We start from the raw sequence: 115,343 nt of genomic DNA on the forward strand, positions 1-115,343 counted from the left end.
ACCAGGTATAAGCGATCTCGACGAATTGACCACCGACCCGTGACCGGACAACTGCCGTTGAAGGAGATTCGAAGATCGGGTCCGGCATCCATGAAAGGTTCAGCCGATTCGTTCCGGACCAATCACCGACAAGCGTTGCAAAGGGTTCTGATATCGACATAGTTCGAAGTAAACGGTATCGCCAGATCTGACGAGGGTAATATTCAATACAACGATCGGGCAATATGACGGCGATCGTCCGACTGAGATCTTAATTATGTATCCGAATTCAGAAGCGTAACATTAACCGCCGTAGCTGTAAATGAATTTGGGCAATCGAGAGAAAAGGTGGGAGTTTTGAGTTGTGATTGGGGATCGTCCGGCTCTTGTTTTTTAGCAGGAAAAGCCGGTCACAACTCAAAACTTTCGCAGAAGGCCGCTGCCGATCAGCCGACATTTCGCATCGGTAGAGCAGCGGTTCCTTCAGTCTTTAGGCGATCGATCAGTTTCGAGGCAGCCCGTCGCGAGAGTTCGGCGACCGAACATCGAAACTGTTTCATGCATTCCGTCTCGGCATCAAGGCCGCTCTCGCGTGCGATCGCCCGGATCATCCCAAGTTGCTTAGCAGTGATCAACTCCCCGAGACTGGACGCAACGGGATTCGCAGGCGGCGCAGTACTTTCAGAAATCGCTTGCGTTTCAACACGATCGAAGGCCTCTAACTCACGTTTGTACAGTTCGCGGGCAATCCCGAATTTTACGGCCGCCCGTTTCAGCGCGTCGTGCTCTGCCTTTTTTATCCCCATTTCGGTTCGAGCCGAGCCCGTCCCGATGCCTTCGCGGGTGACACCATCGATCGTGATCGCAACCGTTACCGTGATCAGATCGCCGATCGGCCGAATATCCTTAACGGTATGAGCCCAGTTCGGCGCGGTCTCATCGAGAATGTCGGCAACGGAGTGCCATTCGATGTATTCGACCATCTTTACTTGGCCATTGCGGTCTCGCCAACCCTCACGATGTCTCAATAGCGAGGGATCGATGTTCCGCCTTAGTTCACGGAGTGTTCCGGAAAAATCCAGTACGTTGGCATTCGCAAGACTGTCGTTGAGACGAACTGCCTTTTCATTTGATCGGGTCTCGATTGCGTCGATGTTGTTCATTACTTTTCTCCTATTGTGTATGTTGCGAGGCCTTGGTCGCTGCCGGCTTCTCGCCTGTACGCCGCTCGATCTGCGACTCAGATATTTTACCCGCCGATGTGTCAGCGATGAAACATCGTATCATACCAATTTATTTGTTGCAACCATGAAACGAGGTGTTGCATTTAAAATTTCACTATGTTATGTTTTATCCGTGAAATACAAAGTGCACCTGTGACACTTATATTCCGTGGAGGAAAAAGCTCATTATGGGATTCAAGAACGACAATTTCATCAACACCGTGGAGTTAGGCAGGGCGATCAAGCGTCGCCGCGAGGAACTTGGACTAAGTCTGAGAGATGTCGCGGACGTGACGAATGTCTCGGCCTCGACGCTGTCCAGGATCGAGAACGGGACCGGTAAACCCGACGCTGACAACATAGCCCGGTTAACGGGCTGGCTGGATATGCCGATCGATCGTGTCATGAATAAAAAGACGATGGATGACGTCGAACCGGTAATTTACTATCCGCACGAAGCAACGCCTGAGATAGTCGAAGCTCATCTCAGAGCCGACAAAAAGCTGACGCCTGAGACCGCAAAGGCGCTTTCGGAGCTTTTCAGGGTAGCGTACAAGCAGTTCAGCAAACCGGGCGAATAGTAGCAGGTTCAAGTTCATTTACGTTCGAAGTTATCGGACGATCATACGGAGATTTCAGGAAATGGAACACGCGATCACGTTGAACAAGACGGCTGTTGGTAGGGCACCACGACAACCATTCGTAATGGACACGACGTTTGTGCTCTTTTTTCTCGCGGTGGATTTCGGATTTTCGGTGACTTTCTCGGGGCTGGACGGGATATTATCACTGGTAACGCTCGTGATGTTCGTGTTTGTGCCATATTTGCTTCCCTCCGTTGATGAGAAGCCGGAATTTGGACAATGGGTTCTCGGTCGAGCCGCAATTGCCGTTTTCGCGGTGTTTCTTGGGGTGATGTTGAGGCAGGCGATCGGGACCGTGATACCCGAAGAATTTCGTTATGTTCCGATGACGTTGTTGATCGGTTCGGCGATTTTCTGCGGATTTACTCAGATTTATGGTATGATAAGGTTTCGTTTGGCGGGTTAGGCAAAAGGCGTCGAACGACCAATGGAAGATCCGCGTGTGTTTCGGGAACAGACGCGGATCTTTTCATTGATCTTACGTTTCTCAGGCCGACATCTGGACCGATTCACTATGGTGGATCGATTCGTGAAGCGATTGAACCATCCTTGATAATTCCTCGTACTGGAGCGGGGTCAGTGCCTGTGCTCCGTCACACAGAGCTTCCTCCGGGCATGGATGGACCTCGATGATCAGTCCGTCGGCTCCGGCCGCAACACCGGCAAGGGCCATCGGCTGCACCATATAATTATGTCCCGTTCCATGCGAAGGGTCGACGATGATCGGTAAATGCGAAAGACGCTGGACGGCCGGGATTATCGATAGGTCAAGAGTGTTGCGGGCATGGTCGGCGAACGTTCGTATGCCTCGTTCGCAGAGGATGACATCGTAATTACCTTCCGACATGATGTATTCGGCGGCGAGCAGGAATTCGTCAAGCGTTGCGGAGAGGCCGCGTTTCAACAAAATTGGCTTTCTCGTTTTACCGGCGTATTTCAGGAGCGCGAAATTCTGCATATTCCGTGCTCCGATCTGTATACAGTCGCCGTATTTTTCGACGAGGTCGATACCATGCTCGTCCATTGCTTCTGTGACGATGTTCAGGCCATATCGATCGCGAACTTCCGCAAGGATCTTTAGGCCTTCCTCGCCCTTGCCTTGAAAAGCATACGGCGAAGTTCGCGGTTTGAACGCCCCGCCGCGAAAGAACTTGGCACCGCTTGCAGCAACGACCTCGGCGACCCGAAAGACCTGATCAGCGCTTTCGACGGCACACGGGCCGGCGATAACTGCAAGATGGCCGCCTCCGATCGAAGCGTTCCCAACCTTGATCGTTGATCGTCCAAGCTTAAGGTCGTTCGAGATCAGCTTGTACGGTTTCGTGACCCTGATGGCCTCTGCGACGCCGGGAAGATTCTCAAAGTGCGTCGGATCGACCGAGCCTCGATTGCCGGTGATCCCGATCGCGGTGCGGCTCTCGCCCGGCATTGGGTGACCGCGAAAGCCGAGTTTTTCAATGACCTGCACGACCCGATCGATATCGGATTGGGTCGCGTCTGGCTTCATTACGATTAACATAAAATGTTCTTTTGGCTCTGACCTCAGGTGAAAGCCTCTTGGTAAACTTTAAACTCTAGGATTCAGCGGCGTCTTTTGCAACCTGCGGCAATAAGCCCCCGATAAAATCACGTATAGTTTCCACCGTATTTCCGGTCGCTATCGATCTCTCGATCTCGGCGACGATCGCCGATCCGACGACGGCAGCGTCGGCATATTTCCACACCTCCTCGATCTGGCTCCGCGTCGAGATGCCGAACCCAACCGCGATCGGAAGGTCAGTGAATCGTCGTGCCCGCTTCACGAGCGTCTCTGCCGATTCGCCTGTTTCTTTCTGTGCTCCGGTAACACCCGCACGCGAAACCGCGTAAAGAAAGCCACGCGCGCGCTCGCCGATCGAACGAAGTCGATCATCACTGGTGGTCGGTGCGATCAAAGAAATTAGATCAATTCCGTGTTCGTGCAGTGTTTGTCCGATCTCGGACGCCTCGTCGTCCACAGCGTCCGTGACGAGGACGCCGTCGATCCCCGTCGCCGCGGCGTCGATAGCGAGCCTTTCAATACCAAAACGGAAAATTGGGTTGAAATAACTAAAAAGTACGATCGGCGTTTCGCACGTCTCCCGGATCTCTCGGACCATCGCCAGAATATCCTTAAGCGTTACGCCGTTCCCGAGCGCTCGCGTCGATGAGGCCTGTATGGTCGGCCCGTCGGCCATCGGGTCGGTAAATGGAACTCCGAGTTCGATGATATCGGCCCCCATTCCGGCCAGCGTCAACACGATCTGCGTCGAAGTGGCGAGGTCCGGGTCGCCCGCAGTGATAAAGGGAATAAATCCCTTTCGCCCGCGTGCTTGCAACATTTCAAATCTCTTGGTTATTCGGTTCATCGAAGTTTATGAAAACACCGGGGTCATTTTTCGCGCTTACGCGCGGATAACGCGGCCACCGTATTGACATCCTTGTCGCCGCGACCTGAAAGATTGCATATGATTATCTGGTTACGATCCATGGCGCCCGCGACCTTCATAACGTAAGCGATCGCATGCGCCGATTCGAGGGCAGGAATTATCCCCTCGGTCTCTGATAAGTTTCTAAACGCCGCGAGTGCTTCGACGTCTGAAGCCGTTACGTACTCGACGCGGCCTTCGTTGTGAAGAAATGCATGTTCCGGTCCGACGGAGGCGTAATCGAGCCCTGCCGAAACCGAATGCGTCCGGGCGATCTGGCCGGAATCGTCCTGAAGCAGGTAGCTTTTCGTTCCCTGCAAAATACCGACAGCAGAGCCATTCAGGAATCTGGCGGCGTGTTCACCTAAACCGCTGCCCTGGCCGCCGGCCTCGACACCGATCATGCGTACATCGTCGTCGAGGAAATCGTGGAACAGTCCGATCGAATTCGAACCGCCGCCAACACACGCAACGAGCAGATCAGGGAGCCGGTCTTCTTTTTCGAGGATCTGCTGACGTGCCTCTTGGCCAATAATGCTCTGAAATTCACGGACCATTAACGGATACGGATGCGGGCCGAGTGCCGAACCGAGCAAGTAATATGTGTCGGCGACATTGGTGACCCAATCTCGAAGTGCCTCGTTGATAGCATCCTTCAGCGTCCTTGATCCTGAATCAACCCCTCGGACCTCGGCTCCGAGCAAGCGCATGCGAAAGACATTCAGTTCCTGCCGACGCATGTCTTCAGTGCCCATATAAACGACACAAGCAAGCCCAAAATGGGCACAGACCGTCGCCGTGGCAACGCCGTGCTGGCCAGCGCCGGTCTCTGCGACGATCCGCGTTTTGCCCATCCGTCGTGCCAGAAGTATCTGACCGATGCAGTTATTTATCTTGTGGGCGCCCGTGTGGTTCAGATCCTCACGTTTCAGGTAGACCCGAGCACCGCCCAGGACCTCGGTCAACCGTTCAGCGAAATATAGAGGTGTCGGCCTGCCGACAAAATCTCTGAGCAGTTCATCAAATTCAGCGCGAAAGGCGGCATCATCGCGGTATGCAAAAAAGGACTCGGTCAGCTCATCAAGCGGTGCGACCAGCGTTTCCGGAACAAATCGCCCGCCGAACTCACCCCAATAACCTCGATCGTTTGGTTCGTAAATGGTCATGCTTGTTTCGCAATTCGAATGAATGACTCGACCCGTTTCGGATCTTTTATCCCCGGCGACGATTCAACCCCGCTCGCAACATCGACGGCAAATGGCCTGAGCAGGGAAACGGCGTCGGCAACATTTCCGGGCTTCAATCCCCCCGCCAAGAAAAGCCGCTTTGTTCGGTATTTCACAGTTTTCGCAACTTTCCAATCAAACATCTCACCCGTACCTCCGTAAACCGAGGGTGAATATGCATCCAGCAGTATCGCATCTGTCTCGAATTCCGCAGCGGTTTCAGGCAAGAAATCCGGGCCCACTCGAAGAGCTTTTATTACAAACAATTTCGTCCGGGCCCTGAGTTTGGATACAAGATCAGGAGACTCATTTCCGTGTAACTGAATGCCGCTAAGGCCGGTCGTTTCGGCGATCTTGACAACAGTGTCCTCACTTTCGTCGACAAATACGCCGATGTTCAGTGTAGAGGCCGTCAACTCCCGGATAATGTCCCGGGCAGCATTGGGCGTAATGAACCTCGGGCTTTTCTCACAGAAATTGAAACCGAGCATGTCCGCACCGAGCCTCGCCGCCGTCGCAGCGTCGCCGAGATTTGTGATGCCGCAGATCTTAACCTTTACCATTTAGTTTACGGAGCTCAGCCGCCGGGTCGCTGCTCCGCATCAGTGATTCGCCAATGAGAAAACCCGAATAGCCGTGTCGCTGAAGTTCGATCAGGTCCTCGTGTGTCCGAAGGCCGCTCTCAGCGACCATTATCGCATTCGACGGGGCGTGCTTTATCAGGTCACGCGATACGTCTAGCGACACGTCGAACGAATGAAGGTCACGATTGTTAACGCCGATAAGTCCGGCTCCGGCTCTTTCGGCGCGTTCAAGCTCCGCGAAAGAGTGGACCTCGATAAGTGCGTCAAGCCCAAACTTGTCTTCGGCAAGGCTTCGCAATCTCGCGATCTCTGTGTCGTTTAACATCGACGCTATGAGCAGTATCGCGTCGGCACCGGCCGCCGCCGCTTCGACGATCTGAAATTCGTCGAAGATGAAATCCTTGCGCAATATCGGCAGATCGACGGCTGCTCGCACACGTATAAGGTCGTCGAGCGACCCGCCAAAATGATCCTCCTCGGTCAGGACCGATATCGCGCTTGCTCCTCCGTCCGAATAAGCCCTTGCCATCTCGGCGGGATCGGCCATGTTGTTGATGTCGCCTTTTGACGGTGAGGCCCTTTTGAACTCGGCGATCGTGTTGATCAAAGACCGATCGCTCAGGGAACTGGCGAAACGCCTTTGGATCGCGCCCGACCTCGTCCGTTTTGCGATCTCGGTCAACGATCCGACATCGGCAGCCGCCTTCGCCGCTTCGACACGGAGACGCCTTGTTGCGACGATCTTTTCGAGTATGGTCCCTTTCATACGGGTATTGCCGAAGCGAGTTCTTCAAGTTTCCGAAGAGCCTTTCCAACATTTACGGCCTCGGCCGCAACCGTCATCGAAGCCTTGAGATCGCTATTTTCGGTCGCGATATGAATTGCCGCGGCTGCATTTACGAGGACAATGTCTTTCGCTGCCGAGGAATCCGGTTTTCCGATCAGGACATTTCGTATGGTTTTCCCGCTGTGCACCGCGTCATTCGATCGGAGATCCCGTAGACCTGCCGGAGCGATGCCGAAATGTTCCGGTTCGATAGTAAACTCGCGCACCGTTCGTCCTTCCACTTCGACGACCATCGTTCGGCCGTTGATCGATATCTCGTCAAGGCCGTCGTCGCCGTGGACTATCCACGACCTTTTTGTCCCGAGGCGGGCAAGTGCGTTCGCCATTTTCGTCACCAGCTCTTTGTTCCAGACACCGATCAATTGATGGGGTGCGGAAGCCGGGTTACATAGCGGCCCGACACAATTAAAAATGGTCGGGAAGCCGAGTCCTCGTCGGACCTTTGCGAGCGTTTGTGAGAGCCGGTGAAAGTTGGGCGCGAACATGAAGGCGATACCGATCTCATTGAGACACATTTCCGCGACGTCCGGCCCGACAGTCGGATCTATGCCAAGTTCCGAGAGTACATCGGTGCTTCCCGTATTGCTGGTCGCAGCCTTGTTGCCGTGTTTTGCGACTGCGATGCCCGTTCCCGCAACGACAAATGACGCGGCGGTTGATACGTTGAAGGTCTTGGCCTTACTGCCTCCTGTCCCGACAATATCGACAAATAGCTCGTGTCTCGAATGTATCGCTTTCATTCGGGATCGAAGTATTTTTGCGACCGAATAGATCTCGTCTTCAGCAATGCCTTTTTCGTTCCAGGCGCGAAAGACATTTGCAAGCAAGGCCTCATCGGTATCGTTGATCAAAGCGTCGAGGAACTCCTCGGCGTCGTCGGGGCCGAGGTCGCGGCCAGAACGAAACTCTGTGAATTGGTGCTTCAATATCGAACTCATGACGATTGATCCTCCGCGAGTTCGATCGCCCGCAACTGTGCTGACGCCTTGTTGACCGTTTCTTCATATTCGGCCGACGGGTCGGAGTCGGCAACGATGCCCGCACCGGCCTGGACATGAGCTATCCCGTTTTCGAGTACGACGGTTCTGATCGCGATGCATGTGTCCATGTTTCCGGAATAATCGAAATAGCCGACCGCGCCCGAATATACGCCTCGCGGCGTCGGTTCAAGTTCGGTGATCAACTCTATCGCCCTGACTTTGGGTGCTCCCGACACTGTGCCGGCAGGGAAGCAGGCCGCAAGAGCGTCGAACCGGTCAAGCCCTTTTCGAAGCCGCGCTGATAGATAGCTGACCAGATGCTGGACGTGCGAATATCTCTCAACACTCATCAGGCCGTTGACCTTTACACTTCCGTATTCGGCAACTCGTCCAAGATCGTTTCGGCCGAGATCTACCAGCATCAGGTGTTCGGCGACCTCTTTGCGGTCCGCTCGCATTTCGTCTGCCAACCGCGAATCCTCGTCGGCCGTCTTGCCGCGCGGCCTGGTGCCCGCTATCGGACGGTATTCCAGGTCGCGGCCACGGCTGCGGACAAGCATCTCAGGCGATGCACCGATGATAGCCCTGCCGTTCATTCGGATGAGAAACATGTAAGGCGACGGATTCAATGAACGGATCGCACGATAGATCGCGACCGGCGACGCCGACGTTTCCCGAGAAAACCTCTGAGAAAGAACGACCTGATATGCCGAGCCCGCCGCTATCAGTTCCTTTATCGCCCGAACGCCGTTCTCAAAGTCGGCACGTTCGAAATTCGAGATCGCTTGTTCTTTTGTCGGCGACTTCGAAGCAGCGGGAAGTTTTACAGGATCATTTTCAAGCGATCGGCGAATCATTGCATTTTGCTCGCCCGCAGTTGCTAACATTGACCGCAATTCACTTTCTGAACCGTCCGCCTCGTCGGTAAACACAAGCGAAACGATCTTGATCACCTGCTTGGCATGATCGAATGCTACGATCGTGCGGCAAAACATGATCTCGGCGTCATTTTCTGATGACGTGATCCGTTGACGGAGGCTCGGTTCGAACCACGCCGAGCATCCAAATCCAAGCGAACCGATCGCACCTCCGGCAAAACTCGGCAGGTCCTCATGCTCCGATAATCGGTATTTCGCAAAATGCTCACGCAGAAAATCGAAGACCGGGATATCGATGAAACGCTCACCGGCGGCATCTTTGACCCTTACATGCCGGTCATTGCCGATCGCCGTAAAATGCGGATCGGTACCGATGAATGAATATCTCGCCAGGGCTTCGCCACCCTCGACCGATTCCAACAAGAAGGAAGCTTCTCTTTCATTCGCGAGTTTCAGATATACCGCCAACGGCGTCAGCAGATCGGCCGGCATCGTGACGATCACCGCTATCACATTCGCCTTATCAGCAATTTCTGGTAATTTTTCGAAAGCCTGCATAAAAAAAACCGCCAACGATTTTCATTGGCGGTAGGGCTCGGAAACGGAGGATCTGAAATTGACTAGATCAGTCGAATACAGAACCATTTTTCGCAAACACGACCGCAGATGCCCGCCAGCTTTGCCAGCGCGTATGAACGATCGAACTTAGGCCGTGTTTGTACATTACTCCAATATCTATCAGAAACGGGTCTGACGTGTCAATCACATCTTCTCGGGAACTTCGATCCCGAGTGTGTTCAGAGCGGCGGTCAGCGAACGCCTCACCGTGTCAGCAACCGAAATAAGCACTGCCCGCCTGACCACATCCGGCTCGGGAAGGATCTTGTGATGGTGATAGAAAAGATTGAATGCTTTCGCCAGACTGAACGTATATTTTGCCAGGATCGACGGTTCGTTGACGTTGGCTGCTTGCTGGATCGTCTCATCGAGCCGCGATGCGAGCATGAGCATCGACCAGATGTCGTCGCCATCCGCAGCCGCGAAGATCTCTGCCACCCTATTACGATCACCGAGTGCTTTCTTTATCTCATCGATCGATTCGCCCCGGTCGGTGATCTTTCGAAATATCGAATTTGCACGAACGGCCGAATACTGACAGAAACACCCGGTCTCGCCCTCAAATGAAAGGGCCTCATCAAAGTCGAAGACGATGACCGTGGTCCGGGTGAACTTCAAAAGGAAATAACGGAGCGCTCCAACGGCGATCTGATGAGCGATATGCTTCTTTTCGGTCGACTCTGCGTCAGGGTGCCGCGATTCGACCTCGGCGAGAGCATTCTCTTCGAGACGGGTCAGCAGATCATCTGCCTTTACACCGAGCCCTTTACGGCCGCTCATTTCGATGAAGGGCTTCGATCGATCATCGTCGCTGACCTCAAAACCCAATTCTTCGGCTGCCGCAGGTGAAAGGGCGACCATTTCATAAGAAAGATGGACGCTGCCGCTCTCACCTATCTCAGGATGTATCGAAGCAACGCCTTTCTTAACGATCTCCTGCGGGTACGACTGCCGCGTATCAATGACGTTATAGACCTTAATGCCATGACCGAACTCAGGAGCTCCGCCAACCGCTTCTGCCTTATTGGCCGTGGTTATCCAGACTTCGTGTCCGTTGGCATATTTGTGAAACGGCTTGTAGTAAAAATCCATCCCAAGCACGCCAAGCTTCCACATCTGATATGCGACGTCTTTGCCGGTATAGGTGACCGTGCCGTTAGAGCGGACCAGGATCTTGTCGGACTCGTGCTCGTCGGTGCCAGTGTGTTCCTCGAACGGCATTACCCAACAGCCGGCATTTTTCCCCTCGGTCTCAAGATGAATTGCTCCGAGTGCTTTCATTTGTTCGAAAGCCTTATCCCAGAAATGAAGATGAAGTATCTCTGATTCCCGCGGCAGAACGTCATACCGGATGTCGAAACGCTCCATCGTTTTCAGGATGCATTCGACGTTGCGGGTCGCGACAAAGTCGGCAAGCTCAGCTGTTTCATTCCCGCCTTCCTCGATGAGGTGCAGGATCTCTGCACGTCGCGACTTAAGTTCCTCATCTACTTGATATTCATGGCCGACCTTTGCATAAAGATCCCAGCAATAGCGATCAAACGAAATACCTTTCGATGTTAGCTCTTCATCCAGGGCCTTGATCGAATTCAGATCCCGGTTCTCGAGGTAAACGAAGCCGACGACAACATCGGCGACCTGAACTCCCGTGTTGTCGATGTAGTTCTGGACCTCGACCCGTTTACCGCTCGCCTTGAGAATGCGAACGAAAGTATCCCCCAAAACCGAGTTTCGCACGTGGCCGATGTGCGCCGCTTTGTTTGGATTAACTGAGGTGTGCTCGACACAAACCTTCGGAGCGTTCTTGTCTGGAATACCGAGACGGGGAAGGACCTCCGAGCTCACCGCATCCGCGAAAAAGAACGATCGATCGTAGTATACGTTCAGATATCCCGGGCCTGCGATCTCGACCCGATCGACAAAATCGAACTCCTCCAGCTCGCCCTTTATCGCCTCAGCGATCGACCGCGGGTTTTGTTTCTCGCCGGTCGCCTGTTTGATCAGCTTAGCGAGTTCGAATGCGACCGGAAATGCGACGTCACCAAGGCTGGTATTCGGCGGAGTTTCGGAGGCGATGTGATCTAAAGATATGTTGAACCGCTTGTCGGCGATCTCACGCACTTTGTTTCGTAAACGGTTTTGCAGCTCGGTGATCGTCATTCTGTTTCGATTCCATCAATGGGCGAAACAGAAATTATAGGATCGCACGCCGGGTTTAGCAAAAGCCGTTACTTTATCGAAACGCTAAGCGTATAGGTTGTCGCCCGGGCAAGGTTGTCGACGCAAACCGATTGATCGCCGCCGATCTCGATCACATACGAATAGCGGGTATCGCCGCTTTCGAAGATCTGAACTTTGCCGCTCCGCGAACTGACATCAGCGGTAAGCGTTTGTCCGCGGCGGGCTCCGGCAAAATAACAGACCCTGCCGCCAGCTGCGATCTTTCCGGAAACTGTGGCTGATGTACGTCCCTTTGCGAAACGTATCGGAATATCGCCAAACGTCGTGGCGGCGCTGACGAATAGAAGGAGCGCCGCGATCTGAAGCCTAATTGCGATTCGCATATTTAATTCCTCGATCCAGAAATACCCAACCTATTTCGCGTGATCTGACAACGAAACATATCGCGCAGCTGCAATTTTTCTTTTTTTTCGGAAAACCGCTAAACTCTTTCTTTTATGCGAACACTCTTTTTCGATTGCTTTGCAGGTGCAAGCGGGAACATGGTCCTCGGTGCCCTTATAGACCTGGGTCTCGATCGTGAGTTGCTGTTCGATCGTATCAAAGGCCTCGGGCTAGCGGGTTATGAGATCGAGATCGAGAAAGTTGACCGCTCGGGGATATCATCGACACATTTGAATGTGGTCATACCAGTAGAAAAGAATCACCGGCATTTACACCATATTGTCGACATCATCGAGAATTCGAATCTTTCCGAAGGCGTTAAGGCAAGGTCGGTCGCGATCTTTGATCGGCTGGCAGCCGCCGAAGCACGGGTTCACGGCATCTCTGTTAAGAAGGTCCATTTTCATGAGGTCGGAGCAATGGATGCGATCATCGATGTTGTCGGGGCCTGTATTGCGTTCGAAATGCTGGGAATCGAGAATTTCGCGTGCTCAAAGATACACGTCGGAAGCGGGTTCGTCGATATGGAGCACGGAAGGTTTCCTGTTCCGCCGCCGGCGGTTGCCGAACTGCTTGTCGGCAAGCCGATCTACTCGACCGATATCGCAGGCGAGCTCATTACGCCTACCGGAGCTGCTATAATATCAACAGTATGTGATAGTTACGGCGTAATACCTGAGATGGCAGTTGAAAGAACGGGATACGGCGCTGGCAGCAGGATCTATGACGGATTTCCAAATGTGCTTCGGATAATGATAGGCGAGACGATCGCAGATAAGATCGAGCAGCCTCAAAACCGTGAACGTCTCGTGATCCTCGAAAGTAATATCGACGATCTTTCTCCTCAGATAATCGGTCACGTCATGGATCGCGCTTTTGAATTAGGGGCCTCTGACTGTTGGTTCACGCCGATTCAAATGAAAAAGAATCGCCCAGCAACGTTGATATCGATTCTGTGCCGCCTGGAACTCAGATCTGTGTTGACCGATCTACTGTTCAAGGAAACTTCCACGTTGGGGATCCGGTTTCGCGACGTCGATCGCGAAGCTCTCGACCGCGAGTTGGTAGACGTTCAGACGGCATACGGACAAGTGAAGGTCAAGATCGGCCGTCATAACGGCGTTATAGTAAACGTAATGCCGGAGTATGACGATGTGGTGCGGGTCGCAAAAGAAAACGGCGTTTCGCTGCGGGCCGTACACAACGCTGTCTCCGCATCGCTCGCTAGTCGAGCCGCATTGGCGGCAGGTTAAGGTTTATGGCAAGAAAGAAACGAACTAAGCTCGATCGTGAAAAGATAGCCGCAGGCGTCAGGCTTGTGCTCGAAGGGATCGGCGAGGATCCGGAGCGTGATGGCCTGGTAAAAACGCCGGAGCGTGTGGCCGATTTCTACGCTGAATTGACCGAGGGTATGTGGCAGGACGCCAAGGAGCACATTGTTCCGCTGCCGGGTGATTCGCACGACGAAATGGTGATCGTAAAGGACATTTCGATAGCCTCGGTTTGCGAGCATCATCTTGCACCCTTCGTAGGCAAGTGCCACATCGCATACATTCCAAAAGACGGCCGGATCGTCGGGCTTTCAAAGCTTGCCCGGATCGCTGAGATCTTTTCGAGGCGTTTGCAGGTTCAGGAACGATTGACGCAGCAGATCGCAGGAACCCTTTTTGAAGAATTAGAGCCGCTTGGCGTGATGGTCGTTATCGAGGCCGAGCATACATGCATGACGCTCCGTGGGGTCAAGAAACCCGGTGCCGTCACGATAACCTCAGCTGTGCTCGGCGGCTTTCGAAAGGATCCGCGAACGCGGGCGGAGGCAATGTCGCTGATCAAGGGATAAACGCGATGGCCGGCATAATTTGATCAAGTACTTAAACTGTCGGGAATCGACATCTCAGGAACTACTTTAGATATGAAACGAACAACAGCTATTGCTTTTTTGATCACTACGTTATCGATTACCCCGTTCTTTCAAACATTGGAAGGACGGTTTGATGCGGTAAAGATCCGTGAACGCGTAAAAAGGTTATCCGCTGACGATTTCGAGGGACGCGGGCCCGGAAATGAAGGAAGTAAGAAGGCCGCCGAGTATATAGCGGCACAAATGAAGGCTGTCGGTATAAAACCGGGTAACGGGAAAAGTTATTTCCAGAACGTAAAACTCGCCGGGATCAAGGTCGACCCTTCGACCCAGCTTGTAGTTTCCGGCCGATCCGCCCAACCGCGGAGTTTCCGATTCGGCGACGACTTTGTCGCGACGACGGGAGCGCAGCGTGAGGGTGTCTCGGTCGATGCTGAGCTTGTTTTCATGGGTTATGGGATCGATGCACCGCTATACAATTGGAATGATTACAGCGGGCCTGCCGAAGATTACCGCGGAAAGGTACTGCTTATCATGGTGAATGACCCGCCGGCAACGACGGAAGAACCGAATCTGTTTGGCGGGAAGGCACTGACTTATTACGGCCGCTGGACCTACAAGTACGAGGAAGCGGCACGCCGCGGTGCCGCCGGTGTGATCCTGATCCACACGAACGAGACGGCCGGATATGGCTGGAACGTTGTGCGGACCTCATTCGGTGGTGCCCGATCCGAGATATTTCGTGAGCCGGGCAATAACCGTCCGTTCCTCGATCTGATGAGCTGGATCACTGATGATGGAGCCAAGTCGATAATGCAGCAAGCGGGCATCGATTTCGAAGGTCTCCGGATGAAAGCCGCGACCCGAAAGTTTCGGCCGGTGAAAACGGGGCTTCGCGTAAAGATCGACCTTAAGACGTCGGTGCGGACGTTCGATTCGCCAAACATCGTTGGCCGGATCGATGGAAGCGAAAAAGCCCTTCGGGATGAATATGTGCTCTATACAGCCCACTGGGATCATCTTGGGGTCGGCGAACCTGATGCAGCGGGTGACCGCATTTACAATGGTGCGTACGACAATGCTTCGGGCGTCGCGGCCGTGATCGCGATCGGCGAAACGATCAACAAAATGCCAAAGAGCGAACGTCCAAAGCGGTCGACCTACATTCTTTTCCCGACCGCCGAAGAGCAAGGTTTGCTCGGGGCTGAATACTTCGCACAGTTTCCGTTGATCCCGCTCAATAAGATCGCCGGTAACGTCAATATCGACGGTGTCAATTTCTTTGGCAGGACGAAGGACTTCTCGGCCCTCGGTGCCGAGCGGTCGACCATCGGCGAACTTGTCGCGGATGTTGCAAAGGAACGCAATATGTCGCTCGAAGGTGATATGCGACCCGAACAGGGGTTCTTCTTCCGATCGGATCATTTTCCGTTTGCCAAAGTCGGTGTTCCGGCGGTTTCGCTTCGGCACGGCGACGATTTCACGAGCCCGCTGCAGGGCGAAGCTCTCAACTTTTTCAGTAACTACACTGCAAAGTACTACCATCAACCATCAGATCAATATTACGACTGGTGGGACGCCGCAGCGATGATCCAGAATGCCGAACTCGGGCTCGCGATCGGGATGAAGATCGCAAATTCACCGGTTCTGCAAAGGTACAAGGACTCGGACGAGTTTGCGGGCGCAGATAAGAAGCGGATGGGAAAATAGTCCTTTCAACCGGAAGGCAGCGGTGTAGCGTGTGGATAAAATCGATCTAACACGCTACACTTTTTCTTTTTCGAGCATGTCAACGTTTTACATAACAACCCCGATCTATTACGCCAACAGCCTTCCGCATCTTGGCCATCTTTACACGACGATCGTGGCCGATGCGGTTCATCGATATAAACAACAGCGGGGTTTCGATGTTTTTTTTCTGACCGGTACGGACGAACACGGCGTCAATATCCAGCGGGCCGCCGAGAAAGCTGGCAAGACCCCAAAGGAGCAGGTCGATCTCATTTCAAACGAGCTAAAGCGGATGTTCTCCGATTTCGGCCTCGATCCGGCGAATGGCGGCTACGACATTTTCATGCGGACGACCGAACCCTTTCATTACCAGGGTGTCCAGCACCTATGGCGGGAAATTGCCCGGAACAAAACGCCAAAAGGGAACGAGACGATCTACAAAGGCCATTATGAAGGCTGGTTCTGCGCCCCGTGTGCGGCATACAAGCTTGAGGACGAGTATTTTACTCCCGATGGTTCGGACGTACCGTTTTGTTCGATCCACGAAAGGCCGCTTGATCGTGTGTCTGAGGAGAGTTACTTTTTCCGATTGTCGGATTACGCCGAGTTCTTGCTTGAAACGATAGAAAGCGATCTTCAAATACTTAAACCAGAGTCTCGCCGTAACGAGGTTATTTCGTTCATAAAAGGCGGTTTGCAGGATCTCTCGATCAGCCGGGAACGAAAGTCGGTTTCGTGGGGCGTGCCGGTCCCGGGTGATGACGATCATGTCATGTACGTTTGGCTCGACGCACTTTCAAATTATATAACTGCTATCGGATATGGTAATGACCGTGACGGCTCAGTCGGATTTGAAAAATACTGGCAGAATGCCATCCATCTGGTCGGCAAGGACATACTCAGGTTTCATACGGTCTATTGGTTTTCGTTTTTGAAAGCTGCCGGCCTGCCGCTGCCAAGAACCGTATATGCTCACGGAATGTGGCTCGATTCCGATGGCCGCAAGATGGGTAAAACACTCGGCAATGTGATCGAAGTTGATGTACTGCATCAACATTTTCAGGTCGATGCGGTGAGGTATTTCTGCCTTCGCGAAATGGTTTTCGGCCAGGACGGCAAGTTTGGCTATGAAAATCTGATCGAGCGTGCAAATTCCGATCTCGCTAGCGGTTTGGGAAATTTGCTTAGCCGGACGGTCTCGATGATCCAAAAATACCGCGAGGGCCGCATTCCGAGCGGGAAAATTGCGGAAGCGAACTATCTGATGGCTCGACGGGCGGGCATCGACCCCGACGGTCAGGAGATCGTTTCTGTCGTTCAGCACGCGCGTGACGAATTCATCCGCAGATTCGACAATTACGAATTCAGCCTTGCATTGGAGACACTTTGGGCGGTCATCGCCCGGGTCGACAAAATGATCTCGGACGCAAAGCCGTGGGAATTGGCCAAGGACGAGAAAAATGCCGAGACATTGAATGCCGTACTTTATCGGTCTGCCGAGACCATCAGGTGGCTCGCAACAATGGTCTATCCCGCAATGCCGCGTTCGGCCGAGGATATATACAGCCAGCTCGGGCTGCAGGCAGATGTCTCATCGCTCGATCCGGCATCGTTGGTTTGGGGCAGCCTTGAACCCGGAACTTCAATAGGTGAGATCGTCGGCATCTTTCCGCGAATCGATAGAACGAAAGTTATGAATGAGATAAACGAAACGGTATCGAAAAAAACAGAATTATCGGCCGAGGTAGAGACGCTTTCTGAACCGGCTCCGGCTGTAACTGGGCCGGGGGCAGCCGAGCAGCCTGATGACAGTTTCATTACGATCGATGATTTTCTGAAGGTCGAGCTTCGTGTCGGTCAAATAACCGTTGCCGAACGCGTTCCGAAAGCTGACAAACTTTTGCGTTTTGAGGTCGACCTCGGCGAAGAGCAGCCGCGGCAGATCCTCGCCGGGCTCGCCGAATACTATGAACCCGAAAAGCTGGTCGGCCGCAAAGTCGTCGTGGTCGCGAACCTCAAGCCCCGCATGATGCGAGGCCTCGAATCCCAGGGTATGATCTGTGCCGCATCGCTGACAGAAGAGGACACGCCGGCGATCGCGACATTTCTAGAGGACGTAAAGATTGGCGCGAGGTTGAAATAATGAGATCTGTCCGATTTATTCTTGTCATCACTCTTTTCACGGTGATGAACACCTTGGTGTCTGCTCAGGCACCGCAGAAGCCGGCTGCGAAAGGCGATTCGAAAACTGGAGTATTGGGGCATGCCGCCGACGGAAGGTACAGAAATGACCTTTTCGGTTTAGAGCTGAAATATCCGGCCGACTGGCATGTTGTCGACCAGGAGACGACAGCCGCTGTTCTCGATATAGGGACCGATTTTCTGAAGGGCGACAACCAGAGGTCAAACAACGAGCTTGAATCCTCGATAAAACAAGAGGTCGTGCTTTTTCATTTGACCCGAAAACCGATGGGAAGCATTGGAAACTGCGTCTTTATGTTGGCGGTTCAAAAGCAGCCAAGCCCGAAGGTCTTGCCGAAGATGGTCGCTGAAGCGACAAAGAGCTTATTGGTGAATAGCCCGAACCTAAAGGTCGCGAGAGACACTCGGACCGCAATGATAACAGGCCGCCAGTTTGCAATGATCGATTTTGAAATGACGGTCGGCGAGCAAAAAGTAATTATCCTCTATTATGTAACAGTAACGAAGGGTTACGCATTGTCATACTCCCTTACTTTTGCAGATACGGCCGACGCTGACCGACTGGCACTTGAAAACATTGCTCGGAGCATTACGTTCGATAAAAAGTAATGCTTGTTGATTCCCACTGCCATATTGACGGCGAGGCGTTTGATGGCGACCGCGACGAGGTCGTTCAGCGTGCTAGGGAAGCGGGCGTCGCCGCGATGCTGAACGTCGGTACGGGCGATCCGCATTCGGACGATTTTCGGCGTGCGGTCGCCGTTGCCGAGAGATATGAGAACGTCTTCGCGAGCGTCGGCGTTCACCCACACGACGCGAATCTCTACGACGACAAAGCCGAAGAGCACCTGATCGGACTTTCAAAGTCTGAAAAGGTCATCGCATGGGGCGAGATCGGCCTCGACTTCTATTACGATCACAGCCCTCGCGATGTGCAGCTTGAGGTATTTCGTCGTCAGATCCGCACCGCAAAAGCGCTAGATCTGCCGATAATTATCCATAGCCGCGATGCAAACGACGAGACCGTTGAAATACTGACCGAGGAATGCTCGTGGGATGGTTTTCGCGGGATAATGCATTGCTTTGGCGGGACGCCCGAGATGGCTGAAACGCTGATGCCGATCGGGTTCTTGATCTCTTTCGCCGGCAACGTCACGTTCAAGAAAGCCGAAGATCTACGCAATGCCGCAATGGCCGTTCCGCTTGAAAAGCTGTTGGTCGAAACAGATTGCCCATTCCTCACACCGGTCCCGTTTCGGGGTAAGCGAAATGAGCCTTCAATGGTCGTCCAGACGGCTCGTTTCCTGTCTGATCTCTACGGGGTCGGGTTCGAGGAACTGGCAGAAAAGACCACACGCAATTTTCTAGACTTCTTTCGACTAAAGTTGCCCGCAATTTAGTATCTAAACTTAAAATGACCCAGCGGTCGTGTAATTCGGCCCGATTCGTGGCAAAATCTCCACTATGGCTAAAGAAAATTCCTTCGATATCGTATCGAAAACCGACTACGCCGAAGTCACCAATGCTATCAACCAAACTTCTAAAGAGATCTCCCAGAGGTTTGACTTCAAGGGAAGCAAGGCCGCAGTCGAATTGCAGCAAAAAGATCTATTGCTGACCGCCGAAGATGAAACGAAACTCCGGAACATGAACGACATTTTGCAGAGCAAGCTCGTAAAACGCGGCATCTCGCTCAAGGCCCTGGATTATCAGAAGATCGAGCCCGCAGCCGGCGGCACGGTCCGCCAGACCGTCAAGATCCAACAGGGAATCCCCACCGATAAAGCGAAAGAGGTGGTGAAGTTCATCAAAGACGGAAAATTCAAGGTCCAGGCGTCGATCCAGGGCGAGACCGTGCGTGTTTCGGGTAAGGATCGCGATACGCTGCAGGAGATCATCGCGGCTCTTAAGGCGAACGATTTTGGCATCGACATGCAGTTCGATAACTACCGCTCGAACTAACATCCAGTTATGAACACCTTCGCGGTCACCAAAAAGGAGCTTCTTCCTGACAACGCGGCCCGTAAAATATTCGGCCTGATCAAGAACGAAATGGCTCTTGTCGAGGCTGAGTTTGAACGCCAGGCGAGATCGAATATTCAGGTGATCGACTATCTCGGCGACTATTTGCGATCTTCGGGCGGCAAACGTGTTCGTCCGGCATTGTTGATCTTGTCGCATTCCTGCATTGGCGGCACTCCGGGATCGGACAGCGTGATTCGTCTTGCGACCGTGATGGAGATGCTTCATACGGCGACCCTTGTACACGACGACATAATCGACAACGCAGACCTGCGTCGAAATCGTCCGTCGGTAAATGCAAAGTTCGGCAATCAGGCGGCCGTGCTGATGGGCGACTGGTTATATATGTCGGCGTTCGAGACGTCACTAAGAGAACGCTCGCTCGAGATCCTTGATATCCTGACACGACTGACGCGAAAAATGACCGAGGGTGAGTTGATCCAACTTACAATGATCGGCAATGTCGACATCACCCGCGAGGATTATTTCGACATTCTGCGACGCAAGACCGCGTATCTTTTTTCTGGCTGCTGCGAGATCGGAGCAATAATCGGGAAAGCAGCAAGAGATCAGCAAGAGGCGCTGCGTGAATATGGGATGAACCTTGGGATCGCTTTTCAGTTGGCTGACGATCTGCTCGATCTGACCTCGGATGACGTGACACTCGGGAAAAAGGCGGGGTCGGATCTGATCGAAGGCAAGATAACAATGCCTTTGATCCTTCTGGCTGAGATCGAGCCGAGCATCAAACACCTTTTGGAAGAGATCATGGCGGCCGGTTTTTATCCCGAAAGTTCAAAAGACCGGCTCGACGCATTATTTGCTTCTAACGGGATCCAACGTCAGACCCGCGAGATCGCAGTGGAATATGCTGAACGGGCTAGAAAAAACCTTGAAGTTTTGCCCAAATCAGAGTATCGTACTGCTTTGGAATCGATACCGAATTACGTGATCGATCGTAATAAGTAGCCCCATTTTTCAGGATTCCTAATATTTTCGGTCCAAAAATCTGCAAACTCGTAAACTTTGATCTGCCAGCATGTTAGACGAAAATCTTATAGCAACGCTTGAAACAAGTTTGCGGCAGACCCGTAATGCGCAGAATCGCTTAATGGTGCTTCTGCGTGAAGTTGAATCGGAAAGCGAACGGCTTCGAGAAGAAAGGGAACGTCTTCGCGAAGAGATTCAGGCTCTCGAGAATAGTGCATCGCAGACCGAGTCGGCCATCGACAGCCTGCTTGTGAGTCTGCGGTCGGGAAGCCGAATGTCCCGTATCGGACGTGAGATCAGATTCGAGGACGATTACGAAAATGTTCCGGAGACTCGGCCCTCGCGTGTCTCGAAACGCATACCGAATCGACAACAGCAGTCGAACAAAGGCACCGTAGCCTACATCAATCAGGCCCGCGGAGTTCCGTCGCGTACTAACAACATCGAACCGATAAGCCATCGGTTTTCCGATCGGACAATAACTCAGGCCTGTACGCTGCTGCTGCGAGAGGCCGGAAAGCCCCTGCATGTTAACGAACTTTACAATCTGCTGGTCGCCGGCGGGATGGAGTTCAAGGGTAACAATCCGACGATCTCGGTTGCTGTTTCATTGAACCGCAACCGAAGATTTCGTAAAGTCGACCCCGGTACGTTCGATCTTGCAATGCGTGAAGCATCGCAGGTCGCGTCCTAGTCCGCGAAAAGAGTTTTCGACGGTCTCGCGAAATCCATATTCAGGGTCTCGTTTATATGTTTGGCCCGGCAGATATCGCTTCCGGCCTCTTGCTGCTCAAAATGAAAAAACATCTCTTCTTGCTCGCCGCGCTATTCGTACTGATCGCCGCTGGCGACCTCGCTGCTCAGAAGGTTCGTCTGCGATCACAGATCACGCCAAACTGTGGCTCGTCCTCAAGCCTCAAGTTTGCTGACATTTATGCTGATGGCAATATCGCGGTGATGGGGAGCTTTAATTGCCGCGGGGCGTTCATCTTTAATGTTTCCAATCCCGATGCTCCCGTCTTATCATCGTGGTACAACCCGGGCGCAAATCAACAGTTTCTGGAAGCGATCGTCGTCGGCAATCGGGGATACTTTGGAAGCGGAAACAGTGGCGGTGTTCATATCGTTGACCTTTCAAATCCATCAAACCCGCAGCTTCTTGGTATCGTGAATTCGACCAACGGAAATGGGCATAACTCGATCCACGAAATGCTCGTTCACGAACAGAACGGAGCCATCTTCCTGATCGAAAATTCAAACGTTACGAGTAATAAACTGATAAAGATCATAAACGTCACAAATCCTGCAAGCCCGGTCTTTGTTCGTGACCTTAACCCGACCGAGGTCAGCTGGGTGCACGCAATGCATATTCGCGGCAACAAAATGTATACGTCCGGTTGGGGCAACGGATCGAACAGGGCAAAGACCGAGATCTTTGATATCTCGAACCTTGCTACCCAGGCGCCGGTTCTTCTCGGAACGATCACCGATCCGAACGCTTCGGTGACGAACGGGAACAACATGCACAGCAGTTGGACAAGCGAAAACGGCAACTATTTGTATAGCGCTCGCGAGGTCACGAATAGTAACGGCCCGAGTCCGGGCGACCTCCGGGTCTACGACGTGAGCAATCCCGCAGTGCCGGTGCTGGTGAACCGGCTGACGATGACCGACCTCGGCCTCAATGCCGTTACGCCGCATAACCCCGTGGTGATGGGAAACAAGCTGTACATATCCTGGTATCAGGCGGGGCTTCAGGTCTTTGACATCACAAATCCGGTTCAACCGACGCGGATCGGGCAATTTGATACGTACACGCCCGCATTCTCGCCGGAGGAATCGAACGAGAATGTGACCGGTGACCCGTGGGACGTGATGTGCGGCCGCGATGGCCTGCAAAATGCTCTTCCGACGACATACAACGGAGCATGGGCCGTATTTCCATTCCTCGGAGAAAGCAAAGTGCTGGTCGGCGACCTTGCTGCCGGTCTGATAACGGTCGATGTTACCAAGGCTTTGGATACTGCGAAGAACGTTATCTCTGATTTTGACGGCGACGGGCGCACCGACCTTTCGGTTTACACGCCTTCGAATGGCCTTTGGCAGATCGAAGCAAGTTCGAACGGCGATCCGACGGCCGCTTATTTTGGGCTCGCCGAAGATCAATTAGTGACAGGCGACTATGACGGCGATGGCCGTTCGGATATCGCCGTCTGGCGTCCGTCGTCGGGTATATGGTACGTCTCGGGAAGCTCGTCAGGCTTTTTTGCTTCGCAGTTTGGCCAATCGGGAGATGTGCCGGTTCCCGGCGATTACGATGCTGATGGCAAGACCGATATTGCCGTTTGGCGTCCGTCGAATGGCGTTTGGTACGTATTTCAAAGCACGCTGGGAATCAAATATCTTCAGTGGGGCTTGAGCGGCGACAAACCCGTCGTCGGCGATTTTGAGGGCGACGGCAAAGCAGATTTCGCTGTTTGGCGGCCGTCGAACGGGGTCTGGTATGTGATGCAGAGTTCGTCGACTCTACCGATATTCTCCGCCTTTGGGTTGAATGGAGACAAACCGCTTTTCGCGGATTTCGACGGCGACGGCAGGTCTGAATTTGCGGTGTTCCGTCCTTCGACCGGGGTTTGGTACATCCTTAATGGAGCTACATCGCAATTTTCGGCTTATCAGTTCGGACTCAGCGAGGACCTTCCGATTCCGTCGGATTTTGACGGCGACGGCAAGGCTGACATAGCGGTCTTCCGGCCAAGTACAAATGCCTGGTACCGGATCAACAGTTCGAACGGCGCGTTCAACGCGCGGGTCTACGGCAACCAGGGCGATGTCCCGTCGCCGACTTCTGTCCAACCAGAGTAGTTCGTCCGCACAAAGTTAATTATGCCTGAAGTTAGGTGAGTAACTTGACTTTGGGCTTTTTGTTTTTATTATGGCTTTATGAAATTACTTCTGACGATCAGCAGCGGAGTGCTTTCCGGACGTGTATACGAACTCGAGAGCGGTTTCCTAACAGTGGGCAGAGGTGAAAATTGCAGTATCAGATTCGATCCGGTCGGTGAACGAATCGCTTCGAAGCAACATGCATTCATTGAGGCGAAGCAGGATGGCTTCTATATCACCGACAACAACAGCACCAATGGCACGCTGGTCAACGGAAGCAGGGTACAGACCGCCAAGATCAACAACGGCGACACCGTCCAGTTCGGGCGAAACGGCGTGACGGCCAGTATTCGCATCGAAGGCGTCGATCCGATCGGGGCCGCGATGCCGAAGGACGAGTTTCGGGAACTGCAGATCGAGCAGTTTCAACAGATCGCTCAGAGTCAGCCCGATAGATTTCAAAATTCGATGTCGAACATTGGGCTCGGCCACATCGAGGCTAAGCCCGAACCGAGTAAGACCGGCAAGTATATAGGCATCGGGGTTACAATTTTTGCGATCGTTTTTTTGTCTCTGATCGTCATTGGCCTGATGTTCTTGAGCGTGGGGATAGTGCCTGCGGTCATCGCCGCTGTCGTCGCGTTCATTCCGGCGATGTTCTATCTTCTGCCGCTGGTATGGCTTGACCGTTACGACCCCGAACCGTTCTGGCTGCTTTCTCTTGCATTTGCCTGGGGAGCGTTGGTCGCCGTTATAGTTTCGTTTATCGTTAATACAGGGGTCGGCATTGGCGTTGCGGTCGGCATCGGCGGTCAGGAGGGTATGATCTTAGGCAACGTCATCGGCGCGGTCATTTCGGCACCGGTGGTCGAGGAGGCTTCGAAAGGCGTTGGCCTATTGATACTCCTGATATTCTTTCGCCGATACTTTGACGACATTTTGGATGGGATAGTTTTCGCCGGCGTCATCGCCCTCGGATTTGCTACGGTTGAGAACGTACTTTATTATGGCCGCGCTCTTGGTCAAAGCGGTTTACCCGGACTCGTGATCATTTTCTTCATGCGAGGAATATTATCGCCGTTCGCTCATGTGACGTTCACCGCCCTTACCGGCATCGGCTGCGGCATTGCCAGAGAATCGCATAATACTCTGGTGCGGATCATCATGCCGATCCTCGGCTACATCGGCGCGGTCGCACTCCATGCGCTATGGAACGGGATGGCCGTCTTTGGCGGACTTGAAACTTTCCTGGTCGGCTATCTGATCCTCGAGATCCCTTTCTTCCTCATTTTCATCGGATTCTCTTTCTTCGTAATGTGGCGGCAGAACAAGATATTGAAGGAAATGCTGGCGATCGATATTGCTCGCGGTTTGATACCGCAAGAGCATGCGACCACCGCAACCTCGGCGTTCAAGAGCACAGGATGGCTTTTGGGTGGTTTGTTTGGCGGGAAGTTCAGGGCACGTTCGCGCTACCTCCGGGCGATAGGAAAACTCGGTTTGAGTTATTGGCACATCCAGCGTGCAACCGCCGCCCAAGGTCAGACCGGCAGTTTTCAACAGAACCCGATCCTTCGCGAAGAGGTTTTGAAATGGCGAGATCAGGTATAGCCGCGTCAAGGCGTTCTATTTACTCGATCGAAAAAAAACGAAAACCACCGGGTAATTCCGGTGGTTCTGAATTTTTTGGTAGGCCGAGCAGGGATCGAACCTGCGACCCACGGATTAAGAGTCCGTTGCTCTACCGACTGAGCTATCGACCCAACCGGGACAGATTATAGCAATCACAAAGAGATACTGTAAAGCAGGCCGTGCACCTATAATCCGAGAGCGCGATCGCAGCCGCCCAAGTGTCGATCGGTTTCTTCAACAATTCGGATTTTTCATTTAGAATCAGAAGTCTGATGCCGGATCGGTTCTGCATCGGCCCGCTATGAAAGAATGCCCTAAATGTGAGCAGTGCTATCCGGACGAGGTCGCAAATTGTCCTCAGGACCAGACGCCGACCAAACTATCGCTTCCCGGAACACAACTCTTGGCCGATCGATACCTTTTGGTAAAGAGGCTTGGCCGGGGCGCCATGGGTCAGGTATACCTCGCCAACGACAACAAGTTTGCTGCGCGAAAAGTGGCGGTCAAGACCGTCCGGCAGGACATTCTCAACAGCGAAGACATGCAGGAAGGCGAAGCGATCGCGAGATTTGAACGCGAAGCACAGGCCGCCGCTTCGATCCAGCACCCGAATACCGTCAGCGTTACAGATTTTGGCGAATCGCGCGATGGCGTCTTCTACCTTGTGATGGAATACGTCGAAGGTGAGACCCTTCATCGGCTGCTTCGTCGCGAAGGGACATTACCCGTGAAACGTGCCGTCGGGCTGCTGCGTCAGATCGCCGACGGTGTCGAAGCCGCGCACTCGATCGGGATCCTCCACCGCGACCTCAAACCGGCGAACATCTTCATAATGCAGAAGACGAAAGGCGATGGGTTCGTCAAGGTCGGCGATTTCGGCTTGGCAAAGATCGTCAATCAAACGGTCACCGACTTCAGTTCGAATGCGACACCGTCATCCCGCGGGATAATCGGCACGCCGGAATTCATGTCGCCAGAACAGATGCAGCCCGAAGTTGGCGTCGATGTGCGTGCAGACATTTACGCCTTGAGCACGATCGCGTATCTGATGCTCGGCGGAAAGACGCCGTTCTCAGGGGACATGATGCAGCTCGTCATGCAAAAGATAATGCATAAGCCGGCGCCCTTGTCGACCCTGAGGACCGATCTTCCGGCGGATGTCGAAAGCGCGATCATGCGCTCATTGGCGATCAATGCCGCCGAACGACACAGCACGGTCGCCGAGTGGATAGAAGATCTCGAGATTGCGGCAGCCGATGCCGATGAGCCGCGAAAAGCCGGCGGGCCGCGGCTTGTGGTACTTGCCCCGGTGGGGTCCGAGGTTTATGTCGATGACGAGCGGCGGGGTAGCATTGGCCGCTCAGGGCGCGTCGTGTTGTCCGATATTCCGGCCGGCCAGCATGTCCTGCGTGTATCGCATCCGGGCGAAAAGGACGATGAACGCGTGATCGAGATCCGGCCAGGTGCCGAAGAGCAGGTTATCCAGGCGCAGCTGCGTGCTCTTCACGGTACCGGAAGCCAACCCTCGCCGTCGCAGGGAAGCAACAGCAGCGGCATTCACTCGAGTGTTATTCCGGGCATCGTCGCGTGTATTCAGTGCGGATCGCGTTTTGCCGAGGGCGTGAAGTTCTGCGGCCGGTGCGGTGGGCGTGCGTTCGCTCCGGTCGTCGCGGGAGACGCCGGCGGATTTCCATGTCCGCGATGTTCGACTATGCTTGCGGCAAACTCGAAGTTCTGCGGAAAATGCGGGTTGAATATCGTTACCACGAATCCACCATCACAGCCGCTTTCGACCGGCTTTCTTTCCAACGTTCCGCAGCAAGCCGAGCGGATCTGCCGGCGATGCGGCGGTTCTTACCCGCCAAATATTCGATTTTGCGGCCGGTGCGGCGGCAATATGTACTGATCGCGCCCTTCCCCCGCCAACGACCACATCGAATTTGCATGAACACTTGCCTCCTCGACTGAAGATAATACCGTTTATCAGGTAAAATGCGTATAATGTCGAAGTCGCTTTGGCGAATCTTGTAGTTGAAGGAATCGAAATCGATGAAAGTTTGTCCAACCTGCAGAAAGACCTATTCCGATGACGGCCTGAATTTTTGCCTGGAAGACGGAAGTGTCCTCACATTTGCGGCGCCGGATGCACCCGAGACCGTAAGGATCCCGCACCCGATGGCGACCAATCCGAACCCGGGATCGATGCAGCAGCCGAGCCTCCAGACAAGCTGGGGACAGACACCGCAATATTCGATCCAACCGCAAAGATCGTCGTCCAGATCCTGGCTTTGGATCGTTGGCGTCATTGGGATCGTTTTACTGCTCTGCGGCGGCGGGATCGTGGGCTTTTTTGTGATCGCTGTGATGAATGCCGATCCGGCGAACAACTCGGTCACCAATTCTTCAACGACCGAGCCTACGCCGGGTACGACGCCAAAGTCGGATGACAGGACCGATGTTCAAAGGGTCGACCTTTCGGAATGGGTTCGCGAAACCTCGGGTTTTGGTACAACTGAATATACGGGCGGCGAGTTCCTGATGGCCGCTCGTCAAAAGGGCTATTACTATGTTCTGGTGGCTCCGGCTGAGTATAAGACCGAGTCTGCGAAGACCAGCGTTACTGTCCGGAACGTGGATGACTCGGCCTCATCGCTTGGTTACGGGCTGATCTTTCTCAGCAACCCGAAACCGCTCGTTCAGGGATATGCTTTTCTTATCGATACACAGCGAAAGAAATACCGCGTTGTCAGGCACGAACCGAAGAAAGAGACCATCGTGGTCAACTGGACCAATTCGGCTGCGATAAAAGACGGCAAACAAGAGAACATTCTCGAAGCCGATCATAAGAACGACCTGATCGAACTTCGTATAAATGGTCAGAGCGTGACATCAATAAGAAATGTTCACGGTTATCAGGGCGGTGTTGCCGGACTCTATTCCGGCGATGCTGCACGGATCGGGTTTAAGAACCTCGAAATACGTCGATAAGTGATCCAAATGAAGCGTTGTCCGCAATGCGGTCAGACCTATACTGAATCCGACATCAATTTTTGTCTTAATGACGGGGAATTGCTCTCCCGCCTTTCTGAGCCGCCTGCCGCCGGTGGTTACATCGAAAGCGAACCGCCGCCGACCGTGATGATGGATCGGTCGCGTGTCACCGATCAGACCAATTGGCCGACGGCGTCGCCGCCGGTGCTGTATCAGAGCCCGACTCCTACGTATGTCAACCCGGCGACCGGATTCCCGCAGTATTCGATGTCGCAGGATCAAACGCTTCCGACGATCGCTTTGGCTCTTGGTCTAGGGGCGGTCGTAATGATCTGTTGTCATGGAGGCATATGGCTCGGCGTGCCGGCGGCGATCGTCGGATTTCTCGGAATGCGCAATGCTGATAATGACAGCGCGCGATATGGCGGACGCGGACTTGCCATCGCCGGTATGATCCTTGGAATTGTTACGTTCCTCATCTCAATGGTCATCCTCATCGTGTCAATTGGCGTGAATACCGCAAATTCTTTATAATCTTTTCGATGCGAGTTACTCTGCACGTCGTTGCGGGACCCCAGACCGGGCGGGATTTCACATTCGATCAGCACGACACCTTCATGATAGGCCGAAGCGAGGATGCACAGTTCTGCTTGCCGCATGACCGTTTCTTCTCCCGGCATCACTGCTTACTTGAGATCGCTCCGCCGCAGTGTTTCCTTCGCGACCTTGGCTCCACCAACGGAACGTTCGTGAACGGGCTCAGGGTCGAGACAGCTTATTTGAAACATGGTGACCGCATTCAGGGCGGTGAGACAGTTCTTGAGGTCGAGGTCGCGGCCGACCCGCAGGTTCCGGTCTATCAGGGACAGCGATCGAGCGAAAATACCGAACCATCATTGATCACGATCGCTTGCCTCAATTGCGGGACTCCCGCAAAGGCCGAGGCTTCGCGTCCCGATGCAAAGCTCTCGTACGTTTGCGACGAATGCCGCGAAAAGCTTAAGAAGAACCCGCAGCCGATACCGAACTATCAGATGATGCGGGTGTTGGGCCAGGGCGGAATGGGCAGCGTGATGCTTGCCCGATCGGTCAAAGACGGCCGCGCCGTAGCGATCAAGACACTCTTGCCCGAGGTCGCGGTCAGCGAACAGTCGTTGAAGCGATTTCTCCGCGAGATCGAGGTCGCGTCGTCACTCATTCATCCCAATATCGTTAGTTACATCGAACACGGAACTCACAACGGCATCGTTTACCTTGTCACCGAGTACGTCAGCGGCCTTGACGCCTCGAAGCTTGCGAAGAAACGCGGCGGCAAGCTCAATTTCAAGGAAGTGGTGAAGATAATCGAGCAGACGCTTGCGGCTCTTGATTTCGCCCATCAGAAAGGATTTGTTCACCGCGACATCAAGGAGCAGAATATCCTCGTCGACGGTACGTTCCCGAATTACGTGGCTAAGTTGACCGATTTCGGCCTATCGAAAAGCTACAAGCAGACCGGTATGAGTGGCGTTACCATGGTAGGGGACGTTGCGGGAACAATCGCATATATGCCGCCCGAGCAGGTTCGCGACTTCAAAGAGGTTCGTCCTCCTTCAGACATTTACGGTATCGGGATGACCGCCTACAGCCTCCTAACGGGCGCGCATGCATTGGATATCAGTCCGAAGGCAGGGATATCCGAAACCGTGAAGGCGATATTCGAGAAACCGATAATCCCGATCGCGAATCGTGTCCCGGATGTGCCGCTCAGGGTCTCGGCAGTGATCGAGACCGCACTTGCAAAACAAACCGAACTACGGTGGAGGACCGCAGGCGAAATGCGTGAAGCACTGCTTCGTGCGGCCTCAGAATTCTCGTGAGATCCAATTGAGGGATATCGTCCGACCAAAGAGAAAGCGGCAGTCGATAACACGCTGCCGCTCTTTTTTTGTGAACTGAAAATTCGATTTCTGCTACGGTTGAATGTAAGCTGCCGAGGCAGGTTCGTCATCCGGAAGGCCGAACAGTTCGATGCGGTATGATCCATTCGAACTATTGATGATGTACCAGACACCGCCGCGATACACTGCAATGTCAGCCTTTCCGTCACCGTCGAAATCACCGGCAGCCGGCACATCGGCGCCGAGCCCCCCACTGAATGATCGAAACGCCGCCGGCAGATCTCAGGCTGTACCAGACACCGCCGCGAAAAACGGTCGGGTCGGCCTTGCCGTCGCCATCGAAGTCGCCTGTCATGGCAGTGTCTGTCGCGATGCCAAATTGCAGCGAGTAATAGCCCTGGTTCGAGCCAAGCACGTGCCAGATGCCGCCGCGATAAACGGCCGCATCGGCAACACCATCACCATCGAAATCGGACGCTACGGCACGGTCGCCGTTCAGGCCAAACTGGTAGATCGAAGAACCACCCGAACTCCGTAGAATGTACCAAGTACCGTTCGATGGACGAAATACCGCGATATCGGCGGTCCCGTCGCCATCAAAGTCTTCCGGCTGCGGGATATCGCCTGCAAGTCCCCAAAGGACTGATGTATAGCCGGCCTGCGATCTCAACAAGTGCCAGATACCATCGCGATAAACAGCAACGTCTGTCTTTCCGTCGCCGTCAAAATCCGCCGGAACGATCTGATCGGTCGGAAGGCCAAATGGGATCGCTGAGTATCCGGCGGTCGAGTTGTTCGTGTGCCAGACTCCGCCGTTAGACCGGAAGACCGAGACATCGGCCTTTCCGTCGCCGTCAAAATCGAATTTCGTCGGCTCAGGAGCGGCCTGTGCTATCGAACCCTTTGCAAGCTCACCGGCGAACGATAACGCAAGCTTTGTAAACTTGACCGCATGGTTAGCGTTGTTATTGCTGCGGGCGATCGTGTCGCTGGTTGTATGGATCAGGGTGTTGTATTGCCGAGGTGCACCCGTGTTCGAGAATTTCGCTTCGAAGGGCATCGATGCCGGATAGTTTTGGTCGTGCCACGACTTATGGTCCGAGCATCCGTATCCGCAGGCATCATCCTTCACAACGAGGGTCGGAAGATATTCAGCAGCAAGGTCCCGAATGAACTGGTTCTGAGCCGCATTGGTGTTGTCCGTGATCATGACAATGTCGGCCCAGTTGCCGGAATAGTTGGTCATGTCGAGCTGCATTACGCCGATTACGTTTTTGTTCTGAGCTCGGTAGTTCTGGGCAATATTGTTCGAGCCGATAAGGCCGACCTCTTCGGCCGCATATGCCATGAATTGGATCGTCCGCTTCGGCCGAAATCCTTTCGCAACAATGACCCGTATAGCTTCCGTCAAACTTGCTATGCCTGAAGCATCGTCATCGGCCCCGGGCGCAGCACCGGTCGAATTGCTTCCATTGATCGAATCCTGATGGCCGCCGAGCACAACGATCTCGTCCGGAAACTCGGTCCCCTGTATCGTCATCACGATCGATGGCTGCTGAGTCAAGAATACGTCAGGGTTGGTCGGTGAAAAATGCCCGTACGGAGTGACAGAGATATCGCTCCGTCCGACAACAAGATTTCGCCATTTAGTGAGGATCATGTTTGCGCCGTCGAGGCCGCCCTGTAGGTTGTGACGACGATTCGGCAGAGCCGACAGGTCGATGATCGTCTGGCGGACATTTGGTTCTGCCGCTTCTGCGATCATCGGAACGACCGCAGCTTCATTATCGATCGTGTAATCGACCAATTGAAGGTCCGAAGTTGCCCGCAGTGAAGCTTCGATCGATCTGCGTGCAGCCTCAAGACTCTCGTGACGCATGAATCCGGCACATTTGTGAAATGCAGCATGCATAGAACCGCTCAGTGCCTGCGATCCAAGTTCGTCGAGCTTGATGATCGAGATGCCTTCGCGCGACTCGACCGGTTCGAGCCTGACCGCCAGATCCGAAGACGCAGCGTCCTTCCTCAGGTGATCGAGCTCTGCGGAGTCGATCGTGATCCAATAATCCGGAGCGCCCGCCGTAGCCTGCCTACCCTGATCAAAATAAATGGCCGCAGCTCCTACGATAAGGCACGCAAATGCCCCGACGAGCAAAAATCGAATTGAAACTTTCACTAGATCCTCCGGAAAATAACGAATAATGTGCGGAAATCAAATAACTGACTAGGATACAGAATGTCGATAAACAAGGCAATCGGCTACTGTTCATCAATTTGTGCAGTCACCGCAAGGGTGATCCCCATTAGCACCCACAGGTGTCGTGCATTCTCAAATGAACCGACCGTCCCTTGAATAATAAACGCCGAAACGAACGCGATTCCTAGCGAAATGCGAAATACGGATACCGTGTCTGATCGGCGCTCGAACCAGAATGATCGATACGTTAACCAAGCCGTGAACGTGAGCAGAGCAGCAACCGCAAATACCCCCGATTGACCGGCAACATTCAGGAATACGTTATGTGCGTCGTTCAATCGCTGCAATTGTCCCGAAGGAGCAAGGAAAATGACGTTAGCGACGCCGAGCCCGAGTCCGTTTCCGAACACCGGATTCGATAAAAATGTCTCCGCCGCGCCTTGCCAGGTCAGTAGTCGCTGGGTCGGGTCGATCCGAGTTCCAAAAAAGTCAAAACGATAGGGCGAAGTAGGGATGTTTCGCGTTGTGAACAACGCTACGGCCGTCGCGGCCGCAGCCACGGCGACACCGGCGAATCGCAGCGATCGTGAATATGTTCTGGGCTTATCGGCGACCAAGAAATATGAGGCCCATAATGCGACGGCAAATAGCAATCCGCCAAGTCCCGGTGTCACGGTGAATATCGCCGCGATGATGTGCAAAATAAGAGAAGTGACAACGGCCTTTCCGCCGATCCAACCGGATCGCCAAGCTGCGAGCAAGATCAGCACGCCGACCGTCAGGTAGTTACAGAGCATCGCCGGGTAAATGAATGTTCCCTGTACCCGAGGATAGTTTCCCGGCGGCAGCGATCCATAATGATGCAGAAATTGCGCCAAGAGAGCGTTGTCGCGGTCGACGTAGAATGTTATCGCGCCGAGCACGGCTGCTGCAGCAGCCACCGAACTTCCTGCTATCCAGACAAGCGATGATCGCTTCAGGTCGTCGAGCGATCGAACGAAATTGAATGAGATCACAGCCAGCAAGATCAGATACGCTTCGCCCGCAAGCTTCGCAAAACTAAAACGAGGTTCGGTTGAGAGTGCCGCTGAAAACGCAAGAGCGAGAAAGTAGACACCAAAAACCGGAAAGATGCGGTCGTACCGAAACGAACGCAGACGCGTCGCGATAGAAATTACAAAAATGACGATCGCAGCAAGAAAAAGCACGTCGGTGACCTGAACAACGAGGCCCGAAACCCGAAGATTAGGTCGCATGAAGCCGAGCGAGAATACCAATCCGAGAAAGGCGAGCCTGAAAGCACGGTCGATCAAGCTCACAGGCCGATCTGACCTTTCGTTTGGTTGGCTATCATCGGTCATCCGGTGATCTTGTTGCTAATGTTCAGACGGTCTGGGTCACCTTCGCCAGTGAACGTGGAGCATCCGGGTTCAAGCCCTTTTCTTCGGCAAGGTATGCGGCGAAAAGTTGAGCCGGTATTATGAACGGGATCGGCGACAGTATTTCGTCTATCTCGCCCGGCATCATCAACGATCTCGTCGAACGTTTTGCGATCTCGGCATCGTTGGTTATCGAGAACGAATCGGCGTGAAGTTCCTGAAGTCGATCGAGTAGCTCGACGCTGCTCTTTTGGGTCATGCCGGTCGGTCCGAATAGGATCACCGGAAATCGCCGTTCGACGATCGCGAGCGGGCCATGAAAGAAATCTGCTGACGAAAACCGCTCGGCCACTACGTAGCAGGTTTCCATCAGTTTCAGAGCGAGTTCGTAAGAATTCCCATAATTCAGGCCGCGGCCAACAACCACGCAATTTTCCATGAACGCGTATCGCTGAACGGCATCCTTTACCGCGGGCGCGAGCTTTAGCGCCTGCTCTGCAAATTCGGGAATACGATGAAAATCGAGTCTCCGATCTCCGATAGCGGCCGCGAGCATATAAAAGAAGAGCATCTGCCCTGTGTACGTCTTGGTTGCGGCGACCGATCGTTCGCGGCCCGCGTGGATAAGCAGCGTCTCGTCAGCGATCTTCGACATGCTCGATCCGGGTTCGTTCGTGATCCCAACGGTCAGGGCACCGGAAGCTTTGGCGCTCTCAAGTACGAAGTTGATATCCGTGCCCTCGCCCGACTGTGAGACGCCGACGACCAATGCTCTGTCGAGCCTGAGCTTTGCACCGTATAGCGTAAACACCGACGGGGCTGATAATGAAACGGGCAGGCCGGTGGTGATCTCGAGCAGGTAGCGTCCGAAAAGTGAAGCGTTGTCCGAACTGCCTCTTGCAACCAGCACGATCAGATCGATGTCGCTCTGACGAATGCGGTCCCCTAAAGCCGTCACCTTTGCGTTCTCAGCGGCGATCGTTCGTTCGAGTGCGGCCGGCTGCTCGGCGATCTCTTGCAACATCATTGACATAATCGATTTTTGATAAGCCCCGCGTTTGTAAACTTAAGCATCGGCGGCGTTCGCCCTATTACGGCTTTCTGCCTCGTCGAGGTTTTCGGCATAAACCGCATTTATCGAACCGCCCAGTAGCACGGCAACTGCCGTCAGGTATAACCAAAGCATCAAGATTATCACGGCACCAAGGGAACCGTAAGTGCGGTTATAGGCATTAAAATATTCGAGATAAAGACGAAATCCGCCGGTAAATATGATCCAAAGTGCGATCGCCACGATCGATCCTGGCGTGATCCAGAGCCAGCGAAAGCTCTTGAAATCCGGAACCAAATTATAGATCACCTCGCATGCCAGCAGCATCACAAGAAAGATCGAGATCCACTGTATCGAGACAAGGACCAGCGGGGAAGTGACTTCGAGGCCGACCGTCGCAAGCGTTGCCTGTACCAGTTGCCAGCCGTAAAAGACTATCAAGAGAACGGCGGCGATTAGGATTATCGAAATAAGCGTGATCGTAAGCGAAAGCAGCTTTGTTTTCCACCATGAACGAGTTTCGGTGAGTCCGTAGACCGAGTTCAACGCACTTCTGAGACTGTCGATGCCCGCTGATGCAGACCATAGCGTAATTGCCAATCCAAGCGTCAATTTTCCCGGACTGCTGCTTGCGACGATCTCGTCTACAGTTCGTCGGACGAGTTCGAAAGCACTCGACGGCATTATTCTGTAAAGATAATCATAGAGTTCGCCTTTAAGCGCTTCGGTAGACACGAGAATCAGTCCAAAAAGACTAACAAGAAAAAAGAGAAGAGGGAACAATGCGAAGGAAAAATAGAAAGCCACCTGAGCCGCTCGGTCCATCAGGTCCGATTCGACCAGCTTCAAGTAAAGCTTTGATAAATGAACCTTCATGTGATCTCACGAAAATCACTGCAAAGCATTGTGAATACGGTCATTATTGCCTATGTCCAATATCACATTAAATGTAGTTTCTCGGTACTCGTGAACCGATGCCACATGTGATCTCATACGAGATCGAGTCCGCCATCACTGCGAGATCCTCTGCCTTGATCGTGAGGCCATCGGCCGTACCGATCAGGACAACCTCATCGCCTATCTGCACGTCGGAAATATCCGTTACATCGAGCACACACCAGTCCATCGAAACACGTCCGATAACGTTCGCAAATCTCCCGCGGACTATCGCCTTTGCCTTGCCGGACAATGCACGGCGATAGCCGTCATGGTAACCGATCGGGATCGTCGCGATCGAGGTTTCGCGTGACGCGACAAATGTCCGGCCATATCCGACGCTGCCACCAGTTGGGATCGATTTAAGCTGCGAGACGTTTGTTTTCAACGACATGACCGCTTTTAGTTCAGGTTTCGGCGCAGCTTTAGGGAGAACGTCATCACCTAGGCCATAGAGAACTCCGCCAAGCCGGACCATGTTACATCTCGAACTCGGATGAACGATCGCACCCGGCGAATTGGCAGCATCGACGAAGGTCGGCTCGTGGCCCTTGGATCGCAGGATCGAAAGTGAACGATCGAGCGACGCGATCTGAGCCTCGGTAAATGCGTTCTCATCAAGCAGATCGGCCGCGGCAAGATGAGTCATTAAACCATCGATCCTTATATTTTCGAGGTTCGCGATCCGATCGAGAAAGTCCGAGAGTTCATCGGCCATGACTCCGACGCGTCCCATCCCAGTATCAACCTTCAAATGAACATCAGCGACAATTCCGGCAGATCCGGCAGCTGAGTTCAACGCTTTGGCAGCTTCGAGGCTGAAAAGCGTCGGTGTTACTGAAAGGGCAATGAACTCTTCCGCCTGCCCTGGCCAGACCCCTCCCAAGCAAAGGATCGGTGCTCGAACTCCGGCATTTCGAAGCTCGACCGCTTCTTCAAGGGTCGCAACGGCAAACCAGTCGGCTCCTTCTGCCTCAAGGCGTCTGGCGCATTCGACCGAGCCGTGGCCGTATGCATTCGCTTTGACGACGGCCATGAATTTGACGGCTTCGCCAATGAATTGCTTGACGGACCTAAAGTTAAACCCTAGGTTCTCTAGGTCGATCGTTGCATGCGTCGGACGATGAGCCTTTTGCTCGAACATACAAAAGCGAAGAAAAATATCAGTATGTGTGCTCTAAACATCACAGCACAGGGAATTTAGGGAAAAACCTTATGTGATCTATCAAATGTCGGATCACGACCCTTAAAGTAAATCCTAGAGCGGTATGTTTCCATGCTTTCTGGGAGGATTTGTGTCGCGTTTGTTCCTCAGCATCGAAAGTGCCCTGATCAGTTTCGGCCTTGTCTCGGCCGGCACGATGACCTCATCGATAAAGCCGTGTTCCGCGGCGACATAGGGGTTTGCGAATTTTTCGGAAAACTCCGCGATCTTTGCGGCGCGGACGTTCTCGGGGTCAGAAGCATCGCTGATCTCCTTACGATAGAGCAGCCCGACCGCTCCCTCGGCTCCCATCACAGCGATCTCGGCCGTAGGATAGGCAAAGTTTATATCGGTCCGAATATGCTTCGACGCCATTACACAATATGCACCGCCGTACGCTTTTCTGGTGATGACCGTGATCTTTGGCACTGTCGCCTCCGCAAATGCGTACAAGAGCTTCGCACCGTGCCGGATAATACCGAAGTGCTCCTGATTGATCCCAGGAAGGAAGCCGGGCACGTCCTCGAACGTGATCAGCGGGATGTTAAAGCAATCGCAGAATCTGACAAATCGGGCGGCTTTTACCGATGCATCGATATCCAAAACACCTGCCAAAAATGCCGGTTGATTGGCGACTATTCCGACCGAATTGCCACCCAGCCGGGCAAATCCGATCACTATGTTCGGCGCAAAATGCTCCTGCACCTCAAAGAAATAGCCTTCGTCGACGGTCTTGCTGACGATCTCGCGAATATCGTATGGCTGGTTCGATGATTCTGGTACGACGGTATTGAGGCTCTCGTCGGTCCGCGACGATGGGTCTAAGGTCGGGACGAACGGTGGAGTCTCCATATTGTTTGACGGTATGAAAGAGAGCAATTCACGCGTTATCTGCAACGCATGTTCATCCGATGCAGCTGCAAAATGCGCAACGCCCGATCTTGTATTATGTGTCAGGGCACCGCCGAGATCGTCCTTCGATACTTCTTCATGAGTCACCGTTTTGATCACGTCCGGCCCTGTGATGAACATATAGGACGTATCTTTGACCATCACATTGAAATCGGTTATCGCGGGCGAATAGACGGCTCCGCCGGCACACGGGCCCATGATGCAGCTGATCTGCGGCACGACGCCGCTCGCAAGCGTATTGCGTAGAAATATGTCCGCGTAGCCGCCCAACGATAGGACGCCTTCCTGGATTCGCGCTCCGCCCGAGTCGTTCAGCCCGACCACCGGAGCACCCGTCTTCATAGCAAGGTCCATTACCTTGCAGATCTTCTTGGCATGAGTTTCAGATAGCGAGCCGCCGAAAACGGTGAAATCCTGTGCAAAAACAAAGACCTCGCGGCCATCAACGAGCCCATGTCCGGTGATCACACCGTCGCCCGGAAATCGTTGATCATCGAGGCCGAAATCCCTTGTTCGATGTTCGACGAACTTATCAAATTCTTCGAAACTGCCTTCATCGAGGAAGAAATCCAGGCGTTCGCGTGCTGTCATCTTGCCCTGAGACCTTTGTTTTTCAAGGCGTTTGCTACCGCCGCCGAGTTCGGCGGTCTTACTTCGTTCCTCGAGCTGAGCGAGTTTTGAGATAGGTCGCGTCTCTGGTTTCATATCCATTAAGTTTATCGTCTTCGAGTTTTGTTGCAAGCCGCTCAGCGATCTGTGCCGCTTGCAGATATGATAACGTAAACCTCACTTTTCGATCGGAGTTGGAATGAAGGATTATCAGAAGATCAGCAGTCGGGAAAACCAGCACGTTAAGTTTGCCAGGCGAGTCCGGGAGGGAAAGGAGCGCGATGAGATGTTCATCGAAGGAACGCGCCTTGTCGAAGAGGCTGTTGCCGCCGGCGTGAGGATCAAAAGCATCTTTGTTTCGGAAAAGGCGCTGGAAAACGAGCGTATCGTTAGTTTGTTGAGTGCAATTGACGATTCGTTCGCGGTCTTCGTTTTGGCGACAAAGATCTTCGACTCGATCGCCGAGACCCCAAGTCCGCAAGGCATCATTGCTGTTTCTGAACGGCCCGAGACTGGTCGAGAGTCGATCGAATCGGCTCTTAAGAGCGAAAACGGGGTTCTTAAGATCGTGGTCGGGCTGTATTCGATAGGGAATCCGTCGAACCTTGGAGCCATCATTCGGACCGCAGAGGCGGCAGGGGTTGCGGGGGTCGTGACGACCAAAGGTTCCGCCGATCCGTTCACGCCGGCCGCACTTAGAGGTTCGATGGGATCGGCGTTCAGAGTACCGATATGGCCGGGCGTACCGATCGACGAACTGGTCCGATGGTCGCGATCATCCGAACTGCATATCGCAGCGACCGATATCCGCGGTTCATCGAGCTATTTGAAAATAGATTGGAGAATTCCACGACTGCTGCTATTTGGTTCCGAGGCCCATGGCATTCCGGGCGGGCTCAGTGAGACGGCTGACGAACGCATCGGAATACCAATGCAAAACGGTGTCGAAAGCATGAATCTCGCCGTCTCGGCGGGGATCATGCTTTTCGAGGCGCGTCGCCAAGCTATCGTCGGTGCGGATCGGACGTGATCATCTGAGCGTGTTCGAACTTCCCGCAGCGTTGGCGTTCGTATCCGACCGGGCCGGAGCCGCGAGGCCTTCGACCTCTTTTTTGAATATTTCCTGAGCCTGAGCGCTCTCAATTATCGAGTTCGCCATTGCTATGTCGGCAGAAAGCGTCTTTGCATTCGCCGGATCGGCGTCAGCTAATTTTTCTTTCGCTTGAGCGAACTGTCGGCGGGCCTCAAAGTACTTGCCCGATAATAAGAGTGCTCGTCCCAACAAATAATGGTCCTCAGCATCCTGCGGCGATGCGGCACGCGTATTGGCGTAGGCAACCGGGTCGCGATCGACAAGCCTACGGTTCTCTTCAAATGCCGTCAGCGGTATGTTGCCGGTTTTCATTTCGCTGATCTGAGGCGGTTCGGTCTGCGGTATGGGGTTTGTGCTTTGCCATAAATACGAAGCAGCAAGGCCGATTATTCCGCCGATGACCAACCACAAGATCGGCATAAGCAATGTGTTTGCAATATTACCGGATGTTCGTTCAGGTAACACATCAGCTCCGGCACGCGATCCGAACATCATCAGATCTCTATCCGGGGCCGGCGCGGGCTGTGACGCCGTAACGACCACACTCGACGAGCTGTATTCCGATTGGACCGCGTCCTCAGGTTCGACCACGTCTTCGATCAAGAATTGCTCAGTATCGTCCGATGCTGCCTGGCTGACTTCCAATTGCGGCGGCGTAACGGTCTGTGCAGGCGGTATTTCAACTATCTCATCCGGTGTCTCGTCCGCTGGACTGTCGAAGGGCGATCGAGCGGCAGCGATGGTCTCTTCTTCAGCTGTCGGATCGATCTCCGCGAGTTCCGGGGTCGCGATCGTCGGGGCGGCCGTCACGGCCGGCGTTACCTTGACGATGATCGCTGTCAGATTGTCTTCGGCACCGCGCTCAAAGCAAACTTCTTTCATATGAGCACATAGGGTCATTGGGCTCATGCCGGTCGTGAGGAGTTCGCCGATCTCTTCATCATCGATGTGACGCGTTATGCCGTCAGTGCAGAGAAGGAATATAGTACCCGGATCGACCATTATCGTACGGATATCGACCTCTACCGTGCTTTCAGCCCCAACCGCCCGGCTGATAACGTTGCGGCTCGGGTGGTTAGCAGCCTGCTCTCTCGTCATCCTGCCTGCCCTAACCTCTTCTTCAACAACGGAATGATCCTCGGTCTCGCGATGCAGAAATCCTTCAGGGTCGACGCGATAGACACGCGAATCGCCGACGTGGGCGATCGTCGCAATGTTGCCGGAAATATGGATGGCCGCAAGCGTCGTGGCCATCGAGGATAACTGCGGCAGGTCGTTCGCCGTTTGGTAAACGGCTTCATTTGCCCGCTCGATCGCCACCTTCATGATCTCTTCCGGATCGACCGTGTCACCGTAGTGAATAAAGGCTTCGCCAAGCATTTCGACGGCCATTTGCGATGCGACATCGCCTGCCTGGGCTCCACCCACTCCGTCAGCGACCGCGAACAGGCCGACCTGTTCGAGAGCGATATAAGAATCCTCGTTTTGCGGCCTTTTATCGCTCAGGCCCCGATCGCTAACAGCGGCAGATATGAATTGAAAGTTGTTTTCCATCTGAGGATTCTCGACGAACACGGATGTGACCAATGTTCGGAAGTGGTCTTTCTTCAAACCTTTAGTATGAAATAACTAAGGTAAATTCTCGATCGTGTTGAACTGCCGATCGAGAGCGTTCCGATGTGAAAACGCCATCAGCATGCCGAGCATCACAAAGCTCGTTATCAGCGAAAATCCGCCGTGGCTTACGAATGGCAACGTAATACCGGTCATCGGAAGAGCGCGCGTGATCCCCCCGATGTTGACCAACGCCTGGAAACCAATGAACGCAGAAAGCCCGATGCAACACAGCTTCGAGAACATATCTCTTGAATCTAGGGCGGTTCTGACTCCGGCGCTGACCAGGACAATTAGCGCAAAGGTTATCAACAAACCGCCAAAAAGTCCAAGTTCTTCGGCCATTGCGGCGAAAATGTAATCAGAATCGGCGACCGGTATCAGCTCCGGGTATCCGAGGCCCAGGCCGCGGCCGGTGACTCCACCTGACGCAAGCCCAAATGTTGCCTGCGCCGGTTGAAACGCGAGTACGTCAAACCAAGCGTCGACGTTGATCGTCCGCTGCAGATTCGGGTCGTCCTCCAGCATTTGCGGTAGGTTGGGGTCCTTTTCCACGAGCCTTTTGTAGTAATTCTGATAGTCGTTCTTCCACCACGAGGTCTCGGGCGAAGGCGGATTGAAGCCATCAAGCCAGAGGTGAAATCGCTGCTGGATGCGGTCTGGCAATACCTGTTTGACCGGTGTCGCGACCGTCGGAAGCAGGGGTATCTTCTCCTGCGTGCTCAAAGGCAAGGCGCCAACGACGAGTATGGCAACGACGACCAAAACACTGCCCACGAGCACGAATCGTTGCGAAAAGCGGCGGACGGCGATGAGATAAAGCGTTGCGTACACACCGCTGAACACCATCATTTGGCCAAAATCCTTCAGAACGAAAAACGGAACGAATGGCAGTATTGCCATGAAGACCAACGGGACAACGTCTTTTGCTCGCGGCAAGCCCCAATATGTTTTCGCTAGATTCTTATAGAGGACCGCCAGGATCGCTGCAAACCCGATCAAAAACGGTATCTTTGCCGGTTCCCATGGGGTCATGTTCCCGATAGACTTGCCAGCGCGAGAGGTTACAGCCGCAACGATCAAAGGCCCGAGTGTCAGCAATACGATCAAAAAGCCGTTCTTCTGCAGCCATTCAAGAATTCGTTCGTTCCGAAGTATCAGAAGCGACGCGATCAGTGCGAGTATTCCGAGGATCGGATTAATGGTCTTGCCCGACAGCATCACCCCCCAAAGCGTCTCTTCCGACGGTCGCGGGGTTTCGGCGCTGAGATCAACAGGCGACGGCGGGGTTGCCGGCAGGCCCATCATCTGTTTCTTTTCCGCCGTATAGTTTTCCTGAATGTAATGTAGCTGCGTCGTCTTGATCTTTGCCTGACGTGCCTCGGCCTTGTCTCGGCGTGAAATGTATTCAGGATCGCTGAATAATCGGTACTGAACGGTCAATCCGATCGAGAACAACAATACCGCCGACGTGTACAGCGTCCAATTTCCATGAAATTTGAGCACGTTCTTGAGAAAGATCGGAAGGAACGCGAGCAAACCCAAAAGAGCGACATTCCGGATACCCGTGATCGACGACGCTTCGTAGCCCCGTATCAGGCCGCCATAATATATCGCATAATGCGACATCGCCGTCATTACAACGATCAAAACAAGGATAAAGAAATGTGACGATGTTCGGTTCTTCAAGACTCTTTGATCACCTGACCCTTCGTTGCTTGGTCGGCGTTGCCGATCTTGTCGGAGCGGCCTTTGGCCTGTGCTGGTCGCCAAGAAGCCCAAGTTCCCGTGCTTTAAGTATCACATTCGCCGCTATTGGAGCCGCCGTTTTCGAACCATAGCCGCCGCCCTCTACCGCCACCGCGATCGCTAGCTGCGGTTTTTCCAAAGGTGCGATGCTGATGAACCAACTGTCAGATCGGGTATAGGTGACAGGTGCGTCGTATTCCTCCAATTCGCCGGCTGCGTTTCGGCGCTTCTTTTTTACCGTCCTCAGCTTGCCGGTCTTTTCGTCGTAAAGCGCGGTCTCTTTTTCTGCGGTACCGGTCTTGCCACCGGTGCGGATCCCAGTGCCCGCCAATTTGCCTGCGATGACCGTTCCGGTGCCTCCGGGTTCCTCGGTGACCGTTGCCATTATCGATCGGATCGCTGCCGCCTGCTGCGGTGAGAGTACCTGCGAGTACATCTGTGGCGGCTGATCGGCCTCGATCCTGAGCTTCATCAGCTTGCCCTCCATATTGCCGGCAACTGCCGCGATCATTGCCATTTGCAGCGGCGTCATCTGGCCGGCATAACCCTGGCCCATTCCCTCAAGGCCGATGTCGAAAAGGGAAATGTCCTTGCCGGTCACAATGGTCGATTGCTGAGGCGCAAGGGCGTTGGCGACCGCGGTCGAACTCGCGTTGAAGATCAATGGGAAGAATTTCGGTACCAGCGCCTCGCCCGGAGTATCGACAGCCGCGATCCCGAGCATATTTGCGGTCTCTCGTATTCGTTCGCGGCCGAGCGAGATCGCAAGTTGTGCGAAATATTGGTTGCTCGAGACCTTAAAGGCCTGCGTTATGTCCTTTTCCTGACAGCCGCCGCTGCAAGCTCCGCTGACGGTCCCGTCGGGTGACCTGTTCTGGGATGAATCAACTATCGGAAGCGAGCCGCGAGTTGGACGAAAGCCCTCAGCATAGCTCGGAAATACTGAGTTTTGCTTGCCCGCCCGAAACGCCGAGATCACCGTGAACAGCTTGAACGTCGAACCAGGGACATAAAACTCGCGTGACGAACGATTGAGCAGCGGTTTGTCGCGTCGGTTGCCCTCGAGTCTCAGATAGCTTTCAAGGTTTTGAGCCTCGGCGAGATTGAACGACGGGTTCGAATACATCGCAAGGATGTCCCCGTTCTGCGGATTCAGAACGACGATCGCGCCGCTTTTTCCTTCAAGCTGAGTTGCGATATAAGCCTGAAGGTCTCGGTCGATCGTGATCCGGACGTCCTTTGCCTCGTCTTCTTTCCGTTTGATCTTCGTGAGGACTTCCCAGGCTTCCGGCATCGGTTCGCTGTTTCGCTGAAAGAGTGTCCGTTCGAGTCCCGGGGTTCCGCGCTCGGTACCCAAGAGGTGAGCCATCTCTTTTTCAAGAGCGTACGATCTTGTAATATCGCCGTCGGCATTCAGTTTGTAGTACGCAAGGGCACCGCCCAGTTTCCCGTTGCGGTCAAGCATCCAACCGCGAAGGTTGGCGGCGGTGGTTCGCCGATTCCTCAGATCCTTATAGGCCAGCGATTGAAATTGTTCGTTAGCGTCGTCGGCAAAGAACGTCCAATATACCTGGAACCCGAATACCGAAAAAGCAAGCAATACGAAAACGAACTGCCAGATCCGGATGCTGCGGTTGGCAATCGTCTGCGTAAGTTTTTTCGAGACCTCACGAGGCAGGTGCTGTTCGAATGGGAATTTAGGACGCCGGATATTGTCAAAAAAAGTAATGACCAGAAAACCGAGAAGCACACCGATACCGACGATATAGACGATCGAAAGTCCGGCCGGGAGCCGCTCCAAGACCTGTCCGCCGAACAAATATTCCGGTTTTAGCTTTTCCCAATCGATCTGTATCAAAAATGCTAACAATTTCGTATTGAATGTGCGCGGTTCGAACGACCTACGGTTTTGACCCTGTCTGGTCCGGCCGCTCGACTTCGATCTGCGGATCCGTCATCGCCCAATCCGGCTCGGCAGAGCTGATCGTAACGGCCGGCGGTACCGGCAACGCGGCGACGGTCTCGGTCCGGGTTTTGAACTCAAATTCGCCGACCGTCGTCGAATGCGGGACCTCGGTCTCGATCTCCGGTTCCAGTTCCGGGGTTTGTCGCGTTGCTCCGAACGAGACTGCAATGGTCCCGAACTTGACCGTTTCTCCCGTGCTTATGATGACCGATGTTCCATACGAGATACGCCGCCCATTTACGAAAGTTCCGTTCGTAGATCCGGTGTCGGCAACCTGGAGAGCTCCGTCGTCGTTCAGCATGATCGCAGCATGAAATTTTGAAACGCTGACGTCGTCGATAGCAATATCGTTTTCTTTCGTTCGGCCGACGGTTAGCCGCGATCCAGCTGCAATCGCATGTGTCCGGACGATCGGTTTGCCGTTTATCTCAAAGGCTGCGGATATTTCAAATTGGGGTGGTTCGTCCGGCGATGCTGCCTGGATCGTTTCCCGAGCAGACGCTTCGCCGGGGATCGAAACATCTATCTCAGCCTCATTCTCATCATCGACAAATTTTTCGAAACCGACAAAAAGCTTTACGCCCGCTGTGAAATAGTCGGGCTTGACCTCGATCGAGAGCGGTGCGTAAGTGTAATAGTGTTTATCGTTTATATGATCGACGACGGCCGTCAGGAATTCCGTTTCGAGGGTTCTGAGCGATGCTTCGGAATCGGTCGAGAACTTATCCCATTGGATCTTCAGCTTGATGTTGTGCGGAACGTATTTTCGCCCGTCGTCGGCGATCTTTACCTCTGCATCGAGAAGCGCCTTGAGCCTTTCGATCAATTCGCTCGTCGCAAGGCTGCTCGACGGTTTCCATCCGCGCCCAGTAAGACGGTCGAAGGTGTCGCCGATCTTTGTCAGTATTCCCTGAACGAACCAATCGGGCGAGATGGTCTTTTTTGCTGTTGGCGAGTTATCTGGCATTCCGGACAAAATACGACGTCAGGCCGTTATTTGTTGCCATTCTATCGGAAAGAAACATCAAACCAAAGCGAATTGATGTCCTCTCGGGATTTCCAGCAAAAGCACTGCTTGAAATGATGTGATTTCCGAACTTTGGCCCTATAATATCGTATTGGTTTAGGTTGGTCTTTGCTCTTCCGGGATCGAGATGAAAGAGTTGTCGCTCTCAAACTGCCGCTTGGATAAACGGTACGACGTTCTTCAAGAACTCGGGCGGGGAAGTTACGCCGAGATCTTTCTGGCGCGAGATACCCTTGCGTCCCCGCAGTCACCTCATTCGCTGGTCGTCATCAAGGCCCTTAATGTGTTTTTGCAGAACGATGTCGATCCCGATCTCGAACGGACGCTGGTCGAAAACTTTCAGAACGAAGCGATCGCCCTCGATCGCGTAAGACATCCGAATATCATCAGCCGGCTGGGTCATGGGACGGCACGCGACCTCGAGGGCAAGGTGTTTCATTACCTCGTCCTGGAATATCTCGCAGGCGGTGACCTCCAAAAGGCATGCCGGGAATCGAGCCTCGACCGAAAGACCGCGATCGGCTACATCGAACAGATATGCGCCGGCCTTAGACATGCACATCGTCACGGCATCATTCATCGCGACATCAAACCGCAAAATCTTCTCCTTACCAAAGATCGGAGCACGGTAAAGATCGCCGATTTCGGTGTCGCCCGAGTTCACATCTCTGATGCCCCGATAACGCGGGTCGGGACGAATATATACGCCCCGCCCGAACATTCGCCGCTTTATGCCGGTCATGACATTTCGGTTCCGTCTACCGATCTGACGCCGGCCGCTGACGTCTATTCGCTTGCCAAGACAGTGTATACGATCCTGACCGGCGAGACACCGAGGTTTTACGCAAATTCGCCGATCACCGAGCTTCCTCAAAGCTCGCGGGCCGAGGATTGGGCCGAAGACCTGAAGCGTGTATTGAACCGGGCGACGCTGAATGACCATCGCCTGCGGCATCAATCGGTTGACGAATTCTGGAGCGATCTCGCCGGCGTTCGACGGTCGATCTTTGAGGGCGAGACGGTCACCCACGTTCGGCCGAAGTTCGACGCCGTGCCGCAGCCGCATGTCGCCCGAGGCTACACGCCGATCGCACCGCGAAGGCCGCAGTTCGATACATCGCGTGAACTCAAAATAGACCGGCCGCTTCCGGGGACCGGGCCGCAAAAGGTCACAGCCGGTTCGGGTTCGATAGCGCATGCCGTCCGAGATCCTCTGCCCGCACCGATGCCGCGCGTCGAAGACTATTGGCCGAACAGTCGGCCAACGGGCCAGCCGCCGATGACCGTCGACCTCGATGAGGCGAAACTCGATGGGAAAAACAAGCCGAAACGACGCCGACGGAGAATGCGCGGTTTGGCGATCGCCGGATTGCTGCTTTTTTTGTTTGCCGGCGGGCTGTATGCGACCTCGACATACCTTCGAAGTCTGGGCATATTGCCTGAGATCACGAGCCCCTTTGCCTCGGCAAAGATGGGTACCGCGAACACCGACATAAATCTGCGCCCGACGCCGAGTGCGAATAACGCCCCGATCGGGCTAGTCACGCGGAATTCGAGGGTCAGAATTGTAAAAGTTCAGAATAACTGGTATCAAGTTGATGTCGTCCAACAGGGAAGAGAACGTTCGGAAATTCTCGCGACGAACCGCGGCTGGCTGAATGGCAAATACGTTGATCTTGATCAATAGGACCACAAAATGGAGAGTGTTAATTGAGCGTACTGGATAAAGTAAGGCGTTGGATCGACGGCGAATCGGCGGAACTCGTTTTGGAAAATGCCGCCCGCGACGCGCAGGTCAAACCGCGAAGCCAATCGGAAGAATTCATCGTTAAGATCGCTCGGGCGATCGAGGGTGTGATGCAGGCCGAAATGCTCCCGCTGCCGCAGGGAACAACGATCATTCCTACCGAATATACGATCTTTCTCAGCAACGAAGACGACAAAGAATGGCAGGGCGTAAAAAGACGCGGTTTGGAACAGGGCCTTTATCATATCCTCGCCGAACGGGCACGCGAGATCGCCGGTAAGAAAAAGCTCGAGACTAAGTCGTTCGTGATCGACCTTCGTGTCGACGGCACTCTATCAAAGGGCGATATTCGCGTTCAGCATAGCTGGGAAGATTCGGCCAGCAACAAGACAGGTGTACTTGCACGGCCGAAGCCGCCGGTTTCGGCGCCGCTGCCGGGAGCGAGGCAGCCGATCATACCTCCGGTGAACCGCAATGCTCCGAGTGGATATACGCCGCCTTCACATCAGTCACCGCCAAATTTCACGACGCAGGCATCGGGTTCGTCGTTGCCGCCGACATCGCCGCAGATCAACGTCCATCAGGCCGTTCCCCTTCCATCGGATGAATTAGAGGTCTTGACGAACGTCAGAAAGCGAGCGGTCGAGCTTTATCGACTCGAGATCTGGCATGGCGGCGTCAGACAAAATGTCGTGCCGATCTTCAATAAAGAGGTAACGATCGGTCGCGGCTCGAAATCGAAGCCGGTAGACATCGCTCTTTCAGGCGACCCCGAGATAAGCCGTCGTCACCTTGCAATTATCACCGACGGCGGAGGGAATTTCTGGGTCGTCAACCAGGGAAGAAATCCTGCGGCGATCGGCGCCTACGAGCTGCCAGAAGGCCAGCGAGTCCCGCTTGCTCCGGGGGCGAACGTCGCCGTCGGCTCATATGTGCTCCGTATCCAGCCCCGATCTGCTTAAATTCAATGAGATATGATCTCCCTTTCGATCTCCGGTAGTAAACTGCGGCGGAGGCGATAGGCGAGCGATTGTGCCTCACGCAATGCTTCGCTTGCTTCGTTAAGATTCTGTTGTATCTGACTTACCAGCGAAGATACCGAGGCACGTTCCGCGAGCAATGCTGCCCGCCTGTTTTCGCGAATTTCCACGGTTCTCGTACTGCCTTCAAAATTGGTGCTCCGGTCAATGCTCTCGGGCCGAAGGTCGAGTTCGATCTGCGCCAAGCGTGCCCGGTTTTGGCCCAGTTTTTCTGTCAGATCCACTTGGAACTTCTGAAGTGTGGCCACTCGTTCTTCGGTACGTACAAGCAATTCGAGACCGAACACCAGCCGCTGCTGCTTTTCGCTTAACGACACACCGCCAACCTTTTCAAACTTTGCGACGAAATCCTTAAGGCTTTTGTTGAGGTCGGCAACATTTCTAGACACGGTAGTCATTTCAACGGCGATCCGCTGGATCGGGTCCAAAGCTTGAACGTCGACCGTTTGGGCAAAAACACTTCCGCCGAAAATTGTGAGGAATGTTAAGAGCACGATTATCCGGATGGGCATTGTGAACTCCTGCGAAGATATTTGGGTAACTGCTAGTGCACGCTCCGATCGGGCGTTTGTTCCATCAATCGTAACGATCGAACGGAGGAGATCGGTTTTCGATCATGGTCAATACGTCGTGCTGAGCACTTTCAACGCCAGCTATGACCGTTTTGGGGTAACTGTATCGAGCCGCATTTGCTTTGAATTCATCAAGGTCCAATATTTCGTACGAGAGGTCAGGCCAAACGACGATATCTATATCGAGATCGATGTAGCTCAGAACGCCATCGTTGAATGTCGGAGGAAGGTTAATGTTGCAATACCAATTGCGGAGGGTATGGTCGGGCTCGTGAAATCGAAAGATGCTGTACCACCGATCTAGCCAGAAATATTCGTGGGAAATAGTTCCTGCTCGGATCATACCGAGGTGGTGGTGAGGTACATCCGTCTCAAATCGTCCTACGAATTCGAGCCCCGCGCGCGACGATGCGATAAGCTCACACTTCCACGATCGGCTGATCGACCGATCAAATTTCAGAGAATTGACTGTGATCTCGCGGCCGGGCATCCGCTATTCCGCCGGCGACCTTACGACCATAACCGAACACGGTGCATGATGGACAACCGATTGAGAGACAGAACCGAGAAGGAGGCGTTCCCACCGGCTGTAGCCGTGTGAACCCACGATTATTAGATCCGTGCCGCTTTCTTCGGCGGTTTCGACGATACGGCTTTCGGGCGAACCGAAGAGAACTTCGCTCGTCACCGAGAGATTTCCGCATATACCCTCAAGACGTTCACAGGTATCCGCTAGTATCTTGGCCGCGTGCTCACGCGCCGTACGCTCCATCTCGGTGGTGTCGGGAAGGTAGCCGCCGTAAATGTCGATCGCCATCGGAACCGCCATGTCGACTACACTGATGATCTTGATCTCATCTCCCGGTTTGAATGAGAAGGACTTGAGGACCTCGATCGCCGCGTCGCTCTGCTTTGAGCCGTCAGTTGCTAATAGCACTTTCATTAGAATTCACCTCTATATCGTCAACGACATCTTATTATGAGCTTCAGCGTATTCTAGACCGAAAGCGGCTGCATGCCAAAGAGGGCGGCCATAGCGTTCACTCCTCGGGTTCGGTGCCAAAATAATAATGCTTGAGTTTCGTCAGCAGCTCGAACAGCACGAGCCGCTCGGTCTCCGTTAGCTCGGTCAGGATCTCCTCTTCGATCTCCAGCCACTGCTCTTCTATCTTGTCACGCATTCGCCTGCCGTCGTCGGTCAAGAAAATACGCGTTGAACGGGCGTCATCCTCGAGCCGATCACGTGTGACCAACCCCGAAGCGATCAGCCCGCCGACCGTTTTGTTGACCGTCGGTGCGGCAAGCCCGAGTTCGTTAGCGATATCTATCTGTCTGCGCCCATCACGTTTCCAAAGTTCGAAGAGAACGACTGTCTGCCCGCCATGGATGCCGATCTCGCCGAGCCTCTTCTCCAGGTGCGATTTGTGCGCCGTCGCTACACGCCAAAGCAGGTAGCTGACCGTCTCATGAAATTTCATAATTAAGCAGTGTCGCCGCTATCGTATACGGCTAATCAATATTGAATAGCCTGCAAATCATCTATGGTTAGCCAGCTAATAATAGAACATTAGCCAGCTAATATACAATGCTTTGCACGGTATTTGAAATTACTGAGCTGGGTTACAATTTAATTATGAATAATGCGGAACTGCTTAAGGAAGGACGCGACCATCTTTTGAAACTGCACAAACTTCTGCTCGATCACGAAAGGGCGATGTTCGAGGTGATCAACGGCCCGACAACTCCCGGGCAGTTTCTTTCGCTGCTTCTCGATGATCGGGACTTTGCCTGGCTTCGACGGTTTTCCACTCTCATAGTGGACATCGACGAGATGTTCGCCCAAAAGGACGGTTATTCGCCCGAGTTGGTCGAGATCCACATCGAAAAGCTGCGAAGTTTGATATTGATGGAAGGCGAAGACGAGGAATTCAAGTCGAAATATCAGGCGGCGCTTCAAAAGGATATCGAAGCCGCTAGCCGGCATGGCGATCTGCGTTCGCTTCTATTCAAATGAACGGGCCCCGACAGCCTGAGCGGCTGCGAGGCCCTGATCGGCGTTGCGAGCTTACCCTAACGTCCGCTTTTCTTCCAATCTGCCAGGAATGCTTCCAGGCCCTTGTCGGTCAAAGGATGGTGGACGAGCTGTTTGATCACCTTGAAAGGGATCGTCGCGACGTCGGCACGGGCAAGGGCGCATTCTACAATATGGACCGGATGTCGGATCGATGCTGCCAGAACCTGCGTATCGAAGTCGTAGTTGTCATAGATCTGGACGATATCCGCGATCAGCTGCATGCCGTTTGTCGCGATATCGTCGAGGCGTCCGATGAATGGCGAGATGTAGGTCGCACCGGCCTTCGCGGCAAGTATCGCCTGTGCAGCCGAAAAACAAAGCGTCACATTGACCTTGATGCCCTCAGACGCGAACGTCCTTGTTGCTTTCAGGCCATCTAGTGTTAACGGACACTTAACGACCACGTTTGGCGCGATGGCCGCAAGCTCGCGTCCTTCGCTGAGCATTCCGGCCGTGTCGAGAGCCGTAACCTCGGCCGAAACGTCGCCTTTGACCAGGCTGCATATCGCCGCGATGTGTTCCTTGAAATCGACGTCGCCCTCTTTCGCGACCAAAGAGGGATTTGTCGTCACACCGTCGATCATCCCGAGTTCGTTGGCCTCGCGGATCTCATCCAAATTTGCTGTATCAATAAAAAATTTCATTTATTAGGTTCCTTAAGTCAGGGTTCTTCCGATTGTAGATCATAGGTGAGAAGGGAACAATTCACCCTCGCACGTTCCGAAAAAGTTTCGCCGGTCATTGGCCGGCAGCGGCAGTGACGCGATTTCGGAGCGTGCCAATGCCTTCGACCGCAACTTCGCACATATCTCCGTCTTTGAGCCTAGAGACGCCCGCGGGCGTGCCGGTGGCGATCACATCACCCGGGACCAGCGTCATTTGCCACGAGATATACCAGACCAGATAGTCGACAGGGAATATCATCTGCGACGTTCGGCCGTTCTGTTTGATCTCGCCGTTCACCATGCAGCTGACTGCCAGGTCCGAAGTATCGAGATCGGTTTCGATGTAAGGCCCGATCGGACAAAACGTGTCGAATGATTTTCCACGTGTGAACTGCACGTCGGCTCTCTGAATATCTCGTGCCGTGACATCGTTTATACACGTATAGCCAAGAATGTACTTTAGGGCATCGCCGCGGTCGCCCAGCTTAGATGTCCGATGGCCGATCACAATGCCGAGTTCCGCTTCATGTTCGACCTGGGTCGAACTTTCAGGTATCACGATCGACTGACCGTCGGCGATGATCGATGACGGCGCCTTTAGAAAGAGGAGCGGGGAAGCAGGCACCGCGTTCCCTAATTCCGCGGCATGATCGGCGTAATTACGGCCGACACATACGATCTTTGAGGGCGCGACCGGAGCCAGAAGTTCGACCTCGTCCAGATAGGCGAGCTCGTTGGTTCTGTTGAGCTCGGCGTCGCACCCCCAAACCTCCTGGCCGTCCAGGATCCCAACTTTGAGCGTGCCGTTCTTGTTTATTCTACAAAGCTTCATTTACAAAATGGACCACGTCCGGCCAACCTCTCAAAGGTCGTTCATTCGGGCACGGTCTCGCTCGCGATCTCGGACCGGGCACTGACATTGTTAAAAATATCCGTTGCCGTCAGGTAATAAAAGTAGGTCTTGCCGGCCTCGACCCGTTGATCGAGGAACGTGTTCGATCTGAGCAGGTCGGTCGTCAAAAGGTCCCAGGTTTCCAATGGCCGATCGCGCTCGGTCGAACGATAGATGCGATAGCCTGCGATATCTCTTTCCGGATTCGTGGCAAAGAACAACGAGATCGAGGTAGGGGTTGCCGCCAGTGTGATCGCGGTCGGAGCGCTCGGCGGGAAAGTATCTATCGGTTTTACGCTTAAGATCTGGGTCTCGCCGCTTTCGACCGATTCGCCGCCGGTCCCGAGTGAGATCGTCCTGACAAAATAGAAATATTCCTTTGTAAATTCAAAGGTCCGATCTGCAAATTGCGTTTCGGTTACCGGAGCCGTATTCAACAATTTCGCCGCTTCGGTTGACGAACCGGAACGGTATACATTGAAACCGATGATGTTCGCAGGGGTCGAACCGTCGATGTTCGCGACAGGTTCATTCCACGTCAATTCGACCGCGTCCTGCGATAAGACGGACGAAAGGGAAGTCGGCGGGTTTGCGACCCGCGATGCCGGTTCGAGCAAATAAAAGTTCGAAAACGCTGCTTTTTGTCCTGATGCATTTACGAACCGGATCGCGTACCTCAATCTGATCGGCTGACCCGAAAACTGGAGCGCATCGCGATAGGTCATCGTCCGCCCGCCGAAATCCGTGTCATTCACTTTGATCGTCGAGATGATGATCGCGGTCGAGGCAAATTCCTCCTCCGACCGGTTTTGAGGCGCGGTCAAGGGTTCGGCGAGCCGGTAGATGTCGATCCGGTCGATGTTCAGAACGCTTTCCGCCGGAGCGTTGCGCAGAGGCATTCTCCACGACAAGATCGTAAGGTTGCCGCGCTGAAATCCGGAAACCTCGGCTCGCTGGACGACGCGTTCATTCGGCGGGAGCGGCGGTTTGCGCTTACCGCAGCTTAAGGCTCCTAAGCAGCAAAGCGCTAAAGCTATCGCGAGTGCTTTAGTGCTTAACTGCTTAGGAAATGCTTGATCTCTTAAGGGGCGTTTTGGCAGCGACATGTGCTTAAACTAAAGAATGTACTGTCTAAGATCCTGGTCCTTAACGAGGCCCGACAGTTTGGCATCGACGTATGCGGCATCGATCGAAACCTGTTTATCGTCGATCTCGCTGCCGAGAAAGCTGATCTCTTCCAAAAGCCGTTCCAATAACGTATGGAGCCGCCGAGCGCCTATGTTCTCGGTGTTCTTGTTTATCTCGGCCGTCATTTCGGCAATCCGGGCGATCGCATCGTCCGTGAATTCGAGCTCGATTCCCTCGGTGCTTAAGAGTGCCTGATACTGTTTAATGAGCGAGTTTCTCGGCTGCGTCAGTATTCGCTTAAGGTCGTCAACGGTAAGCGATTCGAGTTCGACGCGTATCGGGAAACGCCCCTGAAGCTCGGGTATCAGATCGGATGGTTTAGAAACGTGAAATGCTCCGGCGGCTACGAACAGGATGTGTTCGGTATTTATCATCCCATAACGGGTGTTGACGTTGGTGCCTTCGACGATCGGCAGCAGATCGCGTTGTACGCCTTCGCGCGAAACATCCGGGCTCCCGCCCGATTCACGTCCCGCGATCTTATCGATCTCGTCGAGAAAAATGATCCCAGAACTCTGTGCGCGTTCGAGCGCTGAACGGCTGATCTGATCCATATCGATCAGATTCTCTTGTTCATCGCGCAGCAGGTATGACCATGCCTCCGATATTTTCATTCGGCGCCGCACCGTCTTTGCCGGAAAGAGGTTGCCGAACATATCGCGAAGGTTGACGCCCATTTCCTCCATTCCCTGTCCGCCGACAAAATCGATCGTCGCGTTTGAGCGGTCCTGGGTCTCGATCTCGATCATCCGATCGTCAAGGTCGCCGCGGCGAAACTGTTCCCGGAGTTTTTCACGAGTTCGCGAACCCGGAACATCGTCGTTTGGCGTTGCGGTGTGGTTATCGAGAGACGAGGTGTACGAAATGCTCGTTGGCGGCAGCAGAATATCGAGGATCTTTTCTTCCGCGTTCTCTTCGGCAGTTTGCCGAACGTCGTCGTACGCCGCTTGCTTTGCCATATCGATCGCGACGTCGGCGAGTTCCCTGACCATGCTTTCTACATCGCGGCCGACGTAGCCGACCTCGGTAAACTTCGATGCCTCGATCTTTATGAAGGGCGAATCTGCGATGCGGGCAAGGCGCCTCGCGATCTCGGTCTTGCCAACGCCGGTGGACCCGATCATCAAGATGTTCTTCGGTAGAATGTCCCGGGCTATATCGTCAGGCAGCTTTTGGCGTCGGATCCGATTGCGAAGTGCGACCGCGACGGCCCTTTTGGCATCGGTCTGGCCCACGACGTACTTGTCGAGCTCGGCCACGATCTGTCGCGGCGTCAATTCATCAAGATTTTGTTTCGAAGCGGTCGCCTTTACCTCGCCGCCCAGATATATCGTCATTCGGTTCCCTTCTGTTAAATTTCCTCGACCACGATGTCCTTGTTCGTGTAAATACAGATATCCCCTGCGATCTTCATCGCTTCTTCGGCGATCTCCCGGGCCGAGAGTTCGGTGTGATTCATCAACGCCCGGGCCGCGGCGATCGCGTACATCCCGCCCGAGCCGACCGCGAGCAGGCCCTCGTCAGACGCTATCACGTCGCCTTTGCCCGAGATAAGGAACGCATTCTTTTTGTCGGCGACTATCAGCAACGCCTCGAGGTTGCGAAGGTATTTATCAGTTCGCCAATCTTTGCTGAGTTCGATGGCGGCTCGCTCGAGCTGTCCCTGGTATTGTTCGAGTTTTGTCTCGAATCGGCTAAGAAGGGAGAATGCGTCGGCCGTCGATCCGGCAAAACCCGCGACCACCGAACCATCAAGCAAACGTCTGATCTTCCTGGCGTTGCCTTTAAGGACCGTTTCGCCAAGCGTTACCTGACCGTCGCCGGCCATCGCCGATGCTCCGTCGCGGTGAACGTAAAGCACGGTCGTCGACCTGATAAGCCTTTTGTGAGCGTGAACCGACATAAAATTCAATCATAAGTCTTTAATTTCAAATGCTCAAATTGACACCATTCCGAAATTATTTGAACATTGAGGTGTTTATGAGATCGAGACCGAGGATCGGTATAACGACGCGGCTTGAGTTGGAAACGCGTCGATTCTACCTCGGACGCGACTACAGCGAAGCGATCTTTGCGGCTGGCGGCTTGCCTGTTCATTTGCCGCTGATTGATCGCAGCGAGTATATTTCCGAAGTGTTTTCGGAGCTCGATGGGCTTTTGCTGCCTGGGAGCGACACTGATCCGGACCCCGTCCGATATGGCGAAGATCCGCACCCTCGGCTGAAAAAGGTCATTCCTGAGAAGGATCAGACCGATCTGCTCGCACTTGAGGCTGCCGAATTGTCGGGAATTCCCGTTCTCGGCATTTGTTTCGGGATGCAGATCCTGAATGTCGCACGCGGCGGAAGTTTGGTCCAGGACATCGGTTCGCAGATCGACGGCTCGCTCAAGCACGACCAGGGCTTGCCGCTTGAACGAAATTCGCATCGGATACGTATATCCGAAAGCGGCTTACTGCGGACAATTGCCGGAGCGGACCGGACGGAGGTACCGTTCAGCGTCAATTCACACCATCATCAATCGGTGCGAAACGTCGGCAGAGAACTTCGGCCTGTCGCATGGGCCAGTGATGGCGTGATCGAGGCGATCGAAGATGTAAGGGATGGCCGCTTTGTTCTCGGGGTTCAATGGCATCCGGAGTTATCGTGGAAAACCGATCCGCTTTCCGCCGCGATCTTCAGCGAATTCGTCAAACGCTGCAGCACGGATCAACAGTAGAGTCGGAGACAAGCCGATTTAAGTGCTGTGGGTAAAAGGGATTGCGGTATTTCAGCGTTATGGGTGCATTGACATTAAGGTGTTACATTAAGGTTGTTCGTTTTGTTGTGTGACGCCATCTAACTCCCTTATTTGTATCTGTTAAGCAGAGTGTATTCGAGTTTGACCGCAGATGTCTGATATCGACACTTAAAGTAGTTTTTAGGAGTTTTCATGCTCGAAAATCCAGTCGTCATTGGGATACTAAGCTGGTTCTTCCCCGGTGCAGGGCACATTGCTCAGAAGCGGACGGTTCGCGGTCTCATCATCGCCGTCTCGATCTGGTCGATGTTCATCATCGCTGTCCTCAGCGGCGGGGCTTACTATCCGGGATTCGAATTTAAGGATGGACAGCTATTGTACCTCCTAAATGTCTTCGCAAAGCTCGGGAATGGACTTGGGTCGATCATCAGCTTTCTGCTCTCGGTCGAACCTGCACCGAATATCGCTGCTCTCGCAACTTTTGAATACGGCGGACGCTTCCTTGAGACCGCGGGTCTGCTTAATTACCTTGCGGCGATCGATGCTCTCGACATCAATTTGGAGAGAAAGCAATGACTCACTTCTTGTATCTCGTCGGCTTCGCTCTTCTTGTCTCGGTAGTGTTCGCGGTCTTTCTTGACGCAGGACTGAAGGAACGGGTGCAGTACGGTGTAAAGACGTTTCTTCAGTTTGTTGGTATAAGTCTGCTGATCGCGTGGGTGTTGTATTTCATACCCTGGCGATAACGATGTCGGGGAACGCGACCGCCTCAAATGCCGCTTGTTGAGTCTGAAAGCCTAGTTCTGAAGAGCTACAACCTTGCCGAAGCTGATCGAATTGTGGTCTTTTTCACGCGCGAACAGGGATTGATTCGCGGCGTTGCAAAGGGTGCGAAACGGCTCAAGAGCAAATTCGGCAGCACTCTCGAGCCGTTTTCGACCGTTAATCTCCAGTACTTTCAAAAGGAAGACCGAGAATTGGTTTCGATCCAGCATGTCGAATTGGTCAGATCGTCATTCGATATTGCGAGCGATCCCGGATATCTTCGCACCTATTCGCATCTCGTCGATCTGCTTCAGACATTTGCACCGCCGAATGACCCGAACGAAACCCTTTACCGAATGGTGAAAGCGTGTTTTGAAACAAAGCTCAGGAGCCCGGCCGACCTTAATTCGATCAGGATCTACTTTGAGCTTTGGCTAATGCGACTGGGTGGCTACCTGCCTGACTGGAAATCGTGTCAGAGATGTAAGCGGCAGTTTGATGAATTCGAGACCGTTACGGCCGATCATCAAGCTCACCTTTTTTGTGGAAATTGCCGTCCGATGCGCGACGACCAGACGATATCACCCGTCGATAGGCAAGTTTTCCACAATGTGCAAAAAATGCCGCCAGCCGATTTTGCCCATGACGCATCTGACAAGGCTGAATCCGTCGCAGCCATCGAGTGTCAATTACGGCGGATGATCAACACCTCTCTGGGCCACGATGGCTCGGTCGGCCGGTCGCTTTCGGTGAAGTTCTGATCGCAACGCATGAAACTGAGTTGGACGATATCACGATACATTGCCGGTGCGGTCGTGCCGTACTTTTTGTTTTCGTGGCTGTTGTTGAGCGTGATCCTCTTCGTCCAGCAGGGAAGTCGATTCTCAGATATCTTCTTTAGTTCAAACATTCCAACATCGTTGATCTGGCAGCTGAGCGCGGCGTTGATCCCGAACGTCATCGCGTTCACGTGTCCGATGGCTGTTTTGGTCGGGGTCATAATCGGGCTCACCAAGATGCAGGGCGACAGCGAGCTGATAGCCATTCGCGCCGCAGGTGTTGGTAATCTGCAGATAACGCTGCCGGTGATATTCCTCGGCCTATTGCTTTCAGCATTTACATTCGCGGTGAACATTTATGGCGTTCCGCTCGCATCGGCGGCGGTTCGCGGAGTGGCGATGCGGGCCGCGATCCATAAGCTCGAATCGCCCATCGAACCCGGCGTATTCAATTCTGAAGTGGCCGGATTCACCATTTATGTACGCAAAGGCGATCTCGAAACTGGCGAATGGGAAAACGTCTTTATCCACACGGAAGATGGGAAGACCGGCGATGTGCGTCTGATAACGAGCAAGCGGGGCCGCATTGATTCAACCGGCGAAACGTCGGAACTGGTCCTCGAAAACGCCGTTTCCACGGCATACAATCTGACCAACACGAACGCCAGGTTCGTCTCCGAGAATATCGGAGAATTCCGGTTCGTGATCCGGACGCGTCGAGACGAACTTATAAAGCGTGTGAGCAGTTCTGAAATAACGCCGGAGGAACTCGGTCTCGGCGACCTTTCGCGCTACGCGGGGTCGATGGATAGCAGAGAGCTGCTCGAGGCCGGGATCCTCTGGCAGCGACGAATAATTCTCTCGCTCAGCCCGTTTATCTTTTGCCTGCTCGGAACCTCGATAGTTCTTCGGTTCAATCGCGGCGGACGTGGTTTCGGGATACTGGTTGCGTTGCTGCTTTTGATCGGTTTTTATTTGTTCACTTTCCTTGGTGAACAGCTTGCACGGTTGGGACGGATCGGCCTGCTCGAATCCGGAATGATCCCGCTCGCTGCCAGCCTATTTGCGATCCTTTGGTTCAATTTTGCATCGCGAATGGAGTTCTGGAAGGTCTGGCTCGACAAGGGCAGGGAACTGTTGCCGTCGATACGGGTCCGGACCCCGGGTGTTCAGACACGCAACTTCTTTGTTGATCTCACAACCGGACTACGCGATTTCGATCTTCTGATCAATCTTGTCAGCTATTACGTCATCACACTCCTTTTCCTGGCAACGGTCTTTATCGTTTTCACGGCTTTCGAGCTTTGGAAGTTTGCCGGTCTGATGGAAGGCGGACCATCGCTGCTTGGCTGGTATATTTTATACCTGCTGCCGTTCATCTATTTGCAGCTTTCGCCGACTGCCGCCATGATCGGCGTTTTGGCAACTTACGTCATCAAGTCGCGGCAGAACGAGATAGTGACGTGGACTGCAGCCGGACAAAGTATTTATCGTCTGCTAGTTCCGGCATTTATCCTGATGTTGCTTCTCGGAATAGTTAATGTATTTGTTCAGGAATGTATTGCCCCGAAAACGAACCAGGTCCAGGACGATATCAGGAATACAATTCGAAGCCGCGGCAAAGATCTTGTCACCGACAAAAGATATTGGATAGCAAACGATAAGCGTATCTACAGTTTTGTGATCGCCAAAGCTGCGTCTGATAACGAGATGCGACTCGCCCTACTTTGTTCCGGAAATTGTCCGGTCACAGCATTGAGCGTCTATGAATTTGATGAAACCGGAAATCTGCAAACCCTGTACCGCTCGGAAAATGCCAAATGGCAGCGTGAGACGATCGTGTTTGAAGGTAGATCGTTCGTCACCGATTTCGTTGGCGGTCAGCCGGTAACGCGCGAACAGGTCGGCGGGGAATTGGCGGCTGAAGCAAATCCGATGCTCGAGATGCAGCGGCGCCCAAGCCACCTGACCATAGGCGAAACGCAGCAGCAGATAAAGAACAGCGAAGCTGAAATAGACAAACGGAATTTTGGTGTCGCGCTGGAAAAAAAATACACGACGTTGATCCTGCCTTGCGTGATAGCCCTTTTTACCCGCCGTTCGCCCTGTCGCTGAGTCGAAAGGGAAAAGTGACGACCGTCGGGATGGCGGTTGGTTTGTGGCTGATCTTCATGGGCGTTTCGTCGGCGTTCGAGCAATTCGGCCTCGGCGGTTCGCTGACGCCGAGGATGGCGGTTTGGGCACCGCTTGTGCTCTTCGGCGCATTCGGTGTTTATTTGCTAAGCCGCGTCCGGACCTAGCTTCACGGAAGATCGCGGCGATTCGTCATTGTTCAATACTATGTTCACTAAGGCGATCGTTCGACCACCAGGCGAGAACTTCTGCGATGGTTTGACCAGCGTGGATCTCGGCATCCCTGATCTTTCGAGGGCTATCACGCAGCATCGAGCTTATTGCAACGCGCTCGTCCGCTGCGGGCTCGAGCTGGTCGAACTCGATCCCGACCCGCAATATCCCGATTCCACGTTTGTCGAGGATACCGCGATCGTAACCGAAGGCTATGGCGTGATAACGCTGCCCGGCGCTCCGAGTCGCCGGGGCGAGATCGTCAGCATCGCCGCGTTACTTTCCGGGTATTTTGAGAAGCTCGATGCCGTTAAGCTTCCTGGCACGGTCGATGGGGGCGATGTCTGTCAGGTCGAAAACCACTTCCTGATCGGTATCTCGGACCGGACAAACGAAGCAGGTGCTCTTCAGTTGTCGGCCTTTCTTGCTGATGCCGGATTCACCTCAAGTCATGTCGATATTTGCGGGATAGACGGCCTTTTGCATCTGAAAAGCGGGATCACCTACATCGGCGACGGTCGTTTGCTGGTGGCTGATCCGCTGATAGGACGAGCCGAATTTGATGGATTCGAAATCGTCAGAGTTCCCGAAGGCGAAGAGTACGCCGCAAACTGCGTTCGTGTGAACGACCATGTGCTTTTTGCCGCGGGCTTTCCGATCCTGCAGAATTCGCTCGAAGTTCTGGGTTATCGACTCATCGAACTCGAAATGTCGGAATTTCAAAAGATGGACGGCGGGTTGAGCTGCTTATCGCTCCGATTCTAGTTGCCCGTATTTTCATCCGAAAGGGAATCGATCGCGATCAGGCCCTGCGTCTGCGGCTCTGCGAATGCGCACGAGGTGAGATACGTGCCGTGCGAAGATCGAGTATCAGCTGTCCGTCACGGTCGATCTCGGCGTCTTTGAATTCCATTGTATCAGGCAGGTCGATCCCAAATTCGGTCAGCAAACGAAACGCTCGTACGATGCGGCCGCCTCGCCGGCCATACTTTTGGGCCGGATATGCGTTCTTCATCGCCGCCGCGGTCGGCTTCAACGCGATGCGGCTATTCACCTTGTCAAACATTATCAGGAACGCCGCCGGCGAGCCCGTACGTTTATATGCCGTGCCGTTAAGGGCGATCGAGCCCTTCCGGTTCATCGTCACATAGACCGCCGACGCCTGCGGTGTAACATCTCCCCTCGGCAAAATCGCCCATTCCGTCCGCATAAAACGTTCATTCCTCCATAGACAATGAATGTATCATACATTGGATACTATTGCAACATTCATGACTGGCCCTAGCGACGCTTCGCAACGAGCCGGACACTCAACGACAGATCGCAGTTAGGGATCTTATGGGCATCTGACGGGAAATTCTCGAAAGCACTTGTTTAGTTCAGACCTTTGGTGCTACTTTCCCTTTGAATGCACAACGAAAAGAAATTGTTCGCGGAAGCGGTTTCGAAACTGGGTTACAAAAGTCTACCCGAAGGCATATTTCCGTTAGACGGTTTTGGAGGAATTCTAAAGGACGCAAAAGACCGTGAAATGCGGAGAGTGAACAGGTTCGTCAACGGTGATGGGTGTCTCCGCCGGATGAAGCCGGTAATCCTCGATTACATCGACTATCCGAAGCTAAATGCCTTCGCGTTTCAGTACGGGGAGAGAAATTTCATTGCCATCAGCGCTCCCGGAATCGCCCTGATTTACTACGCGATGTATAAGCTCTTGTCACATCCGTCAATCTTGGAGGAGATTGGTAATCCAGAACTGGAAGTTGACTGCTTGCCGGCTTCGCCGCTAACAACAGATATTGAAGTTCTGATACAAAGCTTTTATCAATATGGAGGGAGATTTGACAGTTATTTCCCGAAATGTGAGCAACGTAGAAGAACTGCCTATCTCATGGCGACATTCGCGGTGAACTTCATAAAAACCCATGAATTTAGACATCTCCAGGCTGGCCATGTCGAGTTTCTACAAGATAACTTCGGTTACTCCGGTATAGATGAACTAAGAATCTTCTCCGATCGGCGTGAGCAGGCCATGATCCAACAGGCTTTCGAGATGGACGCTGATTCATTTGGGATGAGAATTTTACTTTCAGACGCGCTCCGCTATGTCCAGGCTGAAGACGCTATTGACTCAGATATGAGGCTCGTTCTGACGGACTCGTATCGAGCTACACAGTTAACCATTTTGTCCGTGTACATTGTATTTAAGCTCTTTCATCTAAGCATGACGCCTTCAAACGACTGGGAGTTGGCAACCCATCCTCCGCCTTATGTTCGCAACCTAATGCAGATGGCAAATGTGAAGACGCTGTTAGAGGACTGGAATCAATCCGATCTTAGTGACCAGTTACAGGGTATAATTGCTCGGGTCATCACTATTGTGGAACAGCAATTAGAAGAGGCATTTGGTGTAGCGATGGATCGGTTAAGTCTGAAAGTCTTAATCGACGAAGGGCCGCGACATGGTCGCAAAATCGTAAAGACTTGGCGGAACATAAGAGATGATTTGTCGCGGTATTCGCATGTTTCGATCGAACATCTGTGAAAACGGGTTCCGGCCCGATTTCCATGTTATGAATGTTAGGGCTACCAGCCGACCGAGAATCAAGACGGGCAGAAGAAATGACTTTTGTGGCTTAACGCAACGATGTCTGTGGCTGCGTCAAACCCGAGTGGCACGCGATTAACCTCGCGGCCGCGAATGTGAGATTTGGGGGTTTTTGAAGTAGGAACTCGGGATCTTGACGAAGGTTTGCCTGGCCTGCCATACGCCCGGACGACGATCCAGCGTTTTCGAAAGTTACGAGTGTGCTTTAGGAGCAGCAAGCATCGGTTGACGCAGAGATCAACGGGATCCGGTCTTTTGTTGCGAAAACGATGTGAAAAAGAAACCGGGTATGGGACATGTTGTTACTTGTCTCGCGTGTTCCACACGCTTCGGTCTTCTGTCGGTCGATATTCTACACGTTCCGGCCTGCGGCCTGCACGTGTAGCTAAAGCTATCGGCGTGTGCTCCGCACACTTTTGCGGATATCGTTTCCAGTTTCGTTCCGGCCTGCGGCCTGCACGTGTAGCTAAAGCTATCGGCGTGTGCTCCGCACACTTTTGCGGATATCGTTTCCAGTTTCGTTCCGGCCTGCGGCCTGCACGTGTAGCTAAAGCTATCGGCGTGTGCTCCGCACACTTTTGCGGATTCGGGTCTTAAGCGTTCGGAGCACGCGGCAACAACTTTAGCTACACATGCAGCGAAGCGAAATGTGTAGTTACGGATCATCAAGAAATTCAAGCGTGTGAAACACGCGAAAGAGTTCGTCCACGGTAGTGTCAGGGCCCCGGTCAGCGGTTGCCGTTTCGGTGTCAGAGATCGTGTCAAACCTCGACGATGATCGCACAAACTGGTCAGTTTTAGACCTCTGATGGTCAGCTTTAGACCACCGCTGGTCAGTTTCAAATACGCCGTGGTCAGTTTTCGCGACAAGATCGCCGGATCTTGAGTCCTTTTTTGCAGACACAAGCGACGTTGCAGATAGTCAACCTTATCCAGTTCCCGAATTCCGGTGAAAATCTTTTGATACACCGATCGTCCGTAAACAAAAAAGGGGGTGCCGTTTCAGGACACCCGCCGCAGATCAAAACTACCGATCTAGCCGATCGGATCGGAAATTTCGGTAACACTCTGTGGGCTTAGATTCAATGTGTTGTCGCCCGCAATTACTGAGACCGGTGAATTCCAAAGTGCGAAACCACGCCCGATCTTTGCGATGCCGAACAGGTAATACCCTTTCGGATCAACGCCCGAAATATTGGCTCCGCCTGTACCATTTGTTGTACCAGAGTATTTCGCTTTGGCGGCGATCGCCCGCATCGCGGAACGCTGAAAATCGCCGTAACGGTCCGGAAATACCGCGGCCAGCCCAAGACTGCCTGCCAACGTGTTGCCCTCGATCGGCTCAACGCCGGCGTCACGGAGGATGGTCTCGACGTCTTCATCTAAAAGGTAAAAACGAGCGCCCCGGACAGCTTGTGTCGAACCGCCTGTCGTTGCAGCCTTTGCGTTCAGCATGACCTTCCCCTTGTCAGGCGGCGGAGCGACCGGCGGTGCGGTCGACGTGCCGGGAATTGTCGTCGTCTGCGCAGGCTGCTGTTCGTCGGTCGCAGCGGTCGCGGGAACGGTAGATGTCGATGTGGAGCGCGTATCGGTCGTCGGGCGTCGTGCGACATTTACGTTCACATTCGTATTTGCGGTGGTGTCTGGTTCACGAAAAGCGATATATGCCACGAAGATCAAGACAACGGCGAGCAAACCGATCGGGATCAATGCCCACGTCGGAAAACCACCTTCACGGTCGACCTGCGGCGTGACGAATACCTTTGGTTCGCCAGCCGGAGGCGCTCGCATTGGACGAGCACATTGAGGACAAACGGTAGCACTGGTCGAAACTTCATGACCGCATTCAGGACAGAGTATCAGCGACATAACAATTAATCTCCTTTGACGTTCAATAAAAACGCTAACTGTTTGATGGTAGCTTTTTTTCTGTCATCTGAATGTTAGATAGGACACACTCGAGCGATAATTAACGGTCGGGCATTATTGTTCGGGTGCCCGGGAAGGGAAAGGGACAAGATTCGCGGATCTAAACTGAGAAAGGCCCCGCCGATATCGACGAGGCCTGGATGCTAAAAGCTGTACCTGGACGGTGATGTTCCCGACCTTAGGTTCCGGTTTCCCAGCTCGACATATATTCGAGCATTTCCGGTGTGAGAACGTCCATTCTGACGCCCATTGCATGAAGCTTGAGCGAAGCGATCTCCTGATCGACCTCGGTCGGCAGGACGTGGACGCCGTTGGCGAGCTTGCCCTTGTTCTTGACAAGATACTCGGCCGAAAGTGCCTGGTTTGCGAACGACATATCCATGACCGAGGCCGGATGGCCTTCGGCTGCGGCGAGGTTGATCAGACGGCCTTCGCCGAGGACGATCACGCTCTTGCCGCCATTCTTACCGATGTATTCCTCGACGAACGGACGGCGTTTCACCGGCGGTTCCGACATTTCGCGAAGAGCGTCAAGGTTCAATTCCAGATCGAAGTGGCCGCTATTGCAGACGATCGCTCCGTCCTTCATTGCTTCAAAATGCTCTTTGTCGATGACGTGACGGTTGCCCGTGACGGTGACGAAAAAGTCGCCGATCTTGGCTGCATCAGACATCGGCATGACACGCATCCCGTCCATGACGGCCTCGATCGCCTTGATCGGATCGATCTCGGTTACCACGACATTCGCGCCCATACCGCGGGCACGCATCGCGACGCCCTTGCCGCACCAGCCGTAGCCGACGACGACCAGCGTCTTGCCGGCGAGCAGAATGTTGGTCGCGCGGATGATGCCGTCGAGCGTCGATTGGCCCGTGCCGTAGCGGTTATCGAAGAAATGCTTGGTCTGGGCATCGTTGACCGCGATCGAAGGGAAGTTGAGCACACCGGCCTTCTGCATTGCCTTGAGGCGGACGATGCCGGTCGTGGTCTCTTCGGTCGTGCCGATCAGGTTGTCGATAAGCTCTTTCTTTTCTTTGAGCATCGTCGCGACAACGTCCGACCCGTCATCGATGATAAGGTTTGGGTTTGTATCAAGTGCTGCCTTAACATGCGACACGTAAGTCTCTATCGATTCACCCTTTATCGCCATGACCGGGATGCCCCAATCGGCAACGAGCGAGGCGGCGACGTCGTCCTGCGTCGAGAGCGGATTTGACGCGATAAGAAGCGCTTCGGCCCCGCCTGCCTGCAGCGTGCGGGCAAGGTTGGCCGTTTCGGTCGTGATATGCGCACATGCTACAAGCTTGACGCCTGTTAACGGCTTTTCCTTCTCAAAACGTTCTCGGATAAGGCGAAGCACCGGCATTTCGCGGTCTGCCCATTCGATCCGCTGTTTGCCTTCGGCGGCGAGGTTGATGTCTTTAATATCGTATTGAATTGATGGTTGTTCGGTTGCCATAATGTTGTCTCAAAAGAAGTTAGCCACGAATTACACAAATGTCACGAATCAAAAAACGTCTCCGATCTGTGTAATTCGCGGCCAGTTAAACTCTCAAACTGTTGCAGCGTCGCTCAGCGCGCCGAGCAATGCGTCGGTCTTGTCGGTCTTTTCCCAGCTGAAACCTTCACGGCCAAAATGCCCGAATCGCGCCGTTTCCTTAAATATCGGCTTACGAAGGTCGAGCGCGTCAATGATACCTTTCGGCGTCAATGCGAAGTTCTTGCGTACCGCTTCGGAAAGCTTGACCTCGTCAACCTTGCCGGTTCCGTGCGTATCAACATAAACAGAAACGGGCTCAGCAACGCCGATAGCATATGCCAACTGGACCGTGCATTTTTCGGCCAACCCAGCAGCAACGATGTTCTTCGCAATGTACCGGGCCATGTATGCCGCCGAACGGTCGACCTTCGTCGGGTCTTTACCCGAAAAGGCACCGCCGCCGTGCGGTGCATAACCGCCATAGGTGTCAACGATGATCTTGCGGCCGGTCACGCCTGCGTCGCCCATCGGGCCGCCGATGACGAATCGTCCGGTCGGATTGATGTGAAACTTTGTGTCGCTGTCGAGCAAATCTTCCGGAACCGTGGTTTTGATGACCTTTTCCAGAATATCCGCACGAAGCTGTTCGGTCGTGACGTCATCAGCGTGCTGCGTCGATACGACTACGGCTTCGACGCGAAAGGGCTTTCCGTCGCGATATTCCACCGTGACCTGCGATTTTCCGTCGGGACGCAGATAGGGAAGGGTACCGTTGCGTCGGGCTTCCGAAAGTTTCATCGTAAGATCGTGTGCGAGCTTTATCGGAAGCGGCATTAGCTCGGGCGTCTCGTTACAAGCAAAGCCGAACATCAGACCCTGGTCGCCAGCGCCGCCCGTATCAACCCCCTGTGCGATGTCAGGCGATTGCGTTCCGACGGCATCGACGACGGAACAGGTGTTTGCGTCATATCCGTAGGTCGCATCGTTATATCCGATCTCGTGGATCGTGTCGCGAACGATCTGTTTGTAATTCACACGAGCATTCGTCGTGATCTCACCGGCTATGACCGCTAAACCCGTGGTGACAAGGGTTTCACAGGCAACACGTGCGGTTGGATCTTGTTCCAAGATCGCGTCCAACACTGCGTCTGAGATCTGGTCAGCAATTTTGTCCGGGTGGCCTTCAGTGACCGATTCGGACGTGAATAGAAAATTTCCGTTACTCAAAATTATTGTAACTCCTTAAATAGGTTTCGAAATGAGAATTCTCGTGACTGATTACAAAACCCTAATCTTAGCGAAAATCCACGATTCTGTCAAAGTAATCGATGAACCAGCCAACGCGGGGAAAACTACAAATACGATTCGCTAATGTGATCCCGGTATGCTCGGAAATGCCAATATAAGCGCTATTTGGTCCAAACCTGAGGTAGGTAAGGTGTTCGAGCGAGGAAGTGCACAACGGCGTAAGATCGACAGGCGATGCGTCTGATAATAGAGATTATGTAAACAATACCGGATGTTGCTTATCCGGCTTTATCGATGGCGGTTCAAAGTACCGTTGAAACGCAAAGGAGTTTTATTCATTAAGTGCGACGATCAAAATGTGGTCGATCGGGTCACTAACGTTTATTAATTCGGATGCGAAGGTGAATCTCTTGTGCTCAGCCGAAAGAATGTACGCTTCTCCCGACGGTACATCGATAAATCGGAAGTATCCGAATGGGTTACTGCGGGCGTATCGGATATTGCCCAAGCCATCTGTTAACGTAATTACCGCATGAGGTACTGCGTGCCCATTTTGTTCGACCAATCGACCACTTACGCTTACTAATCCCGCCGTTGGGCCGAGTATCGTCAGTGTGTAAAGTCGACTCGCGGCGCAGCCGTCCGGTGCACTGACGGGATTCAGGGGCGTGCCGACAACAAAAGTAAAAGTTCCGTACTGTGTTGGAGTTCCGTTAATAATGCCTGCGTTTAGCGTTAATCCCGCGGGCAGGTTTCCGCTGTAGATCTCTACGTTCGCAGGTGTTACCGCCTGGCTATACGCCGCATTTTGGACCCCGTTTTGCAAAGTTGCAGGATCGATCGAATTAACGGCCCCGCAATTCGAAAATGGAATCGAAACTGCCTCTACGACGGCAAGTTCGCAGAGCGGGCCGAGTGTATACGTCGCACGATTCTGGGCGAAATTCCCTGTTTCATCAATGAAACTAGCAAACGTGCCATTGCCCGACGCTGGCGTGGCGGTGACAGGTATTCGTTGGCCTGAGGAAATTGGGGTAACAACGACGTCGTACATCAGCACTGTCACTGAACCCGCAGCGACAACTCCCGGGTTCCAAACGACATCACCATTTCCACCGATCGCTGGCTCAGAAATCAAGACACCCTGTCCAACCTGCGCATTGCCGCCATAAGCTGCATTTCCGCCCGGTACGTTTGACCTGACAACTTTATCGGGCAAAGTGAAAGTTATTGATTGCGAACTTGGGTTCACTAAACGCACGACGATGCGCTGTACCGTAGTTTGTCCGACAATTGCTGGGTTCGGACCAGCAAAATGGACCATATCCTGTTCCAGATATGGCTTCGCCGGTGATGTTCCAATATCTGTCGGCAGGTAGATCCTGAATGCATTTGTCACGGGGTTAGCGGTTGGAGGATTACCAGAGGATGCGAATCGATTGATGTAGAGGTTTGCGTAATTACCATTCTGTTGTCCGGACACCAAATATGAACGTATGTCGGCTGTACCCTGCCATATTCCGTAATCGGCAGATCGGCTGTCAGTTGTCCAACCGCTTATACTGTTCCGACGCCATGTGTTATCGGGCGATAGCGATGAACTGGGCAGCGCCTGCGTAAACGAACCGGAGGGGCTGCTCAGCGAAATGTCCCCGGTGTTACCTCGATTGCTGTCGTAGTCGAATTCGTTGATACCACAATCGCAGCCCGAAGTTATGTACGGAAAAAGCGTGTAACTTCGACTGTTTGTTCCACTTGCCGGAGGGTTCACGCCGAGCGAAAATATCGAATCTGCATAGATGTTCAATTCCGTACCTCCGGCTCCCGCCGTTCCGTCGTGTGCACGCAATCCAAACGCATTCAGATCATCGCCAGAGGTGACAGCCGCTGACATATCTACCCGGATCTCCCAATGCCCTGATTGGATGGTATCCGCCTTAATCTGAACGTCGTCGACAAAGAACGAATCCGTGCCTGTATATCCGGAAATCTGAATGAACCTAACCCTGGTATTTGCTGCTACGAAACCTGAGATATCGTATGAACGAGTCGTTGCGGCGACAGTTCCAGTAAACGTCTCGAGGGTAGTCCAAGAAGTACCTCCGTTCGCTGAGACCTCGACACTGATCTGATCCCCGGCTTCGACATTCTGCGTTCTGCAGGCAAACGACAATGTAGCGCTGGAAAAACCCGAACCGGTCAGATTTGCCTCGCGCTCGATGATAGATACCGCACCACCGTTGTCACGGATCCGTAATTCCCCGCCGGTAATTTGGATCTGGCCTGACGTCGGAGACCCGTTGTCACCTGTTTCGATCCAGTCTGATGACCAGTTAATGAAACCGTTGTTGTTTGAATAGGAAGCAGTTCCGAACTGGTCGAGGGTGAAATCACCCGTCGAATCGATCAGGCTTAGCCATGCATTATCCGAACCAACCGGTAATGATGCATTTCCAGATACAAACTGAGTGGGCCTTGATTGGCCAGACGGGTTAAAAACCGAGTAATTCACCGAACTGTCAAAGGCCCCTCGTGCACGATCACGACCGGCAGTTGCCTCGGTAGCCCCGCCAATTCCGACATCGGCGTCGAAGATCTCCACATTCAATCTTCCAAGGCCTTGCGGAACCTCTACAAAGAACCGGTATTGCGTGTTCAGCCCGGAACCATCGGACACATAATCACCATTCGCGGTTCCGGAACCGCTGCCGGCGATCACGATCGGTGCAGATGAACCCGTCGAAGCAAAGGGTGATCTTTCAGGATCTGCTGATGCAGGTTGAGAATCGAAAAAAGCGAAGCCTAAACCCACTGCAGACAACACTAAGCAGAGCAGATACGTTCGACCGTCACCGGACCCGTATCGCGGTTTAATAAAGTGTTTCATTACTTTCGAGCCTGGGGTGATTATGGAACGAACACAAAAGGGTGGGAGCTTTTTCGCCAGAAATAATGATACACGTTATTATTCGTCCGAATCAATAACTTTGTTGATCACGAAGTAGCGGGCGAGGGAAAGGACCAAGACGCAACAATATTCTAGGCCGACGTGTCGGACTTTACCTCTTCAAAAACTTGCTTCAGGGAGCGAAGCACACGATTTCGGTTACAATCGCCACCGTCGGTGAATGAGATCTCCAGTTTGAAATCATCTCCGATATAGACATATTCGACCGTTTTTGACTCATTTGGTGAGGCGGAGGCATAGCTTGTGGGAGGCTTCTTTCCTGCACGGGCTCTGATGCTTGCAGGTCTTGCCGTCGGGTTCATTTGGCCATCGAGCAGTTCGTGCATTGCGTCTTCATCGAACTGACGTGCCAACTCTAGTAATGCGGACTTTGAAGTTATGCCGGCTGTGCGGACACGATTTCTGATCGTTTCAGGAAGTCCGGCGATCGACATCAATTCCGTTACCGTTGTCCGGCTTTTGGAGATCTTTTTCGCTATCTGTTCCTGGGTGTAACCAAATTTAGATGCCAAAGATGCAAGTCCGTCCGCTTCTTCCCAAACGTTCAGGTCCTTTCGCTGCAGATTCTCGATTAGGGCGATCTCCGCAACGCCTTGTTCGTCGAGATCCATTTCGATGCATGGGACCTCAGTTAGCCCAGCCAGCTTGGATGCACGCCAACGTCGCTCTCCGGCGATTATCATCCATTTCCCGGATGCAGCCCCTGGCTTCACCAAAAGCGGTTCGAGTACGCCCTTCTCCGATATTGACGCGGTCAGTTCAGATAAATCTCCGAATTCCGTTCGCGGCTGTGCCGGGTTCGGAACAATAAGGTCGATCGCGATCTTGCGGCCGATCGTCTTGCTAGGAGCGGATAGAATATCGACATAATGTGCGTCATGCCGCATTTGCACGCCGGCTGGCAATCCTCTTTTGGACACGCTTTAGCACCTCCTTTGATAATTCGTCATACTCGATCGCACCGGACGAACGCGGCGCGTAAGAGAATATCGACTTTTTATGAGCTGGCGATTCTTCAAGCCTGACGCTGCGAGTAATTATGGTCTTGAAGGTCTTGTCACCGAACACCCGTCTGATATGTGCCTCTACGTCCTTTGAAAGCGCCGTTCGCCGATCGAACAAAGTCACAAGCACGCCGAGCAACTCCAGTTCCGGGTTCGGTCGTGATCTTACTTTTTCGATGGTTTCAAGAAGGTCGTCAGTTCCCTCAAGTGCGAAATAAGAAGACTGAATCGGAATAAGAACATGATTTGCAGCAACCAGGGCATTAACAGTAATGAGTCCAAGGGTCGGAGGCGTATCGATAAAGATCAAATCGTAATCGTTCACCATCGGAGCCAAACGATCGCGAAGTCGAAATGCCGCATCGAAATCACCAATCAGTTTTGCTTCAAGCTTCGCCAGATTGATCCTCGCCGGGACCAGATCCAAGTTCTCGACGTTAGTCTTGTAAACGAATCGATCGAAGGGTTTATCGAGATCAGTGAACATTTCGTAAGATCCGTCTTCGATTCGATCCGGGTCTACGAATGAAAGCGAACTATTGCTCTGGGGGTCAAGGTCGATAAGCAGAACTCTCTTTCCTCTTCGGGCGCATGCGGCCGAGAGATTTATCGCGGTGGTCGTCTTTCCGACACCGCCTTTTTGATTCGCAATTACTGTTATCATTCTTACAGAGTAGCCGATCGACCTAACCTATGAGTTCCGGCCAGTCTTCGGCGGACTGATCAGGATCGTCAGCGCCCGGATCATCCGCAACGCTCGCCGATGATGCCGAAAGATCAAGCACTCGACGTTGGACAAATATTGGACAATCAAGCCTAAGTGCAAGAGCTATTGCATCAGAAGGCCGGGCGTCCATCGAAACTGGTTCACCGTTCGTATCCATCAACTCGATCAAAGCATAGAACGTATTCTCGAGGAGGTCGGTGACCACCACTCTTTCGGCACGAAGTCCGCATTCAACGATCAGGTTTCGCAAAAGATCGTGAGTCATTGGCCGCTGAGGAACTATCTTTTCGACCTCCAGAGCTATCGCGTTTGCCTCGAATGCCCCTACCCAGATCGGTAAGACTGACTCGGAGTCGATCCCTTTGAGAACGACTATCGGTGTGTTCGTGTTAGGGTCCATTATCAATGCCCCAATTCGCATTTCTACCAATGTTGTTTCTTCGTTCACGTTTCTAAACAACCTCTCCGAAAAGCGAGTTTGCCTTGACCTCTCTGATCTTCACCGGGATGGTTCGTCCAAGCATATCACCTGGTCCACTAAAGTTCACAACCCGATGACACGTGGAATGTCCCGAGAGATCCGCTGTTGATTTTGTCGAGAATTTCTCTGCGAGCACATCGAGGGTTTTATCAAGATAGCGTCGTGAAGTTCTGGTCTGAATCTGTTTCTGAAGGCCTTCGAGCGCTAGAAACCGCGTAGTTTTTTCCTCATCAGTTACGTTGTCAGGCAGCTCAAAAGCAGGAGTTCCGGGTCTTGGCGAATACTTGAAGATGTAGGCCGAATCAAATTCGCAGTATTCGGCCAGCTTCATCGTGTCGCAGAAATCTGCGTCCGTCTCACCAGGAAACCCGACAATGATGTCGGTTGTAACTGATATGTTGCGCGGCGAGGCTTTGATCCTATCGATCTTTCGAAGATAACTCTCTGTCGTATGGAGCCGCCGCATCGCCTTAAGGACCCTATCGCTTCCCGATTGTACCGGCAAATGAACCCAGTTGCATAAGTTCTCATTCTCATCTATCGCGTCAACGATGTCGGAGTGGAAATCCCGTGGAAATGACGTGTTGAATTTGACCCTTTCAATTCCGGTCGCTGCAACAGCGCGAAGTAGTCGAGAAAATGGTGTCGAACCGTTAAATTCTTCAAGGCCTGAATCACTAACAGGCCGGTAGCTGTTTACATTCTGACCGATCAGGTGAACTTCTTTGATGCCTTGGGACTTAAGTTCGAGAACGTTCCTAATTATCTCCGACGCGCTTAAACTAGTTTCGCGACCCCGCGAAAACGGAACAATGCAATACGTGCAGAACTTATTGCATCCTTCGATGATGGGAACAAAAGCGACATATGGTGAGTGTCGCTGATCCGGGTTAACGCTCCAATCGTAATCGGTCTCCCGTTCGCCAAGGTCAGAGTACCCCGAACCGTCTTCAAGGACGCTTGCAATGGCGTCAGCAAGCCGCCCGACTGCCTTTGTTCCGATAACAAGGTCGATTCCTGCTATTTTTTTGAAGAGCGTTTCGCCTTCCAATTGGGCAACACAGCCCATAACACCGATCAGCGGCTTTCCGCCTTCAAGGCCCCGAAGTTCGCCGACACGGGTATAAAGCTTATGTTCCGCCTTTTCTCGAACTGAGCATGTATTAAGCAACACAATGTCAGCCGATTCCTGATCTTTGATCATCTCAAAGCCCTTGGAAGCAAGTGAAGATGCAACTCTTTCCGAATCGGATACATTCATTTGACAGCCAAAGGTTTCAAGGTAGACTTTCTTCATATACTGACGGGCTACGCGGGAAAAATGGAAAGTTCAACTTCAACTGACCGAGATTTCGTCCACCTTCACCTTCATTCGGATTATAGCCTTTTGCAAAGCACAATCCAACTCAAGCCTCTTGCCAAAAGTCTCAACAAATTTGGGATGAAAACCTGCGCCGTGACCGACTATGGAAACATGTACGGTGCGATTTCATTTTACAAAACGATGAAGTCTAACGGCATCAAACCGATAATTGGATATGAGGCATTCGTTGCAAGTGGCAGCCGATTTGAAAGGACATCATCTTTAGCGGCCGGTGAAAAGCCATACTACAGTCTTGTGCTTTTGGCCAAGAATTTCAAAGGATATCAAAATCTCGTATTACTGGCTTCAAAGGCTTTTACCGAAGGATTCTATCAAAACAAGCCTCGGATCGACATCGAATTGCTTTCCGAAAATTCTGACGGCTTGATCGGACTTTCTGCGGGATTTAGAGGATCGATCGCACACTACTTGAAAACCGGCGCACCCGATCGGGCGAGGTCCGCGGCTTCGACTTTCGGCACGATCTTTGGTGTCGAAGGATTCTATATTGAGATCACTCGGCACGGTACTCAGGGTGAGCAGGAACTGAACACTGCATCTGTGGAACTTGCGCGCGAACTTGGGTTACCTATCGTCGCGACAAATGATGTTCATTATCTTGATCAGGACGATTCGCGGGCGCACGATGTGCTTTTGTGTATCGGCGATGGCCGGACTCTTACTGATCCAGGCCGTCCTATGCTGCCCACCAATGATTACTATCTTCGGAGTGCTGAAGAGATGTGGTCACTTTTTGGAGATCAATATCCGGACGCTCTTCAAAATACGATCCGGATAGCTGATTTATGTGATGTTGAACTGCCGATCGGAGAAGGTAACTTGATCCTTCCAGGGTTTCCGATCCCATCGGACTCCATTGCAAAGGATTTGGACGAGTATTTCGAAATGGTCGTATTCGAAGGATTCGAAGATCGCCGAAAAACCGTACTTGATCCTATGTCAGTTCATGGGACATTGAAATATCCCATTGACGATTATCAAAAGCGTCTTGAGATCGAAATTTCGGTGATCAAGCGAATGGGCTATTCCGGTTACTTTCTGATCGTTTGGGACTTCATTAAGTACGCCGTGGAACGCGGCATTCCGGTCGGCCCGGGCCGCGGGTCTGCAGCCGGTTCACTTGTTGCATATTCGTTGGGAATCACGGGAATAGACCCTTTGCAGTACGATCTTTTCTTCGAGCGCTTTCTAAACCCTGAACGAATTTCGATGCCGGACATCGATATCGATTTCTGTATTCGCGGTCGTGGCGATGTCATCAACCACGTATCCGAACTTTACGGACGCGAATCGGTCTGCCAAATAATCACGTTTGGGACTATGGCGTCCAAAGCAGCTATCAAGGATGTCGGCAGGGCGATGAATATCCCGCTCGGTGATGTTGAGAAGATCGCGAAACTGATTCCGCCGCCGTTTAGAGGGCGAATCACAAGCATTTCCGATGCGATCGAAAAGGTCCCGGAACTCAAGGCTGCAATGGCCAATGATATGCGGGTGCAGGAGTTGATAGATCTTGCTTTGCGGGTCGAGGGTTGTTCTCGTCACACATCCGTACATGCGGCTGGAGTCGTTATTTCACCGAAGCCTCTTCATGAGATCGTTCCCGTCGCTGTATCGCACCGAAACGAGTTTACAAGCCAGTATCCGATGGGCGACCTTGAACTAGTTGGGATGCTCAAAATGGACTTCCTGGGGCTGACGACTTTGACGATCATCAACGACTGCCTACGTACTCTAAGTGAAAAATTGGGCGTCCGCATCAACTGGGCCGAAGTCTCGTTGAATGACGAGAAGACAATGCAGCTCTTTGGAGAAGGAAAAACCGATGCGGTATTTCAGTTCGAATCGTCTGGAATGCAGGAGATCTGCCGAAGGCTTAAACCCAAAGAACTCGAGGATCTCTCGGCATTGAATGCCCTTTATCGTCCGGGCCCTATCGATGGCGGGATGATCGAAGAATTTATCTTGCGGCATCGTGGTGAGAAGAAGGTCGAGTACCTCCTTCCGGAAATGGAAGCGATACTGAGCAACACCTACGGGGTGCTGGTTTATCAAGAGCAAATAATGCAGCTCGCCCAAACGCTCGCAGGCTATTCCCTGGGTGAGGCAGATATGATGCGGCGTGCAATGGGCAAAAAGAAGAAGGAGGAAATGGCCGTTCACGAAAAGAAGTTCGTTGACGGTGCGATTGAGCGGGGCGTAGAAAAGAGGCAGGCAAAAGAGATCTTTGAATTGATGGCAAAATTTGCAGATTATGGTTTCAACCGAAGCCACAGTATCGCATATGCCTACCTGGCATTTCAGACAGGTTATTTGAAGGCCCATTTCCCTGCACACTTTTATGCGGCGGTCTTGTCGCACGAAGCTGATGACAGTGCAAAAGTTTACAAGTACTCAAACGAATTAAGGTCGATGGGGCTTTCTCTTTTACCGCCCGATGTCAACGAAAGCGACGAGGGATTTACCCCGTCGGACGGGGCCGTTAGATTTGGGTTGAGTGCGATCAAAGGTATGGGTGCAGCGGCGGCACGCGCTATCATCGAGGGTCGGCGCACGGGACAGTTCCGATCACTTTTTGACTTTGTTTCACGAATCGAACCGAATGCGATAAACCGCCGAACACTCGAGTGCCTCGTCGCTGCCGGGGCATTCGATTCGCTGATGCCTGTCGGCGAGACGACAAATTTCTGGCGTGCTAAGAATTTCAAAGCAATTGAAAGTGCCTTGAATTTCGGTCAAAACGCTTGGAACGACAAATTACGAGGCCAAAACGGCCTGTTCTCCGTTAACGATGTCGATCTCGGATCCCAAGGCGAACTGCCGAATGTCGATCCATGGACTCAGGACCAACTTTCATCTCAAGAAAAGTCGGCAATCGGATTCTATCTCTCAGTCCATCCGCTCGACAATTTCAAAGAGCTATTGGCAAACCTGCGCATCAGGAATATTGCGGATTTTGAAGAGATTCGGCCCGGGAGTCAGATCGTTGTCGCCGGGACCATCTCTGCGCTTCAGGTTCGCTGGAGCAAAAAAGGCAATCGATTTGCCACTTTTCGCCTCGAAGATGCCTCATCAGGTATCAAGTGCCTGATGTGGGCCGACGCCTACGGCAAGTATGCCGAGTTGCTTTCAGACGATGCTTTGATCATTGCTGAGGGAAAGGTAGAGTCTGCGGAAGGCCAAGAGATCACCTTGATCGTAAACGAGGTCCGGTCACTTCCGGAGGCTGAATCGCGAAATGCAAGGAGCATGCTTTTGACACTTCCGAAAGAACGAATTGATGAGGATTACCTTCAGGAGATATACTCGACGCTTAATGAAAAGCCTGGAAGGTGTGACGTTGAGATCAGCATTCCATACAGCCGGTATTTCGTCAGGGTTCATTCGAAGCTCATCAGAATTCAGGGATCGCAAAGGCTGGCGAACGAACTGAGATCGAAGGGCTGTGAAGTTGAATGGAAGTTATAGTCAAATCTATGTCTAATGAATCGAATTCAGCATTTGAACGCGTCTTAAATGCGCGACACCCAGAAAGGCCCTATTCGCTCGACCTTTTTGAAGAGATCTTTGAAGGTTTTGTCGAGATCCATGGCGATCGAAGATACGCGGATGATGCGGCAATGGTATGCGGATTGGCTAGGCTTGACGGCATCGAGGTCGCCGTTCTCGGGCAGCAGAAGGGTAGGGATACAAAACAAAGACAGCTTCGAAACTTTGGTATGCCAAAGCCTGAGGGTTATCGGAAAGCTCTTCGCGTGATGAAGCTCGCCGAAAAATTTGGTCGTCCGATCATTTCGTTCATCGACACTCCCGGGGCATATCCAGGTATCGATGCCGAGGAACGGGGACAGGCGGAAGCCATTGCCTTCAATCTGAGAGAAATGGCCGGTCTCCGCGTTCCGATAATAGTCGTAGTGATTGGAGAAGGCGGTTCGGGCGGGGCTTTGGCGATCGGAATCGGGGATCGGGTGTTCATGATGGAAAACGCCGTTTACTCGGTGATCTCGCCAGAAGGATGCGCTGCTATTCTGTGGAAGGATGCTGGAAAGGCAAGCGTTGCGGCAGAATGCCTCCGGCTGACCGCAAGCGATCTAAATAGTTTTGGGTTGATAGATAAGGTAATACCTGAACCAACTTCATGGGCAGTGGATGTTGATAATTCTGAGCCCCGCGGCAAGGACCGATCCTTCGAGAATATCGCGAATTCGCTGAAATCAGCGCTGGTCGCCGAGGTTCGGAGCCTGATGGCGGTCAAAGTTGAAGATCTGGTTCTTCAACGCTTCAAGAAGTTCCGAAAAATGGGAAGTTGGGTATAGGGTGATTGGGGCATTCGACACTACCGCAATACATCGAATACCCCAAAACCAGGTCGGGTTTTAACAACTTGTTATCACTAGAAAGGTATGTCGTCGTCGGTTGCCGACGCCGTTCGCGGGGTTTCTTGTACCGGCGGGTCGTTTGCCGGCCCTGCAAATTCTGACGCCGGACCTCCCTCTCCAGATGGTATGTCCGAGCGTCCACCGCTGAGAAAATGCATATCCGTTGCCTGCACGGCCAAAGTCTGCCGATTATTACCGTCGCGATCCGTCCATTCTTCAATGCTCAACCGGCCCTCAATGTATACCTGGCTGCCCTTTTTTAGATACTTCGCGGCGTTTTCTGCGAGATTTCGCCAAAGCGTTATTCGAAACCAAGTCGCGACCTCCTGCATTTCTCCGGATTTATCCCGCTTCCTTTCATTGGTAGCCATAGAAAAATCGCAGACCGCTATTCCCTGGGGTGTATATCTGAGTTCCGGATCTCGTCCGAGATTTCCTACAACAATGATCTTGTTAAAAGACATCTAGCTAAAGTCTCCATTCTTCGAAATATTAAAAGCAAACTTTCCGGGATATTACATTCATCAATCTACAACGGTCAAGTTTGCCGTGTTAGTATGTATTTTTTATCCATTGCTTGTACTTCCAGTCCGATGATCGGCGTTGGCCTCACCCAAACTATTGAGCGAATTAAGGTTGCGGCGATAATTTTCGCAGCAGCCACATTCACGGTCGGCCAGGTGTCCGAACTGTCCGAAACCGCATACAAAGAATGTTGGAGCCATCCGATCAGTGGGAACGTGATCGGGACATCGATCAATTCCGGTGATCGGATCGTATTCGCGGAATCGGGCGGCACAATTCGCGCGATTGACGTTCAGGACGGCGAAGCATTATGGTCAGCGGAGTTGGGTGGTCAAATCGTTTCGAACTTGATCGCGGATGATCGATATATCTATGTAGCTACCACTCAAAACATTGGATCCGAAACCCACAAAAGCGCTGCTCTTCTGAGATCGCTCAATCCGGAAAGTGGGATTCCGGTCAATTCAACAACAATCCAGTCAAATGGGCCTTTCCGAATCGGACTCGTTAAAGACGGTGTCGTTTTAATTGACCGTGGTTCTATTATTTGGTCGTTTGCCGACGGCCTTGAGTCCATCAGATGGATGCGTCGATCGGACGAGTCGATCGCTAATGACCCTCTTTTTTCCAACGAAACGGTTATTTTCATATCAGAGGATAACAAGACCGTAGTGATTTCCACCGAGGACGGAAAGGTCCTCGATCGCCGTGATTCGAAGATTAAGCCGTCGGCGGCTATCGCATTGGATGCGGCTGTTGCGGTCGTGGGTGACCGTAGAGGCAACTTAAAACAATTTCAGTTCGGACGCGAGTCACCTGCATGGACATTCAGAACCGGCGGGTCGATAGCCCACATACTTACCGCAGGTGACCGGCTTATTGTTTCGTCATTCGATAATTTTGTCTATATGATCTCGTCGTCGAGTGGCCAAGTTATCTGGCGAAGACGCCTGGACGGAAGGCTGCGGTTTAGGCCAGTCGTGAACGATGGCGCGATCTTTCTATCAGTAAATGGCCAACCTGAGATCGATGTCGTGTCAGTTGATAATGGAAAAACCATCAATCGCATCCAACTGGATAAGAACTCCATTCCTGTCGACGTACTGCATGATAAGCTGAATCAGATGATCGTTATTCAAACTCTCGATCGAATTGCCGCCTACAAAACCAGCGGCTGCTCAAAAAAATAAAGGGCGGAACCTCACGTTCCGCCCTGTTTCCCAGTTAATTCAAAATAAAGTCAGTGCGAGACCGAGTATTCATGCATCATTGCATAGATCTCATCTTTTACTAATAATTTCTTTTTCTTGAGTGTGGATTCTTCGACTTGTTCGTCGTCGCTCGGGTAGATTAAGCCTGCTAGCTCGTTAAGACGTTGTTCGTAATTTTGATGCTGATGAACCAATTCACGGAACGCTTGATTACTTTTTATCAATTCGTCCCTCACCGCATCAGGAGTTGACATGTCCATAGCGCTTTTTCCTCACTTATCAAGTTTTTTCACACCCATTGGCTGCATAAACTGAGTCGGACGAGTGTTCACCTAATGTTAGTTCAAATCGACCGGTTTTTTCAAGCTTTGTTACAAATTCTGAAAATATTTAATGCGAAAGTGTGAGTTTCATAACGTATGCGTCGTCTTTTGGGTTGCGATAGAAATCTTTCCGTGTACCAACCACTTCAAATCCATATTTTCTGTAAAACTCTATGGCTGAGATATTTGCCGACCTAACCTCAAGAAACACATTAGCCAACCCGATTGATTGGCCCGTAGCAATAAGCGCATCGATCAGCAATCTACCGCAACCTTGTTTCTGATTTTCCGGCTCAATGCCGATATTAAGAAGTTCAAAATCAACAGAATTGTCGTTTTCGCCTTGTATTGTACGAGCATTCAAGAATCCTATTAGACCGTCTCGCTTCTTGTAGATTCCTAAAAATGTGCTGTTGTCGCGATCCAGTTCGGCGGAAAGGTCGTTTTCAGTCCACGGTTCCAGTTTAAGCAGTCTCGCTAACCGAACGATCTCGGGGACGTCGTTTGCGGTTACTTGTGCTATCCAGAGGTCAGAGTTCATTTGGATCAGAATAAGTTGTTGGCGTGGATCGGGTTCGCCGCATAGATCGGAGTCATGTCTACTGAGTTTGGAAACGCAGCTGACCAAAAATAAACCGCAAGAGCGAGATTCGATTCGGCCGCAACCAATTTCGGCGTCGTGGGTATAGATTCGAGTAGTTTTTTCAGGACATCTACGGAGACCTTGTGACAAATTAGCGTCTCGAATTCACTGCCGGCCAAAGCCTCTCTCAATCCAGCAGGATCGACTACTTTCATTGCTCTCGCGTTGGGGGCTTCTTGAGGATCATTCGGGAACCGTTGGATAACGAAATCACTGCGTCCGAACGGAATGACGACCGCAGTACTGCGATGCACGCCATACATCAACGCGATCGCGTCCAACAGCGGCACGCCGATCGCAGGGATTTGAAGTGATCGCGAAAGGCCGGCTGCTGTTGCAAGTCCGATCCGGATACCTGTATAGCTTCCAGGTCCTCTTGAGACCGCGAGAGCACGAATGTCCGATTTGCTAATTCCGGCCCTTTGAATGAGCGATTTGATATTGGCGAGAAGATCTTCGGCTCGCGAGAAATTAGAATCGCCCGATATTCCCGCGATCTCGATACCCGATCGAACGATCGAGAGACTACCGCCCAATACGCCGGTCTCGATAGCCAAAACTGTCTCGTGAAGTGTTGTTCGTATCACGCTCGTCCGCCTCGTCGGAACAAGGTCGGTATTATCCTGTTCACGGACGGTAAGATTCGCTTAAAGACACTGCCGATCTGATAATACAATCGCGAACTGTCGTCGAAAGGCGCATTCATATCGATCGACGCTTGTATCGGATTCGGCGGTATGCGCTTACCGATCTGCTTCAGGAGCATTGATGGGTCTCGCCAAATAACGTGTAGCGGTCGCAGCCTTACATCTGAATTCCACGCGGATTCCACACACTTAGTGATCCATTCTGGAACGTCTCGCGCTTCGCCTGCAATTGGAAGGCCTTCGATCTTGAGGCCGAGATACTTATGAGCCAGACCGATGCTGATAACTACCCAACTGCGGCGTGTCTTGTCGACAGCGTTCAGGCACTTGTCCCAATCAAAGTCGCCAGGTCGATTGGCAACTGCATAATGGATATCCCAAAGTCTCTCTTGAAACTCACCGCCGTCGGTAAGCCAATGGACTGCAACGATCCTTAGGTGGTCTTCGCTGCAAGGGACGCGTACCTCGACACCTTCGATCAAAACAACTTTCGACCGACGATAAAGATCGTCAAACGAAAGCGAGTCCAGATGCCGGACCGAGCGATGAAGGTCGATGCCGAGCCGATGTGCATCTTCCTCGTCTATCAGTCGAACGGCCTTTTCGAAGTCCTCAGGTGCGACCGCAATATCAATATCGCCGAATGATCGCGGCCGGTCATAAGGATAGAATTGCGCAGATACCCAGCCTTTGATCAAAAAGCACTTGATGTTCTTACCTTGCAAAAGACCAAAAGCTTGGGCTATGGCGAGTTCTGCCCTCTTGCGGTCCAGCAAATGCCAACGTAGGACATTTCCATCATCCGCTTTGCCTTCATCAGCTGTGGCATCCATAAACGCGAATAAGCAGTGAAAATTGCTTTCACTGCTTACTTAAAGTCGAAACCAAAAAATGTCCTAAATACAAAATCCGCCCGAACAGCTATTCGTCGGACATGGCGGTCGGTTAGTACACTGCAGCGTCGGTGGCGAGTCCAACGCGGAGCATGAGCACGAGACGTTTGCCAGGACCGACTGAGGGGCAACAAGCGATGCGACGATCGGTAAAGCAATCATGGATGCAAGGCCGAGTTTCTTTATCGCTTCCCTTCGGGAGCTTCCCGTAAGTTCCGATTGGATCTGACGCTCGAGAAGATCGCTCTCATTAAGCTGATCGATTGCAAGCCAAACAAGCTCATCAGGAATCTCGCTTCCAGCCTCTAACCCAATGATCTGGGCGATCTCGGGAACAGATCGTGAACCGTTGCACGCATTCCAAACCAGAGCAGCAGTATGATTTAGGCAATGGGCTTTATTATTATCAAGGTCGTAGACCAAAACCTCGTTCGGGACTTCTTGGATCACCAAGTTGGCCTTGCGAGCAGTTGGGAAATGCGGAATGTTCATTTTTTCCTCCAATCGAACTGACAAAAAAGCGTCAGAAATAAGCAGTCAGTCTATATCAAAATCAAAAAAAGACAAAATATTTTTTGCCGTCAAATTGGCCTCACCGCGCAGACCGTTCAGAATTATGGCACGACTAAGTGCAGTTTTCAAGACTTTCAGTACGAATTCAGGCTTTATTTGCAATGGTATAGCATGCCGAAATGTCTCTATCATCCCATTTCCGCGCGTGATCTCTTCAAGAGGCGCCGTCGGACCCGGGGCGAAGGTCGTAAGTGCGACCAATCCTATTGGTATTGGCGAGATCCCGGCACGGCCGCCGATCGCTTCTATCGGCACACCATTTCGTTCACTCCAATCCTGTTCTAGGTTTTTGACCGATAGCTTCCGCGCGAACGGGTGGACCAAGCCCTTTTCATCGATCACGGCATACTCATCAGAATAGTATTCCGCTCCTAGTCGCACTAGTTCGATCACTAGCGAGGTCTTACCCGAGCCGCTTTCGCCGGGCAGAAGAATGGCCTGCCCATTCCATCCAACGACTCCAGCATGGACGAAAACATGGTCTACGGCGTGTTCCGAGATCTTCAATCTCAACATGCGAACGAATAATTCGAGGACGCTATCGAGCGAGAGTTCGCCGTAGATCTCCTCATCGTCACGCTTGATGAAATATTGGTTGTCGTTTGAGCGGCCAATAAAGAACGAGTGCTCAGCATAACTTGTGCTTTCGTCAAAACGAACGTTGTTCAGCAAGGTCGATCTAACGAGATCCTTCAATTCCGTCGTTAATGCATCGACGTTCGTCTCGACCGAGATCCGAACGCCGTACGATTCGAAATTGAGATCGTGTCGTTTTGGGTTTCTAGAGCTCAGCATTGCAACGATTCGCTCAAAGGATCCTGATACTCGACATCAACATGTTTAGGGCAACGTGCAGCGAATTAGCCGTTTAGCTCTTCAACAGACGTTCTGTTCGCTAAGATAACAACAAAAGCGCCAAGAACTAAAATGACAAGTAAAAGCATGAAACCGAATTCCCCGCCACGAAAGAACCAAAAAAGCGCTAACGATCCGATCACCAAAGAAAACACGCCGAAAATGACCGAAACCGCCGCATGCGACCACCCGCGAATCGTCAGACGCTGGTACAAATGAGTTCGATGAGCTCTCCAGACAGGTTCCCGATTAAGCATTCTCCGGAATAACGTAACGACCGTGTCAAAAACGAACGGCCATATGACCGCGACAGCAAAGACTGGAAGCTTCTCGGATATTGTTGGGTCAATGCGTATTGCAAATAAAGGAAGGACGCCAAAGACAAAACCTAAGAACGAGCTTCCAACATCGCCCATGAAGATCTTTGCCGGCTGCCAGTTATGGACAATGAAACCCGCTGCAGCCCCTCCAATCAAAGCGGAGACGAATACCAGTGACGGCATTTCCAAAAAGACGAATAGGATGAAATACAACGCAGACGCAACGATGGCTTGCAGTGCTGCGATTCCGTCGATCCCGTCCATAAAGTTAAAAGCGTTGATCACCCAAACGATCCAACAAAAAGTCAGGATCGACCCGAAAGGACCTAATTGCATCGATATTTCAGCTATCGGAATCCAAACGATGCTCCAGCTACCAAGCTCAAAGACTACGAAACCAGCCGCCAAACAGTGAGCAAACAGACGCCATACAAAAGAGACTGACCGGAGATCGTCAAGCCAGCTGACCAAAGCCACCAATATCGATCCGGTCACGAACGAGTATGAAAAATACCGCGGCTCAAAATAAGAAACGGCACAATAGCCAAAAAGAACAACGATGACAATAACAAGCCCTCCGCCGCGAGGTGTTGGTGAGGCGTGCGAACTACGTTCATTTGGGATATCCAGAATTTTTCGCCGTACACTCCATCGACGAAAAAACTCGACACCAATGAATGTGACCAACGCTGCAGCGATGAATGTAAGCACTATACTCATCGGGTAGTTGTCGCCTTCAGCGTCCTTTCAAAACCGAGCGGTACGATTCGACCGCTACTTCGATCGAATATTGCGTAACCGCTGCATTTCTAGCCCGTTCGCCCATTTCGGTTAATTCGACGCTATTCATTGATAGGAAACGACCTATCGCTTCCGCAAGTTGATCGGGATGGTTCGGCGGAACGACAATACCGGCATTTGTCTCACTAACGACCAGGCTAAGTTCCGATTCAGGCTCAGTCATCGCAAGTATTGGTTTACCGGCAGCCAGAATATTGTAAGTGCGGCTCGGCATCGAGACGCCCTTCATACGATCTACCAACGAGACAAGCCCAACGTCGCATGCATTCAGAAACTGGATCTGGTCGCTTCTCGGCCTCGGGTCGAGTAATGTTACGTTTGATAGACTCCGCTTTTCGATCTCGTTCGATAGCCACTTTCGCTTAACGCCGTTTCCAAGAAAAACGAAATGCACTCGTTCGTTTGTCCGCATTCGATCCGCGCATTCGACGATGCTTTCAATGTCGTTCGGAAAACCCATGTTGCCTGCGTACAAGAATACGAATTTCTCGATCAACCCCAGCTCGTGCAACAACGGGTTTCCGACCCTCGAGAGCGGCCTGACGGTTTCGAGCTCCGCCCAATTCGGAATATAAGCGATCGGGACATCGAGTCCGTTCGACTTTCTGGCTACCAGATCCACCATATCCCGCCCGACAACGATTATCCCGGCAGCGTATTTGAACAACCATCGATTGAATCGATCGGCGATCGAAACGAACAGAGATCCCGGTTTCGCTTTGCCAACTGCGACAAGTATCTCCGGGTAGTTATCATGGATCAAGAGCGTATGGGCAGACCCGCGAGACAGCGCCGCGACCGCTGCCATGAACGGAAGAACCGGTGGCGTTGTCACCACCAGTACCCGGTCACCCCGACGAAAGTGGCGCAACGATAATATCAAGGTCGATAATCCCAATGTCGCCATATTCACCAAGCGAAAGAGTATTACATTTTTGTCCAGCGTGGTGCTTGCCGCTCTGAAGATCTCGACCTTGTTGTGAAATTCGCGTTTCGGGGCCCGAGTTCCGCGTCTTGAATAATTCGGTTGACCGCAGATCGCCTTGACCTCGAAATCGTCTGTGAGGTGTTCAGCTAGTTTCGTCAGGTAGTAGCCGGTCGACGTTTCTTCGGGATAATACAGTTCTGTTATCACCCACAAGCGTACTTTCCCTGCGGTCTTCGTTTGATTTTCCTCAGTTTCCATTTGGTCGGCGCTTATCGTTGATCGCTGCTTCGAGAACCCGAGCCGTTGCGTTTTCGAGTTCCTGGTCGGCCAGCCATTCGATCGCGAAATTTCTTGCTTTGACCGACATCCTATGATAGTCAGCATGGTCCATTGAAACACAGCGCTCGATCAGCCATGTCCATTTCTCTACGGAGTCAAGGCTAACATTCCAACCAAGCCCTTTTTCTTCGAGGTTGTTCCAGATGGTTCGGTCACTTATCAACAACGGGCAGCCGGCCGCCATTGCCTCAACAAAGACATAACCAAAATTCTCATTCAAGGTGGGCAGCACGAAAAAATGTGCACCGATAAGGTTCTTTAAAACCTGATCATTGGAAACTCCTCCAACGATACGAACATTCACATTCGCCGGCAGCTTATCGATGATCGCCTTACACTCGTACCAATAATCATCGTCCTCAAGCGGCCCGACCAGGTCAAGTTCGACCTTTCCCTTACGGATCGGCAGTAAGGCCTCAAGCAAGAAATGCAGATTTTTCTTACGGACGAGCCTTGATACAAACGAAAGGGTCAAGGCGCCCGACATTTTTCGCGGTTTTTGCGCCAGGTCCAGAACCGGCAAAATCTGTTTTGGCGGGAGGTCTGGGGCGATCAAAACCCGAGCACGTTTGCCAGCGATAGTCTTGATCTCGTCGTGTTCGATATCTGCGGATCCTTTCCAGATAACACCTTGAAAGAGACCTGAGATCCTCGCGGTTCTGAGAAAGGTCTTTTTTTTCAAGGGTTTAAGCGAAAGTGAAGGTTTTGAAACCTCGCCACAGGGTGCCAGTACCACAGGAATTTCTTTCAGGCCCTTTCGACGTCTTAACAACAGGAACTTCACCGATAATGTGCAAAACACACTATTCAGAAAGACCGCGGCGGGATCAACGTAACGAATGATCTTAAGAAAGTTGTTCTGGTTGATCAGAGCATTGGAGGCATAGTAAACCCGGGCATTGCCGACTATGTTCCACTCGCCGGTTCTTACGGATGTATATGGGACTCTGTCGTCTCGGCTATCGTAGTTTCGGGTGACGATGAAAAAATCATATCTGTCGCAAAAACGATCGACCAAATTGACGACGGTCCACATTCCGCCGCCACTTTTGAAACCAGGGAGGTAAAAATCACAAAAAACCAGTATCTTCGGCTTCATCTGGGACGGTTGATCACGAAACGGCATGCCGTCTGATACTGGTATATCCAAGAACGATCCGACTTACAGTGTGCGACACGTTTGGAGTCAGATACTCCATCGGCGGATCCCAATTCGCAGGCTGAGCAAGGGCCAGATCGACGGCCCTTAATATCGACTCGGAGTTCGCCCCACACAGGATATTACTCCCGCATTCGAGCGTCTCGGGCCGTTCGGTCACATCACGAACGGTTACATTTGGGATTCCAAATATTGAACATTCCTCTTGCACTGTCCCGCTATCCGTCAAGACCGCCAGAGCCGATTTTTCAAGCTTTACAAAATCGAAAAATCCCATTGCGTCGACCAATTGAATTGCCTCGCCAAAGCTAGGTATACCGAACTCTTTTATTTTTGAGGCGGTTCGAGGGTGTACGCTCACGACGACTTTTTTGTCGAATCTTTCAGCGACATCTTGAAGAGCTTTGAAGATCTCGGACAGCCGATCAGGTATGTCAACATTCTCCGATCTGTGAATTGTCGCAAGGAAGTACTCAAAGGGCTTTAAACTATTCTGCTGCAAAGATTCGCTCGCATCTATCTGCTCACTGAAGCTATCAAGTACTTCCTTGATCGGGTTTCCTGTGATATAGATCCGTTCCCTATCGATTCCCTCCTTTACGAGGTTCTGCATGCTTCGGGTCGTGTACGGCAACAAGATCATACTCGAATGATCGATGATCCGACGGTTCACTTCCTCGGGAACTCGATCATCGTAACATCTATTTCCGGCTTCCATGTGAAAAACCGGGATGCCACGACGTGCCGCCACGATCGCCGTCAATGCGCTGTTCGTGTCCCCAAGGATCAGAACTTTGTCCGGCCGATGCTGACCAAGAATGTCGTCAGTTTTCGACAGTATTTGCCCGATCTGGTCACCGAAGTTATTCGAGCGTATGCCGAGGTGTATGTCAGGCGGCCGAATATCAAGTTCCTTTAGAAATATGTCACTCAATGATTCAGCATAATTTTGCCCGGTGTGAACAGTCAGATGTTCGCAGTGCTGGTCCAGTATCTTCAGGATCAGGCTGAGCCGAATGATCTCTGGCCGGGTTCCGAAGATGGTCATTATTTTCATTGATACTCAGCCTCCCCGATCTAACCGGAAGTCATAAACCGTTCGATCTCGCCGCCAGCGGAACGCAACAGATCGAAAAGTTCGCTACCAACGACCGTGTCATCCCGCGATGAATACTCGTGATCGATAGCGGGCACGAAATCAGATCCGCCTCTAAGTTCTGGCAAGACCGGAAGGATCACATAGTAGTCACCGCGTTCGATGGTCCTGAAGCACTCTTCCTCCGAGACCATGATCTCATGGATTTTCTCACCGGGACGGATTCCTGTATAGCGGATCGGAAGGTCAGTCTCGCCCATTAAAGCACGTGCCACATCAGTAATATTCGCTGATTTGACCTTTGGAACGAACGTCTCTCCTCGCTTTCCAAGCGTGATGGCAGCAAAAACCGTGTCGACTGCGCGATCGAGACTCAAGAGAAACCTGGTCATTTCCGGCATCGTGACCGTGATCTCTTGACGTTTCCTGATCTGTTCAACAAAAAGCGGGACGATCGAACCGCGGGATGCTATTACATTTCCATAACGAACGCACATTATCCGCGTGCTCGGGCAATCTCGGTTTGCTTCGATCAATAGTCGTTCTTGCAATGCCTTGGTCATCCCCATTACGTTTATGGGTTTACAGGCCTTGTCTGTCGATATTCCCACTACCGTCTCGATCGCCAGCTTTTGCTCACGGATCGCCCGTACTATGTTTTCGGCACCTAGGACGTTCGTCAATACAGCCTCATACGGGAAATACTCGCACGAAGGAACCTGTTTGAGCGCAGCCGCATGAAATACAACATCGGCGTCGCGAAGGGCGTTCGCAACGGCAACACCGTCGCGAATGTCACCGATCCGGAAAGTAAGGATATTCTGTGAATTCTGGTAGATCACGTCATCCGTTGCGGCATCGCGATGCATGAAATCAAGCCGCATATAATGCTGCTTGGCTTCGTCACGAGAAAAGACGGTGATCCTTGCCGGGCGGCCCATTTCTCCACCCAAAAGCCGCTTCACCAGCGTCTGTCCAAGCGAACCGGTGCCTCCGGTTACGAGAATTCGCTTACCTTCTAGAACTCTTGATTTTTCCATTTATCGTACGGCGTCTGATCGGACGCCATTTCAGCGATCATTTCGCTCCAAGGCCTTGGGATGAACCCTGACAACTGACGAAACCGGGACGAATCTAGGCTACGGTCGATTCGGAAGGTCTCATCCCTTTCGATCTCGATGTCGAGCCGAAACTCGTTTCTTACAAGGGTCAATAAGTCGAATTTATTTACCGGGTCACTGGAAATATGATAAATGCCGGCAAGCCCCGGCATCTCCGTGATCAAACGCCTGATTATATCTGCAAAGACGACAGTTGGAAAGCCGCTGTAAATCGCGTTCGAAAAGCCCTTAATGGTCGACCCGCGATTGGTTAAGAACCACTCGACGAGACTATGCGAAGAACTCAACTCCCTGCCGATGATCGATGTCCTAATGGTCAAGCAGTTCGCAGCATCGACCTCGCCCCACCGCTTGCTCTGGCCATAGAGATCCCGTGCGTCCGGTATGTCCGATTCTTGGTAACCGCCCCGATCACCGGAAAAGACACAGTCGGTACTGATACATATCAACCGAAAACCATATTTCGAAGCGAGTGTTGAAAGCCTGTTTGGAAAGATCGAGTTCAACGAAAGCACATCCTCAACATTTTGTGCATTCGGTAATTGTTTGATGATCCCTACGGCGTTGACTACAACATCCGGTTCAGTCGCTTCAATGCATCCAATGACTCTGGACAGATCGTTTACATCGACATTGGTAAAAGTGTTCGATTCATCGAAAATGCCAAAACGGGCGACATCGGACCAGGAAGACCTGATCGTAGTGGAAACCTCGAACGCGTGACCGAGCTTCTGGACGAGCTTGTGTCCGAGCATTCCGTTTCCTCCAATTATCAATACTTTAAGTTGTTTCACTTACGAAATTGATTTAATTGTCGACGGACGACAGTTGAACCGATGAGTTAAAAAGCTTCATGCACTCTTTCAACAAAAATTCACTGCGAATACATAACCGGCGTTGCCTTTACTGTTTTGGCGAGCACTGCCTTACACGATTCAACCACTTCTTCCACGCCTATAAGCGTCAGACAGCGTCGATCCGTTTTGCAGATCGGTGAGTGACAACCCTCACATTCTACCCGCTTTCGTAGTACTCTGTGACCGGAACCAAACGGATGCCACCGACCCACCCAATCGATAGCTGAAAAGATAGCTACACATGGCGTGTTGACGGCTGCGGCAAGGTGCATCGTCCCAGTATCGTTCCCAACGTAAAGGACACACTTTGAGAGTGCCGCAGCTGACTGGCGGACCGTAAATGCACCGGCGGCGTTCGCACCCAACGACCATTGCTCGACCAACCGATCTCCCTTTTTCCGGTCTTCAGGCCCGCCGAAGACGATCGGAAAAACATCGTGGTCAGCGATGAGTCTCTTAACAACCGCAGAGTACCTATCTTCGCTCCAGACCTTCGAATCCCACTTACTGCCCGGTCCGATGGCGACAAATCTTCGATCCCCAAGGTCCGATCCGGCCGTTGTTTTGAGCCAATAGTCGGCAAATGAGACCTCATCGTCGTCCAAAAGAAGATCAGTGCAAAATTCGGGTTCCTGCGGGTTAATTCCCTCGTTATCGAGGCATTTCAAAAGGAATTCGGATTCGGAGATCACCGCGGCCGCTTTCTGTGTTGCGTGTTCTTCTAACCAATTGTCTATGAGATAGTTATGACCTCTAATATCACGTATTCCCGCAAGTCTGAAGAATGAAATGTCGCGCCTGACACGCTTTGGCGTCCGGTTTCGGGTCATAAGATAAACGAGCATATCAAAGCGACCTTTACGGATCGTCTTGAACAAGCCCAAATGTCCGGTCAGTGACCCGATCCTGGACAATCCGTTTGGGTACGTGATCCATGAGTCAAACAAACCGCTTTTCGGTAATACCGCATGGGCAGAAACATAATCCGGATTACTTGAATCGGCATTCGAGAGCAGTGTCATTCTTGCTGCAGGAAAGGACCGGCGGATCTGCCAGAATGCCGGCAACGAGACTATCGTGTCACCTAAATGCCCGATCCGAAAAACCAGAATATTCGTTGGGTTCACTGCGGTCTCAGCCAATCCTTAGGCACGCTCCTGAAGCGCTGTCTTTAGTTCTTCAACAGTGATCGATGTTGTGCCTATTTGGCCCACAACGATTCGTGCGGCGATATTCGCCAGTTTTGCTGCTTCGCGCCTGTCAGCCCCTGCGGCGGATGCGACTGCGAAAGTGGCGATCACCGTATCGCCCGCACCCGTCACGTCGTAGACCTCCCGGGCCAGGGCCTTGAGATGAAATGGCTCGCTGTTCGATTCGAAGAGTGTCATGCCTTCTTCGCCCTGCGTAACTAGCAATGCGTCGACTGAGCGGTCTGCGAGCAGTTTTGAACCGGCTAATGAAACGAGGTCGACCGTATTGATATCCATACCAGCAGCATCAGCAGCTTCACGGCGATTCGGCGTCAAAAGCGAGGCGCCGTCATATTTCGAATAATCCCTTCCTTTGGGATCGACTACTATAGATTTTCCTGATTCGCGAGCCATTGCGATCAGTTGGCGCAAAATGCGTTTCGTGAGTAAGCCTTTGGCATAGTCGGAAACAACGACGATGTCCGCGGTCGGCATGAGTTCGGCAAGTGAAGCCAAAACGAGTTCTTCTTCAACATCCGAGATATCAGAATCGGTCTCCTGATCGAGTCGAATGACTTGCTGGCCGTGAGCAACTATGCGAGTCTTTACCGTCGTTCGTCGGCCAGGGATCGGAATGATATGACCGCCCGGAACACCAAACGATTCGAGTGAGGTTGGAAGAACGGAGCCGTCTTCATCATCTCCGACGATACCAACGAGAATTGGTCTGGCACCGAGACCGGCTACGTTCGATGCAACGTTGGCTGCACCGCCTGGAACATTGGTGTTATGAGCTAATCGGACTACCGGTACCGGTGCTTCTGGCGAGATGCGATCGACGCTTCCCCAACAATACCGGTCCAGCATTACGTCGCCCACGATCAGGACGTTGAGCCCGCTGAAATTGTCGATGAACTCCATTATTGATTTGTCTTTGCGTTCGTTTTCTTGCCAACGTGATCGTCAACAAGTTCGCACCAAATATGTGCGGTCGTTATATGCATTTCCTGGATTCGAGCCGTCCTTTCTGACGGCACGAGTATGCACGCGTCCGACAATGCCGCAAGTTTCTTTCCTTTTGCACCCGTCATTCCGATCACTTTGCATCCAAGGCCACGCGCAGTCATTACAGCGGAAATAACGTTCGGTGAGGTGCCGCTGGTACTGATTGCGATAAGACAGTCCCCTTTGCGACCCAAAGCCTCGACCTGCCGTGCAAATATTCGTTCAAAGTCGTAATCGTTCGCCAAAGCGGTTAGGGCCGAGGTGTCGGTTGTCAGCGCTATTGCCGGTAACGCGATGCGTTCGGTCTCATAGCGGCCAACAAACTCAGCAGCAATATGCTGTGCGTCAGCCGCACTTCCTCCGTTGCCGCAGATGAGTATCTTGCCGCCGTTCTCAAGCGTCTCAAGAATGATATCGGAGCATGCCTTGATCGCTGGGACACATTCCGAATACACACGCTCGAAAACCTCACGATGCTGGTCGAGCGATCTGATCACAATGTCGTTGCTGCCGGTCTCAGAGACCGCGTTATGAGCATTCATACCTTCGATGACCTTACTTGTAGAATAGCCCTCGACCAACGGTAAAGAATGAACCTCGCCGCCGGTTTCCATTACGAACCCTGCTCCGACGATCTCTTCGACCTTCCAATCGCCGCCTTTGACGAGCACATCCGGTCTTATTTCTCGGATCAATCGTTCGGGTGTTAACTCGCTGAAAACTCTGACCTCATCAACTGTCCGCATCGCCAAAAGGATCGAGCTACGCTCTTCTTCATTGAAATACGGTCGGCCAACTCCCTTTATCGAACGAACCGACGAATCGCTGTTTATTCCAACGATCAGTTTTGTCCCGAGCGATCGGGCCCGACGCAACAGATCGATGTGGCCAGGATGGATAATGTCAAAACAGCCATTTGTAAAAACAACTTTCTCCATATTGAAAGAGGGTCATCTCGCCAATGGACAATTATCTTTTCACGGTTTTGCCAACGGTAATGCGGTTGGGCTCTTACCGATAAAAAAGCGGATCAACAACATTCCTACGAATGAGATCACAAGTACCTTCGAAAGGTATGGGACGATAAGTCCATACGTGCCCTCATATGAGATCGCGGTCAAGATCATGTAGTAGATACATGCTCGCCAATATGCGAACTCTTTACCCTCGATCAGCGCCGCGTAAATTATCCTCAACAAGAATCCGAGCACGATCATCCCTAAAGGAACTCCGATCGGGCCGAAATTTCGAAGGAGATCGCCCATAGGCGTCATCGTAAAAGAATTTTCGCTGTAATTGAAATACAGGTCCGCGTACTTGCTCGGTTCGATGGATATCGGCTTGTCAGCCCATATCGCCCTCGGAATAAAAAATGTAATCGTGTCGACCCAAATATTGTTATTTATTCCCCAAAGTTCCTCGTACGGAGCTAAAGCTTCATAATTAGAAACGATCACCGCCAACGAACTTATGGAATCTAATCGTTCAGCTAATGCACCAAATCCTCTTGAAAGGCTTGCATCAATGTCGCCGGACGATAAACTTTCCATCGTGTCAACTACGACAGAACCGATCTGAGAGAGACTGGCTTGCTCCTGCGAACCCTTGATCTGCCGGAATGTCGTTCCGTAGATCATACCTATCACAAGTGCAAGGGTGACCAGAATGCCGCCGATGAAATGATGCTTCGCTGTGATCTTTCGCCCTGAGAGCACGAATGCGCAGCCGACCAGGATCAATAAATGGATCAACCCGCCGCGATTTCCCTGAAATGCCGTCCGGCCGATCGCCGTTGCCAGCAACAATCCGAGCACAATATAGTGCATCGCACCGAAATGCCGTGAACGAAAGATATAGAGCCACAAGAAGAAACTGGCTTCGAGCAGAAACAGTGAAAATAAGAATATGATGCCGTCGAACGCCCCGATCTCATCGACCTTTTGAAAGCCGATCAGACCCATGCCGAAAGCTATGACGGTGTTGGCCATGCCAATTCCAAGGAGTATCAGGCCCGGAACCGCCACCTTATCCTCTTTCCAATTCCAGCTTGGGAGGAATTTGAAGATCGAGTCGCCGATGACCTTGCCGTAATGCAACGAGAACCCGATCGCAAGGCCTCCGTAACCGAGCATTACGTAAACAAATGTGAGCGGCAGGTTGTATCGGTCGTCTTGTACAAAGCTAAGAAAGTACGGCTGCGAAAGCCCGGCCGCCAAGACAAAACCGCCGATAACAAAGCCCGGGAAGAAATAGGACCAGGTAGCGAATACAAGGGGGTGGAAAAGGTCAAACTTGCCGCGTTTGATAAGCAAAACACTTGGCAATACGACAACAACTCCTGTAGCCAATGCCCACGGAACCAAATAGAATCGGCTTAAAGGATCATCGAACCCGATCTCCAACAGGATCAGGGTAAAGACGATAATAGCAACCACACCCCATAAGATAGCGATACCGTATATGAAGTTCGGCGAACCCTTTGGGATCGGTGTACTAAGTTGTCTTGAAACGTTCATCTCTATCTCAGTTTAGCAACCGCAATAACGCCGTCGCTTAGTTGAGGCGAAAGCCAGACGGCAACGTCGTTAAAGACATTGTAAAACCAACGATTGAATCTGCGATGTTCTTTACCGACATCGTAAAAATAGCTTTGAGTGACCTCGAGTCCCATTCTTTCCAGCGTAAGCCCGAGTGTCCGGTAAGAATAGTAAGCAACATGGTCTGGGTGAACGGGTTCGTTTGTACCGCCTTTTCCGCGAAGGAAATAGACCAGGAAACGCATCGCACAGTAAGCGTTTATGGTCGTGATCACTAGTTCGGTATCGGCCGACATGAATCTTTTTATCCCGTTGAGAAACAGTCCTGGGTTGTTGAGGTGCTCGATCATCTCGCCGGCAATTATTACGTCAAACGTCTCGTCGATCTCAACCTCGTCCAGATTCTCAAGATCTGCGACGAAAAGCTTATTGCATCCGTGTGCTTCAAGTATCGCGACGCCTTCTGCGTCGGCGTCAAAACCGTAGAGGTCAGACGCGATCTCTCGCAACTCGAAATGAAGAAGCATATCGTTCGCGATCGCCTCCGCCGTATATGGAAAATTTGTACAGCCGAGATGCAGAACCTTCTTCCCGCGGCAAACATCCTTGATGAAATCGACTCGCTGAACTAGCGATAGGTTCATTGACATCCGTCAAATGTCCAGTAGTTTTTGTGGTAGTATATGGTCTTTGCAACGTCCATGAACACCTTTCGATTAAGCCAACTATCGAAACGAAATTCCCGACGTTCGACGCACAAACAACACCAGTACAATTATTTACGAGTTAGCTACAAGCAAAACTGGCCCGGGAAAAGTTTACCAAATGCAGTGGTCTTTGTCTTGCAGCACGCATTTGCACATTACCTGTAGTTAACACGATACCCACTGAATGCGGATGGAAACCACTAGCGATGAGATAAAAAGCGCACAGCCTGGAGTGATAAGCGTCATCACATTATTGGTTTTTTTGGTTGCGTTGAGTCCGATCTGGGGTGTTTCACACTTCGTCCAACAGGACGGTTCAGGCCATTTGTATATCTCGTACGTAATGAGCCGTCTCGTCAGTGGCGATGAGTTTTTTGCGACAGCGTTTTCTCTGAATTCCCTTGGGGTACCTAATTCGATCGGTCATTGGGTGATGACTGTTCTGTTAGGCGTTTTTCAGCCTTTTGTTGTTTCTAAAGTAATTGCCACCTTGACGTTCCTAACCATCGCAGTAGGCGTCGTGTTTCTAAGAGCGAGAACCAGCCGCGTTGGGGTCGATCACCAATTTGTACTGTTCGGTTCGGCGATTGCGTTTAATTCTCTTTGGTTGGCCGGCGGTCATAATTTTATCTTTGGCACTTCGATATTCGCGTTCACCATCGGGGCGTATTTCATTTGGCGGGAACAAATGACATTGCTTCGAGTCCTGTTCCTTGCACTTCTACTTCTGCTCGCGTTTATTGGACATATCGTCAGCTTTGGCGTCCTCGCCGGTAGTATATTGATTCTGGCTTTGACGACCCGCCGTGAGATCTTAGCGAAAACACTCTTATTAACCTCATTCGCCTTCGTTCCGCTAATTCCGGTGTTGTTCGCGTATGTTGGGATTGGAGGTAGCGGCGAGCCCCTTAGACCGAACTGGCGACATCTTGAGGACTTCACATCTTTGACATCATGGGTGAAACAGCTTTCTTCGGTGGATCCATTTGTATTGATCAGCCGGCGATCGCTGCCGTTTCTTGAAATCAAGAGTTCATACGCGGTATTGGCCGCACCCTTGATATGGATCTTTGGGGCCGTTGTCTTGTTCTTAGTGGCGACGATTCGGTCGATCGGATTTCGAGGTCTGTTTTCATATGAGCGTCGGCCCTTTCTGTTACTTACGCTCATTGCAGTCATCTTCGCCCTTTTTGGTCCCGATGACTTTGGACTGTTGAATGGCAGTATTCTTCGGGAAAGGCTGCTGATCTGCAGTTTGATATTGTTTGTTCCTTTGATCAGTTTAGCGCCGAAGACATTCGCCAGAGTCCCTTTGACCGTTGCCCTCACGTTCGTTGTGCTTTTTCAGACGGCATCGATGTGGGACTTTGCGATCTCGGCTGATCGCGACGTCCCACCATTTATGGAGGCTAAAAGTGCTTTGAACGAAGGCGATACGGTTGCTTCCGTTGTGATAGTTCAGGACAATTCAAAATACCACTCGATACCATTGACTCAATTGAACAACTACCTCGGCATCAACCGACACGTAATAGTGAGTGATAATTATGAGATCGGACATCGGCTGTTTCCGGTGGTGGCGAAGGATATCGAGGAACAACGGTTTGTGTTCGATCTTACGACCTCGAACATCTTCTATCTTAATGACCCGAAATTCGATTTTGACGCAACACTTTCGAAACTCGACCGAACGCTGCAAAGAGCAGGCAAGAGAGTCGATAAACTGGTTCTTTGGGGTGAGCACGAACGCGTTGAAACCGTGATTCGGAAATGGTTTGACGCAACTCCCATCTTTTCAAACGCTCAAATTCGGGTCTTTAGTGCAAAGAGGTTATAATCGGCATGATGACAGGGCAAGAACTTGTAGAAAAGGATCCGGCGTGCCTTTCCATAGTTGTTCCGGCGTTTAATGAGGCGCGGACTCTCGAATCGATCGTTCGTAAGCTGACAAATGTTCCTAATCTGCTCGAGATCTTGATCATTGACGATTGTTCGACCGACGAAACACCGCTGATCGCCGAACGGCTATGTAATGAGTTTCCGTTCATTAAATACTATCGGCAGGACGTGAATCGCGGAAAGACTGCCGCCCTGAAGCGCGGCTTTTCTCAAACCACCGGCGAGATCGTAATCGTACAGGATGCCGATCTTGAGTACGATCCGGCTGAGATCCCGGAAGTGATCCGCCCGATCTTGGAAGGTTTTGCGGATGTGGTTTACGGCTCACGATTTATGGTCAAACGGGCGGCGCGCGTCCTGTACTTTTATCATTACCTGGCAAATAAGGGCCTCACGTTCATTTCGAATGTTCTCACGAATCTGAATATCACCGATGTGGAAACGTGCTACAAGGCGTTTCGCGGCGAGATCATCCGAAATATGACGATCACATCATCAGGATTCGGTTTCGAGATCGAGGTGACAGCTAAAACCGCTAAGCTCAATTGTGCGATTTATGAGGTTCCGATCAGCTATTACGGCCGGACATACGAAGAAGGAAAGAAGATAACCTATCGTGATGGCGTGGCTGCGCTTTATTATATTTTTCGCTTCAATCTATTCTGTTCGCTGAACAGATCGTTCACGACTGTCCCTCAACTCGGTCCAAGACCACAGAGATTGCTTGGCCAGGATTCGATATGAACGCAGACAAAGTCGAGTACGCTGGCAAAGACCTTGAGGCCATGGACTTTGCGGTTCGTTATCATAATTGGATCCTTGAGGTATTTCGCCCTTATCTCGGTAAGCGGATCGTAGAAGTCGGGGCCGGTACGGGGTCGTTCTCTGAATTATTGTTAGAAACTCAACCTGAGTCGTTAACCCTTGTCGAACCGTCGGAGATGTTCGAACGACTCGAACTCGCAATGGGTTCGAGGAATGGCGTTGCTAGGCCACGACTCCATAACAACATTTTCAGAAATGTCGCGGCTGAGATAAAAGACGAGCAACGGCCTGATTCCATCATTTATGTGAACGTTCTGGAACACATCGACGACGACGAACTAGAGCTCGAAGTGGTTCACGATACGCTCGCTCGTGGCGGCCGGCTTTTTATTTTTGTGCCTGCAAATCAATTTCTCTTCAGCAATTTTGACCGCAACATCGGTCATTATCGCCGGTATGGAAAAAAGGAACTGCACCAGAAGCTCGATGCGGCGGGTTTTCGGTTGGTCAAGTCACGATGGTTCGATCTGCCCGGTGTATTGCCTTGGTTGATCAAGTATCGATTTATGCGATCTACGACAATGGGGTCCGGTGCTGTTCAAGCATACGACCGGTACATCGTGCCAGCTATCAGGCCGATCGAGAACCTCATCAATCCGCCGATTGGAAAGAACCTGATCGTAATTGCCGAAAAGGCTTAAGTCGATCTTAGAACGCGTTTTAGCATCAGCTTTTCGTCGTCGGTCACAAACCCAAGAACCAGTAGGACGAGAGCAAATATTGCAGCACCAAAGATAGTCGTGACTGCGAAAGAAGGCCAGGTAAGTGCGAGTGATCGACCGATCTGCATCATCGCGAATCCGCAAATTAAACCGGCAACCGCGAGGATACCAAGTGTCTTAAGCCAGAATCTCAACTGAAACGAGCCGAAGATCGACCTTTCCAAATAGATCACTGTAAGCAGCATCGAGAAAAACGCAACCGCCCGTGCGATCGCGATGCCGAAGATTCCCAGATACGATCCGAGCCAGATCATAAGAGGAACCGCGACGATCAAGCCGATCAACATCGTGATGAAGTTAAACTTGGTGTGACCCAGACCTTCAGCGACCTGAAATGCAACAACGTAAAGTGCCGCAAAACCGAAAGCCGCGATCTGCAAGATCAGGACGTTAGCCGACCGGTCACCGAATTCAACTCCGACCCACAGAGTCAGAAAATCTCCACTTCTTGAAAGCAATACGGCCGCCGGGAATGCGACAAGAAAGCAGACGGTCTTGGTAGCCGAGCGATATAGCTTGAGCAGACCTGTCCTATCTGAGTGAAGCTCGCTAGCAAGCGGGAATACGACCATCGTTACGCTTAGTATGAAGCCATGGAGGAGGATTCCTAAGGACATCGGGACTACATAAAAAGTGAGCGATTCACTTCCAAATCTGGCCATTATCCATCCGCGTTCAAATAGTAGCAGTACATTCGCTGCTATCTGGTAGCCAACGACCCCGACGCTGTATCCTCCGACCAAACGAATAGAATGGCGGCTGAGCCCCGAAAGCATATGAGAACCGCGGAGAAGCCGCCTCGATGTCGCAAAGGATAATATGCAGGAAACGGCGACGACGGCAAGATTCCAATAGAGCAATGCGATCAAGCCAAACCCGGTCAGTGCGAGTACGAGGTTTCCTATTAGGCCAGCCAAACTACTGAAATTCTGTATTCTGGCAAACAGATCAAATCGATGAAATCCCTGAACGATCGAGGTGAAAACTTGTCCAAGCATCAACAAAAAGATGATAAGGCCTGATATACGAATTGCGAACACGGCATTTTCTTGGACCGCAGGAGCCAGTCGGAAAACATCATGCACCAACCATTCCGCACACAAGAGGACCACAATTAAGCCGACCGATCCGATGAGAGTATTTATGAAAAGTGTTGCGGAGATGACGCCTGGTATATCGCTCGAGAGACCTTTTGCGCGAAAGTCCGCTATGTACTTTGTAACGGCTCGGCCAATGTTGAAGTTGAATGAATACGCGATGAAGCCCAACACAAGTGCGTAGATACCGTATTCGATATTGCCGAGGTTTCGAACTATGATGGGGGTAACGATAAAACTAAGGCCGAGCGGCAGCAGCCATGTGGAAAACCCATGGATCGCATTTCGAAATGTCCCCTGTTTTAACGGCCGATCAGTCATTCCGTTCCCGGATAGCCTCACGATAGCGGGCTAACACGATCCTCGACATATCATGAACACTGAACCGCTCCAGAACATGAAGCCGGCCTGCCTCGGACAATCTCTTACGAAAACCAAGATCCTTCGCAAGCGTTTCGATCGCATCAGCAAGCATTGCCGGATCGCCTGCCTTTACGAGTAATCCGGTCTCACCATTCTTGATCGCTTCCGGAATCGCATTGACATCCGTTGCAATGCTCGGAAGTCCGGAAGCCATTGCTTCGAGTAACGCGATCGGCAAACCTTCGACGTAGCTTGGCAAGGCGAAGATATCAGCAACATGAAAAAACCGCAGAACGTCGAGACGGCTCTCCGCGAATTCCGACGAAATCACCGGCCGAAAACGGTCGTCCAGGCGGAATGATTCGACCCTTTCCGTATCCGAGCGATCCGGCGGCAGCGGCATCATCCAGAGGAATCTAATGTTATCAATACGGTCGGCAGCCGCCTTTCCCGCTTCAAGAAAGACCCACCTTCCCTTTCGGTCGACGAATTGACCTACGGCCAGCACAACGACATCGGATTCGCGAATGTTGAGCTTTCGCCTAAGTCCGGTGCGATCGGCCGTTGCTTTGGCTTCGTCGATCTGTACCGGATCGATACTCGTATACGTCACATCGATCTTTTCCCAGAATGAAGGTGTGAACCAATTTCGGAATTTCAACTTAGTATCTTGATTCGATGCAAATATTCTCAGCCGAGGTAAATTGGAGACGATCTTCAAGCGAATTTTCCACATCGCACGACGGATCGGCGAAACGTCCGATGGAAAATTATGCATTGTTACGAAAACCCGGGTGCCTAACAGAGAAAGTGAAACGAGCAATTGCCAGGACTGCCACGGTGCGAGTTCGATATGAACAACGCTCCGCGTCCTGTCGATCTTTTCGATGCGGCGTACTATCTCACGCTCTGAACGCACTCGACGAAGCTGCCTATGGATCTTGCCTGCGATCGAAGTCGGGTTCGTCAGATCAAGGCTGTTCTCGAGGAACTCGATATTGACATCCGTCTCGTTCAGGAACCGCAGAAGTTCTTCGGATGATCCTCGGGGTAAGATAACGGTGACGTTCCATTCTGCGAGGGCTGCATTTATGATGGCGAGAAAATAGATCTGAGCCCCGCCCCAATTCAGATAGTTCCAGATAAAATAGATCGTGGGTTTTTCATGAGCGACTTCCATCTGAAGCGGACCTTGTATGGGAACCTGATCGTCATCAGACCGGTCACACAAGTTGGGTCAACAGCGAACGATCAGATCCCCGAAGGGCTCTCGGTACGGTGGCGGTTCAAACCGTTCGGCGACGGCCTATTTATCGAGTACTTTACTGCTTTTTTGAAAATCAAAAAAAGATAACAAAAATAGGCGGCCATCGCCTTCATTCTTGAAGGGGCCGACTCCCAACGCGCGATGAACTGCCGCCGCAAATTAAGAGGGTGCTTTTCATCTTTGAACAATACCTCAATGGTACGACGCAGACCTAACGAATGAAGTGGTGCGGGGTAGGTGTTCGGTTCACACCAAACAAATGCCTTCGGCTCGATCATCAGCCGCCATCCGGCTTTGCGCATTCGCATCAAGTATTGGGCATCGCCCCAGCCATGTGGAAATCGACGTTCATCCATAAGGCCATTTTCCCTGATCGCCGCCACCGGAAACAAGACGCAATTCCCGACGATACACTCGACGCCAAATGCCGATTGCGGAACATTGAATGCGGTTAGATCTTCCGGCATCACCCAACCGCCCTTCAATGTTTCCCATCGTTGGCCGACCTGAAATACCTTATGCGGCTGATCCCAAAGCAATAAGAGTGCACCAACGATCGATCGCGGGTCCTTGTCAGCGGTCTCGATCATTCTCTTTAGAAATTGATGATGAAAAACGGCATCATCATTCGCAGTTAAAATAAACTCCGGATCAAACTGCAGTGCTGTCTCGATTCCCCGGTTTGTGCCGGCAGCGTAATGTAGGTCCCCGTCACCTAGAACCAGGTGCACATCCGGAAATTGTTCGGCGATCGCAGCCGCCGTACCATCGGGAGACGCGTCATCAACTACTACCACGTGAACCTCGAGTCCGCTGCGGTCTATTCGGGCGAGGCTTCTCAGTCCTTGAAGTGTTGTATCGCGCCGGTTATACACCGGTATCACGATCGCAATTTTCCGTAGGGCAGGGTGGCTAGTTTGCTTTTGCATTAACAAAATCACCTACAGAGGAAATGCGAACCTGCTCTTCTATCCACACATAGGTCCTCTTTAGGCCTTCTTCGAGCGATATCTGGGGTTCCCAGCCGAGCACCTCGCGCAAAAGCGTGTTGTCCGAGTTCCTTCCGCGGACGCCTTGCGGGCCTTCGACATGAACGGGTGTTACAGACACACCGGCAATTTCGGCGATGATCTCTGCAAGCTGATTAATAGTGACCATCCGATCCTGGCCAAGGTTGAGAGGTTCATGAAAATCTGATCGCATCAAGCGGTAAATGCCCTCGACACAATCGTCAATGTAACAGAAAGAACGGGTTTGTTCGCCGTCGCCCCAGATCTCGATCGTTTGACTGCCGCCGAGTTTTGCCGCGGCGATCTTACGGCACATTGCCGCAGGCGCCTTTTCGCGGCCGCCGGTCCATGTACCGTTCTCTCCAAAAATGTTGTGGAAACGTACGGTCCGGGTCTCGATACCGTAGTCTTCACGATAGTGCATACAAAGCCGTTCGGATATCAGTTTTTCCCAACCGTAGGCATCCTGTGGGTAGGCCGGATAAGCATCTTCCTCACGCAGCGGTTTTGCATTCGTGTCTTCCTGGAGGTGCTCTGGATAGATACAAGCAGAACTCGTGTAAAGGTAGCGGGACACATTGTTCAACCGCGCGGCTTCGAGGGAATTCAAGTTTATCAACGAGTTGTTATAAAGGATTTGCGCGTGATGCGAGGAGATAAAACCCATTCCGCCCATATCGGCAGCAAGCGCGTACATTTCATCGATTCCGCGAGTTGCCTGTAGGCAGTTGTCCCATCGACGGAGATCGAGGATCTCGAAATCATCTGCATCGGAAACCGAAAACTCAGGGTATTTCAAATCGACGCCCCGGACCCAATAACCCTTTTTCTTCAAGGAGGTAACCAAATGACTGCCTATGAAACCGCCGGCACCGGTGACCAAAACCTTCGTCTTGTCTGTCATACAATGAACTAAATTACTGAGTGCTTACTTAGGATCATCTCCCGAGCGGTAATTGTCGCGATGGTAGTAGCTTTGATAGTAATAATAATTGTCCTGCGATCTGAGATTCACATTGTTCAAAACCACGCCGACAATCTTCGCTCCCACATCGATCAAGGACTGCTTGGTTCGCCGAACCACCTGACGCGAGCTCTTTCCGGAATGGACGACGAGTATCACGCCATCAACCATCGAAGCGATCAAAACACCATCCGTGAATGAGGTGATAGGCGGAGAGTCAATGACCACATGGGTGAAATGTTTCTGAAGGACCTTTAGCAGGCTTGCCATTTGTTCAGACCCTATCAATTCGGCCGGATTTGGCGGAATCGGCCCGGACGTCAGCAAATTGAGCTTGGTTCCGTCGTCGGTCCTGATGGCTTTGAGTATCTCGGCCTCGCTTAACTCACTAGACAGCAGCGTACTAAGGCCAATTCCGTTGGTTATGTTAAAGACCGAGTGCAGCCGCGGCCGCCGCATGTCCGCGTCGATTATCAAAACTCTTGCACCTGTCTGTGCGAGACTTATTGCCGTGTTTGTGGCCGTGGTCGTCTTTCCTTCGGACGGAAGACTCGATGTGATCAGCAGCGACTTCGGAGGATGGCCTGCGGTCGATAGGAGGATCGACGTTCTCAACTGCCGATACGCCTCGGCAAGTGACGAGCGAGAATCGGCATAGATCAGCAATTCGGAATTTGCCGGATCGTCTTCGGCAGGCCTTTCAGCATTCCCGACGAGTAACAGCCGACGCTTCGGCATGGAGTCGATCGTAGGGATCGCCGCCAGAGCCGGGAGTTGCAGATAATTCTCGATCTCCTCGGTAGTCCTGATCGTATCGTCTAAATATTCGAGGAACAAGGCGAGTCCCATGCCGAAAAGTGTCGAAAGAAACAGCGCAGCCAATACGGTAGTTAATCGTCGGGGGGCGACCGGCGTGTCCGGAGGGATGGCAAATGCGGCTACTCGGATGTTGTTGTCGGTTCCCTGCGTCGCAATGTCATTCGAGCTTTGCTGTTTTCTGAGATTATCAAGAAACCCTTTATTGGTTTCGATGCTCTGCTGCAGGAGCTTGAGCATGACGGCACCGGCGTTCTGGCCCTGAGCCTCGTTCACCTGGACATCAAACGCCGCGCGTATCTTGTCTTCTTTTTCCTTGGCTCGACGATATTTCGTTTCCAATACATCGATCAGGGTTTTTGCAGTTCTTTCACGAAAAGTCGCGATCTCAGCATTCGCGCGATCTGTCGCGGTCTTAAGTGACCTTTCGAGACTTGCGATCTGCGAGTCGATCTCTTTTATTTCAGGCGCAGATTCCTTATATTCCTCCAGTAACTTCGCCCGGGTCGCAGCAAGGCCGGCGATCGCCTTGTCCGTTTCAGTGCGATTGTTAAGAATGAAATTCTCGCGTTCTGTAATATATCGGGCGCTTTCTGCCTCGGCGAGTGATTTGAGGCGCTCGGGTGAGCCCTTGACCGAGTTGTATTCCGCCTCTGCTGTTTTCCTGTCGTTTTCTGCGGTAAGTAGATCTTTGTTCAATCCGCCGAGTCTCTCCAAAACGATCGTTTGGTCGCCGGGTGTCTTCAAGATACCTTCGCTCCGTTCAAGCTCGACCAAGCGTACCTCGTCGTTACGGATATCCGCTTGGAGGTCCGAAATTCGCTTTTGCAAGAAGTCGCTGGTCTTTCTCGATGTGCCAGAGCGCTGTTCCTGATTTGTGCTCGCGAACGTTTCTCCGAGGCCGTTAACTACGAAGGCAGCAAGCTCTGGATTTGTGTGCCGAAACGATATCTCGATCAATCGCGTATCCTTGAACGTCGCTCGCGGCTCCCTGACAGGCTCGACCGTCAAGTTATTCCTGATGATCTCGACATAAGGTGCGAGGCGGATCGCCTCGGCAATCTCATCCGCAGAAACGAGGCCCGAGTTCAATGAATTGACCGAATCAGCCGTGCTCGTTGTGTCCTTTGTCGTATCACTCGCGAGTCCGATCGCTCGAAGCATAGAACGGAAGGCAGAAACTGAACCTTCGCTTTTAGCCGACTGAAATTCTTTGTTCGTGTCTAAACTATGTTCGCGAATCACCTGTCGCAACACGGAATCGCTTCCAAGCAACTGCAGCTGTGTGTTGAAATATGTCGGGTCAGGGTTGGAAAGCGGTCGCTGACGGTCACTAGTGACCAGATCCGGATTCGTTTGTTCGAGATCGACCTGGATCGTGGCTTTCGCCAAAAAGATATTCGGCTTGCGCGCCATATAAATCGCCGCAAGCGTAGTTACGAGAACGGCGATCCCGACCACAAGCCATAGCCGTTTTCTGATCGCCCGCCAATAATCGAGAATCTGAAACCCGTCTTGGGCATAAGTTTCGCGATACGCCGGATACCTGCCCATGACGGCAATTGAAGGCGTTTCAAATGGACGTTCAAGATCCACCACCGGATCGCTTAGCTTCTGAATGATTTCTCGACTTTCCTTCATAGAAAAAAACTATGGTACGCGGTAAAAGATCGATGGGATACCGTTTGTGAGAGAACGCCCAATACTGTTGATAATGCTCTTTGCCCGATCCTCACTGACTGCAACGATGTCGTTCGGTTCGAGGAAAGGATCATTGACCTTGCGCTTGCTGATAGCATCAAGATCGTAAACGAACTCGTCGCGTTCCGGGCTTCCCTGCCGTTGACGTAGGATCCTCACGCTGTCTTTCTTTGTTGCCGGTTTCAGGCCTTCCGCCGATGCGATGGCTTGAGTGAGCGTGAGAGGTTCTTTCATGATCACCTGGCCCTGTTTGATAACATTACCTGTAACGTACACGACATCGGCCTCACGAACCGAGACAGTATCACCTGGCATCAACGGAACATTCTCCTTCGCCTCGAGCACGTCCCGCAGTTTGAAATCCAGTAGGATCAGGTCATCTCCGTCCGTTTTCGCCATACTCTGCGGTTCATTGAGCTTACAATTCGAGGTGCTGCCCGTCCGCGCAATAAGTACTCTCGACCCCGCCTTTTCCGTTTGCCCTCCGGCGTGGGCGAGCAATTCGAGGAGCCGGATCGGCCTGCTGATGAAATAGATACCTGGTTTCTCGACCGCCCCGATGACGGCGAAGGACTGAGATCGCTGTTCGACCGCGACGACCCGAACCTGAGGGTTTTTCAAATAATCCTTTTGGTAGGCCGCGGCGATCTCGTCCGCGAGTTCGCTTTCTGTTTTGCAAACTGCCGCAACCGGTTCTGACAGCCGGAAAAGATTGATCGTCCCATTCGTATTGACGCTAACTCGTTGGGTAAGGTCGGGATGACGGTACACCTGTATCTCAAGCGTATCTTGATAGCCGATCCGGTATCGCTCTTCTTGACCGGTTAGGTTCGAGGCAGGGGTGGAGACCGGTTGGCGAACAGCCGTGGTCTGCGGCTCGGTCGACTGAGCCGAAACGTCAAGCCCTGTGATGACCGCAATAGTGACCAATGCAGTAATAAATAACCTGTTTCGCATTCTAGATCTCCAATTTCTCCACTGGCACTACACCGAATACTTATCGTCTAAAAACCTTTGAACCAATAAGATAAAACACATTGCAGACGGCGGTTAATGAACGAACCCGAAAGAATTAGTTTAACAAATGCTTTTGCCTTTGAAAACCGAATGTTTTAAATGCAGCCACATTTTCGCTACACTTCAATCTCAGCGTCCTCAAATGCAGAAAGAAAGCACCACACCAATGTTGCGGCAGTATCTCGAGATCAAACGCTTGTATCCGGGTACGATCCTGTTCTTTCGGCTTGGCGACTTCTATGAAATGTTCAACGAGGACGCGATCATCGGCTCGAGAGAACTTCAGATCACCTTGACCGCTCGACATAAGGAATCCGCGAACCCGGTACCGATGTGCGGAGTGCCGCATCATGCAGCCGCGGGATATATCGCGAAACTCGTCAAAAAGGGCTATCGTGTCGCAATTTGCGAGCAAGCCGAGGCCGCCGGCAAGGGCGTCAAACTGGTCAAACGCGAGGTTGTACGTGTAATTACACCTGGAACCGCCGTAGATGAGCAGTTGCTCGATGATCATGAATCGGCGTATCTCGCGTCTGTAAGTTGCGACGGATCGACGGTCGGGGCGGCGTTTTTGGATCTTTCAACTGGTGAATTTCGTGTCACCGAGGTTGAAGGGCCCGACGCATGGGATCGGATCTCTGAACACTTCTATCGATTCGACGTCCGAGAAGTGATCGTGGCGGAACCTTTGATCGACCAGTTTCGGACCGACCTGAGTATCGGGACCGTCGACGTGTTTTCGAATCAACTGGCTTTTGAGGGGCAGCATACAGGCGATGAACGGCGGGTCCTTGGCAATGTGACTCTCACGCCGGTGAACGCCGGATTTTTTGAACTCGACGAATCTCGCCGGATACTGACCCGGCATTTTGAGGTCAATGACCTCGCCGGTTTCGGACTTTCAGATCATACTGAGGCCATAAAAGCTGCTGGCGCATGCATCCGATACGTGTCAGAAACGCAACGGTCAAACGCCGGTCATATTTCTTCTCTTGAGTTTTTTGCGGCAAATGATTTCTTGGTTCTGGATGCAGTAACGGTCGCGAACCTCGAATTGGTTCGATCGCGAAATGAGACCGTTAAGCGAACACTGTTCGATACGATCGACCATACCGTCACCGGAATGGGCGGGCGTCTGCTGAGGACATGGCTATTGCGGCCGTTGATAAAAAGGTCCGAGATCGCAACCCGCTTATCGGCGGTCGACGAGTTGTCGGATGTGATGACACGAGAGAAACTTCGGTTTTTGCTGAAAAACGTTCAAGATCTCGAACGTCTCATCGGCCGTCTGAACCTATCCAATTTGACCGCAAGAGATCTTTTGTCGCTAAAGCGTTCGCTGGACCAAGGCCCCAAGATCAGGGCTTCGTTGACCGATTCCAGGTCTCTTTTACTCCAGGTCCTCAGTGAGAATGTATTTGATCTGCCCGATATTCGTGATCTGATCGAGAGAGCTATCGCTGACGAACCGCCGCCCACGATCGCCGACGGAGGTACTATAAGGACCGGCTTCAACGTCGAACTTGATGATCTTCGGTCGATATCAAGTTCTGTAAAGCAGACGATCGCGGCCTTTGAGGAAAGCGAGCGGGAGCGAACCGGTATCATCAACCTCAAGGTCCGCTTTAACAATGTCTTTGGCTATTTCATCGAAGTTTCGAAAGGCAACTTGGCTAGGGTGCCGGACGATTACGAAAGGCGACAGACACTTTCAAACGCTGAGCGATTCACGACTCCTCAACTGAAGGAATGGGAATCGAAGGTCCTTGGTGCCGAAGACAGGATCCTAATGCTCGAGGCGGAGATATTCGGCCACGTTCGCGAGACTGTAAGACGCGAAACGCAGAAGCTTCAATCAACTGCTCGGGCTTTTGCAACCCTCGATGTACTCGCCGCACTCGCCGAGACTGCTCAGAAATTCGATTATGTACGTCCGGCAATACATGACGGCGACGAAATAGAGATAAAGAGCGGCCGACATCCTGTGGTTGAACGCGCTTTGGGAGACTCGTTCGTACCAAACGACCTCTACCTTAATAATTCTACCGACAGGTTGCTTATCATCACCGGCCCAAATATGGGCGGAAAATCGACCATACTGCGTCAGGTTGCATTGATACAGATACTCGCGCAGATCGGTTCGTTTGTTCCGGCAACATCTGCACGTTTACCTGTCTTAGATCGAATTTGGACGCGTGTCGGTGCTTCGGACGATCTTGCTTCCGGACGGTCCACATTCATGGTCGAGATGACCGAAACAGCCGCAATATTGCATAATGCCTCGCCGCGTAGTTTGATCTTGCTTGACGAGATAGGCCGAGGCACATCGACATTTGATGGGCTTTCGATTGCCTGGGCGGTTGCCGAATACCTTCATGATTCGCCGTCTCACTCGGCCAAGACACTATTTGCGACGCATTACCATGAACTTACCGAGCTGGCAGAAAAGCTGCCTGGTGCCAAGAATTATCAGATGACCGCTACTGAACGCGATGGTGACGTCGTCTTTTTGCACCGGCTTGTTAAGGGAAAAGCCTCGAAATCTTATGGGATCGCGGTTGCAAAACTCGCGGGCTTGCCTAGACCGGTCATTGAAAGAGCTAAGAGCGTTCTTGCAAAACTCGAGCAATATGAACTTGCCGTATTCTCAGATCAGGCCCCAGACGGAGTTGCTGCGGCGGCAGGCCGTTCGTCAGTCGCTCAATTTACGTTGTTCGACATTGCAAACAAAAACACTTTGAAGGAACTTCTCGAGGTGGACCCTTCGGAGCTAACCTTAGACGAGGCGGCACATCTGCTGCAGAACTTAAAGCAGAAGATAATGTAGAACAGCTGGTAAAGTCGATCATTAGCTGTCGGAGTCCGACTCTTAAACGATTGGCTTATATTTTGAGGGCTTTCAGCATGAAGAAACTCCCTGAAATTTCATCGTTGTCGATCGAAGAAAAGGTCGGGCAGCTTTTTGTGATCGGGATTCCGGGCGTTTACGTCGATCCGGAAACCGGGAGTCTCCTCGATTCCACATTACCAGGTGGAATATGCCTGTTCGCCCGCAATATTAAAGAAGCGGAAGAGACGCGACTACTTACCGACGAACTGGCTGGTCGGCTTCCGATCAGAGCTATTCTGTGCCTTGACCAGGAAGGCGGGCCGGTTGATCGGCTGCGTCGTTTATTGAACCCGATGCCGGCAGCCAGTGACATGCTCTCAGAGGAAAACGTTCGGGATCTTGCTCGGATCATAGCGGAGTCGATGCGAATATTGGGATTTAATCTGGATTTTGCACCGGTGGTTGATGTCGTCGACGAGGAAAGGCTTCGTTTTTCGAATGGATTGCGGTCACGGACTTTCGGACGTTCGTCGAATGAGGTGATCTCTCTCGCCAGAACTTTTCTTGAGGAAATGGAAAACGGAGGCGTGGCGACCTGCCTTAAACACTTTCCTGGTCTGGGAGCTGCAGAGGTCGATTCGCACGAGGAACTTCCCGTTGTTGGAGTCGATGACAAGACATTTTTCGATGTTGATCTCGCACCATATAGTGAACTGTTGAGCAAGACAAAAGTAGGAACAGTGATGGTCGCTCATGCGGCATATCCTGCTATCAACTTGCAGGAAACCGATCAAAATGGCAGACTTCTTCCGTCCTCGCTGAGTTTCAATTTTGTAAACACACTTTTGCGGAAAAGACTTGCGTTTAATGGTGTCGCCATCACCGACGACCTTGAAATGGGGGCGATCGTTAAGAATTACGGTATCGGAGACGCATGCAAACGTGCGATCTCGGCGGGAATTGACATGCTCGCGATCTGTGCCAGCGCCGATGCCATAAAAGAGGGTCACGCGGCATTGCTCGAAGCTGTTTACAGCGGCGAGATACCAGAATCGAGGATCGATGAATCGCTTTCGCGAATATTTGCCCTAAAAGATCGGCTAGCTCCGCCGTTGAGTCTTGACCTTGCCCGACTTTCTGCTTTGTCCGACGAGATCGCCTTGCTCAAAAAGAGACTTATTTGACGAGTTTGGAGGATTGATTTGTTGCCAAAAGTATTTTCGATCATTGTTGTCATTTTTCTTGCTTTTTCACTCTCGTGCAGACGAACGAATTCTGAATTTGTCACGATCGCGCTTTCTGATCCCTTTTCGAGCTTTGACACGCTTACGTCTGACAAATCGGATTCGGCGGCGGAGCGTGTTAGAAACCTGATGTTCAACGCTTTGGTCAAGAAGACTGAGACATTCGACTATACGGGCGAGTTGGCCAGCGAGATCAGAACGTCCGAGGACGGCAAGTCGATAACTTTCGTCATCCGTCCGGGAGTCAAATTCCACGATGGCCGGGAGTTCACGTCGGCCGATGTTAAATACACCTTTGAAGAGTTGTTCAAGAGCACTGGCTATAAGAAATTTGCCTTTTTCGATTCGGTTGGAAAGGACCAGATCGCCCACATCAACTCTATCGAAACACCCGATCCGCTAACCGTGATCTTCAATATTGCTCGGCCTACATTGAAGAACCAACTGCTGTCGAATCTGGTTGCGATCCCGATAATACCGGCCGGTTCGGTCGCTGAGCAAAAATCCAAACCTACGGGTTCCGGGCCATTCAAGTTTGTCAGTTTTGACCAGTCGCAGAATACGGTCGAGCTTCAGGCAAATCCGGAATACTGGGACGGTGCTCCGAAAATAGCTAAGCTGCGAGTGAAAACGATCCCGGATGCCAGTGCTCTTCAAGCTGAATTGCAGACAGGCGCGGTCGATCTGGCTCCTTTGCCGACGAACCTTCCGCCTGACACGCTGAAAGCACTTGGGGCTTTGCCAAATCTCTCGGTACAACAATTTGACGGCTCGAACATACAATACGTAGGCCTCAACACGCAGGCTCCGCCTTTGAACAATATCAAGGTACGGCAAGCGATCGGCTATGCGGTTGATCGGGAAAAGATCATTCGCGAGTTACTGCTTGGACAAGCAAAGATCGCCAATTCGATACTTCCTGAAAGCTCGTGGGCATACACCGCGGGCACGAATTACGACTATGATGTCGAAAAGGCTAAGCAGCTGCTTCGCGAATCGGGGTACAAGAACGAACCTATCAAATTCAAATTCTCTGCCGGTAATGCGGCCTTCAGTAGCTATGCTCAGGCCATCCAAAACTCGTTGATCGCAGCCGGACTAAATATCGAGATCGAAACACTCGATTCGAATACGTTGAGAGAGCAATTGGCTCAAGGTCAATTTATGCTGAACACTGGGGTCTGGATCGGAGGAAATCAGGATCCGATCTTTCTAAAGGATCTTTTCACGACCGGAAGAATTCCGGGACCAGGTGTCAGCTGCTGTAATCGTAGTCGTTACAGCAATCAGGAAGTTGATAAATTGATCGAGGACGCAATGAACGACCTGGACCGTGCTCAGGCAGCTGATAAATACAAAAAGGCATGGGCCATTATCAGCAACGATCTGCCTTTGCTACCTCTATGGTATCCGGCAAACATGATCGTCGCGAACAAACGGATCGGGAATATCAAGATAGGTCCGAGTGGTGATTGGGGTTTCATAAAAGATATAACGATAATGAATTAGGAGGCAATAGTTCAAGTATTACCGTATGTATCGCCCCGGGAATTCAAACTCTTTTCATAAGTCATATTATCTGCGATCGCAGGTATATCTGTTGAGAAGCCGGTATAGCTTGACAATCGTATTTTGAACGGTAAAATAATGGTTTGCGATGCGGGAGTAGCTCAGTGGTAGAGCGCGACCTTGCCAAGGTCGAAGTCGCGAGTTCGACCCTCGTCTCCCGCTCCAGTCTTTTGAAAGGCGGAAGGATAACGTGAAGTTTCTCACTCATATCCTTTCGCCTTCATGCATTAGCCGTTTTGAAGCGGCGGCGTAGCCAAGTGGTAAGGCAGAGGTCTGCAAAACCTTTATTCATCGGTTCGATTCCGATCGCCGCCTCCAAACCAACTTCCCGACTCGATGGCCGATCGCGGCCGTTTTTCGTTTTGATCTCAGTGTTTTTTTTAGCATGACAGAAAGCGGAGGTCGTTTTTCGAAGCGATACGTTTGGCCTTTGTATCCCATATGATGCATCCGAATTAGAAGAACGCGGCGAAATAAACATTTCAAGCAGTTAGTTCAGCCATGTTACTGGTTACGATCGGATCTGAGCGAAACCGGTATTTTCAAGGATCACTGCGTTCTTGCTAAGATGTTGATAGGTTTGAAAATCAACTACGGCGTCGCTTTCCTGTTGACGGATCTGAAGCTGTTGTCGGATTTGAAACAGGTAGGAGTTGGAAGAATCGGTTCACGCATAAAGATCTGGTCAGCGAAAAAGAATGGTTAAGTCTTGTTTCCTTTTCATTGCATTTTTACTTCCCTTCTGCTCGATCGCAGCAACACAGATCAGCGGCCAAAATCCGGTCTCACTTTCGATGAGTGTATCGCCGACAACGATCCCGGCTGGCGGCAAGGGAACGGCGAGGATCAATGCAAGTATCAGCGGCGATTGGAAGATGTACTCGATCACGCAAGGCGCTGGTGGCCCGATACCAACCCGCATCACGTTAGGCGATGGCCCCTTCAAAATGGGCAGTATTAGCGGCACCAGACCGAAAGTTGCGTTTGACCCTAACTTTAAGATCAATACCGAGACCTACTCGAGAAGCGCAAGCTTTAGCGTTCCTTTTACAGTTGCGGATGATGCCCAGTCCGGCGAGCAGACATTTACGGCAAGCATTCGATATCAGGTTTGTAACGACAGCGTATGTTTGCCGCCTAAGTCCGTTCGGCTCACCGCCCCAGTGGTCATTTCAGCGGCTTCGGCACGAACCGAAAGTTCGCCCTCGCCATCTCCGGCCCCATCATCAACGGCGACCCCAAGTCAATCGAATGTGAACAAAGGCGATGCTAACGTTAACGCGAACGCTTCAGG

The 115,343-nt window shown here is 52.1% G+C and carries 104 protein-coding genes and 3 tRNA genes (2 of these 107 only partly in view); 41 read left to right on the top strand and 66 right to left on the bottom strand.

The window, feature by feature from the left end; genetic code table 11:
- Positions 1 to 160: the beginning of a DUF1579 family protein gene (locus IPM28_02640; GenBank protein ID MBK9171890.1), read on the bottom strand. Its footprint begins 317 nt before the window's first position; only the first 160 of its 477 coding nucleotides appear in the window; the start codon lies at positions 158 to 160; the stop codon falls past the left edge of the window.
- A gap of 265 nt (positions 161 to 425) precedes the next feature.
- On the bottom strand, positions 426 to 1,142 hold the full coding sequence (locus tag IPM28_02645; protein ID MBK9171891.1) for a hypothetical protein: 717 nt from the start codon (positions 1,140 to 1,142) through the stop codon (positions 426 to 428).
- A 248-nt stretch (positions 1,143 to 1,390) separates the two neighbouring features.
- Between IPM28_02645 and IPM28_02650 the strand changes: the two genes are divergently transcribed.
- Both IPM28_02650 and IPM28_02655 read left to right on the top strand, forming a co-directional pair.
- Positions 1,391 to 1,783 carry a helix-turn-helix transcriptional regulator gene (locus IPM28_02650; GenBank protein ID MBK9171892.1) on the top strand — a complete coding sequence of 131 codons (393 nt, stop codon included), beginning with the start codon at positions 1,391 to 1,393 and terminating at the stop codon, positions 1,781 to 1,783.
- Positions 1,784 to 1,844: 61 nt separating this feature from the next.
- Positions 1,845 to 2,252 (top strand): hypothetical protein, encoded by a 408-nt coding sequence (locus IPM28_02655; protein ID MBK9171893.1) that lies wholly within the window; start codon positions 1,845 to 1,847, stop codon positions 2,250 to 2,252.
- Between the two features lie 81 nt (positions 2,253 to 2,333).
- Here IPM28_02655 and aroF read toward each other — a convergent pair whose 3' ends face one another.
- From aroF to IPM28_02705, 10 genes are all read right to left on the bottom strand, one after another.
- The gene (gene aroF / locus IPM28_02660; protein MBK9171894.1) at positions 2,334 to 3,365 is read right to left on the bottom strand and encodes a 3-deoxy-7-phosphoheptulonate synthase; all 1,032 of its coding nucleotides are present in this window, start codon (positions 3,363 to 3,365) and stop codon (positions 2,334 to 2,336) included.
- A 55-nt stretch (positions 3,366 to 3,420) separates the two neighbouring features.
- Entirely contained in the window at positions 3,421 to 4,233 is an 813-nt protein-coding gene (locus IPM28_02665) for a tryptophan synthase subunit alpha (GenBank protein ID MBK9171895.1), read from the bottom strand.
- Positions 4,234 to 4,256: 23 nt separating this feature from the next.
- On the bottom strand, positions 4,257 to 5,459 hold the full coding sequence (gene trpB, locus IPM28_02670; protein ID MBK9171896.1) for a tryptophan synthase subunit beta: 1,203 nt from the start codon (positions 5,457 to 5,459) through the stop codon (positions 4,257 to 4,259).
- The gene (locus IPM28_02675; protein MBK9171897.1) at positions 5,456 to 6,082 is read right to left on the bottom strand and encodes a phosphoribosylanthranilate isomerase; all 627 of its coding nucleotides are present in this window, start codon (positions 6,080 to 6,082) and stop codon (positions 5,456 to 5,458) included. The genes trpB and IPM28_02675 overlap by 4 nt, the downstream gene beginning before the upstream one ends.
- Positions 6,069 to 6,869 (bottom strand): indole-3-glycerol phosphate synthase TrpC, encoded by an 801-nt coding sequence (gene trpC, locus IPM28_02680; GenBank protein ID MBK9171898.1) that lies wholly within the window; start codon positions 6,867 to 6,869, stop codon positions 6,069 to 6,071. Before trpC ends, IPM28_02675 begins: the two co-directional genes overlap by 14 nt.
- Positions 6,866 to 7,888, bottom strand: coding sequence for an anthranilate phosphoribosyltransferase (trpD, locus tag IPM28_02685; GenBank protein ID MBK9171899.1), 1,023 nt, complete (start codon positions 7,886 to 7,888; stop codon positions 6,866 to 6,868). The genes trpC and trpD overlap by 4 nt, the downstream gene beginning before the upstream one ends.
- Positions 7,885 to 9,366 carry an anthranilate synthase component I gene (gene trpE / locus IPM28_02690; protein ID MBK9171900.1) on the bottom strand — a complete coding sequence of 494 codons (1,482 nt, stop codon included), beginning with the start codon at positions 9,364 to 9,366 and terminating at the stop codon, positions 7,885 to 7,887. Before trpE ends, trpD begins: the two co-directional genes overlap by 4 nt.
- Before the next feature lie 67 nt (positions 9,367 to 9,433).
- Positions 9,434 to 9,574, bottom strand: a complete 141-nt coding sequence (locus tag IPM28_02695) for a hypothetical protein (protein ID MBK9171901.1) — start codon at positions 9,572 to 9,574, stop codon at positions 9,434 to 9,436.
- Positions 9,571 to 11,586 (bottom strand): arginine--tRNA ligase, encoded by a 2,016-nt coding sequence (argS, locus tag IPM28_02700; GenBank protein MBK9171902.1) that lies wholly within the window; start codon positions 11,584 to 11,586, stop codon positions 9,571 to 9,573. The genes IPM28_02695 and argS overlap by 4 nt, the downstream gene beginning before the upstream one ends.
- Before the next feature lie 68 nt (positions 11,587 to 11,654).
- Positions 11,655 to 11,990 carry a hypothetical protein gene (locus IPM28_02705; GenBank protein MBK9171903.1) on the bottom strand — a complete coding sequence of 112 codons (336 nt, stop codon included), beginning with the start codon at positions 11,988 to 11,990 and terminating at the stop codon, positions 11,655 to 11,657.
- 114 nt (positions 11,991 to 12,104) lie between these two features.
- Between IPM28_02705 and larC the strand changes: the two genes are divergently transcribed.
- From larC to IPM28_02760, 11 genes are all read left to right on the top strand, one after another.
- A complete protein-coding gene (gene larC, locus IPM28_02710; protein ID MBK9171904.1) occupies positions 12,105 to 13,304 on the top strand; it encodes a nickel pincer cofactor biosynthesis protein LarC in 1,200 nt (399 codons plus the stop codon).
- Between the two features lie 5 nt (positions 13,305 to 13,309).
- Positions 13,310 to 13,891 carry a GTP cyclohydrolase I FolE gene (folE, locus tag IPM28_02715; GenBank protein MBK9171905.1) on the top strand — a complete coding sequence of 194 codons (582 nt, stop codon included), beginning with the start codon at positions 13,310 to 13,312 and terminating at the stop codon, positions 13,889 to 13,891.
- A gap of 72 nt (positions 13,892 to 13,963) precedes the next feature.
- Positions 13,964 to 15,622: a M28 family peptidase gene (locus IPM28_02720; protein ID MBK9171906.1), complete on the top strand. Its 1,659-nt coding sequence runs from the start codon at positions 13,964 to 13,966 to the stop codon at positions 15,620 to 15,622.
- Between the two features lie 76 nt (positions 15,623 to 15,698).
- Positions 15,699 to 17,786 (top strand): methionine--tRNA ligase, encoded by a 2,088-nt coding sequence (gene metG / locus IPM28_02725; protein MBK9171907.1) that lies wholly within the window; start codon positions 15,699 to 15,701, stop codon positions 17,784 to 17,786.
- Complete coding sequence (locus IPM28_02730; protein ID MBK9171908.1) at positions 17,786 to 18,454, top strand: hypothetical protein; 669 nt, start codon at positions 17,786 to 17,788, stop codon at positions 18,452 to 18,454. Before metG ends, IPM28_02730 begins: the two co-directional genes overlap by 1 nt.
- On the top strand, positions 18,454 to 19,245 hold the full coding sequence (locus IPM28_02735; GenBank protein MBK9171909.1) for a TatD family hydrolase: 792 nt from the start codon (positions 18,454 to 18,456) through the stop codon (positions 19,243 to 19,245). The genes IPM28_02730 and IPM28_02735 overlap by 1 nt, the downstream gene beginning before the upstream one ends.
- A gap of 64 nt (positions 19,246 to 19,309) precedes the next feature.
- Positions 19,310 to 19,807: a YajQ family cyclic di-GMP-binding protein gene (locus IPM28_02740; protein ID MBK9171910.1), complete on the top strand. Its 498-nt coding sequence runs from the start codon at positions 19,310 to 19,312 to the stop codon at positions 19,805 to 19,807.
- Positions 19,808 to 19,816: 9 nt separating this feature from the next.
- Positions 19,817 to 20,836: a polyprenyl synthetase family protein gene (locus IPM28_02745; GenBank protein ID MBK9171911.1), complete on the top strand. Its 1,020-nt coding sequence runs from the start codon at positions 19,817 to 19,819 to the stop codon at positions 20,834 to 20,836.
- A gap of 70 nt (positions 20,837 to 20,906) precedes the next feature.
- Positions 20,907 to 21,551, top strand: coding sequence for a hypothetical protein (locus IPM28_02750; protein ID MBK9171912.1), 645 nt, complete (start codon positions 20,907 to 20,909; stop codon positions 21,549 to 21,551).
- A gap of 101 nt (positions 21,552 to 21,652) precedes the next feature.
- Positions 21,653 to 23,722, top strand: a complete 2,070-nt coding sequence (locus tag IPM28_02755) for a hypothetical protein (protein ID MBK9171913.1) — start codon at positions 21,653 to 21,655, stop codon at positions 23,720 to 23,722.
- A gap of 78 nt (positions 23,723 to 23,800) precedes the next feature.
- Positions 23,801 to 25,354: a PrsW family intramembrane metalloprotease gene (locus tag IPM28_02760; GenBank protein MBK9171914.1), complete on the top strand. Its 1,554-nt coding sequence runs from the start codon at positions 23,801 to 23,803 to the stop codon at positions 25,352 to 25,354.
- A 76-nt stretch (positions 25,355 to 25,430) separates the two neighbouring features.
- Here the strand turns inward: IPM28_02760 and IPM28_02765 are convergent.
- A tRNA-Lys gene (locus IPM28_02765) sits at positions 25,431 to 25,506 on the bottom strand.
- Between the two features lie 170 nt (positions 25,507 to 25,676).
- Here IPM28_02765 and IPM28_02770 point away from each other — a divergent pair.
- The 4 genes from IPM28_02770 (at position 25,677) to IPM28_02785 (ending at position 30,225) form a co-directional block, all read left to right on the top strand.
- Positions 25,677 to 27,281 (top strand): protein kinase, encoded by a 1,605-nt coding sequence (locus IPM28_02770; GenBank protein MBK9171915.1) that lies wholly within the window; start codon positions 25,677 to 25,679, stop codon positions 27,279 to 27,281.
- A 143-nt stretch (positions 27,282 to 27,424) separates the two neighbouring features.
- A complete protein-coding gene (locus IPM28_02775) occupies positions 27,425 to 28,363 on the top strand; it encodes a hypothetical protein (GenBank protein MBK9171916.1) in 939 nt (312 codons plus the stop codon).
- Positions 28,364 to 28,372: 9 nt separating this feature from the next.
- Entirely contained in the window at positions 28,373 to 28,900 is a 528-nt protein-coding gene (locus IPM28_02780; GenBank protein ID MBK9171917.1) for a DUF4190 domain-containing protein, read from the top strand.
- An 8-nt stretch (positions 28,901 to 28,908) separates the two neighbouring features.
- Positions 28,909 to 30,225 carry a protein kinase gene (locus IPM28_02785; GenBank protein ID MBK9171918.1) on the top strand — a complete coding sequence of 439 codons (1,317 nt, stop codon included), beginning with the start codon at positions 28,909 to 28,911 and terminating at the stop codon, positions 30,223 to 30,225.
- A 93-nt stretch (positions 30,226 to 30,318) separates the two neighbouring features.
- Here the strand turns inward: IPM28_02785 and IPM28_02790 are convergent, their stop codons facing one another.
- From IPM28_02790 to IPM28_02820, 7 genes are all read right to left on the bottom strand, one after another.
- Entirely contained in the window at positions 30,319 to 30,480 is a 162-nt protein-coding gene (locus IPM28_02790; GenBank protein MBK9171919.1) for an FG-GAP repeat protein, read from the bottom strand.
- Positions 30,464 to 32,422, bottom strand: a complete 1,959-nt coding sequence (locus tag IPM28_02795; GenBank protein ID MBK9171920.1) for a M20/M25/M40 family metallo-hydrolase — start codon at positions 32,420 to 32,422, stop codon at positions 30,464 to 30,466. The genes IPM28_02790 and IPM28_02795 overlap by 17 nt, the downstream gene beginning before the upstream one ends.
- A gap of 83 nt (positions 32,423 to 32,505) precedes the next feature.
- A complete protein-coding gene (locus tag IPM28_02800) occupies positions 32,506 to 33,804 on the bottom strand; it encodes an O-antigen ligase family protein (GenBank protein MBK9171921.1) in 1,299 nt (432 codons plus the stop codon).
- Between the two features lie 22 nt (positions 33,805 to 33,826).
- Positions 33,827 to 34,855 carry an SIS domain-containing protein gene (locus IPM28_02805; protein MBK9171922.1) on the bottom strand — a complete coding sequence of 343 codons (1,029 nt, stop codon included), beginning with the start codon at positions 34,853 to 34,855 and terminating at the stop codon, positions 33,827 to 33,829.
- A 33-nt stretch (positions 34,856 to 34,888) separates the two neighbouring features.
- Positions 34,889 to 35,749, bottom strand: a complete 861-nt coding sequence (locus IPM28_02810; GenBank protein ID MBK9171923.1) for a YihY/virulence factor BrkB family protein — start codon at positions 35,747 to 35,749, stop codon at positions 34,889 to 34,891.
- 67 nt (positions 35,750 to 35,816) lie between these two features.
- Entirely contained in the window at positions 35,817 to 36,953 is a 1,137-nt protein-coding gene (gene alr, locus IPM28_02815; GenBank protein MBK9171924.1) for an alanine racemase, read from the bottom strand.
- A 114-nt stretch (positions 36,954 to 37,067) separates the two neighbouring features.
- Positions 37,068 to 38,636, bottom strand: a complete 1,569-nt coding sequence (locus tag IPM28_02820) for an acyl-CoA carboxylase subunit beta (protein MBK9171925.1) — start codon at positions 38,634 to 38,636, stop codon at positions 37,068 to 37,070.
- A gap of 97 nt (positions 38,637 to 38,733) precedes the next feature.
- Here IPM28_02820 and IPM28_02825 point away from each other — a divergent pair, with 97 nt between their 5' ends.
- The gene (locus IPM28_02825; GenBank protein ID MBK9171926.1) at positions 38,734 to 39,564 is read left to right on the top strand and encodes an RNA methyltransferase; all 831 of its coding nucleotides are present in this window, start codon (positions 38,734 to 38,736) and stop codon (positions 39,562 to 39,564) included.
- On the opposite strand, the gene IPM28_02830 is transcribed toward IPM28_02825, so the two are convergent.
- The 4 genes from IPM28_02830 to IPM28_02845 form a co-directional block, all read right to left on the bottom strand.
- Positions 39,565 to 41,181 carry a protein phosphatase 2C domain-containing protein gene (locus tag IPM28_02830; protein MBK9171927.1) on the bottom strand — a complete coding sequence of 539 codons (1,617 nt, stop codon included), beginning with the start codon at positions 41,179 to 41,181 and terminating at the stop codon, positions 39,565 to 39,567.
- 75 nt (positions 41,182 to 41,256) lie between these two features.
- Positions 41,257 to 42,930, bottom strand: coding sequence for an FtsW/RodA/SpoVE family cell cycle protein (locus IPM28_02835; protein ID MBK9171928.1), 1,674 nt, complete (start codon positions 42,928 to 42,930; stop codon positions 41,257 to 41,259).
- A gap of 10 nt (positions 42,931 to 42,940) precedes the next feature.
- Positions 42,941 to 44,860: a hypothetical protein gene (locus IPM28_02840; protein MBK9171929.1), complete on the bottom strand. Its 1,920-nt coding sequence runs from the start codon at positions 44,858 to 44,860 to the stop codon at positions 42,941 to 42,943.
- A gap of 31 nt (positions 44,861 to 44,891) precedes the next feature.
- Positions 44,892 to 45,923 carry an FHA domain-containing protein gene (locus IPM28_02845; protein MBK9171930.1) on the bottom strand — a complete coding sequence of 344 codons (1,032 nt, stop codon included), beginning with the start codon at positions 45,921 to 45,923 and terminating at the stop codon, positions 44,892 to 44,894.
- 187 nt (positions 45,924 to 46,110) lie between these two features.
- On the opposite strand from IPM28_02845, the gene IPM28_02850 reads away from it, so the two are divergent.
- The gene (locus tag IPM28_02850) at positions 46,111 to 47,670 is read left to right on the top strand and encodes a protein kinase (protein MBK9171931.1); all 1,560 of its coding nucleotides are present in this window, start codon (positions 46,111 to 46,113) and stop codon (positions 47,668 to 47,670) included.
- Positions 47,671 to 47,693: 23 nt separating this feature from the next.
- Positions 47,694 to 48,692: a DUF3662 domain-containing protein gene (locus tag IPM28_02855; protein ID MBK9171932.1), complete on the top strand. Its 999-nt coding sequence runs from the start codon at positions 47,694 to 47,696 to the stop codon at positions 48,690 to 48,692.
- Positions 48,693 to 48,694: 2 nt separating this feature from the next.
- Here the strand turns inward: IPM28_02855 and IPM28_02860 are convergent, their stop codons facing one another.
- From IPM28_02860 to IPM28_02875, 4 genes are all read right to left on the bottom strand, one after another.
- Positions 48,695 to 49,282, bottom strand: coding sequence for a hypothetical protein (locus IPM28_02860; protein ID MBK9171933.1), 588 nt, complete (start codon positions 49,280 to 49,282; stop codon positions 48,695 to 48,697).
- 64 nt (positions 49,283 to 49,346) lie between these two features.
- Complete coding sequence (locus IPM28_02865; GenBank protein MBK9171934.1) at positions 49,347 to 49,832, bottom strand: DUF402 domain-containing protein; 486 nt, start codon at positions 49,830 to 49,832, stop codon at positions 49,347 to 49,349.
- Positions 49,833 to 49,835: 3 nt separating this feature from the next.
- Positions 49,836 to 50,285: a universal stress protein gene (locus IPM28_02870; GenBank protein MBK9171935.1), complete on the bottom strand. Its 450-nt coding sequence runs from the start codon at positions 50,283 to 50,285 to the stop codon at positions 49,836 to 49,838.
- A gap of 97 nt (positions 50,286 to 50,382) precedes the next feature.
- Positions 50,383 to 50,820 (bottom strand): winged helix-turn-helix transcriptional regulator, encoded by a 438-nt coding sequence (locus IPM28_02875; protein ID MBK9171936.1) that lies wholly within the window; start codon positions 50,818 to 50,820, stop codon positions 50,383 to 50,385.
- A gap of 155 nt (positions 50,821 to 50,975) precedes the next feature.
- Here IPM28_02875 and IPM28_02880 point away from each other — a divergent pair, with 155 nt between their 5' ends.
- On the top strand, positions 50,976 to 51,356 hold the full coding sequence (locus IPM28_02880) for a hypothetical protein (GenBank protein ID MBK9171937.1): 381 nt from the start codon (positions 50,976 to 50,978) through the stop codon (positions 51,354 to 51,356).
- 56 nt (positions 51,357 to 51,412) lie between these two features.
- On the opposite strand, the gene fsa is transcribed toward IPM28_02880, so the two are convergent.
- The 5 genes from fsa to hslV all read right to left on the bottom strand — a co-directional run bounded on the left by fsa (position 51,413) and on the right by hslV (position 56,064).
- Positions 51,413 to 52,060, bottom strand: coding sequence for a fructose-6-phosphate aldolase (fsa, locus tag IPM28_02885; GenBank protein MBK9171938.1), 648 nt, complete (start codon positions 52,058 to 52,060; stop codon positions 51,413 to 51,415).
- Positions 52,061 to 52,154: 94 nt separating this feature from the next.
- Positions 52,155 to 52,913, bottom strand: a complete 759-nt coding sequence (locus IPM28_02890) for a fumarylacetoacetate hydrolase family protein (protein ID MBK9171939.1) — start codon at positions 52,911 to 52,913, stop codon at positions 52,155 to 52,157.
- A gap of 41 nt (positions 52,914 to 52,954) precedes the next feature.
- Entirely contained in the window at positions 52,955 to 54,079 is a 1,125-nt protein-coding gene (locus tag IPM28_02895; protein ID MBK9171940.1) for a hypothetical protein, read from the bottom strand.
- Between the two features lie 9 nt (positions 54,080 to 54,088).
- Complete coding sequence (gene hslU, locus IPM28_02900) at positions 54,089 to 55,498, bottom strand: ATP-dependent protease ATPase subunit HslU (GenBank protein MBK9171941.1); 1,410 nt, start codon at positions 55,496 to 55,498, stop codon at positions 54,089 to 54,091.
- A 14-nt stretch (positions 55,499 to 55,512) separates the two neighbouring features.
- Positions 55,513 to 56,064, bottom strand: coding sequence for an ATP-dependent protease subunit HslV (hslV, locus tag IPM28_02905; GenBank protein ID MBK9171942.1), 552 nt, complete (start codon positions 56,062 to 56,064; stop codon positions 55,513 to 55,515).
- A gap of 77 nt (positions 56,065 to 56,141) precedes the next feature.
- Here hslV and IPM28_02910 point away from each other — a divergent pair, with 77 nt between their 5' ends.
- From IPM28_02910 to IPM28_02940, 7 genes are all read left to right on the top strand, one after another.
- Complete coding sequence (locus IPM28_02910; GenBank protein ID MBK9171943.1) at positions 56,142 to 56,879, top strand: gamma-glutamyl-gamma-aminobutyrate hydrolase family protein; 738 nt, start codon at positions 56,142 to 56,144, stop codon at positions 56,877 to 56,879.
- Between the two features lie 213 nt (positions 56,880 to 57,092).
- The gene (locus tag IPM28_02915; protein MBK9171944.1) at positions 57,093 to 57,476 is read left to right on the top strand and encodes a hypothetical protein; all 384 of its coding nucleotides are present in this window, start codon (positions 57,093 to 57,095) and stop codon (positions 57,474 to 57,476) included.
- Entirely contained in the window at positions 57,473 to 57,646 is a 174-nt protein-coding gene (locus IPM28_02920) for a hypothetical protein (protein MBK9171945.1), read from the top strand. Before IPM28_02915 ends, IPM28_02920 begins: the two co-directional genes overlap by 4 nt.
- A gap of 27 nt (positions 57,647 to 57,673) precedes the next feature.
- Complete coding sequence (recO, locus tag IPM28_02925; protein MBK9171946.1) at positions 57,674 to 58,426, top strand: DNA repair protein RecO; 753 nt, start codon at positions 57,674 to 57,676, stop codon at positions 58,424 to 58,426.
- 9 nt (positions 58,427 to 58,435) lie between these two features.
- Positions 58,436 to 60,559 (top strand): LptF/LptG family permease, encoded by a 2,124-nt coding sequence (locus tag IPM28_02930; GenBank protein MBK9171947.1) that lies wholly within the window; start codon positions 58,436 to 58,438, stop codon positions 60,557 to 60,559.
- A 14-nt stretch (positions 60,560 to 60,573) separates the two neighbouring features.
- Complete coding sequence (locus IPM28_02935) at positions 60,574 to 60,744, top strand: hypothetical protein (protein MBK9171948.1); 171 nt, start codon at positions 60,574 to 60,576, stop codon at positions 60,742 to 60,744.
- A 40-nt stretch (positions 60,745 to 60,784) separates the two neighbouring features.
- Positions 60,785 to 61,555 carry a N(G),N(G)-dimethylarginine dimethylaminohydrolase gene (locus tag IPM28_02940; GenBank protein MBK9171949.1) on the top strand — a complete coding sequence of 257 codons (771 nt, stop codon included), beginning with the start codon at positions 60,785 to 60,787 and terminating at the stop codon, positions 61,553 to 61,555.
- Positions 61,556 to 61,592: 37 nt separating this feature from the next.
- Here IPM28_02940 and IPM28_02945 read toward each other — a convergent pair whose 3' ends face one another.
- Positions 61,593 to 62,000, bottom strand: a complete 408-nt coding sequence (locus tag IPM28_02945; GenBank protein MBK9171950.1) for a hypothetical protein — start codon at positions 61,998 to 62,000, stop codon at positions 61,593 to 61,595.
- Positions 62,001 to 62,198: 198 nt separating this feature from the next.
- On the opposite strand from IPM28_02945, the gene IPM28_02950 reads away from it, so the two are divergent.
- Positions 62,199 to 63,332 carry a hypothetical protein gene (locus IPM28_02950; GenBank protein ID MBK9171951.1) on the top strand — a complete coding sequence of 378 codons (1,134 nt, stop codon included), beginning with the start codon at positions 62,199 to 62,201 and terminating at the stop codon, positions 63,330 to 63,332.
- Positions 63,333 to 64,430: 1,098 nt separating this feature from the next.
- On the opposite strand, the gene IPM28_02955 is transcribed toward IPM28_02950, so the two are convergent.
- The 8 genes from IPM28_02955 to miaB all read right to left on the bottom strand — a co-directional run bounded on the left by IPM28_02955 (position 64,431) and on the right by miaB (position 74,529).
- Positions 64,431 to 65,264, bottom strand: coding sequence for a zinc ribbon domain-containing protein (locus IPM28_02955; GenBank protein ID MBK9171952.1), 834 nt, complete (start codon positions 65,262 to 65,264; stop codon positions 64,431 to 64,433).
- A 238-nt stretch (positions 65,265 to 65,502) separates the two neighbouring features.
- The gene (locus tag IPM28_02960) at positions 65,503 to 66,783 is read right to left on the bottom strand and encodes an adenosylhomocysteinase (protein ID MBK9171953.1); all 1,281 of its coding nucleotides are present in this window, start codon (positions 66,781 to 66,783) and stop codon (positions 65,503 to 65,505) included.
- Positions 66,784 to 66,876: 93 nt separating this feature from the next.
- Positions 66,877 to 68,034, bottom strand: a complete 1,158-nt coding sequence (locus IPM28_02965) for a methionine adenosyltransferase (protein ID MBK9171954.1) — start codon at positions 68,032 to 68,034, stop codon at positions 66,877 to 66,879.
- Between the two features lie 349 nt (positions 68,035 to 68,383).
- Complete coding sequence (locus tag IPM28_02970) at positions 68,384 to 70,939, bottom strand: carboxypeptidase regulatory-like domain-containing protein (GenBank protein MBK9171955.1); 2,556 nt, start codon at positions 70,937 to 70,939, stop codon at positions 68,384 to 68,386.
- Between the two features lie 152 nt (positions 70,940 to 71,091).
- Complete coding sequence (locus tag IPM28_02975; protein MBK9171956.1) at positions 71,092 to 71,907, bottom strand: ParB/RepB/Spo0J family partition protein; 816 nt, start codon at positions 71,905 to 71,907, stop codon at positions 71,092 to 71,094.
- Positions 71,897 to 72,688 (bottom strand): ParA family protein, encoded by a 792-nt coding sequence (locus IPM28_02980; GenBank protein ID MBK9171957.1) that lies wholly within the window; start codon positions 72,686 to 72,688, stop codon positions 71,897 to 71,899. Before IPM28_02980 ends, IPM28_02975 begins: the two co-directional genes overlap by 11 nt.
- Before the next feature lie 22 nt (positions 72,689 to 72,710).
- Positions 72,711 to 73,172: a bifunctional nuclease family protein gene (locus IPM28_02985; protein MBK9171958.1), complete on the bottom strand. Its 462-nt coding sequence runs from the start codon at positions 73,170 to 73,172 to the stop codon at positions 72,711 to 72,713.
- 31 nt (positions 73,173 to 73,203) lie between these two features.
- On the bottom strand, positions 73,204 to 74,529 hold the full coding sequence (gene miaB, locus IPM28_02990) for a tRNA (N6-isopentenyl adenosine(37)-C2)-methylthiotransferase MiaB (GenBank protein MBK9171959.1): 1,326 nt from the start codon (positions 74,527 to 74,529) through the stop codon (positions 73,204 to 73,206).
- 24 nt (positions 74,530 to 74,553) lie between these two features.
- Between miaB and dnaE the strand changes: the two genes are divergently transcribed.
- Together dnaE and IPM28_03000 are read left to right on the top strand one after the other, a co-directional pair.
- Positions 74,554 to 78,084, top strand: a complete 3,531-nt coding sequence (dnaE, locus tag IPM28_02995) for a DNA polymerase III subunit alpha (protein MBK9171960.1) — start codon at positions 74,554 to 74,556, stop codon at positions 78,082 to 78,084.
- Positions 78,072 to 78,932: an acetyl-CoA carboxylase carboxyltransferase subunit alpha gene (locus IPM28_03000; protein MBK9171961.1), complete on the top strand. Its 861-nt coding sequence runs from the start codon at positions 78,072 to 78,074 to the stop codon at positions 78,930 to 78,932. The genes dnaE and IPM28_03000 overlap by 13 nt, the downstream gene beginning before the upstream one ends.
- Positions 78,933 to 79,009: 77 nt before the next feature.
- Here the strand turns inward: IPM28_03000 and IPM28_03005 are convergent, their stop codons facing one another.
- Positions 79,010 to 79,459 (bottom strand): single-stranded DNA-binding protein, encoded by a 450-nt coding sequence (locus IPM28_03005; protein MBK9171962.1) that lies wholly within the window; start codon positions 79,457 to 79,459, stop codon positions 79,010 to 79,012.
- Between the two features lie 93 nt (positions 79,460 to 79,552).
- Here IPM28_03005 and IPM28_03010 point away from each other — a divergent pair, with 93 nt between their 5' ends.
- The gene (locus IPM28_03010) at positions 79,553 to 80,710 is read left to right on the top strand and encodes a PQQ-binding-like beta-propeller repeat protein (GenBank protein ID MBK9171963.1); all 1,158 of its coding nucleotides are present in this window, start codon (positions 79,553 to 79,555) and stop codon (positions 80,708 to 80,710) included.
- Positions 80,711 to 80,760: 50 nt separating this feature from the next.
- Here IPM28_03010 and IPM28_03015 read toward each other — a convergent pair whose 3' ends face one another.
- The 17 genes from IPM28_03015 to IPM28_03095 all read right to left on the bottom strand — a co-directional run bounded on the left by IPM28_03015 (position 80,761) and on the right by IPM28_03095 (position 96,662).
- Positions 80,761 to 80,991, bottom strand: a complete 231-nt coding sequence (locus IPM28_03015; GenBank protein MBK9171964.1) for a DUF465 domain-containing protein — start codon at positions 80,989 to 80,991, stop codon at positions 80,761 to 80,763.
- 130 nt (positions 80,992 to 81,121) lie between these two features.
- Positions 81,122 to 81,595 (bottom strand): ribosomal protein S18-alanine N-acetyltransferase, encoded by a 474-nt coding sequence (gene rimI, locus IPM28_03020; GenBank protein MBK9171965.1) that lies wholly within the window; start codon positions 81,593 to 81,595, stop codon positions 81,122 to 81,124.
- Between the two features lie 5 nt (positions 81,596 to 81,600).
- The gene (gene tsaB / locus IPM28_03025) at positions 81,601 to 82,284 is read right to left on the bottom strand and encodes a tRNA (adenosine(37)-N6)-threonylcarbamoyltransferase complex dimerization subunit type 1 TsaB (protein MBK9171966.1); all 684 of its coding nucleotides are present in this window, start codon (positions 82,282 to 82,284) and stop codon (positions 81,601 to 81,603) included.
- Entirely contained in the window at positions 82,281 to 83,177 is an 897-nt protein-coding gene (locus IPM28_03030) for a nucleotidyltransferase family protein (GenBank protein MBK9171967.1), read from the bottom strand. Before IPM28_03030 ends, tsaB begins: the two co-directional genes overlap by 4 nt.
- A gap of 63 nt (positions 83,178 to 83,240) precedes the next feature.
- The gene (locus IPM28_03035) at positions 83,241 to 83,729 is read right to left on the bottom strand and encodes a PqqD family protein (GenBank protein MBK9171968.1); all 489 of its coding nucleotides are present in this window, start codon (positions 83,727 to 83,729) and stop codon (positions 83,241 to 83,243) included.
- A gap of 45 nt (positions 83,730 to 83,774) precedes the next feature.
- Positions 83,775 to 84,605: a hypothetical protein gene (locus IPM28_03040; protein ID MBK9171969.1), complete on the bottom strand. Its 831-nt coding sequence runs from the start codon at positions 84,603 to 84,605 to the stop codon at positions 83,775 to 83,777.
- 65 nt (positions 84,606 to 84,670) lie between these two features.
- Positions 84,671 to 85,705: a glycosyltransferase family 4 protein gene (locus IPM28_03045; GenBank protein MBK9171970.1), complete on the bottom strand. Its 1,035-nt coding sequence runs from the start codon at positions 85,703 to 85,705 to the stop codon at positions 84,671 to 84,673.
- 16 nt (positions 85,706 to 85,721) lie between these two features.
- Positions 85,722 to 86,972 carry a glycosyltransferase family 4 protein gene (locus IPM28_03050; GenBank protein ID MBK9171971.1) on the bottom strand — a complete coding sequence of 417 codons (1,251 nt, stop codon included), beginning with the start codon at positions 86,970 to 86,972 and terminating at the stop codon, positions 85,722 to 85,724.
- Positions 86,962 to 88,152, bottom strand: a complete 1,191-nt coding sequence (locus IPM28_03055) for a glycosyltransferase family 4 protein (GenBank protein ID MBK9171972.1) — start codon at positions 88,150 to 88,152, stop codon at positions 86,962 to 86,964. Before IPM28_03055 ends, IPM28_03050 begins: the two co-directional genes overlap by 11 nt.
- Positions 88,153 to 88,165: 13 nt before the next feature.
- Positions 88,166 to 89,269: a UDP-N-acetylglucosamine 2-epimerase (non-hydrolyzing) gene (gene wecB / locus IPM28_03060; protein MBK9171973.1), complete on the bottom strand. Its 1,104-nt coding sequence runs from the start codon at positions 89,267 to 89,269 to the stop codon at positions 88,166 to 88,168.
- 20 nt (positions 89,270 to 89,289) lie between these two features.
- Entirely contained in the window at positions 89,290 to 90,348 is a 1,059-nt protein-coding gene (locus tag IPM28_03065) for a polysaccharide biosynthesis protein (GenBank protein MBK9171974.1), read from the bottom strand.
- Entirely contained in the window at positions 90,327 to 91,223 is an 897-nt protein-coding gene (locus IPM28_03070; GenBank protein ID MBK9171975.1) for an SDR family oxidoreductase, read from the bottom strand. Before IPM28_03070 ends, IPM28_03065 begins: the two co-directional genes overlap by 22 nt.
- An 80-nt stretch (positions 91,224 to 91,303) precedes the next feature.
- Complete coding sequence (locus tag IPM28_03075; GenBank protein MBK9171976.1) at positions 91,304 to 92,413, bottom strand: glycosyltransferase family 9 protein; 1,110 nt, start codon at positions 92,411 to 92,413, stop codon at positions 91,304 to 91,306.
- A gap of 18 nt (positions 92,414 to 92,431) precedes the next feature.
- Positions 92,432 to 93,397 carry a D-glycero-beta-D-manno-heptose-7-phosphate kinase gene (gene rfaE1, locus IPM28_03080; protein MBK9171977.1) on the bottom strand — a complete coding sequence of 322 codons (966 nt, stop codon included), beginning with the start codon at positions 93,395 to 93,397 and terminating at the stop codon, positions 92,432 to 92,434.
- Positions 93,397 to 94,419 (bottom strand): D-sedoheptulose 7-phosphate isomerase, encoded by a 1,023-nt coding sequence (gene gmhA, locus IPM28_03085; GenBank protein MBK9171978.1) that lies wholly within the window; start codon positions 94,417 to 94,419, stop codon positions 93,397 to 93,399. Before gmhA ends, rfaE1 begins: the two co-directional genes overlap by 1 nt.
- A 39-nt stretch (positions 94,420 to 94,458) precedes the next feature.
- Complete coding sequence (locus IPM28_03090) at positions 94,459 to 95,997, bottom strand: hypothetical protein (protein ID MBK9171979.1); 1,539 nt, start codon at positions 95,995 to 95,997, stop codon at positions 94,459 to 94,461.
- 2 nt (positions 95,998 to 95,999) lie between these two features.
- The gene (locus tag IPM28_03095) at positions 96,000 to 96,662 is read right to left on the bottom strand and encodes a methyltransferase domain-containing protein (GenBank protein ID MBK9171980.1); all 663 of its coding nucleotides are present in this window, start codon (positions 96,660 to 96,662) and stop codon (positions 96,000 to 96,002) included.
- Between the two features lie 253 nt (positions 96,663 to 96,915).
- On the opposite strand from IPM28_03095, the gene IPM28_03100 reads away from it, so the two are divergent.
- The 3 genes from IPM28_03100 to IPM28_03110 are packed head-to-tail and all read left to right on the top strand — an operon-like array spanning position 96,916 to position 100,090.
- Complete coding sequence (locus IPM28_03100) at positions 96,916 to 98,562, top strand: hypothetical protein (GenBank protein ID MBK9171981.1); 1,647 nt, start codon at positions 96,916 to 96,918, stop codon at positions 98,560 to 98,562.
- Between the two features lie 8 nt (positions 98,563 to 98,570).
- Complete coding sequence (locus IPM28_03105) at positions 98,571 to 99,368, top strand: glycosyltransferase family 2 protein (protein ID MBK9171982.1); 798 nt, start codon at positions 98,571 to 98,573, stop codon at positions 99,366 to 99,368.
- Complete coding sequence (locus IPM28_03110) at positions 99,365 to 100,090, top strand: methyltransferase domain-containing protein (GenBank protein ID MBK9171983.1); 726 nt, start codon at positions 99,365 to 99,367, stop codon at positions 100,088 to 100,090. The genes IPM28_03105 and IPM28_03110 overlap by 4 nt, the downstream gene beginning before the upstream one ends.
- Here the strand turns inward: IPM28_03110 and IPM28_03115 are convergent.
- The 6 genes from IPM28_03115 to IPM28_03140 all read right to left on the bottom strand — a co-directional run bounded on the left by IPM28_03115 (position 100,087) and on the right by IPM28_03140 (position 108,346).
- On the bottom strand, positions 100,087 to 101,589 hold the full coding sequence (locus IPM28_03115; protein MBK9171984.1) for an oligosaccharide flippase family protein: 1,503 nt from the start codon (positions 101,587 to 101,589) through the stop codon (positions 100,087 to 100,089). The two genes, IPM28_03110 and IPM28_03115, sit on opposite strands and share 4 nt — an antisense overlap.
- Positions 101,582 to 102,811: a glycosyltransferase gene (locus IPM28_03120; GenBank protein ID MBK9171985.1), complete on the bottom strand. Its 1,230-nt coding sequence runs from the start codon at positions 102,809 to 102,811 to the stop codon at positions 101,582 to 101,584. Before IPM28_03120 ends, IPM28_03115 begins: the two co-directional genes overlap by 8 nt.
- Positions 102,812 to 102,882: 71 nt before the next feature.
- A complete protein-coding gene (locus IPM28_03125) occupies positions 102,883 to 103,827 on the bottom strand; it encodes a glycosyltransferase family 2 protein (protein ID MBK9171986.1) in 945 nt (314 codons plus the stop codon).
- Positions 103,811 to 104,812 carry an NAD-dependent epimerase/dehydratase family protein gene (locus IPM28_03130; GenBank protein ID MBK9171987.1) on the bottom strand — a complete coding sequence of 334 codons (1,002 nt, stop codon included), beginning with the start codon at positions 104,810 to 104,812 and terminating at the stop codon, positions 103,811 to 103,813. The genes IPM28_03125 and IPM28_03130 overlap by 17 nt, the downstream gene beginning before the upstream one ends.
- A 24-nt stretch (positions 104,813 to 104,836) precedes the next feature.
- Complete coding sequence (locus IPM28_03135; GenBank protein MBK9171988.1) at positions 104,837 to 107,329, bottom strand: polysaccharide biosynthesis tyrosine autokinase; 2,493 nt, start codon at positions 107,327 to 107,329, stop codon at positions 104,837 to 104,839.
- 9 nt (positions 107,330 to 107,338) lie between these two features.
- Positions 107,339 to 108,346, bottom strand: coding sequence for a polysaccharide biosynthesis/export family protein (locus tag IPM28_03140; protein MBK9171989.1), 1,008 nt, complete (start codon positions 108,344 to 108,346; stop codon positions 107,339 to 107,341).
- 202 nt (positions 108,347 to 108,548) lie between these two features.
- On the opposite strand from IPM28_03140, the gene mutS reads away from it, so the two are divergent.
- The 6 genes from mutS to IPM28_03170 form a co-directional block, all read left to right on the top strand.
- Positions 108,549 to 111,233 carry a DNA mismatch repair protein MutS gene (mutS, locus tag IPM28_03145; GenBank protein ID MBK9171990.1) on the top strand — a complete coding sequence of 895 codons (2,685 nt, stop codon included), beginning with the start codon at positions 108,549 to 108,551 and terminating at the stop codon, positions 111,231 to 111,233.
- A gap of 77 nt (positions 111,234 to 111,310) precedes the next feature.
- Positions 111,311 to 112,420 (top strand): hypothetical protein, encoded by a 1,110-nt coding sequence (locus IPM28_03150; GenBank protein ID MBK9171991.1) that lies wholly within the window; start codon positions 111,311 to 111,313, stop codon positions 112,418 to 112,420.
- 21 nt (positions 112,421 to 112,441) lie between these two features.
- Complete coding sequence (locus IPM28_03155; GenBank protein ID MBK9171992.1) at positions 112,442 to 113,989, top strand: ABC transporter substrate-binding protein; 1,548 nt, start codon at positions 112,442 to 112,444, stop codon at positions 113,987 to 113,989.
- Positions 113,990 to 114,139: 150 nt separating this feature from the next.
- Positions 114,140 to 114,214 (top strand) — tRNA-Gly (locus IPM28_03160).
- Between the two features lie 78 nt (positions 114,215 to 114,292).
- Positions 114,293 to 114,367 (top strand) — tRNA-Cys (locus IPM28_03165).
- Between the two features lie 380 nt (positions 114,368 to 114,747).
- On the top strand, positions 114,748 to 115,343 hold the 5' portion of the coding sequence (locus IPM28_03170) for a thioredoxin family protein (protein MBK9171993.1). Its footprint extends 1,456 nt past the window's final position; only the first 596 of its 2,052 coding nucleotides appear in the window; its start codon is at positions 114,748 to 114,750; the stop codon falls past the right edge of the window.

Origin of the sequence: Chloracidobacterium sp., assembly GCA_016716305.1 — a bacterium.
Taxonomy (GTDB): Bacteria; Acidobacteriota; Blastocatellia; order Pyrinomonadales; family Pyrinomonadaceae; genus OLB17.

What these genes read in the sequence shown, in the direction of transcription:
- alr (MBK9171924.1), bottom strand. Translation starts at nt 36,953, where the DNA reads ATGTTCGAGCAAAAGGCTCATCGTCCGACGCATGCAACGATCGACCTA.
- IPM28_02850 (MBK9171931.1), top strand. Translation starts at nt 46,111, where the DNA reads ATGAAAGAGTTGTCGCTCTCAAACTGCCGCTTGGATAAACGGTACGAC.
- IPM28_03130 (MBK9171987.1), bottom strand. Translation starts at nt 104,812, where the DNA reads ATGACAGACAAGACGAAGGTTTTGGTCACCGGTGCCGGCGGTTTCATA.
- IPM28_02870 (MBK9171935.1), bottom strand. Translation starts at nt 50,285, where the DNA reads ATGAAAGTGCTATTAGCAACTGACGGCTCAAAGCAGAGCGACGCGGCG.
- IPM28_02705 (MBK9171903.1), bottom strand. Translation starts at nt 11,990, where the DNA reads ATGCGAATCGCAATTAGGCTTCAGATCGCGGCGCTCCTTCTATTCGTC.
- IPM28_02985 (MBK9171958.1), bottom strand. Translation starts at nt 73,172, where the DNA reads ATGCGAATTGGGGCATTGATAATGGACCCTAACACGAACACACCGATA.
- IPM28_02800 (MBK9171921.1), bottom strand. Translation starts at nt 33,804, where the DNA reads ATGACCGATGATAGCCAACCAAACGAAAGGTCAGATCGGCCTGTGAGC.
- IPM28_02745 (MBK9171911.1), top strand. Translation starts at nt 19,817, where the DNA reads ATGAACACCTTCGCGGTCACCAAAAAGGAGCTTCTTCCTGACAACGCG.
- IPM28_03065 (MBK9171974.1), bottom strand. Translation starts at nt 90,348, where the DNA reads ATGGAAAAATCAAGAGTTCTAGAAGGTAAGCGAATTCTCGTAACCGGA.
- IPM28_02780 (MBK9171917.1), top strand. Translation starts at nt 28,373, where the DNA reads ATGAAGCGTTGTCCGCAATGCGGTCAGACCTATACTGAATCCGACATC.
- IPM28_02770 (MBK9171915.1), top strand. Translation starts at nt 25,677, where the DNA reads ATGAAAGAATGCCCTAAATGTGAGCAGTGCTATCCGGACGAGGTCGCA.
- dnaE (MBK9171960.1), top strand. Translation starts at nt 74,554, where the DNA reads ATGGAAAGTTCAACTTCAACTGACCGAGATTTCGTCCACCTTCACCTT.
- gmhA (MBK9171978.1), bottom strand. Translation starts at nt 94,419, where the DNA reads ATGGAGAAAGTTGTTTTTACAAATGGCTGTTTTGACATTATCCATCCT.
- IPM28_02750 (MBK9171912.1), top strand. Translation starts at nt 20,907, where the DNA reads ATGTTAGACGAAAATCTTATAGCAACGCTTGAAACAAGTTTGCGGCAG.
- IPM28_03125 (MBK9171986.1), bottom strand. Translation starts at nt 103,827, where the DNA reads ATGCAAAAGCAAACTAGCCACCCTGCCCTACGGAAAATTGCGATCGTG.
- folE (MBK9171905.1), top strand. Translation starts at nt 13,310, where the DNA reads ATGGCAAGAAAGAAACGAACTAAGCTCGATCGTGAAAAGATAGCCGCA.
- IPM28_03140 (MBK9171989.1), bottom strand. Translation starts at nt 108,346, where the DNA reads ATGCGAAACAGGTTATTTATTACTGCATTGGTCACTATTGCGGTCATC.
- IPM28_02895 (MBK9171940.1), bottom strand. Translation starts at nt 54,079, where the DNA reads ATGTCGCTGCCAAAACGCCCCTTAAGAGATCAAGCATTTCCTAAGCAG.
- IPM28_03120 (MBK9171985.1), bottom strand. Translation starts at nt 102,811, where the DNA reads ATGGAAGTCGCTCATGAAAAACCCACGATCTATTTTATCTGGAACTAT.
- IPM28_03055 (MBK9171972.1), bottom strand. Translation starts at nt 88,152, where the DNA reads ATGAAGCCGAAGATACTGGTTTTTTGTGATTTTTACCTCCCTGGTTTC.
- IPM28_02785 (MBK9171918.1), top strand. Translation starts at nt 28,909, where the DNA reads ATGCGAGTTACTCTGCACGTCGTTGCGGGACCCCAGACCGGGCGGGAT.
- mutS (MBK9171990.1), top strand. Translation starts at nt 108,549, where the DNA reads ATGCAGAAAGAAAGCACCACACCAATGTTGCGGCAGTATCTCGAGATC.
- IPM28_03005 (MBK9171962.1), bottom strand. Translation starts at nt 79,459, where the DNA reads ATGTCTTTTAACAAGATCATTGTTGTAGGAAATCTCGGACGAGATCCG.
- IPM28_02880 (MBK9171937.1), top strand. Translation starts at nt 50,976, where the DNA reads ATGAATAATGCGGAACTGCTTAAGGAAGGACGCGACCATCTTTTGAAA.
- IPM28_03135 (MBK9171988.1), bottom strand. Translation starts at nt 107,329, where the DNA reads ATGAAGGAAAGTCGAGAAATCATTCAGAAGCTAAGCGATCCGGTGGTG.
- trpD (MBK9171899.1), bottom strand. Translation starts at nt 7,888, where the DNA reads ATGAGTTCGATATTGAAGCACCAATTCACAGAGTTTCGTTCTGGCCGC.
- IPM28_03030 (MBK9171967.1), bottom strand. Translation starts at nt 83,177, where the DNA reads ATGGATGCCACAGCTGATGAAGGCAAAGCGGATGATGGAAATGTCCTA.
- aroF (MBK9171894.1), bottom strand. Translation starts at nt 3,365, where the DNA reads ATGTTAATCGTAATGAAGCCAGACGCGACCCAATCCGATATCGATCGG.
- IPM28_02830 (MBK9171927.1), bottom strand. Translation starts at nt 41,181, where the DNA reads ATGGAAAACAACTTTCAATTCATATCTGCCGCTGTTAGCGATCGGGGC.
- IPM28_02845 (MBK9171930.1), bottom strand. Translation starts at nt 45,923, where the DNA reads ATGCCAGATAACTCGCCAACAGCAAAAAAGACCATCTCGCCCGATTGG.
- IPM28_02950 (MBK9171951.1), top strand. Translation starts at nt 62,199, where the DNA reads ATGCACAACGAAAAGAAATTGTTCGCGGAAGCGGTTTCGAAACTGGGT.
- IPM28_02810 (MBK9171923.1), bottom strand. Translation starts at nt 35,749, where the DNA reads ATGAAGGTTCATTTATCAAAGCTTTACTTGAAGCTGGTCGAATCGGAC.
- IPM28_03150 (MBK9171991.1), top strand. Translation starts at nt 111,311, where the DNA reads ATGAAGAAACTCCCTGAAATTTCATCGTTGTCGATCGAAGAAAAGGTC.
- IPM28_03040 (MBK9171969.1), bottom strand. Translation starts at nt 84,605, where the DNA reads ATGCTGAGCTCTAGAAACCCAAAACGACACGATCTCAATTTCGAATCG.
- IPM28_02945 (MBK9171950.1), bottom strand. Translation starts at nt 62,000, where the DNA reads ATGCGGACGGAATGGGCGATTTTGCCGAGGGGAGATGTTACACCGCAG.
- IPM28_02890 (MBK9171939.1), bottom strand. Translation starts at nt 52,913, where the DNA reads ATGAAGCTTTGTAGAATAAACAAGAACGGCACGCTCAAAGTTGGGATC.
- IPM28_02930 (MBK9171947.1), top strand. Translation starts at nt 58,436, where the DNA reads ATGAAACTGAGTTGGACGATATCACGATACATTGCCGGTGCGGTCGTG.
- IPM28_02665 (MBK9171895.1), bottom strand. Translation starts at nt 4,233, where the DNA reads ATGAACCGAATAACCAAGAGATTTGAAATGTTGCAAGCACGCGGGCGA.
- hslV (MBK9171942.1), bottom strand. Translation starts at nt 56,064, where the DNA reads ATGTCGGTTCACGCTCACAAAAGGCTTATCAGGTCGACGACCGTGCTT.
- IPM28_02760 (MBK9171914.1), top strand. Translation starts at nt 23,801, where the DNA reads ATGAAATTACTTCTGACGATCAGCAGCGGAGTGCTTTCCGGACGTGTA.
- wecB (MBK9171973.1), bottom strand. Translation starts at nt 89,269, where the DNA reads ATGAAAATAATGACCATCTTCGGAACCCGGCCAGAGATCATTCGGCTC.
- IPM28_02955 (MBK9171952.1), bottom strand. Translation starts at nt 65,264, where the DNA reads ATGTCGCTGATACTCTGTCCTGAATGCGGTCATGAAGTTTCGACCAGT.
- trpB (MBK9171896.1), bottom strand. Translation starts at nt 5,459, where the DNA reads ATGACCATTTACGAACCAAACGATCGAGGTTATTGGGGTGAGTTCGGC.
- IPM28_02650 (MBK9171892.1), top strand. Translation starts at nt 1,391, where the DNA reads ATGGGATTCAAGAACGACAATTTCATCAACACCGTGGAGTTAGGCAGG.
- IPM28_02920 (MBK9171945.1), top strand. Translation starts at nt 57,473, where the DNA reads ATGACTCACTTCTTGTATCTCGTCGGCTTCGCTCTTCTTGTCTCGGTA.
- IPM28_02730 (MBK9171908.1), top strand. Translation starts at nt 17,786, where the DNA reads ATGAGATCTGTCCGATTTATTCTTGTCATCACTCTTTTCACGGTGATG.
- IPM28_03015 (MBK9171964.1), bottom strand. Translation starts at nt 80,991, where the DNA reads ATGGACATGTCAACTCCTGATGCGGTGAGGGACGAATTGATAAAAAGT.
- IPM28_02655 (MBK9171893.1), top strand. Translation starts at nt 1,845, where the DNA reads ATGGAACACGCGATCACGTTGAACAAGACGGCTGTTGGTAGGGCACCA.
- IPM28_03110 (MBK9171983.1), top strand. Translation starts at nt 99,365, where the DNA reads ATGAACGCAGACAAAGTCGAGTACGCTGGCAAAGACCTTGAGGCCATG.
- IPM28_02775 (MBK9171916.1), top strand. Translation starts at nt 27,425, where the DNA reads ATGAAAGTTTGTCCAACCTGCAGAAAGACCTATTCCGATGACGGCCTG.
- larC (MBK9171904.1), top strand. Translation starts at nt 12,105, where the DNA reads ATGCGAACACTCTTTTTCGATTGCTTTGCAGGTGCAAGCGGGAACATG.
- rimI (MBK9171965.1), bottom strand. Translation starts at nt 81,595, where the DNA reads ATGAACTCTGACCTCTGGATAGCACAAGTAACCGCAAACGACGTCCCC.
- IPM28_03090 (MBK9171979.1), bottom strand. Translation starts at nt 95,997, where the DNA reads ATGAACGTTTCAAGACAACTTAGTACACCGATCCCAAAGGGTTCGCCG.
- IPM28_03100 (MBK9171981.1), top strand. Translation starts at nt 96,916, where the DNA reads ATGGAAACCACTAGCGATGAGATAAAAAGCGCACAGCCTGGAGTGATA.
- IPM28_03000 (MBK9171961.1), top strand. Translation starts at nt 78,072, where the DNA reads ATGGAAGTTATAGTCAAATCTATGTCTAATGAATCGAATTCAGCATTT.
- IPM28_03095 (MBK9171980.1), bottom strand. Translation starts at nt 96,662, where the DNA reads ATGAACCTATCGCTAGTTCAGCGAGTCGATTTCATCAAGGATGTTTGC.
- IPM28_03045 (MBK9171970.1), bottom strand. Translation starts at nt 85,705, where the DNA reads ATGAGTATAGTGCTTACATTCATCGCTGCAGCGTTGGTCACATTCATT.
- IPM28_02940 (MBK9171949.1), top strand. Translation starts at nt 60,785, where the DNA reads ATGTTCACTAAGGCGATCGTTCGACCACCAGGCGAGAACTTCTGCGAT.
- IPM28_02960 (MBK9171953.1), bottom strand. Translation starts at nt 66,783, where the DNA reads ATGGCAACCGAACAACCATCAATTCAATACGATATTAAAGACATCAAC.
- IPM28_03050 (MBK9171971.1), bottom strand. Translation starts at nt 86,972, where the DNA reads ATGGAAACTGAGGAAAATCAAACGAAGACCGCAGGGAAAGTACGCTTG.
- IPM28_03105 (MBK9171982.1), top strand. Translation starts at nt 98,571, where the DNA reads ATGACAGGGCAAGAACTTGTAGAAAAGGATCCGGCGTGCCTTTCCATA.
- IPM28_03115 (MBK9171984.1), bottom strand. Translation starts at nt 101,589, where the DNA reads ATGACTGATCGGCCGTTAAAACAGGGGACATTTCGAAATGCGATCCAT.
- fsa (MBK9171938.1), bottom strand. Translation starts at nt 52,060, where the DNA reads ATGAAATTTTTTATTGATACAGCAAATTTGGATGAGATCCGCGAGGCC.
- IPM28_02980 (MBK9171957.1), bottom strand. Translation starts at nt 72,688, where the DNA reads ATGATAACAGTAATTGCGAATCAAAAAGGCGGTGTCGGAAAGACGACC.
- trpE (MBK9171900.1), bottom strand. Translation starts at nt 9,366, where the DNA reads ATGCAGGCTTTCGAAAAATTACCAGAAATTGCTGATAAGGCGAATGTG.
- recO (MBK9171946.1), top strand. Translation starts at nt 57,674, where the DNA reads ATGCCGCTTGTTGAGTCTGAAAGCCTAGTTCTGAAGAGCTACAACCTT.
- IPM28_02720 (MBK9171906.1), top strand. Translation starts at nt 13,964, where the DNA reads ATGAAACGAACAACAGCTATTGCTTTTTTGATCACTACGTTATCGATT.
- IPM28_02825 (MBK9171926.1), top strand. Translation starts at nt 38,734, where the DNA reads ATGAAGGATTATCAGAAGATCAGCAGTCGGGAAAACCAGCACGTTAAG.
- IPM28_02915 (MBK9171944.1), top strand. Translation starts at nt 57,093, where the DNA reads ATGCTCGAAAATCCAGTCGTCATTGGGATACTAAGCTGGTTCTTCCCC.
- IPM28_02735 (MBK9171909.1), top strand. Translation starts at nt 18,454, where the DNA reads ATGCTTGTTGATTCCCACTGCCATATTGACGGCGAGGCGTTTGATGGC.
- IPM28_02865 (MBK9171934.1), bottom strand. Translation starts at nt 49,832, where the DNA reads ATGCCCGGCCGCGAGATCACAGTCAATTCTCTGAAATTTGATCGGTCG.
- trpC (MBK9171898.1), bottom strand. Translation starts at nt 6,869, where the DNA reads ATGAAAGGGACCATACTCGAAAAGATCGTCGCAACAAGGCGTCTCCGT.
- IPM28_02875 (MBK9171936.1), bottom strand. Translation starts at nt 50,820, where the DNA reads ATGAAATTTCATGAGACGGTCAGCTACCTGCTTTGGCGTGTAGCGACG.
- IPM28_02910 (MBK9171943.1), top strand. Translation starts at nt 56,142, where the DNA reads ATGAGATCGAGACCGAGGATCGGTATAACGACGCGGCTTGAGTTGGAA.
- metG (MBK9171907.1), top strand. Translation starts at nt 15,699, where the DNA reads ATGTCAACGTTTTACATAACAACCCCGATCTATTACGCCAACAGCCTT.
- IPM28_02645 (MBK9171891.1), bottom strand. Translation starts at nt 1,142, where the DNA reads ATGAACAACATCGACGCAATCGAGACCCGATCAAATGAAAAGGCAGTT.
- miaB (MBK9171959.1), bottom strand. Translation starts at nt 74,529, where the DNA reads ATGAAGAAAGTCTACCTTGAAACCTTTGGCTGTCAAATGAATGTATCC.
- IPM28_03035 (MBK9171968.1), bottom strand. Translation starts at nt 83,729, where the DNA reads ATGAACATTCCGCATTTCCCAACTGCTCGCAAGGCCAACTTGGTGATC.
- hslU (MBK9171941.1), bottom strand. Translation starts at nt 55,498, where the DNA reads ATGACGATATATCTGGGCGGCGAGGTAAAGGCGACCGCTTCGAAACAA.
- rfaE1 (MBK9171977.1), bottom strand. Translation starts at nt 93,397, where the DNA reads ATGGAGTTCATCGACAATTTCAGCGGGCTCAACGTCCTGATCGTGGGC.
- IPM28_02805 (MBK9171922.1), bottom strand. Translation starts at nt 34,855, where the DNA reads ATGTCAATGATGTTGCAAGAGATCGCCGAGCAGCCGGCCGCACTCGAA.
- IPM28_02820 (MBK9171925.1), bottom strand. Translation starts at nt 38,636, where the DNA reads ATGGATATGAAACCAGAGACGCGACCTATCTCAAAACTCGCTCAGCTC.
- IPM28_02755 (MBK9171913.1), top strand. Translation starts at nt 21,653, where the DNA reads ATGAAAAAACATCTCTTCTTGCTCGCCGCGCTATTCGTACTGATCGCC.
- IPM28_02970 (MBK9171955.1), bottom strand. Translation starts at nt 70,939, where the DNA reads ATGAAACACTTTATTAAACCGCGATACGGGTCCGGTGACGGTCGAACG.
- IPM28_02860 (MBK9171933.1), bottom strand. Translation starts at nt 49,282, where the DNA reads ATGCCCATCCGGATAATCGTGCTCTTAACATTCCTCACAATTTTCGGC.
- IPM28_03010 (MBK9171963.1), top strand. Translation starts at nt 79,553, where the DNA reads ATGTATTTTTTATCCATTGCTTGTACTTCCAGTCCGATGATCGGCGTT.
- IPM28_02675 (MBK9171897.1), bottom strand. Translation starts at nt 6,082, where the DNA reads ATGGTAAAGGTTAAGATCTGCGGCATCACAAATCTCGGCGACGCTGCG.
- IPM28_02975 (MBK9171956.1), bottom strand. Translation starts at nt 71,907, where the DNA reads ATGCGGCATGACGCACATTATGTCGATATTCTATCCGCTCCTAGCAAG.
- IPM28_02740 (MBK9171910.1), top strand. Translation starts at nt 19,310, where the DNA reads ATGGCTAAAGAAAATTCCTTCGATATCGTATCGAAAACCGACTACGCC.
- argS (MBK9171902.1), bottom strand. Translation starts at nt 11,586, where the DNA reads ATGACGATCACCGAGCTGCAAAACCGTTTACGAAACAAAGTGCGTGAG.